This is a genomic window from Sandarakinorhabdus sp. AAP62 (assembly GCF_000331225.1).
Lineage (GTDB): Bacteria > Pseudomonadota > Alphaproteobacteria > Sphingomonadales > Sphingomonadaceae > Sandarakinorhabdus.
Window position 1 is genome coordinate 57,672 of sequence record NZ_ANFY01000007.1, and the last position, 112,124, is coordinate 169,795.

The following is a 112,124-nucleotide window of genomic DNA, read 5'->3' on the forward strand; positions in this document are numbered from 1 at the left end:
TTGGGCCTGATCCCGCAGGGCGTGCCGATGGCCGCCTTGCCGCCGGGCCACCGCCGTTGGGACAGTCTCTCGCCCGCGGATCGGGCGCTTTATGCGGCGCGCATGGAAGTGAATGCGGCGATGCTGGAAGCGATGGATTTTCACATCGGACGGCTGATCCAGCACCTCAAGGCAAGCGGCGCCTATGACAATACGATCTTCGTCGTCTCCTCCGACAATGGCCCTGAACCCTCGCGCGGGGACGATAACGCCAGCCTCACTGCCTATCATTGGCTGACCGGTTACGACATCGGCGCCGGAACCATGGGCGGCCCCGGCCATTGGGGGTTCATTGGCCCGGAATGGGCGGCTGCCGCCGCCACGCCGGGCGCCTGGTACAAATTCTATGCCACCGAAGGCGGGATCCGCGTGCCGCTGATCATGGCTGGCCCAGGCATCGCCCCGCAGCGCATCGCCAGCCCGGCGATGATCACCGATATTGCCCCGACACTTCTGGCCTGGCTCGGGATCGACCCACAGACGAGCGCAGGCAAGCCGATGACGGGGCGCAGCCTCACCCCGGTGCTGAGCGGCGAGGCGACCAGCGTCTATGGCCCGGACGAGGCCCGCGCCGTCGAGGTTTCAGGCAACAGCGCGCTCTATCTGGGCGACTACAAGATCACCCGCAGCGTGCCCCCGGTCGGCGATGGCCAGTGGCGGCTCTACAATCTGGCACGCGATCCGGGCGAGACGACCGACCTCAGTGCCAGCGCGCCGGCGATCAAGGCGCGGCTGCTGGCGGAATATGATGCCTATGCCAGGCGGATGGGCGTGCTCGAGATGCCGGAGGGCTATGATTCCACCGCCCAAATCGTCCGGAACAGCACCGTGCGGCTGCTCGGTAATTACCCCTGGCTCTACCTGGTGCTGGCGGGCACGCTGCTGGCGGTCGTTGCCGGTCTCTGGCTGGCGCTGCGCCTGATGCGGTCGCTGGTCCGCCAGCGCCGGACGGTGCGCTAGTCCGGCGCTCCGCTTCAGTTGGGCCAGAGGATATATTCATCGCCCTTCGCGACGGCCTGGTTGATCGTCTTGTCGAGCAGGACCGGGCTGATCAGGCTGTGCGGCCACAGCGACGGCACCGCATTGGCGTGATGCGCCGCCAGCAGCGCCTTCAGCTGCGCGACCTTCTGCGGCTGGCTTGTCGCAAGGTTGGCCTTCTCGCCCGGATCGGATGCGAGGTTGAACAGCCAGAGCTTGTTCTGATTGCCGTCCACCTGCAGTTTCCAGTCGCCGGCGCGCACCACCCGATAGGCGCCTGATTGCCAGAAGATCGCATCATCCTTGCGCTTCACCGGGGCGTTACCGAAGGCGGCGGGCATGATGTTGACTCCGTCGATCACGCGGTCGGCGGGCAAGGCCGCGCCAGCGGCCGAGGCCAGGCTGGGAAACAGATCGATATGCGCGACCGGCGTCTTGACGACCGTGCCCGGCGCGATCCGGCCCGGCCACCGGACGAACATCGGCACCCGGATGCCGCCTTCGAACAGGGTAATCTTCCAGCCCCTGAACGGCGCATTGACCTGGGGCAGCCCGACATAGCCGGCGCCGCCATTGTCGCTGCTGAGCACGACGATCGTGTTGTCGGCCAGCCCCTCGGCCTCGAGCTTGTCGAGCACCCGCCCGACGCTGCGATCGAGCGCGCGGATCATCGCGGCATAGACACGCTCGCGGTGCGGCGTGATATCGCCGACCGCCTCAAAATCGGCCCGCGTCGCCTGCAGCGGCGTGTGCGGTGCCCAGTGCGCGAGATAAAGGAAGAAGGGACGGTTCTTGTTCGCCTCGATCACCCGCATCGTTTCGTCGGTCCACCAGTCGGTCAGATAGCCCGCCGGCTTGAACGGTTTGCCGCCATTGAAGGAGGCGGCATAGCTGAGCGCGGCCCACAGGAACTTGTCGATCGGATCGAAATCCAGCCGCGCGTTGACCGCTTGCGGATCGTCCTCGGGCAGATACAGGCCGCTGTGCATCAACAGGCTTTCATCAAAGCCCTGCGCGTTGGGCAGGAACTCCCGGCGGTTGCCCAGATGCCATTTGCCGATGTGCACCGTGTGATAGCCACGCTGCTTGAGCAGTTCGGCGATGGTGATTTCCGATCCCGGCAGCCCCTTGTCGGCAAAGGGCACGCGATCATCATCGATCGCGGGATTGACCTGCAGGCCGGGCAGGTGGCTTTGCGGGCGCCCTGATGCAAACGCGGCCAGCGCGCTGGTCATGCCGTTGGGCGTGGGCGTGAATTCAAAGCCGGTGCGGGTGGGATAACGGCCGGTCATCAGCATGGCGCGCGACGGCGCGCAGGTGCCGGTGCCGGAATAGGCCTGGCTGAAGATGGCGCCTTGCGCGGCCAGCCGGTCGATGTTGGGGGTAGGAACCCGGCCCCCGGCAATGCCGCCGCCAAAGGTGGTGATGTCGTTGTAGCCCAGGTCATCGAGCAGGATGAAGACGATGTTGGGCGGCCGCTCGGCCTGCGGCGCGGCGGTTTCGGCAGGGCCCTGGTTCCAAGGGACGGTCTGCGTCGGTCCGGCGTCGATACGGTTCTTTGCTGCCTGGTTGAGCGCGATATATTGGACGATGGCCGCGCGATTGAACCAGCCGACGCCGGCGAGCAGCAGCACGGCGACCAGCCCGACGATCCCGATCCGCTTGAACATTCCGGATGCCCCTCTTGCGCGCCGCACTGGTGCCCGCAATCCGGAGTGCAATCCCGGGCCTGCGGCCTTGCTGGCTCATTCGGGGCGCAGATTAATATAATCAATTAGTCGACGCAAGGTGCAGCAAGCGGGACAGGCGCCGCGTCCGCCGTCGGGCGTCCTCGACACGTCTGCGCTTGCCGACGGGAAAATAATGTATAGCATTAGGTCATCCGTCGGCGTGCGCGGACAGAGGCACCTGGACGCTGTCCGGGCAAATCGGCCTGTCACGCATCCTTCTGGCGAACACAGGAGTCAGCACAATGGCCAGCATTCTGAAGCGACTCGTGCGACTGCCGCCCTTGCTGCTGGCGCTGATCTTTGGTGCCCAAGGGATAATGTGGCTGGTCGATCCCGTGCGTGCAGCCCGATTCTGGGGCTTTGCGGTTCCCGAAAACGGTATGGGATTGAGCTCGATGATCGGGGCCATGGCGGGTTGGGGCCTGACTATTGCCATCTGCCTGGCGCTCGCGCTGATCCGCAGGGAGCGGTTCTGGTATTATCCGCCGATGATGATCTTCGCCTGTCTGGCGCTCGGCCGGTTGGTTGCCGGTGCCGCGCACGGGGCACCGCCGTTGCCGGAGCGCATCGTGCCCGAACTGGCATTTGCCGGGCTGCTGTTTCTTGCTGCTCGGTTCGCTGGCACAGTGCGTGAACCTTGATCCGTACGCGGCGTTGTGCCAAGCCCACGCCTAATGTATCGCATTATCATATGTTGGTCGGTGAGCCGCTGACGGCCATAGGAGCGCTGAACATGTTGACGAAGTTGCTGATCGGGCTTGCTCTGCTGCTGGTGTCTGCACTGGTCGCCATGTTCTGGATGACCAGGGACGGATCGGTTGTCACGCCGCAGGGGTCGGGAACCGTCGCCACTGCGTCTGGCCAATTCGAGGCCTTCCCGCTCCCCGACTATGCGGACAAGGCCCTGCCCGGGGGCTACAAAAGCTATCTGGTCGAAGTCGAACCGGGCATAAAGATCCATGTGCTGGAAGCCGGGTCAGGCATTCCGATCTATCTTCAGCACGGCAACCCGACCAATGGCCTCTTGTATCGCAAGGTCTGGCAGGCGCTCCCGACCGACCGGATGCGGCTGATCATGCCGACGATGGTTGGTCTCGGCTTTTCCAGCAAGATCCCGGCGAGCCAGCACACACTGGAGAACCACATACGCTGGATGAACACGGCGCTGCGCCAGTTGAAGCTGGGCGGGGTGGTCTATGTTGGCCAGGATTGGGGCGGTGCCGTGGGGCTTGGCGCGTTGATGCGCTCGCCCGAACTGCTCAGGGGGATGGTCGTTCTCAACACCGGATGGACTGCGCCAAAGGAAAAATTCGAACTGTCGCGCCCTCATGCCATTGCCGCCACGCCGATCGTTGGCGAAATCCTGCTGGAGAATGTCGTCTCGCTGTTCGACCGACTGCACGAGACACAGGGCGATCCGGCATCGATCCCGCCTGACGTTGCTGCGCTTTACGGGCGGCCGGTAATTGAGAGCGGCAACCGGAAAGGCCCGCTGGCGCTGATGCGGATGGTCCCCACCGGCCCCGATCACCCCACGTCCAAACCGATGGCGGCGATCGAACATTATGCCGGCACATTGAACATCCCGACAGAGATAGTCTGGGGCATGCGTGACCCGATCCTGGCCCGCGCGCTGCCGACGATGAAGGCCATGTACCCCACGGCGCACGTCACCGAAACCCAGGCCGGCCATTTCCTGCAGGAAGAGGTGCCGGTTGAAATTGCCGATGCGATCACGCGTGTGGTCGCGGCCGTGCAGGCGGAACAACCAGCGTTGCGCGCAGCCGCCAAACCGGAATGAGATCAGGCGCCCCCTGTTCGCTGCCCCCTGTTCGCTGCCACGGGTTCGCTGCTACGGGGCGAATGGCCAGCGGCATCGTTTCCCCGCGCGTCACCGGACACCGACCTCGACTTGCTATCTTTCTGCGGGAGGATGATAGGTTTCATGATGCCAATGCCTGGCATGACGAGCGGAACCATGGACGTTTCACACCGAACTGACACCAAGGCCGAACTGCTGCGCTCGGCCGAGCGGCTGATTGCCGAGAAGGGCCTTGGTTCGGTATCGGTGAAGATGATCACCACCGATGCCGGCGCGCGCAATCCCAGCGCGGTGCATTACCACTTCGGCAGCATCGAGAGCCTGATCGAGGAAGTTTTTGCCAAGCGCTTTCGCGAGATCGAGGCCGAGCGGGCGGTGCGGCTGGAACGGGTCACTCAAAGCGATCCCCAGGCACGGTTGGTGGCGCTGGTCGAAGCGGCGATCGGTCCCTTCATCGAAGCCTGCCTTGAAGACAATGGGCGCGTCTACGCCCGGTTCTGCCTTCAGTTCGTGTCGGATCCGCGGTTCGACTATGCCAAGCTGATTATCAACGCCGGGGCGCAGAGCTTTGTGCGACTGAGCGAGGAGATCATCGCCTGCCTGCCGCACATTCCGCTTGAAACGCTGGAGGCCCGGATGCGGCAGAGCTTCGTGATCGCGTTGGTGCAGGCCGTGAGCTTTGCCCGCGCGGTCGAAGCGGGGACGGCGCCGCCTGTGGACGCCGCGGTCAGGGAGGCGGCCACCTGCCTCGCGGCTTATCTGAGCGCGCCTGCCTGACCAACAATGGTCAGCCTGCCAACTTGACAGAATAATGTAATGCATTAAATTCCTCGCATTGCAGCGCACCAGCCGCGTGAGGGGATTGCATGATGACGACAGTGCTCGACAGGGCTGACATCAAGGCAAAATACGCCGCCGAGCGCGCCAAGCGGCTGCGCCCCGAAGGGAATGATCAATATCAGCGGCTTTCGGGCAAGTTCGCCGCCCTCGCCGCCGATCCTTATACCCCGTTCATCGAACGCGCGCCGGTTGCCGACCATGTCACCTTTGCCTTCGTCGGGGCCGGCATGTCCGGGCTGGTGGTCGGCGCGCGGCTCAAGGAAGCGGGGATCGACAGCTTTCGCCTGATCGACAAGGCCGGCGGCGTCGGCGGCACCTGGTACTGGAACCGCTATCCCGGTGCGCGCTGCGACACGGCGGCGATGATCTATCTGCCGCTGCTGGAAGAGACCGGCTATATCCCAAGCGAGAAATATGTCCGTGGCCCCGAAATCCTCGCCCATTGCGAGCGGATCGCCGCGCACTATGGCCTGTACGACAAGGCCCTGTTTCACACCGAGGTATCGAGCATCGAATGGCAGGAGGCCACGCGGGTCTGGCGGATCACCACCAACCGCGGCGACGATTTCACCGCCAAATATGTCGCGATCGGTACCGGGCCGCTGCACGTCGCCAAGCTGCCAGGGATAGCGGGGATCGAGACTTTCAAGGGCAAGTCGTTCCACACCAGCCGCTGGGACTATGATTATACCGGCGGCGATGCGAACGGCGCGCCGATGGACAGGCTTGCCGACAAGCGGGTCGCGGTGATCGGTACCGGAGCAACCGGCGTGCAGTGCATCCCGCAACTGGCCAGGACGGCCAAGCAGCTTTTCGTCTTCCAGCGCACGCCGTCGTCCGTTGATGTGCGAGGCAACCACCCGATCGATCCGCAATGGTTCGACAGCATTGCAAGACCGGGCTGGCAGAAACGCTGGATGGACAATTTCGTCGAGAACATGGGAGGCGGCATCCCGTCCGAAGATCTGATCAACGACGGCTGGACTGAAATCTCGCGCCGTATTCGGGAAAAGGCCCTGGGCAGCACGCCGGCCTGGCTGGCAAAGGCCGGGATGCGCGCACGCGAGGCTTTCAATCGTCCGCCAATTCAAATGGGAACGGACCGGGTGCGGGCGGCGTTCGAGGAGGCGGATATCGAGAAGATGGAGGAAATCCGCGCCCGGATTGCAACCGTGGTCCAGGATCCGCACACCGCAGAGCAGCTCAAGCCCTGGTATTCGCAGCTCTGCAAGCGGCCGTGCTTCAGCGATGAGTATCTTCCCGCCTATAACGCGCCCAACACCATTCTGGTCGATACCGACGGCAAGGGGGTCGAGCAGATCACCGAAACCGGCCTTGTCGTGGGCGGCAAGCTCTATGAGGTCGATTGCATCATCTACGCCTCGGGCTTCGAATATGGCGCCAATTTCCAGCTGAAGACGGGCTTCGACCTCAAGGGCCGTGGCGGCCAGATGCTCTCCGAATATTGGGCGGATGGCCTGCAGACCCTGCACGGGCTGCACATGCACGGTTTCCCCAACGCCTTTGCCGTGCAGATGAACCAGGGCGCCAACATGGTCTCGAACATTCCGCACAACATCGTCGATCATGCCGCCACCATCGCCCAGGTGGTCGCCCATGCCGAGCGCGGGGGGTTCGCCGAAATCGAGCCCACCCAGGCGGCGGTATCGGACTGGGTGCAACTGATCCTGACGGCACCGCCGTCCATGATCACCTCATCAGACTGCACCCCCGGCTTCTGGAATAATGAAGGCCAGGGCTGGAACGAGAAGTTCCGCCGTTCGCAAGGCCACCCGGGCGGCGCCGGGGGCTTTTTCCGGCATATCGAGGCGTGGCGCGAGTCGGGGCGCAGGTCTGGGGACTTTGCCGGGCTGGTTTTCAGCAAGTGACAGATACGGCGGGGAAGGCGCCTTCCGGCCCCGCGCGTGAGATCAGGTCGGGATTGCGAGAGGGAAAAAGGCCGTGACCGAAATCGTTGATGTGTACTGGTCGTTCCGCAGCCCCTACTCGCGGCTGGTGACGGCTGACCTGCTGCAACTGCGGGACGAATTCGATGTCGATGTGCAACTGCGGGTCGTACTGCCGCTGGCGGTCCGCAACCCGAAGGCGCTGTTTGATCCGAGCAACCGCAAGCCCCCCCGCTATATCATGATGGACAGCATCCGCCGCGGCGAGATGCTTGGTCGCCCGATTGTCCTGCCGGCCGATCCGGACCCGATCGTGCAGGATTTCCAGACAATGACCATCTCCAGCGAGCAGCCCCATATCTACCGCCTGTCCAAGCTCGGCGTGGAGGCCAACCGCCATGGCCGCGGCGTGGAACTGGCCGACCAGGTGGCCGCCCTGATCTTTGGCGGTACCAGGGGGTGGGACAAGGGCGATCTGCTCGGGCAAGCCGTGGCCCGGGCCGGGCTGGACCTGGCACTGCTCGACGCTGCCATCGCAAGCGGCGATCACATGGAAGAGATCGAACGCAATCAGCAGGCGCTCGACGCTGCCGGCCACTGGGGTGTGCCGACCATGGTGTTTCGCGGTGAGCCCTTCTTCGGCCAGGACCGGATCGAGACGCTGCGCTGGCGTCTCACCCGCGCCGGGCTTCCCAGGAGCAAATCATGACGCCGCGGACACAGCCGCTGGCCGGCCGTACGGCTGAGGTTAATGTAGTGCATTATATCAGGAAGGGGCGCTGCTGATCGGGCTTTGGAGAGATGTGATCCCGCAGCTGCGCCGACGTTTGTTCCCTCAACCCTGTGGAGATTACGCGATGAAGACGATTGCCAGGATGGCGGTATTTGCCGCAGCCGCGATGTTGTTCGTTCCGCCCGCTTCTGCCGACGCCTATCAGGATCGTCTGAGCGAACTGCGGACCCGGTTCAAGGCATCTGATCGAAACAAGGACGGCAAGTTGACGCGGCAGGAAGCCAGGGATGGCGGCATGGTCCGCATCGCCGACAATTTCAGCGTCATCGATGCCGACAAGGATGGCGTCGTCACCTTGGCGCAGATCGAGGCCCAGATGGCCGCGCGGTTCAGATAAGCCCATTGTCGCGGAGCGTGCCGCCCTGACGGATCAGCGCGCTCCGCACCATGGCGTGGTGATTGCCGGGCAAGCACGCGCCCGCAGTTCCGGGGAGTCTCAGCCTGGCCTCGCTCCGGCGGTTCCGGATTAGCGTGCTGTCGGAAGCTCCGACCGCGCGACCATGCCATCGTCATTCCTGTCGAGCATGCCAAACACATCGGGATCGGTCTTGTTCCATTCATCCAGGGTAACACGCCCGTCATCGTTGCGATCAAAGATCGACGTGACCCGCTCGAAGGCCGGATCAAACTTGCGTCGCGCGATCGGTATGCGCGGCCTGTCGCCCTCGCTGATGACACCGTCCGAATTGCGATCAAGCCGTGCGAACATCTGTGCCCGATGCTGGTTGAACTCGGCTCGAGACGTCTTGCCGTCACCGTTCAGATCGGCTTCGGTCATCATCTCGGCAATTCTCCCTAGCGTCTTCGGGCTTGGCTGCGCTAGAACGGTGGCTGTGCCCATGGCAGACAGGATGAGCCCAAGCACACTCAAGACGGCAAATCGCCTTTTCATTTCAGACCTCTCAATCTTCGTCGCCAGTAGGCACGCTGCAACAGGAGTGGGGCGCGCGCATGTGTAATGCGTTACATTAGATTGCGGTGCGATGCAAGAAAGAGAATAGTGTGCGGTCTCAATCTTCTCCCGGCATGCGGGACCGACGCGGCTTGAACAGCCGGGCGACCCGCCGAGTGACCCCTTGCCGGAAAACCCACCGGGATTGGGTGATTGCTCTGCAGCCTTGCAACCCGCTCCTTGTTCTTCGGCCTCCCTACTATGCGCCATCCTGTTCCTGATGGGAGACATCGAAATCGCGTTGATGCGCCGGCAGATCTGGCCCGATGGGCCGCCAATCACAGTGATGATGCACGAAGAAAATTCCATTATTCGGCATATGCTGGCCGCCAGATGGCTCTCCATCGCCCGCGAAAGCTCCAATAGCAGGGACAGAGCAAAGACCTTCGGACTGCGTTGCGCACCATGCAGTTTCGCAGGCGACCGTAGAACGGCACACCAGCCGTGCGCGTTCCAAAATCCACCCATTCTCCGTGGGTTTGCGGGTTCACGTCGAACGAGCTGCGAGACCGAGCAAGCGCTCCTGCTCTTCCCATGTGAGCGCGATCCCTGCCGCTGACAGCGCCTTGCGGGTGACTGCGTCAGGCCGCGCGCCAGCTACGCCCTCTCGACGGTTCGAGGACTCAGCAAATAGATGCACGGAAGGCTTGGCAGTGCCAAATAAACGGCCCGGTGCCGCTTTTCGGCGGCGCTCATTGGCGTCACAGCCAGAATCGCACACCCGTTCGCACCGACCAGCCGCCGGGATTTTCGCCGGCAGCGCGCGCCAGCCGGCTGGATTCGCCGAGGCGCCGTTCGAACATCACCGCCACATAGGGCGCGACACGGCGGGTGACCTCGTAACGGGTCAGCACGCCAGCCTCGATGATCGCCGGGCCGGGCGCAATCAGCCGTTCCGGCACGCGGGTCGCATAGATGTCGGTTTCGAACAGCGGCTGCACCACCAGCCGGTTGGTCATGCGCAAATCGAACGACTGGCGCAGGCGGAACAGCACGTCACCCTTGAAGCCGAAAAAGGCGTGCGCCTCGGTTTCGAAGAACAGGGGCGCCAGGCCTTGCACGCCGACGACGGCATAGGTGCGGGCATCAGGCTGGTTGTCATGGCGCAGGCCAACCTGGGCATCGAAGAACATGGCGATGTTGCGGCTGTAGAGCGCCTGGAACTCGCTCTGCTCCAGCCGTGGCCCCTTGGTCTCGCCCTCGGTGCGCCACCAGAACTTGTTCATGTCGCTGCCGATCCAGCCCTGCACCTCCCAGTTGGCGACGAGCTTGCCGTCAAAGCGGGTGATGTCGGCCTCTTCGACGAGCGTGTAGTTGTTGATGCCGCCATCGTGGCCATGGGCAGGATCGGGGGCCTTCTGGGCCGCAGCGGGCGCGGCCAGCAGCGCCGCCGTGATGAGAAGCGCGCGCATCAGTGGTGATGCACGGCTGCAGGCGTGCCATCCGGCGACGCCACATTGGCGACCACCAGCTTCTGCATCATGCCGCTGTTCATGTGATAGAGCAGGTGGCAGTGCAGCGGCCATTCGCCGGCTTCGTTGGCGGTGAGGATGATCGACTGGGTACGGCCCGGCGCCACCACGATCACGTTCTTTTCCGGCATCAGGCCGGCCGCCTGGCCGTTCTCCACCTCGAAGAACATGCCGTGCAGGTGCATCGGGTGGGCCATCATCGTTTCATTGACGAAGGTGACGCGCACGCGCTCGCCAAATTTCACGTCGATGGGCGGGCCTTCGCCGAACTTCTTGCCATTCAGCGTCCAGATGTAACGCTCCATATTGCCCTGCAGCCGCACGACGATCTCGCGCGTGGGGGCGGCGGCGTCGGCCTTCGGTTCCAGCGCCACCAGGTCGCGCATGGACAGTACACGGCTGCCGTAAGGCGCACCGGTGGCCCAGCCGAAGACGCGGCCGCTACCATCGGTGTCGCCTTCCTTGCCCAGCACCGGCATGTGCATCATGCCCTGCATCTTGCTGTGATCCATGCCCGCCATCGGGTCCTTGCCATAGCCATAGTCCACCACCGGGAAGGGCGTGCCGCCGGCCGGCTTCTCGGCCAGCGCCACTGCGCTGCCGGCACGCGGGCCGGCAGCCTTGGGTGTGCAGTGGCCCATCGCGGCGTGCTCGGGAGGGCAATCCGGATCAGCGGCCGCTGCAACGGCCGGCGCCTTGGGTGTGCAATGGCCCATCGCGGCATGTTCGGGCGGGCAATCCGGGTCAGCCGGCGCAGCAGCCGGCGCTTTGGGCGTGCAATGGCCCATGGCGGCATGTTCGGGCGGGCAATCGGGGTCGCCCGCCACTGCGGCAACCGAGGTCGCGCCGGCCGGCGTGCAATGGCCCATGGCGGCATGTTCGGGCGCGCAGGGCTCGCCAGCCGCTGGCATCGAATGACCCATTTCGGCCAGCAGCAGCACCTGCTTCGGGCGCGGCGCCGGCGCGGCCACGGTCAGCGCCGGGTCGCTGGTCAGCCGGCCGAGCACGCTGGCACGGCGATCAAGCGATTCCACCCACAATGCGTGGGCACCGGCCGGCGGCTCCACGATCACGTCATAGGTTTCGGCGACGCCCATGCGGAATTCATCCACCGTCACCGGCTGCACCGGGCGGCCATCGGCGGCAACGATGGTCATCGGCACGCCGGGTATGCGGATGTCCATGAAGCTCATGGCGCTGCCGTTGATGAAGCGCAGCCGGACGCGCTGGCCCGGCTGGAAGGCCAGGGTCGGCCCCGCGGCCGTCGGCTTGCCGTGCATCAAGAGCGCATAGCCGGTCACATCGGCGATGTCGGTCGCGTCCATGCGCATATCGCCCCAGGCCGCGCGTTCAGCCATCGTCGCCTTCATCCCGAACTTCTTCGCGTCGCGCACCAGTTCCGGCAGCGTGCGCTTGTTCCAGTTGTAATAGCCGCTGTCGCTCTTCAGATTCCTGAGGATGCGGCCCGGATCCTCGCGCGTGTGGTCAGAGAGCAGGATGACATGCTCGGCATCCGCCTTGATCGGATCCTCGCCCTTCGGCGCGATGATCAGCGCGCCATATTGGCCGGCCTGTTCATGGCCCTCGCTGTGGGCGTGATACCAATAGGTGCCGCTCTGCCGGATGCGGATGCGATAGGTGTAGGTGGTACCTGGCGCGATGCCATTGAAGCCATTGAAGCCCGGCGCGCCATCATAGGCGCCATCGACCAGCAGGCCGTGCCAATGGATGGAGGTGCTGGCGCCCAGCTTGTTGGTGACTCGCACCACCGCCTCTTCGCCTTCCGTGAAGCGCAGGGTGGGGCCGGGCACGCTGCCATTGATGGCAATCACACTGTCGCTGCGGCCGGGCACGACCTGTTTCTGCTGGCGTTCCACCACCAGATCATAGGTGGCGGCCTGCGCCAGGGACGGCAGCAGCAGGCCGAGGATCAGGAAGAACAAGCGCATCATCATCAGGCTCCATGCATCGCCAGCATCCAGAACGCCATGGCGATCATCGTCACATTCTCCAGCAGCGACACAAAGCCCAGCGGCACATTGCTGCCGCCGCCAACACAGGCGCAGGTGAGCTCGCGCTTTTCGATATAGACCGCCTTGAACACCGATACGGCGCCAACCGTGCCGATGAACAGCGCGATGGCCGACGACAACCAGACCAGCTGGCCCGACAGCATCAGCACACCGGCCGCAGCTTCGGCCCAGGCATAGACATAGGCATAGGGCAGCCAGGCCCGCGCCAGCAGATCATAGCCGATGAAGCCGGTGACAAATCCTTCGATATCCTTCAGCTTCAGATAGGCCAGCAGGCACATTGCCATCCCGACAAACCATTCGGCGGCGTGCAGCGTGAACGGCGTGCTCATCGTGGCCATGCTCAGGCCCAGCGCCATCGCAGCGGCCATGCCGAACAGCGCAATCACCGGGCGATAGCTGATCGCTTTCGGATCGTGCAGCTTCAGCCCCAGCCATTGGCGCAGATCATCATGGCCACCGATGCGCTGGCCGGCGATCCACACTTGCGGGGTGGTCGTCACGCCATTGGCGGCCTTGAACGCCTCCACCTCCTCACGGCTGGTCAAAAGCCGCTCCTCGAATTCATAGCCGTGGCTGCGCAGCAAGTGGCGGGCCCGCAGGCCCCACGGGCAGACATGATCGGGCAGAGCCATGCGCACCAGTCGGGCCGTGCGGGGAAGCTGTGCGTCCATCGGAATCATCCTTTGCGAATCAGTGATGGAAGCGTCATAACCTCCGTACTGTGATACGGAGTCAAGCGATGCCATTCCTCACCATTGCTCGTCTCGCCGCCAGTGCCGGCGTCGGCGTTGAAACCGTGCGCTTCTACCAGCGCAAGGGCCTGTTGCCGGTGCCGGCCAGCAGCGGTGCTGTCCGCCATTATGATGAAGCCGACGTGCAGCGCCTGCGCTTCATTCGCGCCGCCCAGCGTGCCGGTTTCAGCCTGAAGGAAATTTCCGAACTGCTGGCGCTCGATGCCAGCGACGATCGCGCCCGCGTGCAGGCCCTCACCCGCACGCGGCTGGCCGCGCTGGATGCCGAAATGGCCGAACTCGCCGCCGCCCGCGCCATGCTGTCCGGCCTGCTTGATGAGTGCACCAGCGGCAAGGCCGGCCCCTGCCCCATCATCGCCACCTTCACGGACAACGCCTGTCATTGACTAGTCAGCCGCCCGCCGGATCAAGCTGCCCGGCCACCGCGACCGCCGCGAAGATACCGAGCAGCAGCACCATTTCCAGCGCCAGGCTAGTACGCAGGCGGGCGGCAGCGCCAGGCTTCCCATCGGCATAAGCAGGCACCAACCGCGTGCGGTGACGCCACGCCAGCGCCAGCGTGCCGGCAAACAGCAGCAGCTTGGCAGCGATCAGCCAGGCCCATGGCGCGCCAACAAGCTGTGGCCACCCCGCCTCGCCGGCCAAGCCAATGATGGCCAAGCCGCCGGTTGCGACCAGCAAGGCGACGATCAGCGCACCGGGCCGGGCAAAGGCGGCGGCGCGGGCGGCGGTGTCGGCCTCGCCACGCCTGACACCCAGCCACAGCGAAGCCACCGCTCCGATCCAGGCGCCGGCGGCGAGCAGATGCGCGATGCCAGCCCCAAGGCGTGGCAACGGGGCCGCGCCGGCATGGCCGGTCCACGCCAGGCTGGCGAGCGCCGCGGCGGCAAGGATGCGCGACGGCCAGCGCCAGCGCGAGGCGACGACGAGCACCAGCAACAGCAGTGCCCGCGCCGCAAAGGCCGGGCCAATCGCCGGCATCGACAGGGCCGTCACCAGCGCGTCCAGCGACAGTTCTGCCAGCGGCACTTCAAACATCTGGGCGGTAAGGACGGCAAACCAGCCGAGATTGGCCGTGAAACCGGCCGCAGCCAGCGCCGCCAGCAAGCGGCGATGATGCGCGCCGAACAGGCCGATGCCGAACGCCAGCCCGACAGCCGCAAACAGCGCCAATCGGGCGACGCCCAGTGCGATCATGTCAGCGGATGGAGAACTGATACTTGCCCGACACCTTGTGCGTGTCGGCACCGACCGATTTCCATTCAACGCTATAAATGCCGGCCGGCAGCGGGCGCGCCAGCACAAGCGCCAGGCTACGGTTGTCGGGCGCGAAACGCAGCGTGCCGGCGATCGGGTGCGCCGTCTTGCCCATCATGTGCGCCACTGTCACGCTGGTCATCGCAGGCACCATCGCTTCGCTGAAGCTGAGGTCGAGCTTGGCGGTCGGGCTGGCCGTGGCGTCGGCGGCCGGGGTGGCGCTGACCAGCTTGGGATGCGCCAGCGCCGGCCGGGCAGGCAGCAGCGCCAGCGCCAGCCCGGCGGTGACGGCGTGGCGGCGGAACAGGGAGGCGGTCATTGGCATCATTCCTCTCGCGGTCGAATCGCCGCTGCACATGGCATAGCCTCTGTATCATAGTACGGAGTCAAGCCGGACATCCGCACCTTGCCTCCCTGCGCATTGCCCCTTGCCCGGCGCGCCCGGCTGACGGATGAAGCCGCATGACCCCAACGCCATCCTCCGCCAAACTGCCCGTCCCGCTCTCCCGCATCGGCCTTGCCGTTGCACTTGCGACGCTGGCCCTGCCGCTGCTGGCCATGCTGCAGCTGCGCGGCGTTGCGGCGCCGGCGCCGTTGGCGCTGTTGGGCGGGCCGCTGCTGGCGGTAGGCCTGATGGGCATGGGCATGATCGTCGCCGCCGCAGCCGGGCGGCTGTGGATCGGGCTGGCGCTGGCACTGCTCACCGGGCTCGGCCTGATCCAGCTGGCGCGCACTCTGGGCATGCCGGCCCTGCCGCACCCGTTTTCAACCGGGCTGGCGGTGATCATTGCCAGCGTCAGTTTCGCCGCGCGGGGGCAGCTGTTTGCCCGGGCGCTGGCCGCGCGCGGCTGGCTGATGGCGCTGTTCGTGGTCAGCGGCGAGGCCGCCATACTGATCACGTCCCTCACCCTGCCCACGCTGCTTCCGGCCTGGCTGCTCACCCTGCTGCCAGCACAATGGGCCAGCACGGCCATCCAGACGGCGCTCACCGGCACCGGCACACGTGCCGCCAGTTCCGCCCTGATCGCACTGGTCGGTACCGCCGCCACCACGCTGCTGGTTGCCCGCCTGCTGCCGCGCCGCTGGCCCTATCTCATCATGTTCTCAGCCTGGCTGGGCCTCTCGGCCCTTGTCTGGTACCAGCCCGGCCCGCCGCCCCCGCGCGCCGATCTGGCCATCGCCGCGGCCCCTGCCGGCCCGATTGCGCCGATGGCAACAACGCCGCCTGATGCCGCCACCGCCAGCGCGCTGGACCGGGTGAAGCGCCAAATCGCCAAATGGCCCGCCGCCGCCGAGGCAGACCCGATGCAGCGCGCCCGCAACCTGCTGCTCATCGCCGCCGTGCCGGACCTGTACGACACGGAGCCGCTGCAATCCCACCTGCCAGCGCTGGTCGCCGCCGAACTCAAGGCCCGCCTGCCCGCCAACCAGCGCCAGGCCATCCTCGTCGCCATCGCCGCCCATCCCGAAGCCGGCACCGTGGCAGCGCGCGAAACCCTGCCTGTGCTGGGCCTGCCCGCCAATTTGGGCGACGAGGCGCCGGTGCGCAGCCGCATGGCAGTTTATGCAGCCCGGTTGGCCCAGCAGCCCTGATCCGCCAGGCTGCGATGATGGGCCTGCGCAGAGCGCGCAATACCAGTTTTTGGCACAGTGGTGGTTTTGCCCGGCGCGCCCATTCGGAAATTCTGTAATCTCACTTCTTGTCGGGATTGGGCCTGGGGAGTGACACCATGGATTGGCGGACTATCATTGCAGGCATGATGCTGGCGGCCGCCGCTGCGGCAGCCCCGGCCAACGCCGCCGGCGACAACCCGCCCAAGGCCGCGCAACCGGCGCCGTGGCTGCCCGCCAGCTTCACGCCGCCCGTGCTGGCCAAGGCAACCGGATTCAAGCTGGTTCCGCTTGGCCCGGCCTTGGTGAAGATCGACTACGATGCCTACATGGCCTCCATCGAACATCTGCAGAAGAGCTTCACCCGCAGCACGGATTGGCCCCACAAGAACCTCACCGCCGCCGACGCCATGGCCGACATGGAGAACGAAGCGGCCCGTTTCCGGAAACGTGAATCCTTCGCCTATGGCGTGCTCACCCCGGATGGTCGCCGTGAACGCGGCAGCGTCTATGTCTCGCCCAGCACTGTCGCCGGCTATGATGCCGTGGTGCGGCTGTGGGTGACCAAGGCCGAGTTTGACGCCGGCTTTGACGCTGAACTTTATGCCTGGGTGCAGAACTGGGTGCGCACCAAATGGCCCTTCGCCAGAGTCGCCTACCCAGGCCGTGCCATCGATTGGACGACATGGGATGCACTGGTGGCGGCTTCGAAGAAGAACGGCAAGGCGTAACAGGCCTCCGGCGGGCAGGGCCTCAGGCCCTGCCCGCCGGAGGCCCCTACGTCTTCAACGCGAAACGCGCAGCAACACCATCAACCCCGGCGGCAACGGATCGGGGACTGCTTCCAACCGCACCGCATCGCGGCGGGCGCGGTCGATGACGGCAGGAGCCACGGGGCCTTCCACCAGCAGTGCGTCGCAGCGAGCCAGCGCATTCAGCTGGTTGAGGGTAAGGTCGCCGGGGTCGAAGCTGGCGACGTCAATTACCAGCAACTGGCGCGAGGCGCCGGAGGCGCCTTCGACCACCTGTGACACGGCGGCTTCCGGTTCAGACTGCGCCGCAAAGGGATCAAGCGGGCCGCCTTGCGCCAGCGCGCGTTCCCACAGGCGGCGGCGATCATTCGGTGTTGGGTGTTTGGCACTCACTGCGTCGCGGGCGGCGAGGATGGCGCGGGCCAGTGGGCCGAGGCTGGCCGGCAGCAGCGCTTCCAGCCGCGTGCGCAAGGCGCGGGCGAGGCTGGCAGAGGCGCCGGCGGTGGAAATGGCGACGACGACGGGGGAGCGATCGATGATGGCGCCCATCAGGAAATCCGACATGGCGGGCTTGTCCACCACATTCACCAGCAGGCCCCGCGCGCGCAGGCGGGTAGCGGCGGCGTGGGCCTGTGCATCGTCTTCGAGGGCGACGAAAGCCAGCACGGCATTGGCCGCATCTTCACCCGCCAGTTCACCGCCGGCGGCGCGGACGAGGCGGGCCTTGGCTTCCGCAGGTTCACCGTCGCCAACGAGGATGACCTGGCGGCCGACAAGGTTCACGAAGATCGGCAGTTGTTGCATGGCGCGCCTGTGCCCTTCGCTTCAGGCAGGCGCAAGCCTGGACTCTGGGGCGTGCGGATCGGCGACGCGGGTGAGGCGCGCCAACAGCGCAAGGCCGCCGGGGATGGCAGAGAGCCCGGCGATGGCCGCCAGGCGCCCCAGCGGGTGGCGGGCAACAGACAGCGCAACCATGGCGAGGCGGACAGGCCGGCGGGTGCGGCCGAGCAGTTCCTGGCTGTAGGCAGCAGCGGTCGCACCTTGCGCCAGCATCGCTGCCGCCAGCCGGCCGGATTCGAGCGCGATGGCCATGCCGTCGCCGCAGAAACTGGGGATGACGGCAGCCTGATCGCCCAGCCGCCACAGGCCGTCTGTCGGGGTCCCCACCAGATGGCCATAGGGCACGCGGCTGATGGCGAGCGGGCGCGGCAGCAGCGGCTCGGCATCGGCCAGTGCGGCCAGGGCTGGTTCGGTGACCAGTCGCGCCAGCAAGGCGGGCCAGCTGCCGAGTTGGCGATAATGTGCGCCATCGACCAGAAGGCACAGGTTCAGCCGCCCGCCCTCCACCGGCTGCAGGCCGGCATAGCCGCCATCGAAGAAGGTGACGGCAACGGTGCCGGCCAGCCGCCGGGACAGGGCCGCATCACGAAAATACATCTTGAAGCCAATCTCGTCCGGCCCGTCCGGGCGCGGCAGGCCCCGCACATCATGTTTGCCGCTGGCGAGCAGCAGGGCCGAAGCGCTGATATCCCCTGCCGTGGTCTGCGCCATGCCGTCCATCAGGCCGCGCACGCTCACGCCGCGCTGCACTTCGGTGCCCACGGCGGCGGCATGTTGCAGCAGGGCTTCATCCAGCACCCGGCGCGACAGGCTGAGCGCCGGGAACGGCAGTGCAGCCGACGCCTCGCGATGGCCGGCGTGAATCTCGACGCGCGTGATCGGTTCGGCACCCAGGGCCCGCGCATCGACGCCCAGGCCGGCCAGCGCCGCCACGGCTTCCCCGCTGAGAAACTCGCCGCAAATCTTGTCGTGGGCGTGGGCCTCGCGCTCCAGCAGCAGCGAGGGCAGGCCAGCGTGTGCGAGATCGATCGCCGCGGCAGCGCCCGCCAGGCCGCCGCCAACAATCAGCGGCGGCGTCACTTGGGGCATGATTCGACCGTCCAGCGGAACGGAAAGTGCGGGCGCAATGCGGCCTCGACGCCGGCCTGCGCCAGGATGCGTTGCCAGTCTTCGCGGGTGAAGGCGCGGCGCACCGAAAGCGCGCCATCATGGGCCACGACCGGGTGAAAGCGGAACAGCAGCGCAAGGCTGCGAAAGCCGGCCCAGGCCAGCCAGTGCCGGTGCAGATCGTTGATCAGCCAGCCAACGCGGGCCGTGCGCTCCATCCACTGGATGAAGGCCACCAGTTCGTCATCGCGCATGTGATGGGCGACCAGCGAGGAAATGATGAAATCGGGCTGCACGTCCAGCGCTTCGGCGCGGCCGGTGCGAAAGCTGATGCCCGGATCACGCGTATTGGCGGCAGCAACCGGGGCGGAGCGCGGGTTGAGATCAACACCGATCAGTTCGGCGCGCAGGCCGGCACCGCGCGCCCAGCGGGCAATGGCGCGCAGCATGTCGCCATGGCCGAACCCGACATCAAGCAGGGTAAAACCGACCCGGCTGGGCGCCTGCCGCCGGAGCCAGGCCAGCGTGGGCCAGCGCGCCAGCGTGAGCGTGTTGACGCGGGCAAGATCGGCAACCACGGCAGCATAAGTAGCCGCGTCGAGCCGCTCGTCATCCATGATTTCCGGCAGATCCGCCCGCGCGCTGAAATCCAGCGGCGCACGCGGCCAGTTCCTGAGCCAATCGGCAGGGACTGTGCTCATCCACCCACCGTCTGAAAGCGGAAGCTCTCGGCAGCCAGCCCCGGCCCGAAGGCCACGCCAAAGCCCGGCACCCCCTTGGGCACGCTGGTGCCGATCCCGGCCATGATCCGCTGCAGCACGAACATGATGGTGGCGCTGCTCATGTTGCCGCAATCACGCAGCACGTCGCGCGACCAGTTGAGCGCCCCCTGCCCGATACCGAGGCCGGTCTCGACCGCATCCAATATGGCGCGACCGCCGCCATGCACGGCCCACACGCCATACTCATCGGCGCTGCGGCCGTGCAGCAGATCGGCGCCGGCCGGGCCCGACAGCGCCTGTTGCAGGATGGCGGGCACCCGGCCCGATAGCACCATGTCAAAGCCCTGATCGCCCACGCCCCAGGTGATGGCATCGGCGGAATCGGCGATGGTGGCCGCCCGGAAATCGGTGAGCGCGATGCCGGTGGGATCAGCCGTCACCAATGCCGCCGCACAGCCGTCGCCGAACAACAGCATGGCGAGGAGGGATTCCAGCGCGCCGGTTTCCTGGAAATGCAGGCTGCACAGTTCCAGATTGACCACCAGCACCCGCGCCGATGGATCGGAACGCACGAAATGATGGGCGAGCCTGAGCGAATTGACCGCCGCATAGCAGCCCATGAAGCCGACATGCGTACGCTCCACGCCGGGGTTCAGCCCCAGCCGCTGCACGATGATCTGATCGATCCCGGGCGCGGTCATGCCGGTGCAGCTGGCGACGACCAGATGGGTGATGCCCTGAAGATCGGTTGCAGACAGGCCGAGGCCAGCAATGGCCTGTTCGGCAAGGCCCGGCGCGGTGGCGGCAAAACGCGCCATGCGCTTGGCGGTGGAGGGGAAGGCGCCGGGGCGGTAGAAGCCCTCGGCGTCTGCCGTGAAGCCGTCCGGGTCCTTCACCGGCGTGAAGAAGCTCCAACGGTGATCGATGGCGCTGCGGCCAACCAGGCGCTTGAAGATCAACTGGTCGCGGCGATCCTTGATGAGGGCACCGACGAAATCGACGAAGGCTTCGTGCACATCATTGGGCGGCAGCGCGGTGCCGATGCGGTTGATGTGCGCGACAGCGGGGGCGGGCATCGCGAAATTCCTTTTGTGGTACAACGCGACAGTGCGCCGGATGCGGGGGGCTTGCAACAGCATGCGCTGCGGCCGATGGATGCGCCATGAACTCTCGTGGCATCAGTGCGGTTCCCGGCCTCAGCGTTGGCCATGCCCATTGCGAGACGGCGCGCACCGGCGTCACGCTGATCATCCCGCACGAACCTGCCGTGATGGCGGTGGAGGTGCGTGGCGGCGGGCCGGGCACCCGCGAGACCGATGCGCTCAATCCGATCAATCTGGTCGACCGCGCGCATGGCCTGGCGCTTGCCGGCGGATCGGTGTTCGGCTTGGCGGCGGGCGATGAACTGGTGCTGCTGCTGTCGGCCATGGGCCGCGGTCTGGCGATGGGCGACGGCCTGCCGCCGGTGCCTGTGGTGCCGGCGGCCATATTGTTCGATATCACAAACGGCGGCGACAAGGGGTGGGGCATGGACCCGCCCTATCGCCGGCTGACGCGGGAAGCCTTTGCCGCGGCCGGGCAGAATGATGGCCATGGCGCGATCGGGGCAGGGTTTGGCGCCCGTGCCGGCAGCCGGGCGGGCGGTATCGGCAGCGTTTCGCGGGTGCTGGACGACGGCCATATCGTCGGCGCCCTGATGGCGGCCAACAGTTTCGGCGAAATCTATGGCGACGCGCCGCCCGGCGACGGCGAGGTGGAGATGCCAAAGCTCGCCGGCCATCGCCGTTTCGGGCGGGAAAACACCATCATCGGCGCAGTTGCCACCAACGCGCCGCTCACCCGCGCCCAGGCCTTGCGCGTGGCGATGATGGCGCAGGGCGGGTTGACCCGCGCGGTGCGACCGATCCACACGCCGTTCGATGGCGATTGCATCTTCGCCATTTCGACCGCGGCCGAGGGCCTGACGCCGGTGGACAATGTGCAACTGATCACGATCGGGACGGTTGCCGCCGATCTGGTGGCAGCCGCCGTGCGCCAGGCAGTCGGGCTTTATTGAGCCTGCAACGCCGCGATGCGGCTGGCGAGGGCGTCGAGGCGCGACGCCAGCGCCTTCGCCTCGGCCGGCGCATCGCGCAGCGCTTCGGCAAGCGCCGCCCGGCGATAATCGGCACCGGCCAGAGGCGCCAACGTTGCACCCAGGCCGGATTCGGCTGCTTCCAGTTGCAGGGCCGCGGCCGAATCGGCGGCAGAACCGGCGGCAGCGGCGCGTGCTGCATCGCGGGCGGCACGGGCCGGGGCAGCGGCGGCTTCCACCTGCGCCACCACGGCCTCCAGCGCGGCAAGCTCCGCCTCGGCAGCGGCCGGCGTTGGCGGTGGGGTGGGTGCCGGCATATCGGGCGCGGCCGGGGCCGCGGCTTCGGCGGGCGGCGCGCAGTCCGCATCTCCGCGCAGGCAGCGGCCCGCACCCGGCACATTGCGCGGCACCATCGGCGAGATTTCCCCTGGCCGCGGGTTCAGGCTGGGCCAATCATTGGCTCGGCCGGCGCAACCGGCCAGCATAAGGGCGAGAACAAGAGGCAGGGCCAGACGGTGCATCAATAATTGCCTAAAGCGGCAAGGAAGAGGTTGCAATGCCTGGGCAGCGCCGCTATCAGGCCGGCCTTCAAGGTGCGCGCCCGTAGCTCAGCTGGATAGAGCATCAGACTACGAATCTGAGGGTCGGACGTTCGAATCGTTCCGGGCGCGCCAATTTCCCCCATCGGGGCACGAATGACCGGGTATTTCAGCCCGGTTTTTTGTGCCTGGCTTGCGCTGCGGCCGGCGGGCACACGCAATCGGCCAGCGCGGCATAACCGGCTGGGAATATTCGATTATCGGGAAAATGGTGGACGCGGCAGGGATTGAACCTGCGACCCCTGCGATGTCAACACAGTGCTCTACCACTGAGCTACGCGTCCACGGGAAGGCGCCTGTTAGTGGCATCGGCCCCAGTTGGCAAGTGCTGCCGACGCGCAGCCACGACTTTGGCGCGTCATTTGTCGCCTTGGCAGCCTTGCCCGCACGTGCTTGTGCTGGCGACATGCGATTTTCCGCTTCTGCAGCCGGGCAACCGGTCTGGACCCTAACCGGCGATGCCGATGGCCGCTGGCCGCTGCTGCTCACTTCGCCGCACAGTGGCCGACACTATCCGCCGGCCCTGCTGGCCGCGTCGCGCCTGCCGCTGGCACAGTTGCGCCGGGCCGAAGATGCGTTTGTCGATGCCCTGCTGGATGGCATCGCCGGCGTGCCCGTGCTGGCTGCCACCCATGCCCGCAGCTGGCTTGATCTCAATCGCCGGGCCGATGAACTGGATCCAGCGATGTTTGATGCGCCGCTCGCCGTTCCGGTGGTCACCACGGAGCGCGTGGCAGCCGGGCTGGGCGTCATCCCGCGATTGGCGGGCCATGGCCTTGATATCTATGCCCGGGCGTTACCCGCGGCCGAGGCAGCGGCGCGGCTGACCCGGCTGCATGCGCCCTGGCATGCCGAAGTGAACCGCATCCTGGCCGCTGCCGGCGCGAGCCACGGTGCGGCGCTGCTGATCGATTGCCATTCGATGCCATCCCCCAGTGGACCGCGGCCACCGCAGATCGTGCTGGGCGATTGCCACGGCACCAGCGCCCACCCCGCCATCGTGCAGGCGATCGAGGATCATTTCGGCCGGGCAGGCTGGCGCGTGGCGCGCAACGCTCCCTATGCCGGCGGCTACACCACCCGCCATCACGGCCAGCCCGGCGCCGGCATCCACGCCGTGCAGATCGAAATTGATCGCGCCCTGTATCTTGATGGCCATCGCCTCGCCCTGCATGCCGGCGCCAGCAAGGTGCGCGCCGCAATGACCGGACTGGTGCAGCAACTGGTTGCCGACTGGCCGCGCCTGATCGGCCAGCCGCATTCAGGCCAGCCCTGGGCCGAAGCGGCCGAATAAAAAGAACGAATGACGAAAAGGCCGCGCTGGGGGGGCAACCAGCGCGGCCTGATCGGAACCTGTCGTGCGTTCACGAGGGGGGTCCACGAAGGTGGCAGGCCCAAAGAGGCCGAGGCCACTGGCGACCGCCGCGAGAGGGGGGGTGCGGTGCCGCCGTACCCATGATCTGGGGTGCGGCCGGCGGCTTTCAAGAGCCGCCAGCCACATTTTTGCACGTCAGAACGCGACGCGCAGCGACACCCTTATGTCGCGGCCAAACAGCGGCGCCACGTCTTTCAGGAAGCTGCTATGGCGGCGGGCTTCGACATCGAAGATGTTGTTGGCCTGCACCATCAGCGTGGTCGGCGCATCGACGCCGAAAGGCTTCCACGACAGGCTGGCATTGACCAGGCTGAAGGCAGCGGTGCGGGTTTCAAAGCCGGCGATGCGATCCTGCGCGGTGACATGTTCGATTTCCACGCGGCCGCCAACCACGCCGCCGCTGGCTTCAATCCCGCCGATCATGCGCAGCGGCGGAATACGCGGCACGGCGCCGCCTCCGGCCAGGATGGTGGCACGGGTGTAATCGAGCAGGCCGGTGACATCGATGCGCGTGGCACCCAGTTGCGCCACCTTCACACCGGCTTCCACTTCCACGCCCCAGAAACTGGCATCGGCCTGATTATACTGGAACACCGGCAGTTCATCTTCTTCGACGCCGGTGGGATCGAGGAAGATATAATTGTCGAAGCGGTTGACGAAGGCCGACAGTTCCAGCCGCCAGCCGGCACCGCGGCCGCGCAGCACGGCTTCAGCGCCAAGCTGGCGTTCGGTGCGGAAATTGGGGTTGCCGATTTCAAAGGCGCGCGTGGCGGCGTGGGCGCCGTTGGCGAACAATTCCTCGGCCGATGGCGCGCGTTCGGTGCGGGCACCGCTCAGCGCCAGGCGGAATCCGCTGCCCAGATCGACCGAGCCGCCCACCGAGAAGGAGAGCGAATTGAACGTGCGCTCGCGGCCGACCTGCGCTGATTTCACATTGGCATGTTCATAGCGGCCGCCACCTTCCAGCCGCACCGCGCCCAGATCGAATTCCTGCAGGGTGAAGATGCCGAACTGACGGGTTTCGTTGGCCGGGATATAGGCTTCCTCGCCCACGGCGCGGAAGTTGCGGCTGAAATATTGCACGCCCGTCGCGCCCTGCCAGCCATCCTTCTCGGCCTGCACCAACTCCAGGCGGGCTTCCCAGCTCTTGTTGAAGAAGCTGGTGCCGATCTCGCCATTATCCTCGATTTCATCGTGACGATAATCGGCCCAGCCGGCGCGCACGCGCACTTCCTTGAAGGCGCCGGCCAGCGGCACGGCCCCGCGCACATCAACGCGGGTCTGGCGCATGTCGAGCGTGATGTCCTCGTGGGCGTGCTCCTCGCCCTCGTGCTCCTCGCCCTCATGCTCGCCTTCGTGCTCTTTCCCTTCATGTTCGTCGTGGCCAAGTTCGAGCCCGTTGGGGATCCCATAGCGATTTTGCAGATGGCTCACCGCCACGCCGAAATTGGCGCCATTCTCGCCGATCCAGGCGATGCTGCCGGCCACATCCCATGTGCGCGCGGCCGTATTCTCCAGCCGGCCGCGCTTTTGCGCCTCTTCGGCCACTTCGCCGGCTTCCTCGGCGGCTTCTTCACGCAGAGCTTCGGCGAAAACAAAGCCACCGGTACGGTAATTGTCCGATTCAAAGAAGCTGCCATCCACATGCGCGACGAAGCCACCGCCCAACGGCATGTTGAGCGCAGCGGCGATGTTGCGCTCGCGCGCGGCGGTGCCGATCCCGGCATTGGCATCGACATGCGGGCCGTCGGGCACTTCGCGCGGGATGCGCAGATCGCGCATGTTCACCACGCCGCCGATGGCGCCCGAACCGAACAGCAGCGCCGCCGGGCCGCGCAGGATCTCGATGCGGTCAGCCAACAGCGGATTGGCAGCCACGGCATGATCCACCGAGGTGTTGGACACGTCGAAGCTGCCGATGCCATCGGTGAGCACGCGCACGCGTTCGGCATCGAGGCCGCGCAGGATCGGGCGCGAGGCGTTGGGACCGAAGAAGGTGGACGACACGCCGGGCTGGCGCGCGAGGGTTTCACCGATGGTGGAGCGCAACTGGCGTTGCAGATCATCGCCCTGCAACACCGAAACGGCCGTCGCCACCAGCTTGCGATCGCGGGCATAAGGGGCAGACACGATGATTTCAGGATCGATCGAGCCATGCTGGTCATCATTGGGGGCCGCATCTTCGGCCAGCACGGGAGCGGCAGACAACAGCAGCAGGGCTGCAAGCGACAGACGCTTCGACATCGGTTCACCTATGACAGATTGGAGACAGGCCGCTCCGATATGATGATACGATGTAACACGTCAAGGCCCGTTTGACCGACATGAAAAAAGGGGCGGTGGCCAGGCCACCGCCCCTTCAATCGGCATTCAACCAGAATCAGGCTGCCTTGGCAGACGTCGCGGCGAACTGACGTTCGAACAGCGGGCTGATCAGCGACAGGCTGAACAGATGGGCATAGATCAGGCCCATCAGGCCGGATTGCACCATCTTGCGGGCTTGATCGCCGCGCAGATTCTGCAGCTTCTGTTCGTCGACCATGCGGAAACCGCGATACACGGCCGGCTGGCTGAGGCCTTCGCGCTGGATGGTGACTTCGCCGTCCATCAGCAGATCGAGCTTGCCCAGTTCTTCCATGAAGCCACGGGTGCGCATCACGGCCTGTTCGAACTGTTCGCAGAACTGCAGGATGGCCTTGGTGGTGTCGGTCGGATCGGTGCCGGCGAACAGCTTTTCACCTTCATTGTCGACCACGATGCCGGCGGTATCGTCAAAGCACAGCGACAGTTCCTGCGCTTCCGGGGTCAGCCGGGCCAGCATGAACGGATAGCGGCGCACGAAGGCGGGCACATAGGCATTGGCTTCCCACTGGTCATCGGCGCCCAGATAAAGATTCTCGCCTTCCTGCAGGCCAACCAGCGCCAGCGGCGCAGGATTGTCGCCCACGCCGAACACGATCGGATAGTTGCGCTGCACCAGCGGGAATTCGTCCACGGTCACCGGAATAGCGTGGGTGCCACGGGTGAAGCCCAGATCGCCGCGCGGCTTCAGGCCATGGTTGGGGTGCAGCTGCGACGACAGCGGCGCCAGGCCGTTGTAGAACAGGGGAAGCTGGTTGGCAGGAGGCTGGCTGGCCATGGGATTTCGCGTGCTTTCGTGACTGGAGTGAAGAATTGCTGCGCTTTCCTAAAGCGGAGATGACGCTTTCGCAAGGCTGCGCTGCGACACCATGTCCGGCCGTCTCAATAGAGCTTGCCCGGGTTCATGATGCCGCCAGGATCAAGGGCCTGCTTCACCGCCCGCATTGCCGCCAGTCGCGCCGGATCGCCCAGCCGGGCGAGATCTTCGCGCTTCATCACCCCGATGCCATGTTCGGCCGAGATGGAGCCGCCCGCCGCGACCACCATCTCGTGAACACGGGCGGTAATCGAACCGCGATGCTCTGCAATCCACGCAGCAGCAGCATCGCCTGCTGGCGCACGCACATTGAAGTGCAGATTACCGTCGCCCAGATGTCCGAAGGCAAGGAGCCGGGCACCGGGAAACTCCCGTTCAATCGCTGCCGCCGCCGCTTCGGCGAAATCCGCCATCGCTGAAACGGGCACGGCGATATCATGATGCACGGCCGGGCCATCGCGGCGTTCGGCCAGCGGCAGTTCCTCGCGCCGGCGCCACAGGGCTGCGGCCTGCGCGTCGGATTGGGCAATCACGGCATCATCGGCGTCTGCCAGACCCTCTGCCAGCACCTCGTCGAGCGGCAGCGGCCCGGCCAGTTCGACAAGGCACTGCCAGGCGTGGCGGCTCGCCAGCGGCGGCGCCAGGCCAAGATGGGTGGTAACCAGATCAACACCATCGGCGGGGATCAGCTCGAAGCTTTCGACCTGCCCGCCGCTCAACTGGCGCAGACGAGCCAGCAGAGCCAGCGCGCGTTGCGGCCGGTCCACCCCGGCCCAGGCGACAGCCCGCCAGGCCGGCACCGGCACCAGTTTCAGCGCGACGGCGGTGATGAAGCCCAATGTGCCTTCAGCGCCAATCAGCAGCTGCTTGATATCAAGGCCCGTATTGTCCTTGGCCAGGCCCTGCAGCTGGTGCAGCACGCTGCCATCCGGCAACACCGCCTCCAGCCCCGCCACCAGCGCCCGCATCGTGCCATGGCGCAGCACCTGCACACCCCCGGCATTGGTTGCCGCCAGCCCACCCACCGTTGCCGAACCCTTGGCCCCCAGTGACAGCGGGAAGGCCAGGCCTTGTTCCGCAGCGGAGGCGTGGACATCGGCCAGGATGACGCCGGCTTCAGCCACCAGCAATTGCCCGGGAACATCAACCTGCCGGATGCGATTCATGCGCGCACAACTGACCAGCACCGCAGAGCCATCAGCCGGCGGGATACCGCCGCCCACCAGCCCGGTGTTGCCACCCTGCGGCACCAGCCCAATCCGATGCAGCGCCGCCGCCTTCACGATGGCCTGCAAGGTTGGCACGTCGCGCGGCAGCAGCAGCAAGGGGGTCGCGCCCTGGTAACGCCCGCGCCAATCCACCAGCTTCGGGCCAATCAGATCGACATCCGTGCTCCAGTCGCTGCCTGCCGCCGCCTTCAGGGCGGCCAGGCCTGCCGCGCTGGGCGGCGGTGGAAGGGCAAGATTGGTCATCGTCCTTCCCTACCGGTTTTTCGGCCATAGCTGAACCCGCAGCTTGCAGCCGATATTCAGCCATGGTTCAAGCGGCGCTGGGCAGTTCGATTGCGATTGAAGGGGCTGCGGGGGCGGCCATCCGATCGCGCGGCAAGCCGCACCCGCCGCAGCGGCGCCAAGAGGGGAACAGGCAGGATTGTCGGCATTTCGGTCTGGCGTGATGGCAGTGGCGGCAATGCTGGTGCTGACGGCCGCCCCGGCGCTGGCACAGGCGCCGGCACCGGCCCGCCGCGCCCAGCCGCCGGAACCCCAAAGCTTTGATGGCCAATCATGGCGGCGTGTGCCGGTGCGGCCGGGCGGTGGCCAGACCTTGCTGCGGCCCACTCCGCCCAAGGCCGGCCGCAACCGCTGCATCGCCATCAATGCCATTGCCGGCGCCCAGCTTTATGGTGACCGCACCATCGAACTGACCATGCGCGGCGGTCGGCGCTGGCAATTGCACCTGGCCCAGGAATGCCCGGGGCTCAGCTTCTATCAGGGCTTTTATTATCAGCAGAAACAGGCTGGCCAGTTGTGCGCCGGCCGCGATGCCATTGGCGCGCGCTCCGGCGGCGAGTGTGCCATTGCCTCGATCGTGCCGGTCGTCCCGCCGGCCCGCAAGGCGCGCCGCCGACGCTGATTCCCGCACCTGCGGCGTCCAAACTGTTGCATGACAGACACAGACAAGCCGCCGCACGCCAGCCGTACAGGCCAAACCCCGTGCCACACTGGACAAAATCCCTGTGGCCTGTCCAAACTGATGATTGCGGCATGGCATCCACACGGGCGTCATGCAGGGGCACAGGATCCGGCCAACAGAGCCAAGAACAAGATCCGGCTGTTTTGGGTTTTTGGGGAGGACGTCATATGAAGATCACGCTTGGAATCCGTGCCGGCCTGGTGGCCAGCGCTTCGCTCATCGGGTTGGCTGCCTTGCCGGCATTCGCGCAGACCGCGCAGGCCGATGAAGACACCGGCATCGCCGAAATCGTGGTGACCGCGCAGCGCACGGCGCAGAGCCTGCAGGACGTGCCGATCGCGGTGACCGCCTTTGACGCCGGCGCCCTGCAGCGCCAGCAGATCAACAACCCGCTCGATATCCAGCTGACCCTGCCCAACATCACCTTCACCAAGGGCAATTTCACCGGTTCCAGCTTCACCATCCGCGGCATCGGCGATCTGTGCGTGGGCGTGACCTGCGATTCAGCCACCGCCATCCACTCTGAAGGCATGCCGCTGTTCGCCACCCGCCTGTTCGAAGCCGAATTCTTCGATCTGGAGCGCGTTGAAGTGCTGCGCGGCCCGCAGGGCACGCTGTTCGGCCGCAATGCCACCGGCGGCGTGGTCAACTTCGTCAACGCCAAGCCGCGGATGGACGCCATCCATGCCGCCGGCGAAATCGAATATGGCAATTTCGATTCGCTGCGCCTGAAGGGCATGTTCAACCTGCCCATCACCGACAATCTGGCGATCCGCGTGGCCGGCACCTATCTGCGCCGCGACGGTTTCAGCACCAACGTGTTCAACAACACCCGCATCGATGGCCGCGACCTTTATGCCATCCGCGGCAGCATCCGCTGGGAACCGACGGAAAACACCACCATCGATGCGATGGCCTATTATTTCCGCGAAAAGGATGATCGCAACCGCAACCAGAAGCAGCTGTGCCAGACCGATCCGACGGGCGTTCTGGGTTGCCTGCCCGGCCGCCGCGATCCCGGCTTCATCAACGCCAATTCCACCTTCGTCGGCACGCTGGCCAGCCGTGAATTCCTGACCACCCAGGGCGGCGCCGCCTTTGGTGCGCTAGGCCTCGGCAGCCTGTATGATCGCGATCCCTACAATTATGCCGGCCACACCAACCCGACCGATGTGCGCCAGATTCGTACCGACTACACGCCGAAGTATTTCGCTGAAGAAGAGCAGTACATGCTGCGCATCCAGCATGACTTCGGCAGCATCAAGGCGCAGGTGACGGGCATGTACCAGCGCAATGCGGTGGACAGCTCGGTCGATTATAACCAGAGCGTGTTCAATCCAGCGGTGGCCTCGGCTGCCCTGGCCACGGCCCGCGCTTTCTCGGCTGCCATCCCGGGCCTGACCAACGTCGTCAATGCGGTCAGCAATGGCTCCCAGTTCTGCACCTCGCAACCGGTGGAAAACGGTCTGGGGGCTTATGGCGGGTTCCGCGATTGCTTCTCCACTCCGCAGGATTTCGACCGGTCCAATCAGATCGTGCGCGGCAAGACGCTGGAAGCCATTGTCAGCTCGCAGTTTGATGGCAAGTTCAACTTCCTGGTCGGCGGCATCTATGTGAACACCGTGCTGCCGGAGAACAGCTACTATGTGAACAGCTGGGGCATCGACTACCTGGTCGGCGTGCTTGGCGCGGCCAACGGCGGCTATCTGGGCACGCCATTCTTCCGCAACAACACGGCCCGTTTCACGCTGGAAAGCTATGGCGTGTTCGGGGAAGCCTATTACAACATCTCCGACAGCCTGAAGCTCACCGCTGGTCTGCGCTACAACCACGATGACAAATATGTCCGCGCCCGTTCCACGCTGGCCAGCTTCTTCGTGCCATTCGGCCAGACCGGCAACGCCTTCAACGCGCCAGCGTCCCGCGGGTTTGACGGCGATCCCAACCGTGCCGGTGTCCAGCCCTTCTCGGTGCGTGAAGTCAGCTTCAACGAAATGACCGGCCGTGTCGTGCTCGACTGGAAGATCACCGAAGACAATCTACTCTATGCTTCGTACTCGCGCGGCTACAAGTCGGGCGGCATCAACCCGCCGCTGCAGCCGATCTTCGCCGTGCCGGATACGTTCACGCCGGAATTCGTGGATGCGTTTGAAATCGGTTCCAAGAACAGCTTCCTCGATGGCAAGCTGCGCGCCAACATCACGGCCTTCTATTACAAGTACAAGGCCCTGCAGCTGTCGCGCATCACCGCACGCACCTCGGTGAACGACAACGTTGACGCCAATGTCTACGGTATCGAAGGCGAATTCATCCTGTCTCCGACCCGCAACCTGCTGATCAACCTGAATGCGTCGTACCTGAAGACCAAGGTTTCGAGCGACAAGTTCCTGGCCAACCCGCGTGATCCGTCGGGCGGCCGCAGCGATGCGGTGATCATCAAGGACATCACCAACGGCTCCAACTGCGCTGTCGTCAACAACGGCGCTGGCGGCCAAGCTGCCACGTCGGCGTTCGTCACCAACGTCAACAACGCCATCAACGCCGGAGCCATCCCCGGTCTGCAGGCTGGCGCTGGTCTGCGTGGTCCGACCGCCTTCCCGACCGACAGCGGCCTGAACGGTGCCACCGGGGCCTTCGGTATCTGCGCCGTGGCGCAGGCATTGAGCGCCGGAACCCAGTTCCAGATGCTGCCGGAAGGCGTGCTGTCCAACCTGCGGGGCAACGAACTGCCGCAGGCGCCGCAGTACAAATTCTCGGCGGGCGTCCAGTACACGTTTGAACTTGGCGACATGACCTTCGTGCCGCGTGTCGATCTTGCCCATACCGGCGAAAGCTTCGGCAATATCTTCAATGGCGCGATCAACCGCGTCCCGTCGTTCACCGTGATCAACGCCCAGGCGACGTTCAACGGCCCGGATGACAAATGGTATGTCCGCGCCTTCGTCCAGAACCTGACCAACAACAACGCGGTCACAGGCCTGTATGTAACCGACCAGTCGTCAGGCCTGTTCACCAACGTCTTCACGCTGGAACCCCGGCGTTATGGCGTGGCCGCAGGCTTCCGCTTCTGATCTGAAGCGTCTGCATCAAGCCTCGGGCGGGGCGGCTGGCAACAGCCGCCCCGCTTTGCATTCCGGGCCAGCACACCGGGACCCACCATTGACTTTTGCGGCCCTACCCCGCATGGGCGCAGCCAAGGGCAATACCGGGCTGATCGCGGCCCCCATTCACAGGATCACGATGAGCTTTTCCGACCTGGGCCTTTCCGATGCCCTGCTGCGCGCCGTTGCAGACAGCGGCTATGACACGCCCACGCCGATCCAGCGCCAGGCCATCCCTTCGGTGCTGATGGGCAAGGATATCATCGCCATCGCCCAGACCGGCACCGGCAAGACCGCCAGCTTCGTGCTGCCAATGATCGACATCCTCGCCGAAGGCCGCAGCCGCGCCCTGATGCCCCGCAGCCTGATCCTGGAGCCGACCCGCGAACTGGCGCAGCAGGTCGCCGAAAATTTCGACAAATATGGCAAGAACCACAAGCTTTCGATGGCGCTGCTGATCGGCGGCGTTTCGATGGGCGATCAGCTAGCCGCGCTGGAAAAGGGCGTCGATGTGCTGATCGCCACGCCGGGCCGGCTGATGGATCTGTTCGCCCGCGGCAAGATATTGCTGTCTGGCTGCGCCATGCTGGTGATCGACGAAGCCGATCGCATGCTCGACATGGGTTTCATCCCCGATATCGAAACCATCTGTTCCAAGCTGCCCAAATCGCGGCAGACGCTGCTGTTTTCCGCCACCATGCCGCCGCCGATCAAGAAGCTGGCCGACCAGTTCATGGATGCGCCGAAGAGCATCGAGGTGGCGCGCGCGGCCAGCACCAACACCAATATCACCCAGTGGATCGTCGAGACCAGCAATCGCGACAAGAAGGATCTGGTGCGTTCGATCCTGGCCCAGGACGAGGTGAAGACCGCCATCATCTTCTGCAACAAGAAGACGATGGTGCGCGATCTGGCCGACGTGCTGAAGCGCGCCCGCTTGGCCGTGGGCCAGATCCATGGCGACATGGAGCAGAGCGACCGCATCCGCGAGCTCGATCGCTTCAAACAGGGCGACATCACCATCCTCGTCGCCTCTGACGTGGCCGCCCGCGGGCTGGATGTGCCAGGCGTTTCCCACGTGATCAATTTCGACATGCCGTGGCACCCGGATGATTATGTGCATCGCATCGGCCGCACGGGCCGTGCCGGCCGCAGCGGCACGGCGATCAGCTTTGCCACGCCAGAAGATGCCGAAAATCTTTCCAACATCGAGAAGCTGACCCGGCAGAAGATTCCGCGCTGGACGGACGGCACCGCAACCCCGGTGCAGGCCGCAGCGCCAATCGCAGCCGAAACAGACGAAGCGCGCAGCGGCGACGGCACGGGCGACCGGCGCCGAGCCCGCAAGCCGCGACGGGAAAAGGCGCCGGCCGAAACCGCGGTTGTCGCCGCCGCCATTGATGAGCCCGTGGCAGCGCCTGAGGCCGAACCAGGACCGCGATCGGATCGCCGCCGCCGCGACGAGCGCGCCCCGCGTGAAGCAAGGCCGCCGCGCGACGCCCGGCCAGCCGCCGAGGCGCCGGCACCCCGCGAAGCCCGTCCGCCGCGCCCCGAACGTGCGCCCCGTGCGGAGCGTGCCCCGCGCGGTGACAAGCCTCGCGCCGTTCGTCAGGCCGCCGCGGGTGATCCGCTCGCCAGCTATCGTGCCATTGCCCTTGCGCCACCGCCGCGCCGGGGCAACGACGATGACGGTGAGCGCTTCACCGGCTTTGGCCCGGAAGGTGTCCCCGGATTCCTGTCGCGGCCGATCCGCAGCGAGAACTGATCGGCCACACGGCTTGCCTTTGCCCGGCCCGCTGATAGGTTGCCGGCAGGATATCAGAGGGCGTTATCGTGTCGGGTGAATGGTTTGCGCGCTATGTGAAGGCCCCGCGCCATCCGGGCAAAGGTCGCGTGATCCGCACGCTGCTGCGCTTGGCTGATGGCCGCCGCCTGCCTTCCGTCTATGGTCCGCTGATGACGGTGCGCAGCCACGATGCCACCAACCGCTTTGCCCTGCTCGGCACGCTGGCCGAAGATTATCGCGACGTCCACGCCCAGATCATGGCGATGCAGCCGGGCGAATGCTTCATCGATATCGGCGCAAATCTTGGCCTGTTCACCATGGTTGCCAGCCGTCACCTCGGGCCCGAAGGCCGCGTGGTCGCCTTTGAACCCAACCAGAAGACCTTTGCCGATCTCGCCGGCAACCTCGCCGCCAACAATTGCACCAATGTTGTTACCGTGTGCGCCGGCGTGTCCAACACCACGGCGCGCGTTGCCTTCGATCCCGGGCCGGCCGGCCATAGCGGCGTTGCGCACATCAGTGAAAGCGGCAGCAGCGCCATCATGGTACTGGGCAGCCAACAGGTTGCCGATCTGATCCTGAATGTCGCCGCCGGCCGCCGCATCACCATCAAGATCGATGTGGAAGGCCACGAGAACCAGGTCATCGAAGCGTTGATGCCGCTGCTTGGCTCGCCACAAGTGGTCAAGATGGTCGTCGAAGTCGATCCCGACAATCTTGCCCAACACGGCACCACCCGCGAGACACTATTTGCTCGGCTGGCCGAAAAGGGGTTGAGCCCCAGCGTGAACGAGGCCACGCGCAAGCATTACAACGAAGTGTTCGTGCGGGGCTGACGCGGAAAATCAAGCCTCCGGCGGGCAGGGGCCGAGCCCCGGCTCACGTCACGCGGGACTTGATCGGCAGCGGAGGCCTTCTTCCATACCTCAGAACGCTCCGCCGGCTTCCTTCCACTGCTCCACTTCCCACGCCAACCGCGCCGGTGGCCCTAGCACGGCGCTGACCGGGCGGCGCAGCGCGGCGCCGGCGGGGGTATCGGCCACGCCCAGGCGGAAGGCAAAGCTCGGCCGCCAGGCGGGATCGCCGAGCAGGGCGTCGGCGGCGCGGGCGAAGCGAGGGGCGCTCCGCAACTGCGCTTCGCGGTCGATCATTTCGGGCAATTGGTTGAGCGGCTGTGCCACCAGGCCCGCGGCCGTGGCATTGAGATGGATGCGCTGCCAGGCGCTGCCGACCAGCAGGGCAGAGCGGCGGTCGTGCGGCTGCGGGGTGAGGATCAGGCCGAACACGGACGCCGTGGGCAGATGCGTGTCGCGGGTGGATGCCAGCCAATATTTGCCTTCGTCGGCAGCCGATTGCGGCGGCAGCATCGCGCCGGCCACAGCCAGCCAGGGCGAAACGCCGGAGGTGGCGAGGGTGAGGCCATCCATCAGTCGTTTGGCGTCGCTGTGGCTGTGGCGGAACCAGCGGTGACTGTCAGCCATCATGACGGCATCGCCGGTTATGGCGACAGTGGCATCATCGGTGAGCGCGGCAAAGCGCTGACCCATGGGCGTGCCTGCGCCGAACAGCACCAGCTTGACGCCCGGGAAGGCGGGGAAGGCCTGCACGGCGGCGAGTTTCGCGTCGGCCACCGGCCCGCCGCGCCAGGCGCCGCGGTGCGTGTGGCGGCGGGCGATGAACGGCAGCAGCGGATGCGGCGGCGGGCCGCTGTTGTCGGGGCCAAGGATGAGGCGGGCGACATGGGCCGGATTCTGCGGATCGGGCAGCAGCCGCACGCGGGCGGCACGGCCCAGGGCGGTCGTCGCCAGCGCCATGTTGTGGATGGCGCCGCCAAGGCCAGCGAGGCGCTCGCGCCCGAACGGATCCATGGTGCCCAGGTTGCGGCCCGGCACTTCGAAGATATCGACCCCGAAGCGGCCAATGGCAAAGGCCCAGGGCTGGGTATTGTGCGGGCTGGAGGCGAGCACGGCGGCACCGACCAGCTTCAGCGGGCCGCGCTGACGCTGGCTGGCCCATTCGTCCCACGCATGCAGCGCCGGGCTGTCGCCGCCCAGCAGGCCCTGTTGCCAGGCCCGCGCGCCCAGCCCGGCCACAACCAACCCGCCGGTGCCCATCAACAGCTGGCGGCGGCCAATCATTCGGCGGGAACGGCCGTGGCCGGCGGCGAAAGCTGCGCACTGGCCTGCGCCTGCCAGTGCGCGCGCAGGGCATCGGCCGTTTCGCCCGAAAGCGCGCCGGGCGGCCCGAAGGTCGCCGCCCAGGCCGCTTTCAGGCTGCGGGCACGGGCCAGATCGCGCGCGATGCCAACCCATTCGTGCACCGCCACCCACAGCGGGTTGAATGTTCCCAGGTTGCGGATGATGCCATAGCGCGGCGGCTCATCGGCGCGCTCGGCTTCGAACGTGCCGAACATCTTGTCCCATACGATGAACACGCCGGCATAATTCCGATCCAGATAGCGCGGGTTGGTGCCGTGGTGGACCCGGTGGTGCGACGGCGTATTCATCACCGCTTCGAACCAGCGCGGCATCTTCCCGATCACTTCGGTGTGGATCCAGAATTGATAGACAAGGTTGAGGCCGCCGCAGAAGGCCACCAGCTCCAGCGGGAAACCGACGAAAAACAGCGGCAGCTTGATCAGGAAGGTGAGGCCGAACAGCCCGGTCCACGTCTGCCGCAGCGCCGTCGAGAGATTATAATGCTGCGAGCTATGGTGGATGACATGCGCCGCCCAGGCCCAACGGATGCGGTGGCCGGCACGATGGATCCAGTAATAGGCCAGATCATCGACAATGAAGCACAGGGCAAAGCTCCACCAGGTGACCGGAATATCCAGCAGGCGGTGCTGCCACAGCCACAGCGCAATGCCCGTCACGCTGCCGGCGAGCAGTGCGCCACTGATGGTGTTCCCCAGGCCCATGGCCAGGCTGGTGCCGGTGTCGCGCCAGTCGTAATCGCCACGCCAGCCCATGCGCACCGCCACCAGCTCGACGAAGATGGCGATGACGAACATCGGGATGGCGACGGCGACCGGATCGACCGCCATGACATCCTGCATCGTCACAGCCGGCTGGCCCAGTGCAATGCCGCGGCCTCACCCAGATCGAGCGCGGTTTCCGGGAACATGGCCTCATCAGGCCGTACGCGCAGCAGGCCGCCGGCACGGGCGACGATTGGCGCCTTCAGCGGCCGCACCACGAATTTGTCGCCAAAGGGCCGCACCAGCGCGACACGACCATCCTGCCCGGCCACCAGCGCACCGCTGCCATCACGGCTGAGCGCGGTTTCGATCGCCCGAAAGCCCGGCAAGGCCTCAGCGACCAGGCGTGCCGCCAGCGCGGCATCGGCCAGCACTGGCCGGCGCGCGAACCCCATGATCCAGGTGAGCAACACCAGCACGGCGACGCCGATGCCGGAAAACAGCAACAGGCCCATGCGGTCCATCAGCGGGCAGCCAGCTGTTTCAGCAACGGCAGCAGCCCGGCGACATTATAGCCGCCCTGGCTGGCCGCCGCGATGATCGCCTGGGGATCACTGCCGTGTTTGGCGGCCGCCAACGCCCACAGATTGCAGCTGCGCGTGCCCGACCGGCAAAAGGCCAAAAGCGGGCCCTTTGCGAAGGCCGCCGTCATCGCTTCGACCTGATCGAGGTTGAAGCCGGTGTGATCGATGGGAATGGCGACATAATCCAGCCCCGCCGCCTGCGCCGCCGCCGCGATCTCGGCGCCGGGCGGCTGATCAAAACTCTCGCCATCGGGCCGGTTGTTGACAATGCAACGAAAACCCTGCGCGGCGGCCAGCGCCACATCTTCGGGGGCGATCTGCGGCGCCACGGAGACGCCTTCGGTGATGCGAATGAACATGACCGCAAGACTAGGCCGTGCGGCGGTGGGGCTCAATAGGGGATGAACGCGGGGTCTCCGGGCACCATGGCAAAGCGGCCCTCGCGCCAATCCTGCACGGCTTGCGCAATGCGGGCGGGATCATGCGAAACGAAATTCCATTCAAGCTGGCGCGGTTCGGGATAAGGCGCACCGCCCAACAGCATCAGCAGGCTGTCGGCCGTGGCCCGCAACTCGCCGTCACCATCGTCCAGCACCGCCAGCGTGCCGCGCGCGACGGACTGGCCATCTACCTGCACGGCGCCATCAACGAGATAGACCCCGCGCTCGCCCCACTGCGCCGGCAGCGCCAGCCGCGTGCCGGCTTCGATCCGCACTTCGGCATAGATGATCGGGTGCGGGAACGGCGTTGGCGCGGTGAGGCCCCACATCGTGCCGGCAATCACCACGGCCTGCACACCCTCCGCCTCATGCCAGGGCATGGCATCAGCCGGATAATGATCGAAGGCCGGATCACATTCCTCATGGCTCACCGGCAGCGCCACCCAGGCCTGGATGCCGTGCATGTGGTGGCCGGAGGCCCGCTGGGCCGGCGGCGTGCGTTCGGAATGCACGATGCCGCGCCCAGCGGTCATCCAGTTCACCGCACCGGGGTGGATGTCGATCAGCGTGCCGAGGCTATCCGCATGGCCCAGAGCGCCGGCAAACAGCCAGGTGATGGTGGCCAGGCCAATGTGCGGATGCGGGCGCACATCGATGCCCTCACCGGGCGCGAAATCCGCCGGGCCCATTTCATCGAGGAACACGAATGGCCCCAGGCTGCGCCGCCCCGGATACGGCAGCACCCGCGCCACCGAAAAGCCGCCGAGATCGCGCATGCGGCCGGGGATGGTTTCGGCGATCGGCATGATAGTCCTCCGGTGAGGCTACGCCCCTGCTTGTGACAGTTGGCGCGCAGTGCCTCTGGCCTATTCTGACTGCCAGCAAGGAGCAAGCAACATGCAGAATTTGGCGGGCAAGGTGGCCTTTGTCACGGGCGCGGCATCGGGCATCGGGCTCGGCATTGCCGAAGCGTTGGCGCAGGCTGGCGTGAAGGTGATGATGGCCGATATCGAGCAGGACGCGCTTGACGCGCAAGTGGCGCGGCTGGCGGCGACCAATGCCGATGTGGCGGGCGTTCGCGCCGATGTGTCGTTGAAGGAAGAACTGCAAAAGGCCGCCGATGCCACCATCGAACGCTTCGGCAAGGTGCATATCCTCGTCAACAATGCCGGCGTGGGCGGCGGCGGCACCTATGGCGAATGGAGCGATGCCAGCTGGGAATGGGTGATCGGCGTCAACCTGATGAGCGTGGTGTGGGGCATCGAGATTTTCGGGCCCTTGATGGAATCGCATGGCGAAGGTGGCCAGATCGTCTCCACCGCGTCGATGGCCGGGCTCGTGGCGGCGGTGGCGCCAGGTTACAATGTCACCAAATATGGCGTGGTGGCGCTTTCGGAAGGGCTGCGGCCAACGCTGGCCACGAAGGGTATTGGCGTGTCGGTGCTCTGCCCGGGCTTCATTCGCACCCGCATCATGGAATCGGCCCGCGCCATCCCCGAGCGCCTTGTGGGCCAGATCGCCCTGCCCGATCCCTCCGCGCTGCCGAACGAATTTGCCGTGATGGCCACCCAAGCCATCCAGAACGGCATCGATCCGCTCTATGTTGGCGAGCTGGTGGTGGAAGGCATCGAGGGCGATTGGCCCTACATCTTCACCGACACCCAGTTCGAAGGCGGCGTCGATCTGCGCTTTGCCGCGATCAAGGCCGGTTTCGACAAGATCAGGGGGCGCACACCGCGCCATTGATAGGCATCATGCCGCTGCGATCGTCGTGCGGTGCAGCAGCCTCGCGTGGCCCTGGTAACCACCGGTGGCCGCGTGCAGCACCGATCGATTGTCCCACATCACCAGCATGTTCGGCTGCCAGCGGTGGCGATACTGGAATTGGTCCTGCCCCTGCCAGTGATAGAGTTCCACCAGCAGTGGCAGCGCCTCTTCCTCGCTCATGCCTTCAAAGCCGATGATATAGCCCAGGCAGCCGAAGAGGCCTTCGCGGCCAGTTTCGGGATGGCGGCGGATGAAGGGATGCGTTTGCGTGGCGCGGGCGGTTTCCGAAGGGCGGATATCCATGCTGCGGCCCCCAGGTCCTTTGGGGTCGCCGTCACCATAGAAGCCTTCGGGGGCATAGGCTTTCTGCGCCGAATGAATGGCAGTCAGCCCTTCGATCCGCGCGCGCAACTCGGCCGACATCGCGTCCAGCGCCAGATGCTGATTGGCAAACAGCGTGTCGCCGCCCATCGGCGGGATAGTGATGCCATAAAGGCAGGTGCCGGCCGGCGGGCGGGCCTGAAAGCTCCAATCCGTGTGCCAGGTTTCGGCAAAGATCGGCGCGGTTTCATCTGCGGCCCGCGCCACGGCGATGATGTGCTGGCGGCCAGCGATGGGCGCGATGAACGGATCGTCGCCAAAGCCGCCCATGGCCAGCGTGAACCGTTCCAGATCGTCGTCGCTCAGCCGCTGATCGGGGAAGGCCAGCACGTGATGCTGCAACCAGGCCGCGCGGATGGCCGCAACGTCGTCGGGCGCCAACGCGCCGGCCAGATCAACCCCCGTCACCACCGCACCACAGGCTTGTCCCGTTGGCTCGATCCGCATCATCCCCTCCCCGCTTTTCCTTCATGCTGGCAGGGCCAAGGTGTGAAGGTCAATGCCCGCCGCCAATTGCGCCGGTGATCTTCACCTTGGGGATCAGCCACACCAGCGCGGCGGCAAGGAAGAACAGCAGGGCCGTGCTGGCATAGATATGCAGATTGGCCAGCGTCGCCGCCTGCACCTCCAGCAGCCGATCGATGCTGGCGCGCGCCTGTTCCATGGAAAGTCCCGCGCCCTGCAGTTTGGCCATGGCGGCATCAACGCCGTTCATGCCGTCGGCCATGGCGGCACGCACCTGGCGCGAATCGGTGTCCCACTGGCTGGTGGCGATGGCGGTGCCGATCGCCCCGCACAGCACGCGACAGAAATTCTGGATGCCGGCGGCCGACACGCTTTCTTCCGGCTTCACGCTGGCCATCGCCAGGCTGGTGAGGCCGATGAAGAAGAACGGCATGCCCAGACCTGTCAGCAGGTGCGGCAACACCAGATCGAAATAGCTGCTGTCAGTCGACCAATTGGTGCGCCACGCCGCCATCAGGCCCAGCCAGACCACCCCGCAGGTAACCGTGAAGCGCGGATCAACGCGGGTGAGCAGCAGGCCGGCAATGGGGGCCACCAGCACCGAAAACACCCCGATCCACGCTACCGTGTAACCGGCCTGCGTCGCCGAATAGCCAAACACCGATTGCAGCCACAGCGGCGTAAGCACCACCACGGCAAAGAAGCTGCCAAAACCGATGCTGATCACCGAGGTCGCGGCCGCAAAGCCGCGGTGGCGGAAGATCTTCAGATCCACGATCGGATGATCATCGGTGAGTTCCCACACCACGAACACCGCCAGGGCAATCGCCGCGACGATGGCGAGCCCGATGATCTCGCGCGAGGCGAACCAATCCTGTTCCCGGCCGGTGTCGAGCATGATCTGGAAGGCGCCAACGCCGATCACCAGCAGCACGAAGCCGATGATGTCGATCGGCTGGCGCTGCAACGGCGTTTCAAAAACGCGCAGGCGCTGGAACACCACGAACAGGCAGATCGCCACCACCGGCAGGTTGATGAAGAAGATCCAGTGCCAGCTGACATTGTCCGAAATCAGCCCGCCCAGGATCGGCCCCAATATGGGCGCGGCCATGGTGGTCGCCGCCCACAGGCCGATGGCGGCGCCCTGCTTTTCCTTGGGAAAGATCTGCTGCAGGATCGCCTGGCTCAACGGCATGATCGGTCCGCCGGCAAAGCCCTGCGCGATGCGGAACAGCACCAGCGCTTCCAGGCTTTGCGACAGGCCGCAGAGCAGGGAAAACAGGCCAAATCCGAACAGCGAGATGCTGAACCAGCGCACCACGCCAAAGCGCAGCGCCAGCCAGCCGGCCAGCGGCACCGAAATGGCTTCGGCCACCGAGTAGCTGGTGACCACCCAGGTCCCCTGCGACGGCGCCACCGCCAGGCTGCCGGCGATGGAGGGGATGGAGACATTGGCGATGGTGATATCCAGCACCACCACGAAATTGGCCAGCGCCAGCGCCAGCGCCGTCAGCCACAGGCGCGCGCCGGTCAGCGGCTCCGGAGCGGCGGCGACTGTCATTGGCGCGTGTCGATCACCGCGGTCATTGAAAGGCCCACCCGCAGGGGATGCGCCTTCACCTGTGCCTCATCCAGCGCAATGCGCACCGGCAGGCGCTGCACCACCTTCACCCAGTTGCCGGTGGCATTTTGCGCCGGAATCAGCGCGAACGCCGCGCCGGTGCCGCCGGCCAGGCCAACCACGGTGCCGCTGTAGGTGACGTTGCCGCCATAAAGATCGGATTTCAGCTCGACCTTCTGGCCCACCTTGATGCGTTCCAGCTGGCTTTCCTTGAAATTGGCATCAACGAACAAGCCGGTGGTGGGCACCAGGGTCATCAGCGGCGCGCCGCCAGCGACGCGTTGGCCCACCTGCACGTTGCGGTTGGTGACAATGCCGGCGACCGGCGCCTTGATCACGGTGCGATCCAGATCGAGCTTCGCCTTGGCCAGCGCCGCTTCGGCCGCGCGGATATCGGGCGCGGTGGCAAGCGTCGTGCCGCGCACCATCGCGGCAGCGGCAGCAGCATCGCCGGCAGCCGATCGCGCCGTGTCCTGCGCGGCCGCCACCGCCGTGCGGGCTGCATCGCGCGTGGCCATCGCGGCGGCCAAGGCCGCGCGGGCAGCACCAATTTCCTCGTTCGATACTGCGCCACTGCCAGCCAACGTCTGGCGGCGATCAAATTCGCCCTTCACGCGCGCCAGCAGGGCTTCGGCTTCAGCCAAGCGGCTGCGTGCCGAGGCAATCTCGGCCGTGCGGCCAGCCGCCCGTGCCGCAGCCGCATCGGCCATGGCGCCGGCCTGGCCATAGCGCTGCCGCGCCTGCGCCAGCGCCGCTTCGGCCTGCGCCACGGCAATGCGCGCATCGGCATCATCCAGCACCACCAGCACGTCGCCAGCCTGCACTTGCTGGGTGCCGCCCACCTTGACCGCCGTCACCGTGCCGGCCAGTTGCGGCGTCACCAGCGCGGTGTCGCCGCCCACATAGGCGTTGTCGGTTTCGACCCGGCCGCGGGAGAAGATCACCCAGTACAGCCCGGCAAGCAGTGCGGCGATCACCACCACCCCGCCCAGCACCCGCAAGGCCCGCGCACGTTTCGGGTTGCCCGTATCGGCCGCAAATTCAGTGGTTGCCATGTCAGCCATCACTGGCCCTCCTGTTCCCGAAAGCCACCGCCCAGCGCGCGCACCAGCGCGACATCGGCGGCAAGGCGAAAGGCATCCACATCGGCCAGCGTGCGCCGGGCAGTGACCACGGCATCATCGGCGGTGAGCACCAGCAACTGGTTCGACAGCCCGGCATCATAGCGCAGCGCCGCCACGTTCCGCGCCCGCGTCGCTTCGGCCAGCCCTTGCGTGAGCGCCTCGCGCTGCAGGCCAAGCACTGTCACCGCGCCAGCGGCATCGGCCACTTCATTCAGAGCCCGCAGCAAGGCCGCATCATGCGCCGCCACCGCCGCCACCCGCGCCGCGCGGGCGCTGCGGGCTTCGGCGGCGCGGCGGCCACCATCCAGGATCGGCAGGCTCAGTGCCGGGCCGAACTGGGCATAAAGGCTGTTGCCTTCCAACAGCTTGCCAAAGCCCAGGCTCTGCTGGCCGATGGTGGCGTTCAGAGTCAGATTGGGCAGGAAGGCGCGGCCGGCCGCCATTTCACGCGCTCCGGCAGCTTCGGCGCGCAGGCGCGCGGCAACGATATCGGGCCGGCGCGCCACCAGATTGATGGAAACCGCTTCGGGCAGGCCGGGCGGCAGCGGCTTGATCTTGGGCGGGGTGATGCTGAACCCGCGATCCGGCCCCGCGCCCACCAGCAGCGCGAGCCGTCGCCGCGCCGCCGTGACCTGGCTGGCGGCGGCTGCCAGATCGCTTTGCGCCAGCGCCAGCCGGGTCGCGGCCTGGGCGCGGGCGCCGTCATTGTCCAGCCCGGCGGTCACACGATTGGCGGTCAGGTCCAGCGTCTGCTGGCGAATGGCCAGCGCCTCGCGGGTCACGGCCAGCCGATCCAGCGCGGCGCCGAAATCGGCATAGGCCGCCGCCACGCTGGCAGCCAGGAAAAGCCTTGCCTGCGTGCGTTCCACCGCCACCGCTTCGGCCTCGCGCCGGGCGGCGCGCAACTGGGCCCGGCCCTGCCCCCACAGATCGAGATTCCAGCCCGCCTGCAGATTGATCAGGCCCGATTCAAGCACGCCCGGCGGCACGAACTGTGGCGGAATGCCGAGATTGCGGGAAAGTTGCTGGCCACCCAGGCTGGCATTGCCAGTGAGCGACGGCAACAGTGTCGCCCGGCTCTGGCGCGCGGCGGCATCAGCGGCGACCACACGGGCTTCGGCAGCGGCCATGTCGGGATTGCCAGCCAGCGCCTCGGCCACCAACGCGTTCAGCTGCGGGTCACCCCAGGCCTGCCACCAATCCGTCGCCGGCCAATCGACTGCGCCCTTCGCGGCCAGGGTGACCGTGCTGGCCGCCGTTGCCGGCGCGCGCACCATCGGTGCCGCACCCAGCTTGGGCGGCACAGCACAGGCGCACAACGCCAGAATGGGCGCCAGAGCGGGGATCAACAGGAATGTCTTGCGATGCACGGGCGACTCAAGCGATACTGGTCAGTACAAGGAGGGTTTGAGCCGTGCTCAGCGCTGCGTCAAGTGAATTGATACCGGATGGTACAGAACAGGATGCCGCACCGGCAGACAGTCGTCGCCAAGCCTATATCGCCGCGGCCCAGCGCCTGTTCTTTGCCCATGGCTATGGCGCCACCTCGATGAATGCCATCGCCGCTGCCGTAGGCGGCAGCAAGACGACCCTGTGGACCTTGTTCCCATCAAAACTGGCGTTGTTCGAAGCGGTGGTAGAAGGCATCGTGCGCGATTATGGCGCTGCGCTCACCGTTGATCTCGATGGTGCCCCCGATGTCGAAACCGGGCTGGTGCGCATGGGCGATTCGATCATGGAAACCATCCTGTCGGAACAGGTGACCGGCATTCATCGGCTGGTAATGGGCGAAGCCGGCCGCGTGCCGGAACTGGGCCGGGCGATGTTCGAACGCGGCCCCGGCCCCGGCATGGCGCGCTTTGCCGCCTGGCTGGCAGGGCAGATGCTGGCCGGCACCTTGAAGCCCGGTGATCCGGCTGTGGCTGCCCAGCAATTTGCCGGCATGTGCCGTGCCGGCGTGGTGGACAGGCACCTGATGGGCATGGTCAGCCCCGACGACGTGGCGCAGGGTCGGCGCGAAGTGCGGGCGGCGGCGGCCACCTTCATGGCCGCATGGGGCGCAGCGCCGACCGGCTGATCAATCGGCCAGCGGCGCCGCCGTGGTGAATTTCAGCGCCTTCTTCACAAACGCGGTTTCATAGCGCCGCACGACCGGATTGCCGGCGAGATGACCATCGGCAAATTCATTGAAGGCCGGCATATCGGCCACACTGACCAGCAGCACCAGATCACTGGGGCCGGAGATTTCGAGGCAGAGCTGCACCTGGGGCAGCCCCGCCAGCCCTGCCCGAAGCGCCGCCAGCCCGGCTGCAGGCGCATGATCGTGCAGTTGCACGGTCACCAGCGCGCGCAGCCGGCGGCCAAGATGCTGTTCCGACAGCACGGCGCGGGTGGCAGCGACCGTGCCATCGCTGCGCAGACGGCGCACACGGCGGGCAATGGCCGATGGCGACAGCGGCACCACTTCGGCCAGTGTATCGGCGGTGGCCAGGCCGTCCTGCTGGAGACATTCGAGGAGCGCGCGATCAAACTGGTCCATGCGATGCCTTTACCGCACAATGGCTTCGTGCATGCCAGAATTTGGCAAGCATAGTCGAAACTTTGCCAGCACAAGGCGGCAGGCCCAGCATACAACCCCGGCTATCCCCCTGCCAAGCCAAAGGATCGCCCCCGATGCCGCCGATTCCCACCCGTGCCAGAAAATCGCAAGCGTTTGCCATGGCCAGCCTGATCGGGTTGCTGTTGGCCTGTATCGCCGGCCTGGCCAGTACCAGCGCGACCGCCGAAACCGCAGCGGCCACGCCACGCGACACTGCCGCCCTGACCGACACGCTGGCGCGGGAGTTGACCGACTATTTCGTCTTCCCCGATGTCGCCCAGCGCTATGCCGCCGCCATTCGCGCCCGGCAGGCCGCCGGAGCCTATGCCGCCATCAGCGATCCGGCAGCACTGGCAGCCGCACTGACCGCCGATCTGCAGGCGGTGGCAAAGGATGGCCATTTGCGCGTGTTCCCGCCTCAGCCAGCAGCGGCGGCTGCCGGGCCGGCGCCGGGCGGCCGCCCGGTCGTGGTGACGGGGCCGGCAACGGCCGGCAGCAGCGGCGGGCCGCCGCCCGGTGCCATGATGCTCAGGCTGCCACCGGCGATTCCGGCCAGCGGCTGGCTGGCCGACGGCGTCGCCTATATCCGTTTCGATGGTTTCCCGGGCGATCCCGAGACGCTGGCCAGGCTGAACCAGTTCATCACCACCCATGCCGGCGCGCGGGCATTGATCATCGATGCCCGCGCCCATCGCGGTGGCGGCCTCGAAGAGATGGACGTACTTTATCCCCATCTGTTCACGCAGCCCGCCCGGCTGGCGATGATGGACACCCGCGCCGCCGTGGAAGCTGCGGGCGCCGCGCCCGTGAAGGATGGGCCGTACCTGCTGCGCCAGCCCTCTGAAGCCGGCATCGTGCGCCGCCTGCATGTCGCCAAGCCGGCCGACAAGCCGCTGCTGGGCGATGCCAAGGTCTATCTGCTCACCTCCCGCCGCACCGGATCGGCCGGCGAGCATCTGGCCATGACCCTGAAACGCACCCACCGCGCCACGCTGATTGGCGAGGCCACCTATGGTGCCGCGCATTATGGCGGCCAGATCGATCTGCCTGGCGGCTTCTGGGCCTTTGTGCCGGGCGGCCGCAGCTATGATCCCGATACGGGCAAGAGCTGGGAAGGCACTGGTGTCGCCCCCGATGTGCCGGTGCCGGCCGCCGACGCGCTGAACAAGGCGCTGGAACTGGCCGGCGTCGACCCGGCCCAGCGCCGCCCGCTGGCTGGCGTCAGCTGATCAGAGGAAGGCCCGCAGTTCGGCGATGAAGCGATCGAACTGATCATGGTGCAGCCAGTGGCCCGCGTTGGCAAAATTGATGACGCGGGCGCTCTGGAAATGGGCGATGCGGCCATCGTCGACCGGGTTCGATGCCCAGCTTTTCTCACCATACATCAGCAGCGTCGGGCAGGTGATGCGGCGCCACAGCTGGGCAACCAATTCCGGATTGGTGTCGTGCGCCCACGGCAGGTGCAAATAATTGTCGAACTTCCAGCTGTAGCTGCCATCCTCGTTGCGGTGGGTGCCGTGGATGGTGAGGTGGCGAGCCTGTTCTTCGGACAGGAAGCTGTTTTCCGAAATCATGCGCGCGAACGCCTCTTCCAGCGTCGCATAGCGCTTGGGCTGACGGGCAGCGGCGGCGCGCTTGGCTTCGATCCATTCGCGCTCGCGGGTGGCAAAATCGCTCTTCTGGCGTTCGGCCAGCATCTTGGGTGATGGGCCCAGGCCTTCGATGGCCACCAACTTCTTCACCAGCTCGGGATAAAGGCCGGCATAGCGCAGCGCGATATTGCCGCCCATCGAATGGGCCACGATGGTGACCGGCGCCAGTTTGAGCTGATGCACTAGCTGCGCCAGATCATAGACATGGGCATGGGTGTTGTAATCGCCATCGCCCGACCAGGCCGAATCGCCGTGGCCGCGCCAATCGGGCGCGATGATGTGCCAATCGCGCTGCAGTTCGCGCGCCGTCCAGTCCCAGCTGCGGGCATGGTCGCGGCCACCGTGCAGCAACAGCAGCGGCGGCGCGTCTGGATTGCCCCAGTCGCAATAATGCAGCCGCATGCGCTGCGAAATGAAGCTGTGCGAGGTGGGGCCGAGATCGATCATTTCCGCCCTTTGCCATGATGGCAGGGAACAGACCAGTGTTTGGGGCGTTAGAACCAATTCCAGAAATCAGCGTGGTGACCGGCGGCCATCCAGAGGCAATTCATCATGGGTTGGATCGAGGCATTGATCGTGGGCGGCCTTGCGGGATGGCTGGCCAGCATGGTGATGAACCGCGACAACAGCATGGGGCTGTTCCTCAATATCGTCGTCGGTTGCGTTGGTTCCGGATTGGGCAATCTGCTGCTCAACCCGTTCGGCATTGCCGGGCCCGTGCAGAATTTCTCCCTGACCGGTCTGCTGGTGGCGGTTGTCGGCGACGTCGTGCTGCTCGCCATCGTGAATCTGGTGCGGCGCAGCAGCGTTCGCTGGCTCTGGCGCTGAATCAGACGGGCTGGCAGGCACCCGCGGCGTGGCTCTGGTCACCGCGGGTGAACACCATATCTTCGGGCAGGATCGCGGCGATGGGGATGTCCTCAGCGCCGGCCAACCGCTGATAGAGCGGGCCGAAATCCGTCTCTAGCGTCACCCGCAGCAGCTGGTCGAAACTGTCGATGACGAAGTAATTCTGCTGGAAATCGTCGATCCGGTACGGCGTCTTCAGCACCCGCTCCAGCGTCCAGCCGAGGCGGTTGGGGCTGGCGCTGTCCAACGCGAACAATGTTTCGCCATGGCTGGAAACAATGCCGGCGCCATAGATGGCGAGGCCCTCATCTGAGCGGATCAGGCCGAATTCCACCGTGTACCAATAGAGCCGCGAGAGCCGGTTGATGGCATCAAACTCCAGCGCCCGAAGACCGCCGCGGCCATAGGCCTGCATGTAATCCGCGAACGCCGGATGGGCGAGCAGCGGCACATGGCCGAACACGTCGTGGAACACGTCCGGTTCCTGCAGATAATCCAGTTGGTCGGGCCGGCGGATGAAATTGCCAGCCGGAAAGCGCCGATTGGCGAGATGTTCGAAGAACACCGCATCCGGCACCAGGCCGGGCACCGCCACCACCTGCCAGCCGGTCAGCACCATCAGCTGATCGTTCAGCCGGGCAAAATCCGGCACGCCGGGCCGGGTCAGGTCGAGGCGCTTCAATCCATCGAGAAACTCTGGCGCCACCCTGCCAGGCAACAGCCTTGTCTGGCGGTCGAACAGATGGTCCCAAACGCGGTGATCAGTGGAGGTGAAATGGCTCCAGTCCTGGGGGATGGTCCAGTCGGGTGAAGGGGCAAGCGTGCTCACCCCGCGATTGTAGCAGGGGTGCGGCAGCCCCGCGAGTGCTTCCCGACAGCAGCGCCAGCCTGTATCACCATGCAGCAATTTGCGGGGAACCATCATGTCGCTGCCAGCCGAACGCACGCCGGTCATCATCGGGGTCGGCGAAATTCTCGATCGGCCTGCCGATCCGGCCCTGGCGCTGGAGCCACTGGCGCTGATGGAAGCGGCGGTGCGTGCCGCCGATGCCGATGCCGGCGGCGGGTTTCTGGACCGCATCGACAGCCTCGACGTGATCAACCTGGTTTCGTGGCGCTACGACCGTGTCGCCGCGCGGCTGGCGGAGCGGCTGGGCATCGTGCCGCCGCGCGCCGTCTATGCCGTGGTCGGCGGCGAAACGCCGACAACCAAGATCCACGAAGCCGCGCTGCGCATCATGAACGGCAACAGCGTGGTCGCGGTGATTACCGGCGGCGAAGCGCAGAATGCCGTGGCCAAGGCCAAGGCCGCCGGCATCGAATTGCCGTGGACAACGCCTTCCAAGACGCCGGAAAATCCGATCATCCCGTCCGAACACGTCACCCCGCTGGGCATGCAGCATGGCATTTTCCAGCCAATCCATATCTACCCGCTCTATGAAAATGCCACGGTCGCTGCCTGGGGCCTGACCCCGCGCGAAGCCCTTGCCGAAAGCGGCGCCGCCTATGAGCGGATCAGCGCCGTTGCAGCTGCAAACCCGTTTGCCTGGGCCCGCAAGGCCTTCAGCGCCGATGAGATCACGCAAGTTTCCGACGACAACCGCATGATCTGCTGGCCCTATACCAAGCGCATGGTGGCCAACAACAATGTCAACGCCGCCGCCGCGGTGCTGATGACGACGCTGGCCGCCGCCCGCGCTGCCGGCATCCCGGAAGACCGTATCATCCACGTCCACGGCGGCGCGGCCGCCGGTGAGCCCATGGATTACCTCAAGCGCGATCAATATGTGCACAGCTGCGCCCAGGATGCCGTGCTGGGCCAGGCGATGCGGATTGCCCCGAACGGCTTTGACCGGGTGGAGCTCTATTCCTGCTTCCCCACCGTGCCGAAAATGGCGCGGCGCACACTGGGACTGGGCGCGGATGCCCCGCTGTCGGTGATGGGCGGGCTCAGCTTCGCCGGTGCCGGCCTCAATTGCTACATGCTGCACTCCACCTGCGCGATGGTGCGGTCATTGCGCGACCGGCCCGCCGATCAGGCGCTGCTCTATGGCCAGGGCGGCTATGTCACCAAGCATCACGCCCTGGTGATCGGCAACCGCCCCGCCGAAGCCGCCTGGCTGATGCTGAACAAGGACGTGCAGGACGTCGCCGAAGACGCGCGGGCCGACGTGCCGCCCTATGATGGCAGCTATGCCGGCCCGACCAGCCTTGAAACCTACAGCATCGTCTTTGGCCGCGAAGGCCAGCCCAGCCATGGCAGCGTCGTCGGCCGCACGCCCGATGGCGCGCGCGTGTTCGGCAAGATCGATGTTGCCGACACGCAAGCCGTCGCGACCTTGCTCAGCCTCGATGCCCACCCCATCGGCCTGCCAGGCCAGGTGCGCGTGGGCGAGGACGGCTTGCAGCGCTGGGCCTTTGACTGAGGCTCAGGCCTGCAGCCGATCGAGTGCGTGGTAGAGCAACACGCCAGCGCACACCGCCACGTTCAAGCTGTCGGCGCTGCCGTGCATCGGCAGCTTCACCACGGCATCGCACTGCGCGGTGTAATCGGTGGGAAGGCCGGCCTGTTCATTGCCCATCATCAGGAAACAGGGCGCCAGATAAACCGCCGCGCGATAATCGACTGCCTGATCAGTGAGGGCCGCGCCCACGAGCTGGCCCGATGTTTCCCTTGGCCCCTGCCGCAGCCACTGGAAGAATTCCGGGCCTGAGGCGCGCGCCACCTGGCGGCTGAACAGCGCCCCCATGCTGGCGCGTACCGCCTCCACGCTGAACGGATCGCAGGACTGGTCGAGCAGGATGACGCCGCCCGCCCCCGTGGCATCGCAGGTGCGCAGCATCGTGCCGAAATTGCCGGGGTCCTTGAGGTTCTCGGCGACCAGCCACAGCTTCGCGGTGCTGCGGTCGATGCGGTCCAGTGAAACGTCGGGGATGGGATAGGCGGCAGCCACGGCTTGGGCATTGTCCTTGCCGGTCAGCCGCTGCATCAGATCGGGAGTGGTGCGCAGGATGGTGCCGCGCAGATCCCACGTCGCGTGGATCAACGCCTGGGTCAGCGGATGACGTTCGGCTTCAGGCGTGAACAGCAACGTTTCGGGCACAATGCCCGCCTCGAGCGCTTCGGTACACACACGCAAGCCTTCGGCCAGGAACTGTCCCGCCTCGCGCCGTCCGCGCTTGTCGGACAAGGCCTTGAGGGCCTTGAGCACCGGGTTGGACGGCGAGGAAATGTCGGTGATGCGCGGTTGCATCAGCTGCCCATATCAGAGCGCGACAATATTGTAATTGTGCCAGAGCAGGATGGACAGCGCACCGCGATGCGGGCGCATCGGTTCGGCCAAAGCCCGTGCGCGCTTCTCGGTCGGCCGGGCTTCCTCACCCAACATGCGGCCCAACTGGATCTGCAAGGCCAGATCACCCGCCGGGAACACATCGGGCCGGCCTTCGGCGAACAGCAGGTAGATCTCCGCCGACCAGCGGCCGATGCCCTTGATCGACGACAGCAACGCAATCGCGGCCTCATCCTCATCCGGCAGCGCGCCGAAATCGATCTGGCCGCTCGCCACGGCCTCGGCCAGCGCGTGGACATAGCTGGCCTTCTGCCCGGACAGCCCGGCGCCACGCAGCACCTCGAACGGTGTCGCCGCAACGCGCGCCAGATCATCCATGTCGCCGCCGCAGGCCGCTTCCAGCTTGTTCCAGATGCTGGCCGCCGCCTTGGTGCTCACCTGTTGGGCCACGATCGCCCGCATCATCGTACCGGCGCCGCGTGGCCGCAAACGAGGCTCGGGCAGGCCATGGCTGGCCAGCGCTGCGGCCACCGGCGGATGATCGGCGGCCAGCGCGTGCAGACAGCTGTGCAATTGTTCGACGGAAAGTCCCATGTGTGCCAGCCTAGCCGGCGCGTGGCTGGCTGACCAGCCGGGCCAATGGTGACGTCCGGAAACCGCCAATTTGGCCTTTTGGTCCCATGCCGCTATGGTGCCCGCATGGTTGATCCACCCATCCGCCAGGGCTTTTTCCGCGACAAGAACCGCGCCTTCTGGATGTTGCAGGGCGGCGGCTGGTTCGCCTATCTGATGTTGCGCGCCCTGTCGGGGCTGGCCAATTCCATGGGCCTCAACTTCGTGGTGCCGGCCATCATCGTCACCGCCACCGGCTTTTCGATCACCCTGCTGCTGTCCGCCGCCTATCGCCGGCTGATCGCCATGAAGCCGCTGTGGACCTGGACGCTCACCGCCCTGCTGCTGATCGGCGCTTCGGGCCTGTTCTCGGTGCTGGAAGTGTGGGCGCACGCCACCTTCTATCAGCCGGGGTGGCAGCCCAAGGGGGTGCAGTTCCTCGGCGCCATCCTGCTCGATTTCGCCGTGCTCGGCGCGTGGACGGCGCTTTATTTCGGCATCAACTATTATCTGCTGCTGGCCGAACAATCGGAACGCATGGTCAACATGGCGGCGCAGGCCAACAGCGCCCAGCTGGAAATGCTGCGTTACCAGTTGAACCCGCATTTCCTGTTCAACACGCTCAACAGCATATCGACCCTGGTGCTGCTGAAACAGACCGACCGCGCCAACGCCATGCTGTCCCGCCTCGCCAGCTTCCTGCGCTACAGCCTGGTGGGCGAACGCGAGGGCCTGGCGACGGTGGCGCAGGAGGCCGAGGCGCTGAAGCTGTATCTGGATATCGAACGCACCCGCTTCGAAGCCCGGCTGCGCACCCGATTTGACATCGCGCCCGACGTGATGGAGGCGCGGTTGCCGTCGCTGCTGCTGCAACCGATCATCGAGAATGCCATCAAATATGCTGTCACACCTTCTGAAGATGGAGCAGACATCCTGGTGGATGCGCGCCGCATGAGCGACCGGCTGGTGATCACCATCGCCGATACCGGGCCGGGCCTGGGCGCCGTGCCGGCCGAAGCGGGCGGCACCAACGTTGGCCTGGCCAATATCCGCGAGCGGCTGGCGCAAAGCTATGGCCCCGATCATCGCTTCGAGCTGGCCGATAATGAACCCAGCGGCCTGATCGTGCTGATCGACATTCCGTTCCAGACCGACAATCCGGCACAGCCTGTCGCGCCGCCGGTTGCAACCCCCGCCCTTGCCCCCCAGATGTAGCCCCATGACCATTCGCACCATACTCGTCGACGACGAGCCGCTGGCGATCCAGGGGCTGGAGCTGCGGCTGCAGCCATTCGAGGATGTCGAGATCATCGAACGCTGCGCCAACGGACGTGAGGCGATCCGTGCCATCCGCACGCTGAAGCCCGATCTGGTGTTCCTGGATATCCAGATGCCGGGGTTCGATGGTTTTTCCGTGGTTTCCGGCCTTGCCGATATCGATCCGCCGCTGTTCGTGTTCGTCACGGCCTTCACCCAGCATGCGCTGAAGGCCTTTGAAGCGCAGGCGGTGGATTATCTGCTGAAGCCGGTGGAGGAAGACCGGCTGGCCGCCACCATCGAACGCGTGCGCCAGCGCCTGGCCGAAAAGCAGGGCGCGCAGGGCGCCGAGCGGTTGAAGGAAATCCTTTCCGAAGTCGCCCCCGAAGCCTTGCCCGACGATCTTTCCGATGCACCGCAGGCCGGCCGGTTCGAAAAGGTGATCAACATCAAGGATCGCGGCCAGATCTTCCGGGTGGAAGTGAAGGATATCGAGCGTATCGACGCCGCCGGCGATTATATGTGCATCTACACCGCCGATCAGACCCTGGTGCTGCGCGAAACGATGAAGGATCTGGAAAAGCGGCTTGATCCCAAGACCTTCCAGCGCATCCACCGTTCCACCATCGTCAACCTCGACAATATCAAGAGCGTGAAACCGCACACCAACGGCGAATGTTTCCTGGTGCTGGGCAGCGGCACGCAAGTGAAGGTCTCGCGCTCCTATCGCGACGTGGTGGCGCGCTTCCTTTAAAGCGCCCGCCCCAACCAATCCGTCACGATGCCGGCAGCCTGTTTCAGATGCTCCGGCTGGAACGCATAATAATGGGTCGCGCCCTTCACTTCGTGCAGCTCGCGCGACGTGGCGTTTTCCACGCAGTCGTACAATCGCTGCGTATGGCTGGGCGTGCAGGCATCGTCTGCCGTGTTGCCCACCACCAGCACCGGCAGCCGGATGCGGTGGCCGACTTTCAGGGAGCAGGCGTTGGATTTGAGGCTCCACTGCGACAGCCAGGAGCGCAGCGTGGTGAAGCGGCCAAGCCCGCCAGGTGAATCGTTGATCAGGCGCGGATCGCCCAGATAACAGCGGCCGGGCGTGCGGTCGTTCGCGTCGACCGCGGGATCGAGCCAGCAGGGTGCGGCCATGGTGCCATGCACGATGAAGGCGCGTTCGGCGTGCGGGCCTTCGCGGGACTTGAGGTTCGCCAGTGTCGCTTCCGCCCACGCCGTGATGCGGTTCGACCGCGCCACCTGCCGCGCCGCATATTCGGCGAGGAAGTCCGCGCTGTAGGGCGGCTGCGGACAGGCCGGATCGTAGAGATTCCATTTCTGATCGCGCACCGGGCCGCTTTCGTCGATCACCGATGCATCCATCCACTCGGTCAGCGTCTGGCTGCGCGACACGTGCGCGGCCAGCAGCATGATGCCATCGACCGGCGGCAGCTTGGCCTCCGCCATCGGGAAGGGATCGCCCGCCGGGGTGTGCGTCACCTGCGGGTCAGACGCCTCGGCCTGATAGAATAGCGCCAGGCTGCCGCCGCCCGACCAGCCGGCCAGCACGACCTTCGAATAGCCGAGAACATCCCGGCAATGCGCCACCCAGCGGCCGAGATCGACCGCCACTTTCTCCATGATCAACGCATTGTCGTTGTTGGGATAACGCGACACTGCGGTGAGCACGTGCACCCCGGCATCGGCCAGCGCCGGCGGCAGCGGCAGATAATGCATGATGCCCATCGGATGCATGAAGATCACGATCGTATCGGATGGCGTCTCGGGCTTCAGGTGGTGCGCCTGCAATGCCACCACGCCATCGATGCCGCCATAGGTGTCACGCAGGCCTACCGCCTCGCGAAAGGCAATCAGCAGCGGCAGGCGCTGGTAGCTCATGCGGCTTTTCCTTCGGCCGCCTTGCGCGCGCTCCACGCCTTGATGATGGCATGGGCGGTCTTGGCATCTTCGGCCAGGATCGCATCGTGTGTGGGCACCCGCGCGGTGATTTCCAAAGGCAAGCCGTTCGGATCGGAAAAATACACCGATTTCACAAAGCCATGATCAATCGGCCCGAAGCAGGGCACGCCCGCCGCATTCAGCTTGTCGCGCCAGTCCAGCAGCTTCACCTCGTCGTCGGCCTCGAAGGCCACATGCCGGTCAAAGCCATGCACCAGATTGAAATCGCCCTCCTTCACGGTGCCCGGCGCATCGAAAAAGGCGATGAAATTGCCATCGGGCATGCGGAAGAACAGATGCACGAACGGATTGGGCCGGCCCGAACCCGGCTCCTTTTCTTCCTGCACCACCGCTTCCAGCGGCAGGCCCAGCACATCTTCATAAAAAGCCCGCGTTTCCTCGGCGTCGCGGCAGCGATAGGCGCTGTGGTGAATGCCCTTCAGTGGCGTCGTCATGGCGAACTCCTCCCTTGCTTTTGAGCCTGACACAGGCACGCTCTGTCGCCAAGCCTGCCGCAAATGGGCGGGGCAGGGTTGCAGAGGCTGTCGCCGCGCCAGTAATTCTGATCAGGCGACGCACGGGGGATGGCGGAATGATCGACAGACGAACAGCCTTGCAAACAACGGGTTGGGGCCTGCTTGGCCTGGCCAGCGCACCCGCACTGGCCCAGACCGCCTTTGCCCCGCGCACCCCCATCGTGCCGATCAATGCGCAGGCAGATCGGCTGATGCGCATCACCGTGTGCCTGCGCCCGTTCCGCGCTGCGGGCCCGCGCATCGAGGTGGAGCGCATCGCCGGCCGCCAAGTGATCCACCATTATGGCCATGGCGGCAGCGGCTGGTCGCTGAGCTGGGGTTCCGCCATGCAGGCCGTGCCGCTGGCGCTGCAGGCTGGTGCACGCGAGGTGGCGGTGGTTGGCGCCGGTGCCATCGGGCTGACCACGGCGCTGACAGCGCAGCGCATGGGCCTGAAAGTGGTGATCTATGCCGCCGAACGCTTCCCCGATGTGCGCTCCAACCGCGCCACCGGCACCTGGTCACCGTTCAGCCGCGTCGCCATGGAAAAGGCCGTGGACCCCGGCTTTGCCGCGCGCTGGGAGGTGATGGCGCGGCGCAGCTGGGCAATGCACCAGCATTATCTGGGCCGCGCCGGCACGCCGGTGGAATTTCTGGAACGCTTCGTGCTGTTCGATGCGCCGCCTGGCGGCGTTGACCACGCGATCAGCCTGCCGGGCGGCGGCACCGACATGTTCGTCAATTACGAGGAGCGCCTGGCCGATATCACCCCGCGCAACGAACCGCTCGGCCGCGATCAGCACCCCTTCCCGGTGCCGATCGCCCGCCGCAACGTCGCGATGAATTTCAACGTTTCAGCCCTGTCCAGCACGCTGGAGCAGGAATTCATGGCTGCAGGCGGCCGCTTCGAGCCGATGACCCTGGCCAGCCCCCGCGATTTTGCGCGCATCAAGGAGCGGGTGATCTTCAACTGCACCGGCTATGGCGCTCGTGCGTTGATGGGCGACACCAGCATCATCCCGGTGCGCGGCCAGATTGCCTGGCTGCCGCCGCAGCCGGAGGTGCGCTATGGCGTCTATTACCGCAACATCGGAGTCACGCCGCGCGCCGATGGCATCGTGGTCCAGAATGTTGGCGCCACAGAAGCGTTCGGCTTCAACGATGCCAATGAAACGCCCGATCCTGACGCTGCGCGGGCGTCGGTGGAGGTGATCGCCAGCCTGTTCCGGGCGGTTTAGGCCTTGGTGGCAGCGAGGAAATAATTCACCGACACGTCGCTACCGATGTGGAAACCCTTGCCCGGCCGCCACGACAGGCCGGCGGGTTCGGCGGGCGTCAAGCCGGCGTGGCTGAGCGCTTCGGCCAGTTCGGCGGGCGTGAAGAAACGGTTCCAGTCGTGGGCACCCTTGGGGATGGTGCGGGTGATATGCTCCGCCCCGGCAATGACCACGGCCCAGCTTGCCGGCGTGCGGTTCGGCGTGGAAAACACGGCAAGGCCACCGGGCTTGAGCAGGCTGGCCAGCGCGGCGAAGAAAGCATCGCGCCCCGCCACATGCTCGACGACTTCGAGGCAGGTGATGAAATCAACCTGCGCGCCCGTCGCAGCCAGATCCTCCACGGCGATGCACTGATAATCGATGCGCAACCCGCCGGCTTCGGCATGCGCCTTGGCGGCTTCGATATTCTCCGGCGCGGCATCAATCGCGCTGGTGGCAGCGCCCATGCGGGCCAGCGGCTCTGCCATCAGGCCGGCACCGCAGCCAACATCCAGCGCGGTGAGGCCCGCCAGTGGCCGGCGGCTCTTCGCATCCAGCCCGAAATGCGCCAGCGCCAGGCCACGGATATGGGCGACGCGCACCGGCGTGATGCGGTGGAGCATGGCGGACGTGCCCTTGGGATTCCACCATTCGGCCGCCAGCTTGCCGAAGAAGGCGGCTTCGTCAGGATTGATGCTGGCAGCTGCTGACATTTTCTTTCCTGAGCCTCGCCTAGGGGTTTCTTGCCATTGCCCGCCCACATTCCTATCAGGCAAGGGCAATAGTGAAGCACCCTCATAAAGGAAGTTGCCGGCAATGGCCCGGATCGTGATGAAATTCGGTGGCACCTCGATGGCGGGGACGGAGCGGATTCGCAACGTCGCCGCCCGGGTGAAACGTGAAGTGGATGCCGGCAACGAAGTGGCCGTGGTGGTTTCCGCCATGTCGGGCGAGACGGACCGGCTGGTCGGTTATTGCCGCGAAGCCTCGCCGCTGGCCGATCCGGCCGAATATGACGTGGTGGTGGCCGCTGGTGAGCAGATCACCTCCGGGCTGCTGGCCATCACCCTGCAATCGCTGGGCGTGAAGGCGCGCAGCTGGCTGGGCTGGCAATTGCCGATCAAGACCAGCAATGCCCACAGCGTGGCCCGCATCGAGGATATCGAGACGGCCGCCATCCTGGCCAGCATGGCGGCGGGCGAAGTGGCGGTGGTGCCGGGTTTCCAGGGGCTGACGGCGGATGATCGGGTGACGACTCTGGGCCGCGGTGGTTCCGACACGTCGGCGGTAGCACTGGCCGCCGCGCTGAAGGCCGATCGCTGCGACATCTATACCGATGTGGACGGCGTTTACACGACCGATCCGCGCATCGTGCCGCGCGCCCGCAAACTGCACCGCATCACCTATGAAGAAATGCTGGAACTGGCCAGCGTGGGCGCCAAGGTGTTGCAGACGCGGTCGGTCGAACTGGCCATGAAGGAAAAGGTTGTGGTGCAGGTGCTGTCGAGCTTCTCCGACGCGCCCGGCACGCTGGTGGTGGATGAGGATGACGAGATGGAACAGGAACTGATCGCCGGCATCGTGGCCGATCGCAACGAAGCGAAAGTCACCGTGGTGGGCGTGCCCGACAAGCCGGGCGTGGTGGCCGGCATCTTCGGCCCGCTGGCCGATGCCAACATCAATGTGGACATGATCGTGCAGAACATCGCCAAGGATGAAGGCACCACCGACGTGACCTTCACCGTGCCGCGCGCGCAGTTACCGGCATCGATGGACGTGCTGGAAAAGGCCAAGGGCACCATCGGCTTCACCAGCCTGATCGCCGATGATGATGTGGCCAAGATCAGCGTGGTCGGCGTTGGCATGAAGAGCCACGCCGGGGTTGCCGCCACCATGTTCCGCGCGCTGGCCAGCCGCGGCATCAACATCCAGGCCATCACCACCTCGGAAATCAAGGTGAGCGTGCTCATCCCGCAGGATTATGTCGAACTTGCCGTGCGCGTGCTGCATACGGCTTATGGGCTGGATGGCCCGGTGGCTGGAGACGTTGAAGCGTGAGCAATACCCCGCATCTCGACGCCGCTTCCGCCAAGGGCCGCGCATTCCTTGGCACAAGTCACGCCATCATGGCCGGCGCGATGACCTGGGTTTCGGAACGCCATCTGGTGTCCGCCATTTCCAACGCCGGCGGATTCGGCGTGCTGGCCTGCGGGGCGATGCCGCCGGCCATTCTTGAGGCGGAGATCATCGCGACACGGGCGCTGACCGACAAGCCGTTCGGGGTGAATTTGATCACCTTGCACCCGCAGCTGGATGAACTCATCGATATCTGCGGGCGCCAGAATGTTTCGCATGTCGTGCTGGCGGGCGGGCTGCCGTCGGGCGCGGCGATTGCCAAGATCAAGGGTTATGGTGCCAAGCTGATGTGCTTTGCACCGACGGCGGCGCTGGCGAAGAAGCTGGTGCGGTCGGGCGTGGATGCCATCATCATCGAAGGTTCGGAAGCGGGTGGGCATATTGGCCCGGTCAGCCTCACCGTGTTGGCGCAGGAAATCCTACCCGTGATCACCGATGTGCCGGTGTTCGTCGCCGGCGGCATCGGGCGCGGCAATGCGATTGCGGCCTATCTGGAAATGGGCGCTTCGGGCGTGCAGCTGGGCACCCGCTTTGCCGCGGCCGCCGAAAGCGTTGCGCACGAGAAGTTCAAGGCCGCCTTCGTGCGCGCCTCGGCGCGCGATGCGCTTTCCAGCGTGCAGATCGATCCGCGCCTGCCGGTGATCCCGGTGCGCGCCCTGAAGAATGCCGGCAGCGAAGCCTTCAACGAGCGCCAGCGCGAAGTTGCCGCCGCCGTTGATCGCGGCGAGATGGACCTGGCCGCCGGGCAATTGGCCATCGAACATTATTGGGCCGGCGCCCTGCGCCGTGCGGTGGTGGAAGGCGATGTGGAGGGCGGCAGCCTGATGGCCGGGCAATCGGTGGGCATGGTGACCAAGGTGCAGCCGGTGGCCGAGATCATCGACGAACTCACCCAAGAGGCCGAAGCCGCGCTCAGTCGGGCCAGACAGGCCGCCTGATGGCCCAGGTCAACGCCGCCCGCGAAATCCTGCGCCGCCTGCACGATGTGATGGCCGGCAAGGCGGCGGCGCAGGTGAAGCTGAACCAGGTGGTGAAGCTGGTGGCTGCCGAACTGGGCAGCGAGGTCGCTTCCATCTACCTGCTGCGCGATGGCGTGCTGGAACTGTTTGCGACGCAAGGCCTGGCGCAATCGGCCGTGCATGTGACACGGCTTTCCATGGGCCAGGGCCTGGTCGGCAATATTGCCGCCCGCCGCGAACCGCTGGCGCTGGCCGAGGCCAAGGCCCATCCCGATTTCGCCTATCGCCCGGAAACCGGCGAGGATGATTTCCACAGTTTCTGCGGCGTGCCGATCCTGCGCCGCGAAGCCGCCATCGGCGTGCTGGCCGTGCAGCACCGCGAACCGCGTAACTATGCCGAGGTGGAAATCGAAGCGCTGCAGACGGTGGGCATGGTGCTTTCGGAACTGATCCACGGCGCCGGGCTGGTGGATGATGCCCAGGCCGCCCGCATGCGCGCGGCAAACTCGGGGCCAACGCGGTTGAACGGCCTGAAGCTGGTTGATGGCCTCGCCCGCGGCGTGGCGGTGTTTCACCAGCCGCGCGTGGTGGTGGAACACACGGTGGCCGATGATGTGGACGCCGAACGCGTGCGGCTGGTCGATGCCTTTGCCCGCATGCGCACCCAGATCGACGACATGATGGGCCGATCCGAATTCGTGGCCGGCACCGATCACCACGAGATCCTCGAGACCTACAAGATGTTTGCCTATGATGAAGGCTGGGCGCGGCGCATCAACGAGGCGATCGAAACTGGCCTCACCGCCGAAGCCGCCGTGGAGCGCGTGCAGTCGCGCAACCGGCTGCGCATGCGCTCCATCGACGATCCCTATCTGAAGGAACGGCTCACCGATCTTGACGATCTCGCCAACCGGCTGCTGCGCATATTGTCGGGCCAGTTGGGCACGGCGGCGCAGATGGGCATCACCGGCGATGCCATATTGATCGCCCGCAATCTGGGCCCCGCCGAACTGCTGGAGTACGACAAGCGCCACCTGAAGGGCGTGGTGCTGGAAGAAGGCAGCCTTACCGCGCACGTCATAATCGTGGCCCGCGCCATGGGCGTGCCCGTCCTTGGCCGCGTCGATCAGCTTTTTGCCAACGTGAATGACGGCGATGAACTGATTGTCGATGCCGGGAACAATGCGTTGCTGATCCGGCCGACGGCGGCCACGATCAAATCCTATCAGGCGATGCGGGCGCTGAAGGCACGCCAGGCCGAACAATGGGCCAAGGTGCGCGACCTGCCCGCCATTTCGAAGGACGGCCGCCAGATCACCCTCTACATGAATGCCGGCCTGCTCGATGATGCCGTCGCCATCCCGCTGGCCGGCGCCGATGGCATCGGCCTGTTCCGCACCGAATTCCAGTTCCTGGTTTCGGCCACCCTGCCCCGCCGCGAGCGCCAGCAGAGCCTGTATCGCGGCGTGCTCGAAGCCGCTGGCGACAAGCCGGTGGTGTTCCGCACCGTCGATATCGGCGGGGACAAGGCGGTGCCCTATATCGACGGCGACGAGGAAGACGAGAATCCGGCGATGGGCTGGCGGGCGCTGCGCCTCGCACTCGGCCGCTCCGGCCTGATGAAGGTGCAGGCCCGCGCCTTGCTGGAAGCCGCCGCGGGGCGCGCATTAAATGTGATGTTCCCGATGGTTTCCGAACCCTGGGAATTTGCCGAAGCCCGCGCGCTGATGGAACAGCAGCGCGAACGACTGGCCAGGAGCGGCCGCCCGGTGCCATCCGAGATCCATTATGGCGCCATGATCGAAGTGCCGGCCCTGATCGAGCAGCTCGACGTGCTGCTGCCGATGACCGATTTCGTTTCCATCGGCACCAACGACCTCACGCAGTTCCTGTTCGCGGCCGATCGCGCCAACCCGCGCCTTGCCGATCGCTATGACTGGCTGTCCCCCGCCATCCTGCGCGTCATCCGCCGCGTGGTGTGCGCCGCGGCCCTGCATGATGTGCCGGTTACCGTGTGCGGGGAAATGGGCGGCCGTCCGCTGGAGGCGCTGGCATTGATTGCGCTGGGTGTCGAGCGCCTGTCCATCACGCCGGCCGGCATTGGGCCGATCAAGGCGATGATCCGCTCGGCAACGCTGGAGCCGCTGTCGGATTCGATGCAGGACTGGCTGGCGCAGCCGGGGGTGAACATCCGCGCCGAACTGTCGACCGCGGCGAAGCGGCAGGGGCTGAGCTTCTAGGGCACGGCCGGCAGCAGAGCTGGCCAGCCTACGGCAGTACTTTATGCCAGTTCGTCACCGACCGGCTCTCGAACAGCCCAGCCAGGTGATAGGGATCGGCATTGGCATAGGCGATGGCCGCATCGCGATCTTCGAATTCCATGATCAGCAAAGATCCCATCGCGCGGCCATCCGGACGCAGCAGCGGCCCGGCGACAAGCACCTGATCCTTGAATTCATTGATATGGGCCAGGTGGGCGGGCCGCGTCTCGGCGCGCAGATCGGCCGAATCCGGCTTGTCGATGCAATGTATGGCAAACCAGGGCATGTATCGAACCTGCCGGTGGCGCTGATTCGTCACCGTTACTTGTGGTCTAGCCCGGCAAAAGCGGGGAGAAAAGGGCCATCTGCCCAATCCCGGGTAGCTTGTAGCGGGCAGCGATTCGCGGCGACCCGGCCCGGCCTGCCCAGCACACGCCCGGCCAAGGCGCTGAAATGGCCGGGCTGCCGAGGGCAAGAGCCGCGCAGCAGTTGACGGCGCAGCGCCCCTCCGCTATGCGCGCCGGTCTGTTGCTGGTCCCAAGCGGGCTGGCATTTGCGAAATTCTTGATGACAGGATTGAGACGATGTCGCGCGTTTGCGAATTGACCGCCAAGGGCCGCCAGGTTGGCCACAACGTGTCCCACGCCAACAACAAGACCAAGCGCACCTTTCTGCCCAACCTGCAGAACGTGACGCTGATCTCTGATGCGCTGGGCAAGGGCGTGCGTCTGCGCGTGTCGATGAACGGCCTGCGTTCGGTCGAACATGTCGGCGGCCTCGACAACTGGCTGCTGAAGACCAACGACGCGCTGCTCTCGGATCGTTGCGTCAAGCTGAAGAAGGAAATCGGCAAGAAGCTCGCCGCCGCCTGAGGCAGCTCTGCTCTTGTGATTCGCCAAGGCGGCCGGGCATCAAGCCCGGCCGCTTTTGTTTGGGCCGGCATCTCTTATGCTGTCGGCCATGCGCCCTACCGCCGCGATTCGCCCCGCCACCCTGGCCGACCGGCCGGCCATCATCGCCGTGCTGGCCGCCGCCTTCATCGATGATCCGGCGCTGGCATGGATCTTTCCCGATGCCGCCCGCCGGCCGGCGCAGCTGACGCGATTCTTTGGACTGATCACCCGGGCCGATGCCCGGTTGCCCTTGGCGCAGGTGGCGCTGGCCGGCGATGGCCGCATCGTCGGGGCCGCGCTGTGGCGACCGCCGGGGGCCTGGGCGCTGCCCACCACCAGCCTGATCGCCAACCTGCCGCGCCTTGCCCTCACCTTCGGTACCGCGCTGCCACGCACGCTGGGGCTGATGGGGGCGATGGATCACCAGCATGATCGCCGTCTGCATTGGTATCTGCAGTTCATCGGCGTCCCGCCTGCCGGGCAAGGCCAGGGCATCGGCGGTGCCCTCCTGCGTGCCGGGCTGGCGCAGGCCGCGGGCCAGCCCTGCTATCTGGAAACCGCCACGCCATCGAACGTCGGCCTCTACCAGGCCAATGGCTTTGCCGTGCGCAATGAATGGCAGCACGGCAGTGCTCCGAATTTCTGGTCAATGTGGCATGAAGGAGAACGCCCGTGAAGAAATTGACCCTGCTGGCCCTGCTCACCGCCGCCCCGGCCGCCGCCCTGCCGGCCGGATCGGTGCTGATGTCGGAAAACCCCTCCGAGCGCGCGTTTCAGGAAAAATATGGTTATGCCGATGCGGTGATCGCCGGCGACACGGTCTATCTGTCGGGCGTGGTGGCCGGCGTTGCGGCGGGGGAGGCCAGCATGGTGCCGGCCTATGAGCGGGCGTTCGCGCGGCTGGAGAAGATCCTGGTCCGCGCTGGCGTGACCTGGGCCGACGTGGTGGAGATCACCAGCTTTCACACCGATGTGAAGACCCAGCTTGATGCGATGGCGACGGTGAAGAACCGCCACATCAAGGCGCCATTCCCGGCGTGGACGGCGATCGGCGTGTCGCGGTTGCTGCCCGATACCGGCATTACCGAGATCAAGCTCATTGCCCGGAAGCCACCAGCGGCGAAATAATCTCCAGCCGCAGCAGGATCGTCGCCTGCGCCGCTGAGAAATTATCGTCTGACACCAGATAGAGCAGCGGCGGCTGGCCGGCCCGGCGGGCAAGCGCGATGCCTTCCATATTGTCGATCGGCCATTTTTCACCCCTGCCCCAGCGCGCCAGCAACCGTGCCGGCGCTGCGCTGCCACCGGCCAGCACCGGGGCGAGATCGACAATGCTGATGGCAGCGGCGGTTTCCGCCCCGGTATAGCGGCGGTGCAGCAGCAGCAGGTGATTGTCATCCCACAGCACCGCATCGGTGGGCCGGAACCCATCGACCGCATCGATCAACAGGCGGCGGGTATGCCCATCAGGCGCCACCAGCAGCGCCGTCAGCGCGCCATCGGCGGTGGGCGCATCTTCAGCGATCCAGATCAGGCTGCCATCGCCCAGCACCGCCAGCGATTCGCCGCCGCCGTTGGGCGGCCAGGCCATTGTATCGGTGCGATATAGTGGATCGCCGGCCGGCGTGAGCGGCGGGCCGTGGCCGGCAAAGCGCAGGACGCGATGCTGTTGTTCAAGGCTCACCAACGTGTGGCCATCAGGGGTGAAGGCAATGGCTTCGGCATCGCGATCAGCTTTTTCGCTGCCCGGCATGACGATGCTGCCCATCTCGCCGGTCTGGCCATCGGCATGCAGCAGCAGCCAGTCGCCGGCATCAGTGACCGCCAGCAGCTGGCCATCAGGCAGCGCAGCAAGGCCCGAAAGGCCGCCAAATGCCTTGTCCGGGCTGCTCAGGGCCACCGCGCTGGTCAATCGGAACGGGCCGATGGTCTGGCCGGTGCCCGGCAGTGCCGTGCGGGTGATGGCGACGCTGTGCCGAGACTGGTTGGCGGCGATGGCGGGCGGGCGCAGTTCCGTCCACAGGATCCAGATCGCTGACAGCACCAGGGCAGCAACGCCAGCATATTGGCTGCACTGGAAAATCCGGGCCCGCGTCATTGTTGTACCATGGCGAAAAACCATAGCAGGCTGTTTGCTGCTTCGCTATCCACGGCGCCATGAACCCCCACGAAATCCTGACCCACGTCTTCGGCCACGCCGATTTTCGCGGGCCGCAGGAACAGATCATCAGCGACGTGATCGCCGGCCGGGATGTGCTGGCGATCATGCCGACCGGGGCCGGCAAATCACTGTGCTATCAGGTGCCGGCATTGGTGCGGCCGGGCACGGCGCTGGTGATCTCGCCGCTGATCGCGCTGATGGAAGACCAGGTGCAGGCGCTGCGCACCCAGGGCGTGCGCGCGGCCACGCTGAACAGCCAATCGGCCGACGGTGGACAGGTGTGGCGCGACTTTGTCGATGGCCAGCTTGATCTCCTCTATGTGTCGCCCGAACGCGCGCTGTCCGACGGCTTTGGCCAGATGGTGCAACGCACCGAAATCGCCCTGATCGCCATCGACGAAGCGCACTGCGTCAGCCAGTGGGGCCATGATTTCCGCCCCGAATATCGCCAGCTCAAACCCTTTTGCGATGCCCTGCCTGGCGTGCCGCGCATCGGCCTGACCGCAACGGCCGACCGCGAAACCCGCGCCGATATCGCCCGCCAGTTGGGTATCGGTGATGACCGCATCACCCTTTCGGGCTTTGACCGGCCCAATATACGGTATGAAGCGGTGGGCCGCGATGATCTGCGCCGGCAGTTGCTGGCCTTTCTGGCCGGGCAGGCCGGCCGCGCCGGCATCATCTATGCCCCCACCCGCGCCGCGACCGAGAAGATCTGCGGCTGGCTGGTGGAGGCTGGCATCCCCGCCCGGCCCTATCATGCCGGCCTCGAAGCCCCCATCCGCAGCCGGCATCAGGCGGATTTCGTGGCTTCGGAAGACATGGTGATGGTCGCCACCATCGCCTTTGGCATGGGCATCAACAAGCCAGATGTGCGTTTCGTGTGCCATGCCGGTCTGCCGAAATCGATCGAATCCTATTACCAGGAAACCGGCCGCGCCGGCCGCGACGGTGATCCGGCGGTGGCGCATCTGATCTGGGGCGGCGAGGATGTCGCCCGGCTGCGCGGTTTCATCGCCGCCGGCGACGGCAGCGAGGCGCACAAGGCCAACGAAACCCGCCGCATGAACGCACTGATCTCGTTCCTCGAAACCCCCGATTGCCGGCGGCAGCTGCTGCTGCGCTATTTCGGCGAGGTCGCCCCCGATCCGTGCGGAAATTGCGACAATTGCCTCAATCCGCCCACGCTGCTGGATGCGACCGAAGCGGCACGCAAGCTGCTTTCGGCCGTCTATCGCACCGGGCAGCGCTTTGGCGCCGGACATCTGATCGAAGTGCTCAGCGGCAGATCATCGGAAAAGGTGCAGAAATTCGGCCACGACCGATCGAGCGTGTTCGGGATCGGCAAGGATTGGCCGGCTGACCAATGGAAGAGCCTGGCCCGTCAGCTGGAAGCCGCCGACGCGCTGGAACGCGATCCGCAGCATGGCGGCCTGGTGCTGGGCCCTGCCGCGCGGCCGATCCTGAAAGGCGAAGTGCCGGTGCGCCTGAAACAGGTGATCCCGCGCAAACCGGCAAAAGCCAGCGCCAGCGCGGCCGCCCAGGAAGTGGCACCGCAGGATCGCGGCCTGTTCGAGGAATTGCGCGCCCTGCGCCGGCAACTGGCCGCCGATGCCGGGGTGCCGCCCTACATCGTGTTTGCCGATGCCACGCTGCGCGCGATGGCGGCCAGCCGCCCGCAATCCATGGCCGACATGGCCCGCATCCCCGGTGTGGGCGCGGTGAAGCTGGAAAGCTGGGGCCCGGCCTTTCTGGCCGCCATCACCGGATCAGCAGCGGCCTGAGCGTTCGATGGCGCTGCCTGCCAGCGCGCCGACAAGGCCGCCGACAATCACGCCGGTCGATCGATCCCAGGGGCGCGACAGGCCATAGCCGATGCTGGCCCCTGCGACCGAGCCAACCAGGGCACCGGCGCCGCTGGACCGGCAGCGCCGGCCGTAATGGCCGCGGTTGAAACCGCCGCCCCAGCCGCCGCCGATCACCACGGCGGGACCCCAGCCGCCATTCCAGCCGCCGCCCCAGCCACCACTGCGCCACCCCCTGTTCCAGCCGCGGTTCCAGCCACGGTTCCAGCCGCCGCCCCAGCCGATCGGAACGGCATAGGCCGGGCCGCCCCAGCCGCCATAAGCAACCGGCACCGGAACCGGCACCATATGGTTCACCTGCACCACCTGCACCGGTGCCGGGCCAGCCTGCGGCCAGCCATTTTGCTGCCCGCCATTCTGCTGCCCACCATTCTGCTGCCACGCCAAGGGCTGGGCGTTGCCCTGCTGCCAGCCGCTCTGCCGTTGCTGCCAGGCCAGCACAGCGGGCGTGGCGGCCGCTGGCGGCGGCGCTTCGCTCCAGCCGGCGGGCAGGCCGGCACCGCGCGCATCGTCAGCCGTCGGGGCCAGGCGCGGGTCCGGCTGGACAGGCGGCAGTGCCGCCGCGGCCACGGCATCGGCCATTTCGGGCACGACGTCGGCCGGTTGCAGGGGCTGGGCGGCGACCGGCGTGATGGCCAGAAGCGCGGCGGGGAGGAAAAAATGCTTCATCATGAATTCACCTTTGCCCTGCCAGCTTGAACATCGGCTGAACTTCAACGCCCGCTTGTCTATGGTGGCAAGCGCGCACATGCTGGGCCATCAGCATGACGCGACGGCCGTCAGCCGGCAAGAGGAGAGACAGACATGCGCACCCCCCTGATCATCGCGGTTTCATTGGGGCTGATGGCGCCGGTGGCCACGCCGGCCTTTGCCCAGCAGGGCCAGCCGACGCTCTATGAGTATGAAGGCAAGCAATACAACAGCCTGGCCCAGTGCCAGCGCGCCAAGAAGCGGGCCAAGGCGCGCGGTGCCGTGGCCGGCGCAGTGATCGCCGGTGCCGGCGCGGCGCTGCTGGGCGGCAATGTCGGCGAGACGGCGCTTGTTGCCGGTGCCGGTGCCCTGGCCGGACGCGAGATCGGCCGCCGCACTGTCAAGCAGTGCTGAGGGCTTACCAGCGGATCAGGCGGGGCACGATCAGGCGCCCCGCCACGGTGGCACCACCCACGGCGACACCATACCACAGCCCGGTATAGACCATCGAGTTGAACGGGCAGTGGAGATTATAGGCCAGCGCGCCCAGGCTGCCCGTGGCCAAACCGACAAGCAGGCCTGCCCGTTCCGGTGCCACGGGTGCGCCCCGGCGCAGATGCCACACCAGCGGCATCGCACACAGGCTGGCGGTGAGCAGGCTCATCCGCAGACATTCCCAGCCGCTGGCAGCGCTGGCCATGGCCATCGCATGATCCGGCTGATCAAATGCCATCACCGCGCCCGACAACGGGAACAGCAGCGCCATGGCCGCCGCCGCTTTCCAGCCCTGACCCCAGCTTTGCCGGTTGCGGCCGACGCCGGGGTGCGCCTGCGACAGCACGGCGGCGGCACTGATGATGCCCAGCAAGGTCAGCGTGCCGCTGCGCAGCAGGAACATCGGGTGCGGCTGCCCGGCCATCAGATCGGCGCGCAGCCCCAGCCACGCCATCATCAGCGTGGCAATCACCAGCAGCACCGTCGCCAGTACCAGCATCGTCGGCCGGTCATCCAGCGGCTGCACCGGCCGCACATTGACCGCAAGCCGGTCCATCAGCGCCTCCAGCTGCGGATTGGGGGTAAATTCCGTCATCACACGTCCTCGTCCACCAGCGCGGCCAGGCGTTTCAGGCCGCGATGCACATTCACTTTCACCATGGATTCCGATTGCCGCAGCTGCCCGGCGGCTTCGATCACGCTCAACCCTTCGATCTTCACCGCGCGAATGGCCGCGGCCTGTGCCGGCGGCAGCAGCGCCAGCAGGCGATCGCAGCCCAGCCGGCCGATCAGCGCAGCCTCTCCCGATTCAACGGCGATATCATCGAACAAGGCATCATGATTGCGCACACTGGCGCGGCGCAAGCGATCGACCCAGCGATAGCGCGCAATCGCCGCCAGCCACGGCAGGAACGGCCGCGACGGATCCCAGCTGGCGCGGCGCTGGTGCACGGCCAGCAGTGTATCCTGCACAAGATCATCCAGATCGGCCGGCGCCACCTTGCGCCGGAACCAGCGCATCAACAGCGGCGCCGCCAGCCCGAGCAGCTGGCGATAGGCCACGGCATCCCCCGCCTGGCTGCTGCGCATCAGCCGAGCCAGCGTGGCCTCATCACTGGTCATGGCGGGGTTCCGGCATGGTCATGCAGGGAATTTCGCAGCGCGGCGGCAAAAGGTTGCAGGGGGTGTTCAGAGCCCTAGCGACTGTCGCGAGAGATGCGGCCCAGCGGGTGCCGGCCCAGCGGGTTGATCTGGAAACCGGCAACATCGCCTGCCACCAGCGCCCAACGCACCGGCCGCAGCAGCGGGATGAAGGCCGGATCGGCCATCAGCGCGGCTTCGGCCGCCGCAGCTGCCGCCTGACGGGCGGTGAGATCATTGCCCGCCGCCGCTGCTTCATCCAGCAGGCGATCGGCCGCCGCAGAGCAGGGGCGGACACGGGCGCAGCGCCATTGGCCCAGATGCGCCACCACATCGGCCACCCGCGCCGTCTGTTCGACCAGCACAAGATCAGTCGCGCCATTGCGGCGTGCTACGGCAAAGCCCCCCGGGCGCGCGCGTTGCACGGCCAGGCTGATGCCCAGCGGCTGCAGATTGGCCGCCAGCGTTTCGGCCAGCGCCCGAAATTCCGGTCCGGCCGGCACCAGCAGCGACAGGCGCAGGGGTTGTTCCGGCCCCACGCCAACCTCGCGCAGCAGCACGGCGGCGCGCGCGCGGCGGTCTTCGATCGAGAGCGCCCGATCATCGGTGGGCGGCGGCAGGCCATCCCACAGCCGGTTCTGCGGCACCAGCAGGGCCAGCGCCAGCCGATTGGCCAGCGGCGCGCCATCGGACGCCAGCAGCAGCGCACGGCGCAGCCGCACATCGGTGAGCAGGCCGCTCCTGGCATTGATGGCAAGGCCGGTCACGCCCGGCACCGTTTCCAACCGCAGCGCCCGGCCCTGCCCGGCTGCCCGCGCGGCGCCCAGGCCGCCGAGGCCTTCCCCCAACACCAGCTGCACCTCACCTTTGGCAAAGGCAGACAGGGCGGCGGCGGATTCGGCCGGCGTGATACGGATGCTGGCGGCACGGGCATCAGGCAGTGGGCGTTCGCTGCGGCGCTGAAGGCGCAGGGTTGTTTTGTCCTTCTCGCCCGGCTTTTCAAGGGTATAGGGGCCGGGAAACAGCCGTCCGCGCCGATCGCGCACGGCCAGCGCCGGTTCGGCCAGCCAGTCGAGCAGCAACGGCGTGGCCGGCCGTGGCGCCAGTTCCACGACCCGGGCAATGGGCGCCCGGGCGGTGCCGCGCCGTGCCAGGCCGGCGGCCGCCAGAGCGGCGCGGCCTTCATCGCCGCTGCGGCGCAGGCCCAGGGCGACGTCCAGCGCCACCAGTTCCCGCCCCGGCCTGTCACCCGCGCCCGGCCAGCGCAGCGGCGCCAGTCGCAGGATCAGATCATCGCCATCATCCAGAAACCGCCAGCTGGTTGCCACGCCGGCCACCACTTCGCCGGCGCTGCCGCGCCGGATCAGCGTGGCGCGGCTGGCTTCCTGCGCCAGTTCTTCGGCCAGCGCGCCTTCGCCGACCACCGCCACATCCAGATCACCACCGGGCCGGCCGCCGGAACAGGCGGCCAACAGCAGGGCAATGGCAGGCACGAGCCGAGCAGGCAGGATCCGGGAGCGCATCTTGGAACTACTCTAGCCGGGCTTTGCCATGGCACAACAGAGCTTCCTTGCGGGGTTGGCCGGCAAGGGCGTAAAAGCGCGCCATGCATATCGCTCCCGACATCATCAGCCTGATCGGCAACACGCCGCTGCTCACCCTGAAAGGCCCTAGCCAGGACACCGGCTGCACCATATTGGGCAAGGCGGAATTCCTCAATCCGGGCGGCAGCGTGAAGGACCGTGCGGCCCTGGGCATCATCGAGGATGCCGAAAAGGCCGGCCTGCTGAAACCGGGCGGCATCATCGTAGAAGGCACGGCGGGCAATACCGGCATCGGCCTTGCCGTGGTGGGCGCCGCGCGCGGCTACAAGACGATCATCGTCATGCCCGAAACCCAGAGCCGCGAGAAGCAGGACACGCTGCGCGCGCTGGGCGCCGAGCTGGTACTGGTGCCGGCTGCGCCCTATGCCAATCCCGGCCACTATGTGCACACCAGCCGCCGCATCGCGGAGGAGACGCCGGGCGCGATCTGGGCCAACCAGTTCGACAATGTTGCCAACCGGCACGCCCATATCCGCACCACGGCACCGGAAATCTGGCAGCAGACGCAAGGCCGCATCGATGGCTTCACCTGCGCGGTGGGCACCGGCGGCACGCTGGCCGGCGTGGCGCTGGGCCTGCGCGCCGAAAAGCCGGATGTCACCATCGCGCTCACCGATCCGGAAGGCGCCGCGCTCTACAACTGGTTTGCCCATGGCGAACTGAAGGCGGAAGGGTCGAGCGTGTCGGAAGGCATTGGCCAGTCGCGCATCACCGGCAATCTGGATGGGCTGCACGTCGATGCCCAGTTCCGTGTGCCCGACAGCGAGGGGCTGCACTGGGTGCGCCGTCTGAACGCTGAAGAAGGCCTGTGCCTGGGCCTGTCCTCCGGCATCAACGTGGCCGGGGCGGTGCGGCTGGCCCACCTCATGGGGCCGGGGCACATCATCGTCACCATCCTGTGCGATAGCGGACTGCGCTATCTCTCGACGATCTACAATCCGGACTGGCTGGCGGCGAAGGGGCTTGCGGTCGCCTGACTCCGGGGGGTAGAATCACCGCTTGATGAACGCGCCCCCCACCTCGCCCGCCAGCGGCCAACGCCCGCGCGCCACAGCCTTTCGCGGTGAGCGGCTGCGCTGGGGCCTGACCGGGCTGGCAGCCGTCTTCCTGATCGTGCTGGCGGCTGCCGCCGGACTGCGACCCGCCGGCCGGGATCACAAGCCCGGCACCGGCGAGCCCTTGGCCGTGCTTGGCGTCGCGCCCGGCCCGGCCACCCGCCCGGCCGAACGCCAGTGAACCGCCTGCAGCCGCCAGGCTGCAGCCCATGCCCGCCCATCGGCGGCGGCGAATCGGTAGGCCTGGTGGGCGAAAATCCCATGCGAATCCCAGCCGCACCGCCCCACAGACTTATCCACAGGCCCGAAATGGCCCCTCACCACCCTGGAACAGGTCAAGAACATCGCCCGTTTCGGGCAAGATTACCCAAGGATATCCCCATTTAAGCGGGCTTCTGCCCATCAGATTCCATTGGCTCCCATCAAATCCCATGATACACCCGTTTTCCACAGCGGGTGTGTCCGCCGTGCCGCCATGCATCGACCCAGCAATCCCCGGGCGAGACTGGCCGCAACGGCGCCCCGCGGCAGGGGTTTGGGGTGTCGGCAGCTTTTTATCTTGGCTATGGGCTGAACGCGGTTGACGCGAAGAACCGGCTGTCTGTGCCGGCGAGCTTCCGCGACGTGCTCACCACCCGTGCGCCCGACCGGCAGGTGATGGTGGCACCGGGCCACGTCGGCCGCCGCTGCCTGATGGCGTTCGACACCCATTATGCCGCCGAGATGCACCGTCGCCATACGGAACGGCACAGCGATACCGGTGTGGCCGCGGCCTATGACGAGCGCGCCTATCTGTTCGGCAGCGCCCAGCCGCACAGCATTGATGATGCCGGCCGCATCGTGCTGTCGCCGGTGCTGCGCCGGGTGAGCGGCATCACCAGCCATGTCTGGTTTGCCGCCGGCTATGACTATTTCGAACTGTGGGATCCCTGGGCATTCAAGGCCCAACCCGGCCTGCCCGAACTGCAGCGCCTGCAGATCGAGATGGAGCTGGAAGCCCGAGGCCTGCCCATCGACAGGCCGGCGGCATGACGGCAGCGCCCCATGTCCCCGTGCTGCTCGATGAAGTGCTGGCCGCGCTCGCGCTGAAGCCGGGCGATCTCTATGTCGATGCGACGCTGGGTGCCGGCGGCTATCTGCGGGTGGCGCGCCAGCAGGGCGTGGCCCATGCCTATGGCTTTGATCGCGACCCTGAGGCCCACGACCTGAATGCCGATATCGCCCGCGCCGATGATGTCACCCTGATCCGCCGGCCGTTTTCGGAAATGGTCGAAGGCCTGGCCGATCATGGCGTCAGCGCCGTTGATGCCATCGCCTTCGATATCGGCGTTTCCTCGATGCAGATCGACACGGCGGAACGCGGCTTCTCCTTCCAGGCCGATGGCCCGCTCGACATGCGGATGAGCCAGGAAGGCATGAGCGCCGCCGATTTCGTCAACACGGCCAGCGAGGAAGAGATTGCCGACGTGCTGTTCCACCTGGGCGACGAGCGCGCCTCGCGCCGGATCGCGCGCGCCATCGTGGCCAATCGGCCCTTTGCCCGCACCGGCGAACTGGCCGGGCTGATCCGCCGCGTGCTCGGCCGGGGTGAACCGGGGAAGGATCCCGCCACCCGCAGTTTCCAGGCGCTGCGCATCCATGTGAACGACGAACTGGGCCAGCTTGATGCCGGCCTGGTCGCCGCCGAACGCCTGCTCCGGCCCGGCGGCCGGCTCGCCGTGGTCTCCTTCCACTCCGCCGAAGACCGGCGGGTGAAGAATTTCCTGCGCGACCGTTCGGGCAGTGCCCCTGCCGCCTCCCGCCACGCGCCGCTGGCCGCCCCCACCCGCGCCGCCAGCTTTGAAAAGCCGGCCAAGGCGGTGCGCCCGTCAGCCGCCGAAATCGCCCGTAACCCGCGTGCCCGCAGCGCCACCTTGCGCAGCGCCGTGCGCACTGCCGCCCCCGCCTGGGGTGCTGCCGCTCAGGGAGATCGCACATGAGGCAATATCTGTCCGCGCTGTTGTGGATTACTGGCACCACCATCGTCGTCGCCGGCGCCCAGGTGATCACCACTCGCGCCGCTGCCGAACGCCGGGCCGTGACCAAGCTGAACATCGAACTCGTTGAAAACACGGTGCGTGTGCGCGAACTGGAAGCCGAGCTGCGCACCCGCGCCGGCCTGCCGGAACTGCAGCGCTGGAACGATGCAGTGTTCCAGCTGGCCGCGCCGCAGGGCGGGCAGATCCTGCGCTCCCCGGTGCAACTGGCCAGCTTTGCCGCGCAGCCCGATGCCGAGCCGAAGGTGCAGTTTGCCGTGGCCGGCGATGTGCCGTCTGCTGGCAATCCGTTGCCGGCCGGGGACAGCCCGGCGCCGGCGGCTGCCGGCACGGCGCGTTTGCTGCGCACCAGCTTTGGTGAAGCGGCGACACCGGCGGCAACCGCTCCGCAGGGCCTGCCCGATGATCTGCTGGCCGATCTGCCGGCCGATCCGGCCGAGCCGCAGGACGGGGAGGCCTGATGGCCAGTATCCCCGGCAATGATCCGCTGATCGGCGCCGCTCCGGCCCCGAATCCGACGCTGGCCGGCGAACGGGTGACGGCCCGCGCCCAGGCCCGGCAGCGGCTGGCCTTCCTGATCATGCTGTTCCCGGTGCTGGCGCTGATCATCCTGGTGCGGCTGGTCGATCTTTCCGTGATCCAGGGCACCCCCGAAAGCGAAACCAAGCTGATCAGCGCCGCCCCGCCGCGCGGTGACATCGTGGATCGCAACGGCGTCGAGCTGGCTCGCACCTTTGAAGCCTATGCCATCACCGTGATCCCGCGCCGGCTCACCTCTGATCCCGACGTGCTGGCCACCAAGCTGGCCGAAATCCTGCCCGAAAGGAGCCGCGAGGATATCCTGGCCGATCTCACCTCGTCCAAGGGCCTGCGTTATCTGGCGCGCCGGGTGCTGCCCGGCCAGGCCCGCCGCATCAACGATCTGGGCGAGCCGGCCATCGAACTGACCCGCGAGGCCGAGCGGCTTTACCCCAATATCAACCTCGCCGCGCAGGCGCTGGGCTATACCGACGACGACGGCCACGGCCTGATCGGTGTCGAGAAGGCCTTTGACCAGCGCCTTGCCGATCCGGTGCAGCGCGCAGCCCCTCTGGCGCTCTCCATCGACGTGCGCGTGCAGCAGGCGATGCAATATGAACTGGCGGCGCTGGTGGCCGATCAGAACGCCAAGGGCGCCGCTGGCGTGGTGATGGATGTGAACACCGGCGAAGTGCTGGCCATGGTGTCGCTGCCGGATTTCAACCCCAATGTGCCCGGCCAGCGCGCCGATGGCACCAAATACACCACGGAAAATGACGACGGCAGCCGCTTCAACCGGGTGACGCTGGGCGGCTATGAGTTGGGCTCCACCTTCAAGGCCTTCACCATCGCCACCGCGCTCGAAACCGGCACGCTCACCAACCTGCAGAAATTATATGACGCGACTGCACCGCTATATGTTGCCGGCTTCCGCATCCGCGACGATCACGCCAAGAACCGCTGGCTCACCGTTCCGGAAATCTTCATCTATTCCAGCAACATCGGTACCGCTCGCATGGCCGTGGAGCTGGGCCGCGAGCGCCAGCGCGAATATCTCGACAAGCTGGGCTTCCTGAAGCCGGTTGAAGTGGAACTGAAGGAAAAGGCCCGCCCGCAATATCCGCCGCTGTCCAACTGGGGCCAGAGCGCCACCATGACGATCAGCTATGGCCACGGCCTCACCGTCTCGCCACTGCACCTGGCCAATGGCTATGCCACGCTGGTCAACGGCGGCATCTACCGCGCCCCCACCCTGCTGAAGCGCGATGCAGCCGCGGTGCCGCCCGGCCGCCGGGTGTTTTCGGAGCGCACCAGCATGGAATTGCGCCGCCTGCTTCGCCTGGTCGTCACCAAGGGCACTGGCCGCAAGGCCGACGTGCCTGGCTACCGCGTCGGCGGCAAGACCGGGACGGCGGAAAAGATCGAGAATGGCCGTTATGTGCGCGGCCAGAATGTGGTGAACTTTGCCGCCGTCTTCCCGGTCGATGCGCCGCGCTATGTCGTGGTCGCCATGATCGACGATCCGCGCGGCAGCAAGGCTACCTATGGCTTCCGCACCGCTGGCATGGTGGTGGCGCCGGCCATCAACAACATCATCCGCCGTATCGCACCGCCGCTGGGCGTGGTGCCCGAACCCAATCGAGATCTTGATCTGACCGGCCTGCTGCCTGCCGCCGTCGAGGCCAAGGAATAGCGATGCGGCTCGGCGCGCTCCTCTCCAACGCAGGCAAGGCCGGTGATGAAATCGTCACCGGCTTTGCGCTTGATCACCGCAAGGTCGCGCCCGGCACCATCTTTGGCGCGTTCCAGGGCGCGCGGGTGAACGGCGAGGATTATATCGAGGCCGCCATTGCCGCCGGCGCCATCGCCATCGTCGCCCGCCCCGAAGCCCGGGTGGACGGTGCGGTGCATGTTGCCGACGCCAATCCGCGCCGGGCCTTTGCCGCGCTGGCTGCCCGTTATTTCGCGCCCTTCCCGGCCACCACCGTCGCCATCACCGGCACCAATGGCAAGACCAGCACCGCCGAACTGACCCGGCAACTGTGGCAGGCCGCCGGGCACCGCTCTGCCAGCATCGGCACGCTGGGCGTGACGACCGGATATGACCGCGTTTCCCCGCGCGATGGCACCGGCGGGCTGACGACGCCGGATGTGGTGACTTTCCTTGCCACCATGGCCGGCCTCGCGCGCGAAGGCATCAGCCACGCCGCGTTCGAAGCCTCCAGCCACGGGCTCGACCAGTATCGCACCGAGGGCCTGCCGGTCACGGCCGCCGCCTTCACCAACCTGAGCCGCGACCATCTTGATTATCACGGCAGCATGGACGCCTATTTCGCCGCCAAGACGCGCCTGCTGTCGGAAGTGGTCGACGCTGGCGGCCATGCGGTGATCTGGGCCGACGATGGTGAATGGTCGGCCCGCATGATCGACGTGGCGCGCCAGCGCGGCCTGACGCTGCACACCGTGGGCGAAGCCGGCGAGGCGCTGAAACTGGTCAAGCGCACGCCCACGGCGCTGGGCCAGGATCTGGTGGTCGAAGCCGGCGGCCAGACCCACCGGATCGCGCTGCCGCTGATCGGCGCCTATCAGGCCGCCAATGCGCTGGTTTCGGCTGGGCTGGTGATCGCCACTGGCGGCGACGTGAAACAGACGCTTGCCAATCTCGCCCGGGTGTCGGGCGTGCGCGGCCGGCTGGAGCGCGCGGTGATCACCCGCACCGGCGCTGCCGTTTATGTGGATTATGCCCACACGCCCGATGCCATCATCGCGGCCTGTGCAGCCTTGCGCCCGCATGTGACGGGCCGGCTGATCATCGTCTTTGGGGCCGGCGGCGACCGTGACGCCGGCAAGCGTCCCCTGATGGGGGAGGCTGCGGCCGCCCATGCCGATGTCGTCGTAGTAACCGACGACAATCCCCGTAGTGAAACCCCGGCGGCCATCCGCGCCTCCATCCTCTCTGCCACGCCCGGCGGACAGGAAATTGCGGATCGCCGCCGGGCCATCGCTGCGGCCATTACCATGGCCCTTGCCGGCGACATCGTGCTGATCGCCGGCAAGGGCCATGAGCAAGGCCAGATTGTCGGGGATCGGGTGTTGCCGTTCGACGATGTGACCGTGGCGCGGGAGTGCGCGGCATGAGCCTGTGGTCCAGCGCCGCCATTGCCGCTGCGTGCGGCGGCACCGCCCATGGCGATTTCGTGGCCGATGGCGTCACCTTCGACAGCCGCGAAGTGGCGGCCGGCGATCTGTTCATCGCGCTGAAGGGCGAAGCCACGGACGGACACCGCTTCGTCGGCAAGGCCGTGGAGCGCGGCGCGGCCGGCCTGCTGGTGAGCGAGGCCGCCCAGGCACCGCATGTGCGCGTGGCCGACACGACGGCCGCGCTGAACGCGCTGGGCGCGGCAGCGCGGGACCGCAGCAGCGCCACCCGCATCGGCGTCACCGGCAGTGTGGGCAAGACCGGCGTGAAGGAAGCGCTGAAAGCCGCGCTCACCCGTTTCGCGCCCGATGCCGTGCATGCCAGCGTGAAGAGCTACAACAACCACACCGGCGTACCGCTGTCACTGGCGCGCATGCCGGCAGCGTCACGCTTCGGCGTGTTCGAAATGGGCATGAACCACAGCGGCGAACTGGCCGCGCTGACGCAGCTGGTGCGCCCGCACATCGCCATCGTCACCTGGGTGGCGTCGGCCCACCGCGCATTCTTCGCCACCGAAACCGATATCGCCCTGGCCAAGGCCGAGATTTTCGGCGGGCTTCCAGCGGGCGGCACGGCCATCATTCCGCACGACAATCCGCACGCCGAGCTGCTCGCCCGCGCCGCCGCCGATGCCGGCGCCAGGGTGGTGCGCTTCGGCATTGGCGAGGGCGCCGATGTGCGCGCCGAAAAAATGGTGCTGCACCCTGATTGCAGCTGCGTCACCGCCCGCGTCGGCAAGGAAACGCTCACGTTCAAGATCGGCATGGCCGGGCAGCATTGGGTCAACAATGCGCTGGCCGTGTTGGCCGGTGTGCAGGCCGCTGGCGGTGATCTGGCGCTGGCCGGGCTGGCGCTGGCCGAACTCAATGATCTGCCTGGCAGAGGCCGCCGCCTGCGGGTGGCCGCCGGCGCTGGCCAGGCGATCGTCATCGACGAAGCCTATAATGCCAATCCGGCCAGCATGGCCGCCAGCCTGACCGTGCTGAAGGCGGTAGCGCCCGCGCGCCACGGCCGTCGCCTCGCCCTGCTGGGCAGCATGAAGGAACTGGGCGCGCTGTCGGATGAATTCCATGCCGGGCTGGCGCCGCACATCCGCGATGCCGGTGTGGCCGCCGCGGTACTGGTGGGTGCTGAAATGAAGCCGCTGGCCGCCGCGCTGGGCCGCAGCATCGATGTGCGCCATGTCGCCGATGCCGATGCTGCACGCGCCGAGATTTCCCGTCTGATCGCCGCCGATGATGTGCTGCTGGTCAAGGGATCCAATTCGATCGGGCTGGCCCGCGTCATCGAGGCGCTCGCCAGCGGAGACATGGTGCCATGATCAAGTTGCTTGCCGATCTTGCCGGCTATGAAGGCCTGTTCAACATCTTCCGCTACATCACCTTCCGGGCGATTGCAGCGCTGATGACCAGCCTGGCCATCGCGCTGGTGCTGGGCCCGCGCTTCATCGACATGCTGCGCGCCAAGCAGGGCAAGGGCCAGCCGATCCGCGAGGATGGCCCGGAATGGCATCTGCTCACCAAGCGCGGCACGCCGACCATGGGCGGCCTGCTCATTCTTATCGGCATGGCGATTTCCACCCTGATGTGGATGGATTTCGGCAATGGCTTCGTCTGGTCGGCGCTGCTGGTGACGCTGGGTTTCGGCGCCATCGGCTTCATGGACGATTATGACAAGGTGACGAAGCAGAGCCACAAGGGCGTGTCAGGCAAGGTGCGCCTCGGCATGGAGTTCCTGATTGCTGGTCTTGCCTGTTCGTGGATCGCCAGCCGCACCGGTTTCACCCTCTACCTGCCGTTCCTGAAGGATGCCGGCCTCTATCTCGGCCTGTTCTACATCGTCTTTGCCGCCTTCATCGTGACCGGCTTTGGCAATGCCGTGAACCTCACCGACGGGCTTGATGGCCTCGCCACCATGCCGGTGATCATCGCGGCGGCGGCCTTTGCGGTGATCGCCTATCTGGTCGGCAATATCCGTTTTTCCGATTATCTCGGCATTCATCACGTGCCGGGATCGGGCGAGCTGGCGGTGTTCTGTGCGGCGTTGATCGGGGCGTGTCTGGGCTTCCTGTGGTTCAACGCGCCGCCGGCGATGGTGTTCATGGGCGACACCGGCAGCCTGGCGCTGGGCGGCGCGCTCGGCACCATCGCGGTGATCACCAATCACGAACTGGTGCTGCTGGTGATTGGCGGGCTGTTCGTGCTCGAGACGCTTTCAGTGATCATTCAGGTCGTCAGCTTCAAGACGACCGGCAAGCGCGTGTTCCGCATGGCGCCACTGCACCATCATTACGAAAAGAAAGGCTGGAAAGAATCGACCGTGGTGATCCGCTTCTGGATCATCGCCATCCTGCTCGCCTTGGCGGGCCTGGCGACACTGAAACTTCGGTGATGGCCATGTCCGTCAGCAGCGTCCTCCTCCTTGAACCTGCATACCCCGCACTGCGTGTGCTGCTGCGTAACCGTGGCGCACGGGGGGGGAGGACGCTGCACCCGTGATCACGTCGCCCGCCTTTGCGCAGCAATGCTGGGGCGTGCTGGGCCTTGCCCGCACCGGACGTGCGGTTGCAGCTGCGCTGGCCGCATCCGGCGGCGAGGTGTGGGCGTGGGATGATGGCGAGGCGGCGCGCGCAGCGTTTGACGGCACGCTGGTCGATCTGAACACGGCGGACCTGACCGGGTTGGCCGGCATCGTGGTCTCGCCCGGTGTGCCGCATTCGGCGCCGATCTTTGCGGCCGCCGCGCGTTACGGCGTGCCGGTGATTGGCGATACCGAACTGTTTGCGCTCAGCCGGCCAGCCGCGCGCATCGTTGGCATCACCGGCACCAACGGCAAGTCCACCACCACCGCGCTGCTGCATCATCTGTGCGTGACGGCAGGCATCCCGTCGGCGATGGGCGGCAACATCGGCCTGCCGATCATGGCCCAGGATGCTCTGCCCGCGGGCGGCGTGTGGGTGCTGGAACTGTCGAGCTATCAGCTGGAAATCACCCACAGCCTCGCCTGCGATGTCGCCATCCTGACCAACATCACGCCCGACCATCTGGAACGCCACGGCAGCATGGCTGGTTATGCCGGAGCCAAGGCGCGGCTGTTTGCCATGCAGAAGCCCGGCAGCACCGCCATTGTGGGCCGCGCCGCCCAGGCCGCGTGGGCGCTGGCTTCAGGCCCGGTGCAGTTCATCGAGGATGTGGCGCTGCCGTCGCCGCAAAGCGACTGGCCGGCGCTGAAGGGCCCGCACAATCTGGAAAATGCCCGCGCCGCCATTGCCGCGGCCCGCGCACTGGGCATCGCCGACGATATGATCGCGCGCGGCCTCGCCACCTATCAGGCGCTCGCCCACCGCATGGAGCCGGTGGGCGAAAAGCGCAGCCTGCTATGGGTGAACGACAGCAAGGCCACCAACGCCGACAGCACCGCCCCGGCGCTGACCGCCTATCCGCGCATCCACTGGATTGCCGGTGGCCGGCCCAAGCTGGATAGCGCCGGCAAGGCCGATCTTTCGGCGATCCTGCCGCATCTGGGCCAGGTTGCCGGCGCCTATCTGATCGGCGAAGCCGCGCCGATGTTTGCCGAGCAGTTGCAGGGCCATGTGCCGGTCACCCAGTCGGGCACGCTGGCGCAGGCCATCGCCGATGTGCTGGCGGCAGCGAAACCGGGCGAGGTCGTGCTGTTCAGCCCGGCCGCCGCCAGTTTCGATCAATATCGCGATTTCGAGGATCGCGGCGCTGCCTTCCGGGCAGCGGTCGCGGCACTTTGAGGGGGAAACACGTGGCCAGCCGCAGCACCAACCGCACCCTCGCCGCCGCGCTCACCCGCGGCGACCGTTCCACCATCGGCCGCTGGTTCTGGACGATCGACAAGACGCTGCTGATCATCATCTTCGCGCTGGTCGCCGCCGGCATCGTCGCCGTGGCCGCCGCTTCGCCCGCCGCCGCGCGCCGCCTGTCGGGCACCAATCTGCGGCTGGATGATCTCTATTTCCTCTATCGCCAATTGGGCTGGGTGGCGCTGGGCCTGCCGCTGATGCTGGCGACCTCGATGCTCGACATGCGGATGCTGAAGCGGCTGGCCGTGCTCGGCACGCTGGGCTGCCTGGTCGCCCTGCTGCTGGTGCCGTTCATCGGCGGCGGCGCCAACGGCGCGGCGCGCTGGATTCAGCTGCCGGGCTTCCAGTTCCAGCCGTCGGAATTCTTCAAACCCTGCTTCATCGTCACCACCGCCTGGCTCTTGAGCCTGAAGGTGGAAGACCGCAGCCTGCCAACCATGCAGATCAGCCTCGGCATCCTCGGCATGGCGGTCATCTGCCTGATCGCCCAGCCAGACGTTGGCCAATCGGCGCTGATTTCGGCGGTATGGTTGACGCAAGCGATGCTGGCCGGCCTGTCGCTCACCATCGTGGCCGCGCTGGCCGGCGTGGGCCTGGTCGGGCTGGTCGCGGCCTATTTCACCCTCGATCACTTCGCCGCCCGCATCGACAAGTGGATATTGGGCACCGGCGACACCTTCCAGATCGACAAGGCGCTGGATTGTTTCCGCGCCGGCGGCTGGCTCGGCACCGGGCCGGGCGAAGGCCGCATGAAGTTCCGCCTGCCCGAAGCCCAGACCGACTATATCTTCTCCGTCATCGGCGAGGAATTCGGCCTGATCGCCTGCTTCATGCTGGCCGGCCTGTTCATGGGACTCGTCGTGCGCGCGCTGCTGGTGGCGATGGACGAGGAAGACCCGTTCGTGTTCCTCGCCACGGCGGGCCTTGCCGCCCAGTTCGGATTCCAGGCGGCGATCAACATGATGGTCAATCTGGCGCTGCTGCCATCCAAGGGCATGACCCTGCCCTTCATCAGCCACGGCGGCTCCTCCTATCTCGCCATCTGCGTTGGTGCCGGGCTGCTGCTCGCGCTCACCCGCTGCAATCCCTTCCTGAAGGGCCAGCCCTGGGCGCGGCCGCCCGGCAGCCTGCGCCCGGCATGACGGACAATCCCCGCCCCACCACACCAGGCCCCGGCGGCACCTATGTGCTGTGCGCCGGTGGCACCGGCGGCCACATGGTGCCGGCGCATTGCCTGGCGCTGGAATTGATGGCGCGCGGCCACAAGGTGCACCTGGTGACGGACGAGCGCGGCCTGCGTTTCCCCGGCCTGTTCCCCGGCGTGCCCGTGACGAAAGTGGAGGCGGCCTCCACCGGCCGCAGCGGCTGGCGGTCGCTGCCGCAAGTGGCGCTCAGCATCTGGAAGGGCCGCAGCGCCGCGCGGCAGCTGTTCAAGGACATGCGCCCGCGCGCCGTCATCGGCTTTGGCGGCTATCCCGCCCTGCCGGGCCTGCTGGCCGGCCTGTCGCTCTATCTGCCCTGCCTGATCCACGAACAGAACGCCGTATTGGGGCGCACCAACCGCTATCTGGCCCCGCGCGTGCGCGCCATTGCCACCAGCTTCCCCCGCGTCCGCCGCATGGAGGGCAGCTGGCAGCGCCGCGCGCATTTCGTTGGCAACCCGGTGCGGCCCGAAGTGCTGGCCGCGCGCGACGTGAAGTTCGACGAATACGCCGCCCGCCTGAAGTTGCTGGTCACCGGCGGCAGCCAGGGCGCTGCCATCCTCAACAAGGTGGTGCCCGCCGCCATCGCGCTGCTGCCCGCCCATGTGCGCGCTATTCTGGATGTCACCCACCAGGGCCGCGACGAGGACCGCGAAGCGATGCTCACCGCCTATCGCGCCGCCGGCATTGAACCGACGATCGCCGCCTATTTCCCCGATCTCCCCGCCGAAATGGCCTCCAGCCATATCGTCATCGCCCGGTCGGGCGCGTCGACGGTGGCGGAGCTGGCGGTGATGGGCCGGCCGTCCATATTGGTGCCGCTGCCGATCGCGACGGATGATCATCAGGCCGACAATGCTGCCGCCCTGGTGGCCGCCGGCGGCGCGCAGATGATCCGTCAACAGGATTTTACGCCGGAGCGGCTGGCCGAGGCCTTGACGCAATGGTTAACAGACCGGCAGGGGTTGGCCGAGGCCGCCGCAGCGGCGCGCGCCGCCGGTCATCCGGAGGCGGCGACACGCTTGGCCAATCTTGTCATTGCCACTGGATTGATCGCATGAACTCCGCTCCCGCAACCATTCGTCTTCGCCCCGGTTTCCGCACCGATATCGGCGTCATCCATTTCGTCGGCATCGGCGGCATCGGCATGTCCGGCATTGCCGAGGTGATGGCCAATCTGGGCTTTGACGTGCAGGGCAGCGATTCTGCCGAAGGTTATGTGGTCGAAGGCCTGCGCAAGAAGGGCATCAAGGTCTTCATCGGCCAGAAGGCGGACAATGTCGCCAATGCCGCCGTTCTGGTCACCTCCACCGCCATCAAGGCCGACAATCCCGAAGTCGTCGCCGCCCGCGCCAAGCGCATCCCGGTGGTGCGCCGCGCCGAGATGCTGGCCGAACTGATGCGGCTGAAAAGCTGCGTGGCGGTGGCCGGCACCCACGGCAAGACCACCACCACCTCGATGGTCGCCACGCTGCTCGATGCCGGCGGGCTTGATCCCACGGTGATCAACGGCGGCATCATCAATTCGATCGGCTCCAACGCCCGGCTTGGCGCGTCGGACTGGATGGTGGTGGAAGCCGATGAAAGCGACGGCAGCTTCCTGCGGCTGACCGGCACCTTCGGCATCGTCACCAACATCGATCCCGAACATCTCGATCACTGGGGCGATTTCGAAAAGGTGCGCGAAGGCTTCCGCAGCTTTGTCCATGCCGTGCCCTTCTATGGCGCCGCGATCCTGTGCATCGATCACCCGGAAGTGCAGGCGCTGATCCCGCGCGTGTCCGATCGGCGCATCATCACCTATGGCTTTGCCGCCACCGCCGATGTGCGCGGCGCCGACGTGACGCCGGTGCCGGGCGGCAACCGCTTCTCCGTGCTCGTCCGCACCCGTGATGGCCAGCGCCGCATCGATGATCTGGTGCTGCCGATGCCCGGCCGCCACAATGTGCAGAATTCCCTCGCCGCCATTGCCGTCGCGCTGGAACTGGGCGTGGATGATGATGGCCTGCGCGCCGGCCTGGCCCGCTTTGGCGGGGTCAAGCGCCGCTTCACCAAGGTGGGCGAAGTGGCCGGCACCACCATCATCGATGATTATGGCCACCACCCGGTGGAAATCCGCGCCGTGCTCGCCGCCGCCCGCGAAGGCGCGTCGAATGTAGAGGGGGGCGGCCGCGTGATCGCCGTGGTGCAACCCCACCGCTACACCCGCCTGCGCGACCTGATGGCGGACTTCTGCGCGGCGTTCAACGATGCCGACATGGTCTATGTCGCCCCGGTCTATGCCGCCGGCGAAGCGCCGATTGCCGGCGTCGATGCAGCAGCGCTCGCCGCCGGGCTGGTTGCGGCCGGGCACCCGAGCGCCGACACGGTGACGGGTGCGGACAATCTGGCGGTGAAACTGGCTGGCGTCGTGCAGCCGGGTGACCAGGTGATCTGCCTGGGCGCGGGCGACATCACCAAGTGGGCCGCGGGCCTGGCTGATGCGATTGCGCGGGTGAAGGCGGGGTGATGGGCTTGCCGCCCCTCTCCCGCCGCGCTGCGCGCGATTCGACCTCTCCCCGGCGGGGAGAGGTGAAGAATGGGCCTCACCTCTTCCCGCCGGGGAGAGGTCGAGAGACGCGCGCAGCGCGGCCCGGGAGAGGGGCAGGCCCATGCTGACCCCACCAAATCCACTGCGCGGCAAGCTGACGGCATCCGCCCCCCTCGCCCCGCTGGTCTGGTTCAAGGCCGGCGGCGTGGCGGACTGGTTGTTCGAGCCGGCCGATATCGATGATCTGCGCGATTTCCTGAAAGGTCTGCCCTCCGACATGCCGGTGATGGCGCTGGGTCTGGGCAGCAACCTGATCGTGCGGGACGGTGGGGTTTCGGGCGTGGTGGTGCGGCTGGGCAAGGCGTTCGGCAAGGTCAGCGCTGATGGTGACACGCTCACCTGCGGTGGCGGTGCGTCGGGCATTGCCGTGAGCAGCGCCGCGCGCGATGCCGGCGTGGCGGGTCTGGAATTCCTGCGCGGCATTCCCGGCACGGTGGGCGGCTTCGTGCGGATGAACGGCGGCGCCTATGGCCGCGAAGTCGCCGATGTACTGGTCGACGTGACCATCGTCACCCGCGACGGCGGCATCGAAACACGTGCACTTGCCGCTCTGGATTACAGCTATCGCCACAGCAACCTGCGCGACGGCGAGATCGTGGTGACCGCCCGCCTGAAGGGCCAGCCCGGCGACAAGATCGCCATCCAGACCGAGATGGACCGCATCGCTGCCGCCCGCGAAGCCAGCCAGCCGCTGCGCACTCGCACCGGTGGTTCCACCTTCAAGAACCCGGCACCGCACAAGGCCTGGGAACTGGTGCACAATGCCGGCTGCCGCGGGCTCAGGGTTGGCGGTGCCGAGGTGAGCGAGAAACATTCCAACTTCCTGATCAACAGCCACCGCGCCACCGCTGCCGATATCGAGGCGCTGGGCGAACTGGTGCGCGCCCATGTGCTGCGCGTGGCTGGCGTGAACCTGGAGTGGGAAATCCAGCGCGTGGGGCGGGTGCAATGAGGGTGGCGGTGCTCATGGGCGGCTGGTCGGCAGAGCGCGAGGTGTCTCTCACCTCCGGCCGCGGCATCGCGCAGGCCTGCCGCACGCTGGGCCATGCGGTCACAGAGATCGACATGGGCCGCGACGTTGCCCAGCGCCTGATCGAAGCCGCGCCCGATGTGGTGTTCAATGCGCTGCACGGCACGCCGGGCGAAGATGGCACGGTGCAGGGCCTGATGGACCTGCTCGGCCTGTGCTACACGCACAGCGGCCTCACCACCTCGGCCATCGCCATCGACAAGGAACTCACCAAGAAGGTGCTGGTGCCGGCCGGCGTACCGATGCCGCAGGGCAAGGTGGTCACCAGCGAAAGCCTGTTCGCCGGCGATCCGCTGCCCCGCCCCTATGTGCTGAAGCCGGTCAACGAAGGCTCGTCCGTTGGTGTCGCCATCGTCACCGACGCCAGCAATTACGGCAATCCGATCCGCCGCGACGTGCCAGGGCCTTGGGCTGCATTTGAAACACTGCTGGCCGAGCCTTTTGTGGCCGGGAAGGAATTGACCGTGGCAGTGATCGGCGACGAGGCGCTCGCCGTGACCGAATTGCAGACCTCCAGCGGCTTTTATGATTATGAGGCCAAATATACCGATGGCCTGACGCTGCACATCTGCCCCGCCGAATTGCCGGCCGAAATCGAAGCGGCCTGCCTCAAGCATGCCCTGACCGCCCACCGCGCGCTGGGCTGCCGTGGCACCAGCCGGTCCGATTTCCGCTGGGATCCGGCGCAGGGGCTGGCTGGCCTCTATCTGCTGGAAACCAACACCCAGCCCGGCATGACGCCCTTGAGCCTGGTGCCGGAACAGGCAAAGTATCGCGGCATCAGTTACGAACAGCTGGTGCAACGCCTGATCGATATGGCGCTGCACGACCATCGGAAGGGGGCACAGCCATGACCGCCGCCGTTCTGAAACGCGGCGCCAAGCCGCCAAAGGCCGCGCAGAAGCGGCCCGTCCGCGTCGCGACCGGCCCGAAGATCACCCGCCAGCAGCTGGGCATCGGTGCCGGCGTGACGCTGGCCATTGCCCTGGTGGTGATGATCGCCATTGGCGTGCCGCAGCGCATCTGGAACGGCTTTGTGGAATGGACCGCCGCGCAGGGCTGGGAAGTGCGCCATGTCGAACTGACCGGCGCGCGCGAACAGGAACGGCTGGCGATTTATGCTGCCGTGCTCAATGGCCCGAGCAACGCCATGCTCGCCACCGATCTGGATGATGTGCGCGACCGGTTGCGCGCGCTGCCGTGGCTGGCCGATGCCAGCGTGCAGCGCCGCCTGCCCGATACGCTGGTGATCGAGGTGAAGGAGCGCAAGCCCGTCGCGCTGTGGCAATATCGCCAGCGCCTCGCCGCCATCGACATCAGCGGCAAGGTGCTGACCCGCGATCGGCTGGAGCGCTGGAACGATCTGCCCATTCTTGTTGGCGCCGGCGCCAACACCCGCGTGCGCGACGCGCTGGAACTGATCGCCGCCACGCCGCTGGGCCGCGATGTGAATGCCGCCGTATTCGTGGGCGGCCGCCGCTGGGACTTGCGCTTCAAGAGCGGCGAGACGCTGGCGCTGCCCGATCAGCCCGGCCAGGCCCGCGCGGCGCTGGCCACCTTTGCCAAGCTGGATGGGCAGGGCCCGGAACGCCTGCTGGGCGGGCGCTTCACTCGCTTTGATCTGCGTCTGCCCGGCCGCATGATCGTGGCCGGGCCGGCCGTGGCTGAAACCCTGGCTGAAGCGGAAAAGGCGCGTCGCGCCGCCGCCCAGGCCCAGAAGATCTGAGGAACAAGATGGCCCCGCGTATTCCCCTTCCTCCTCTCGGCCGCGGCCAACCGGAACGTCCGGTGGCGGTGCTGGATGTGGGCACATCGAAAGTCTCGGCGTTGATCGCGCTGATCGGCGGCGACGGAACACCACGCATCATCGGCAGCGGGCAAAAGCCCTGCATGGGCCTGAAGCGCGGCACGGTAACGGATTTCGACAAGGCCGAAATGGCCATTCGCGGCGCCATGGACCAGGCCGAACGCGCCGCCGGCATGCAGATGGACAGCGTGATCGCCAGCTTTGCCGCCGGCAACATGGGCAGTTCGATGGCCAGCGCCGAAATCGATATCGCAGGAGCCAGCATCACCCCCACCGACATGGTGACCCTGCGCCAGGCGGGACGCGCCGCCATCGATCCGCGCAATCGCAGCGTGGTGCATGCCCTGCCGGCGCTCTATACGCTCGATGGCCTGCCCGGTGTCGAAAGCCCCTTGGGCCTGCATGCCGACCGGCTGGGCATGGATATTCATGTCGTGACGGCTGACACGCCGGCGATCATGAACTTCACGCGCGCCGTGGCACAATCGCACCTGGGCATTTCCACGCTGGTCGCCAGCCCTCTGGCCGCCAGCCTGGCCGTGCTGGACGATGAAGAACGCGATATCGGCGTGGCGCTGATCGACATCGGCGCGGGCATGACCAGCATTGCCGTGCACAAGTTCGGCATTGCCGTGGGCGTCGCCACCGTGCCGATGGGCAGCGCCGACATCACCGATGATATTGCGGCGGCCTTTGACACCAAACGCAGCAACGCCGAGCGGCTGAAGACCTTCGACGGTGCCGCCGTGGCCACCATCCGCGATCAGACCGATCCGGTGATCATCCCGCCCAATATCGAGGATGGCAGCGTCGAAGCGCGCAAGGTGCCGCGCGCGCAGCTGGTGGGCGTCATCCGCACCCGGCTCGAACTGCTGTTCGGCGAAATCAGCAAGGCATTGTCGGGCCTGGGTTTTGTCGGCCCGCAGGCGCGACGCATCGTGCTGACTGGTGGCGGTTCCGATCTGCGGTCCATCGCGGATTTTGCCGGTTCCTATCTGGGCTGCAATGTCCGTATCGGACGGCCACGGGGGTTGAATGGCCTGCCCGTGGCGCAGGAAGGCCCGGCCTTTGCGACACTGGCCGGGCTCGTGCTGTTTGCGCAAGGCGATCCAGGCGATGTGTGGCACACGCAGGTGACCAGCGAAGCCCCCTCGCTTCGACGCGGATTCGGGGGCGTCATCGAAAAACTGTGGGGAAGTCTGTGAAGTCACTTCCCACCGATTCGCTCATCATCTAGTATGATTCTGATCTCGGGAGACACGACATGCTGGAATTCGCCAAGCCGGAATTGACGGAACTGAAGCCGCGTATCGCCGTTGTTGGTGTTGGCGGTGCGGGCTGCAATGCGGTGGCCAACATGATCGCCGCCGATCTGATGGGCGTTGAGTTTGTTGTGGCCAATACCGATGCCCAGCAGCTGGCCATGAGCCCGGCCGGCACCCGCATCCAGCTGGGCATGAAGATCACGCAGGGCCTGGGCGCCGGCGCCCGCCCGGAGATCGGTCGCGCCGCCGCTGAAGAGACGCTGGATCAGCTCGAAACCGCGCTGGATGGCGCGCACATGTGCTTCATCGCCGCCGGCATGGGCGGCGGCACCGGCACCGGCGCCGCGCCGGTCGTCGCCCGCGCCGCGCGCGAGAAGGGCATCCTCACCGTCGGTGTCGTCACCAAGCCGTTCAGCTTTGAAGGCGCCAAGCGCATGCGCGCCGCCGAGGAAGGCATTGCCGAGCTGCAGAAGCATGTCGACACGCTGATCATCATCCCGAACCAGAATCTGTTCCTGATCGCCAATGCCAACACCACCTTCAAGGACGCCTTTGCCATGGCGGACCAGGTGCTGCACCAGGGCGTGCGCGGCATCACCGATCTGATGATCATGCCCGGCCTGATCAACCTCGATTTCGCCGATATCCGCACCGTGATGAGCGAGATGGGCAAGGCGATGATGGGGACGGGTGAGGCTTCTGGCGAAGGCCGCGCCATCGAAGCCGCGCAGAAGGCCATCGCCAACCCGCTGCTCGATGAAGTCTCCATGCGCGGTGCCAAGGGTGTGATCATCAACATCACCGGTGGCGACGATCTGAAGCTGATGGAAGTGGACGAAGCCGCCTCCTACATCCGCGACATGGTCGATACCGAAGCCAACATCATCGTGGGCAGCGCCTTCAACAAGGATCTGGACGGCCTGATGCGGGTGAGCGTGGTGGCGACCGGCATCGATGCCGCCAGCCGTCCGATGCCGATCCCGGCCCCGCAGAAGAAGACTGCCGCGCCGGCCTTCCTGGCCCAGCCCAGCATCTTCACCATGCCGCCGCCAATCAGCCAGCCCGCGCCGGAACCGGAACCCGAGCCGGTTGCCGAAGTGCAGCCCGAGCCGGCACCGATGAACGACGCACCGCTGGCCCCGACGCTGGATCTGCCGGTGGGCGAGGAAGCCGTGGCGCGCGTGCTGGATGCCATCGAGATCAAGGAAGCCGAGCTCGCCGAGCCGGTGGAAGACGATGCCATGGATCTGGCCGAAATGGGCGAGCGGGTGGAAACCACCTTCACCTTCACGCCGGCTGCGCCTGTTGCTGGCCCGGCGGTGACGCCGCCCCCGGCGCCGGAGCCAGTGGCCGAAGATCGCCCGCTCACCCTGTTTGAACGCATGATGGGCATGAGCCGCAAGCCGCGCGCCCCGGAAGCGCCGCCAGCCACACTGGCCCCGCAACCGGAACCACCGCAGGCCAGCGATGACGATGTGCCGGGCTTCATGAAGCGGCAGGTCAACCGCTGAGAACCCAGGCCAATGGGCTTGGGCTGCAACGGGTGGACGCGCCCCGCAACCCGTTGCAGACCCTCCACACCACAGGATGACAAGGGCCCGGCTGACTGTAGCCGGGCCTTTTTCGTGCGAGGGAAAGCCCGGGCTGGCGCGTTGAGGATGGCATGAGCCCAAGCACGAGCCTTGCTGCCATCGCCCTCAATCGCTTTGGCCTTGGCGCCCGCCCCGGCGATGCTGCGCCTGCCGATCCGCGCGGCTGGCTGCTGGGCCAGATTGGCCGGTTTGATCCACGCCCGGCGGTGATCGCCGGCCTGCCGGACGCCGCGGCGATGACCTTGCAATATCGGCAGAATCTGGCGCAGCTGCGCCGGCAGGGTCTGATCGGGGGGGGCTTGATCGGAGCCCGCCGACCTGGCGAACCGGAGCCGCGCAAGGGCCCGGAGGCAGAGTCCATGTCCAACCAGGCCCAGCGCGAGCGCCGCCAGGCCTTTGCCCAGGCCTATGGCGGGCAGGTCGGTGCGCGCTTGGCCGTGTCGCTGGCCAGCACCACGCCCTTTGCCGAACGGCTGGTGCATTTCTGGGCCAATCATTTCGCCATTTCGACCGACAAGCTGGCGACGGCCACAATGGGCGGCCCGCTGGAATTCGAGGCCATCCGTCCGCACATCGGCGGCCGTTTCATCGACATGCTGCTGGCCGTCACCCGCCATCCGGGGATGCAATTCTATCTCGATCAGGCGCAGTCGATCGGGCCGAACAGCCTGTTGGGCCAGGCGGCACGCCGCCGCAATGCACCCCGGCAGCCCGGCCTCAATGAAAATCTCGCGCGCGAGATCCTCGAACTGCACACGCTGGGTGCCGGCAATTACACGCAGGCCGATGTCGCCGGCCTCGCCCGCGCGCTCACCGGCTGGAGCATCGGCGGTTTCGTGCGGCGGCCGCTGGGCGAAGCGGCGCCCGATGGCCAATTCGTGTTCCAGCCAAACTGGCACGAACCCGGCAGCGTGATCGTGGCGGGGCGCCCCTATCGCCAGAACGGCGAAGCGCAGGCACTGGCCATCCTGAATGATCTGGCGCTCAATCCCCTCACTGCGCGCCGCCTGGCCGAAAAACTTGCCCGCCACTTCGTCGCCGATGCACCGCCGCCGGCGCTGGTGGCGCGCATGGCTGCTGCCTATCTGGCCAGCGGCGGGCAATTGCCGGCGCTTTACAAGGCGTTGATCGATGCACCGGAAGCGTGGGCCGCGCCCTTGGCCAAGTTCAAGACGCCGTGGGACTGGCTCGTCTCGTCCTTGCGCGCGCTGGGCCGGGAAAATGTGCCGCCGCTGCAGGCCATCGGGGCGCTGCGCGAACTGGGCCAGCCCACCTGGCGCCCCGGTTCGCCCGCCGGCTGGGAGGATGATGCCGCGCGCTGGGCGGCGCCTGATGCGCTGCTGCGCCGGGTCGAAGTTGCCAGCCGCATCGCCGCGCCGCTGGCGGCCACGATCGACGCGCGCAGCCTTGCCCCGCGCATCCTGCCCGGCACGCTGTCCCCCGCCACCGCCGCCGCCATCGCCCGCGCCGAAAGCCCGGTCGAAGGCCTGGCGCTGCTGCTCGTCGCTCCGGAGTTTCTGCGCCGATGATCAATCGCCGTTCTCTTCTCGTCGGTCTGGCCGGCGGTTTTGCCCTGAGCCCGCAGTTGGCTCTGGCGGCCGCCGGCACCGATCAGCGGCTGGTGTTCATCATCCTGCGCGGCGCCATGGACGGGCTGGCCGCCATCCCGCCCATCGGCGATTCTCGCCTGAACCAGTTGCGCGGCGCGCTGGCGCAGCCGCCGGAACAATTTGGCCCGCCGTTGCAACTGACCAGCAATTTCGCCGCCCACCCGGCGCTGAAAGGCTTTGCCGGCCTGTTCGCCGCTGGTGAAGCCGGCGTTGTTCACGCTATCGCCAGCCCCTATCGCGAGCGCAGCCACTTCGACGCGCAGAACATCCTCGAAACCGGTGGCAGCGCGGCCTATGCGCTGAAGGATGGCTGGCTCAACCGGCTGTTGCCATTGCTGCCGGCGGCACCGCCGCCCGTTGCAATTGCCGCCACCCTGCCAGCCCTGTTGCGCGGAGCCGCGCCCACCACCAGTTTCGCCCCCAGCCGCCTGCCCGACGCCAGCGCCAGCCTGAAGGCCCGTGTCGCTTCCCTGTACGAAAATGACGCGCTGCTCCACCGGCTGTGGAGTGAGGCGATGGCGACCGAGATGATGGCCGGCGCCAGCGACGGCGGTGCCGCCAACCCGCAAGGCCTTGCCGCCAGTGCCGCCCGCCTGCTCGCCGATCCGGCGGGCCCGCGCATCGCGGTGCTGGAAATGGGCGGCTGGGATACGCATGCCGGCCAGGCGCAGCGGCTGGGGAACCAGCTGCGCCAGCTGGACAACGTGTTTGCCACGCTGAAACAGGGCCTGGGCCCGGCCTGGGCCAATACGCTGGTGATCGCCGCCACCGAATTCGGCCGCACGGTTGCGGCCAATGGCACCGGCGGCACCGATCACGGCACTGCCAGCGCGGCGCTGCTCGCCGGTGGCCGGTTGAAGGGCGGGCCCGCTGCCGGCCGCGTGCTCGGTGACTGGCCGGGGCTGGGCAATCTGTATGAAGGCCGCGATCTGTTGCCCACCACCAGCCTCAACGGCCTGTTTGCCGGCGCTGCCGCCGGGCTGTTCGGGCTTGATCCGGCCCTGGTGACGCGCCGGGTGTTTGCAGCCGCGCCCGCGCCGGCGCTGGCCATCGTCAGGGTGTAAGCACGCGCAGCAAGAAATTGCTGCTGTCAATCAGCGCCGTGGCCTTGCCGCGAAACGGCTTTGAAAGTGCCATCAGGATGCCGATGTGGCCGACGCCGGGATAAAGCCGCACTTCGGCCCGGCCGCCCAGATCATTGACCGCATTGGCCAGCCGCAGGCTGTTGCGCGGCAGCACCGTCGTATCGGCATCGCCGTGCAGCAGCAGCAAGGCCGGCGCATCCAGCCTTGCAAAATGGATCGGCTGCGTCTGCACCAGTTCGCCCGCATTGCCCATGGCCGCATCCGCCGCGCCGCCGGCCACGAAGGGCAGGAAATCCGCCGGCCCGGCCAGGCTGACGGCGGCCTTGATGCCATCCGCCACGCCCCAGCGCCGATCGAGCGCCAGCAGCAGCGCGATATGCGCTCCAGCCGAATGGCCCATCACCGCCACCCGTTCCGGATCGCCGCCATGCCTGGCGATATTGGCCGCCACCCATTTCAGCGCCGCCGCGCCATCTTCCACGAACGCCGGCCAGCGCACCTGCGGCACCAGCCGATAATCGGGCAGCACCACCACGAAACCCCTTGCGGCCAACGCCCGCGCCGCAAAGCCATAGCCATCGCGACCGCCGCTGTTCCAGCTGCCACCATAGAAGAACACGACCACCGGCAGTTTGCCGGTCGCACCCTTGGGCGCCCAGATTTCGAGCGTCTGCCGCGGATCGGTCCCGAAGGCGACGCCATCCACCAGCTGCTTCACCCCGCCATCACCGGGGGTGAGATTGTTGATCCCGTTCAGGGCCCCCAGCCGCGAACAGGCGGCGACGAGCGGGGACAGAGCAGCGACAGTGAGGAGAGAGCGGCGGGACATCATGGCTTGGGGATAGGGAGTTGGCAGCAATTGGGCAATCGGCGCGGATTGCCGCTGCCCGCGTGCCCGGTTATGCTGTTTCCCGCACGCAGGGGAGACAAGCGCGATGAAGCTCAACATCAATGGCAAACCCGTCGAGGTAACCGCCGATCCTGACATGCCCTTGCTGTGGGCGCTGCGCGATGTGCTGGGGCTGACCGGCACCAAGTTCGGCTGCGGCGCCGGTTTCTGCGGGGCGTGCACGGTGCAGCTGGATGGCGAGCCGGTGCGCGGTTGCCAGACGCCGGTTTCGGCGGTGGGCACGGCCAAGATCACCACCATCGAAGGGCTTTCCGCCAGCGCCTGGGGCCGCAAGTTGCAGGATGCCTGGGTGGCGCTGGATGTGCCGCAGTGCGGTTATTGCCAGGCCGGGCAGTTGCTGGCCGCCGAAGCGCTGCTGCGTACCACGCCCAAGCCGACCGATGCCGATATCGATGCGGCGATGAGCGGCAATATCTGCCGCTGCGCCACCTACACCCGCATCCGGGCGGCCATCAAGCAGGCGGCCGCAGCATGAAGGCCTCTCGCCGCGATGTGCTGAAGGCCGGGGTGCTGGCCGGCGGCGGCCTGTCGTTGGGCCTGCAAATCAGCGGCGGTGCCAAGGCCGCCATGCCGGGGCAATTGTCAGCGTTCGTGCGCATTGGCACGGATGGCAGCATCACCATCACTGCCCACCAGCCGGAAATCGGCCAGGGTGTGCGCACCAGTTTCCCGATGATGATCGCCGAGGAACTGGACGTGGATTGGGCGCAGGTGACGGTGCAGCCGGCCTTGGGCGACCGTTCCACCTATGGCGTGCAGCTGGCCGGCGGTTCGTCGGCGACGCCGACCCAGTTCGAACGCATGCGCCGGCTGGGTGCGGGCGCGCGGGCCATGCTGGTACAGGCGGCCGCCAACGCCTGGGGCGTGCCGGCGGCGGAGATCACCACCGGCAGCGCCATGCTGCACCACAAGGCCAGCGGCCGCAGCGCGCGCTATGCCGACATGGCCGAAGCGGCCGCCGCAATTCCCGCGCCTGATCCCAAGACGCTGCCGCTGAAAGACTGGTCGCAGTTCAAAATTCTGGGCAAACGCGTGCCGGGCGTGGACAATCGCGCCATCGTGACCGGCAAGCCCCTGTTCGGCATCGATACCCGCCTGCCCGGCATGGTCTATGCCGCCTTCGCCAAATCCCCGGTGTTCGGCGGCAAGCTGAAGAGCGCCAACCGCGCCGCCGCGCTGGCCGTGCCGGGCGTGAAGGGCCTGATCAACGTGGCCGAGCGCCGCGACCTGAAGACCGAGATCGACATCGCCCTGCCCGGCATCGAGGTGCTGCCGGAAGGCATCGCCGTGCTGGCAACGTCCACCTGGGCGGCGCTGCGCGGCCGCGATGCGCTGGCGTGCGTGTGGGAAGGCGGCGATGCGGCCTTTCAGTCCACGGCCGCCTGGGAAGCCGCTGCCGCCAAGGCATTCAAGGACGGCCCGCAGAAGCCCGGTTACATGAACCATGGCAATGCGCCGGCAAAGATGGCCACTGCCGCGAAGAAGGTGAGCGCCGAATACAGCTACCCCTTCCTTGCCCACAGCGCGCTGGAACCGATCAACGCCACGGCCCATGTGCAGGGCGACAAGTGCGAGCTGTGGCTTTCCACCCAGACGCCGGAAGACGCGCGCCGCATGGTGGCGCTGGCGCTGGGGCTGAAGGTGGCCGATGTCACCATCCACATGATGCGATCGGGCGGTGGATTTGGCCGGCGCCTGATGAACGATTTCGCCGTTGAAGCCGCGGTGATCGCCAAGGCCGCCGGCGTGCCGGTGAAGCTGACCTGGGACCGAGCCCAGGATTTCGCTCACGACTGGCTGCGCCCCGGGGGCTGGCACAAATTGGAAGCCGGGCTGGACGAGAAGGGCGACATCATCGCCTGGCACGATCACTTCGTCAGCTTCGGCGCTGATGGCAAGCTCAACCCCACCGCCGTGATTGATGGCTCGCTGTTCCCATCGGGCGTGATCAAGGATTTCCGCGCCGATGTGACGGTGCTGCCGATTGCCTCCACGCTGGGCTGGCTGCGCGCGCCGATCAACAACGCCTTTGCCTTCGTCACCCAGGGTTTCATCGACGATTGCGCGCAGGCCGCCGGGCGCGACCCGCTGGAATATCGCCGCGCCGTGCTGGGGGCGCCGCGCGCCATTCCAATCGCCGAGGAATTCAGCGGCGAGACCGGCGAGGACATGAAGGGCACGCCCTACAACACCGGCCGCATGCGCGGCGTGCTCGACAAGGCCGCCGAAATGGCCGGCTGGGGCCGCAAGCTGACGCCCAAGGCTGGCGAACGCCGCGGGCTCGGCATTGCCTTCCACTTCAGCCACCTCGGTTATTTCGCCAATGTGGTGGAAGCCAGCGTGGCCAATGACGGCAGCGTGAAGGTGCATCATGTGTGGGTGGCAGCCGATATCGGCAAGCAGATCGTCAACCTGTCGGGCGCCGAAAACCAGGTGCAGGGCAGCGTGATCGACGCGCTGGGTGCGGCGCTGGGTCAGAAGATCACCTTTGCCGATGGCGCGGTGGAGCAGAAGAATTACGGCGATTTCCACTTGGCCCGCATGGACATGGCGCCAGCGGTGGATGTCGCCTTCCTGTCCACAGAATACATGACCACCGGTCTGGGCGAGCCGGCCTATCCCAGCCTTGCCCCGGCGTTGGCCGGTGCCATCCATGCCGCGACTGGCAAGCGCCTGCGCACATTGCCGCTCGACACCAGCCAATTGACCGCGTGAGGCCATTATGAACATCCAGCTCAGCCGCCGCAATTTCCTCTTTGCCAGCGCGGCGCTGGGCGGGGGGCTTTATCTGGGCTTGTCGCCGGAGCGGGCGGACGCGGCAGAACCGGGCCAGCTGAACGCCTGGGTGGTGATCCCCGCCACGGGCCGCATCCGGATCATGGCCAGCAACCCGGAAGTGGGCCAGGGCATCCGCACCAGCCTGCCGATGGTGATTGCCGAGGAACTGGACGCCGATTGGGCCGCCGTGGAGATCGTGCCGACGCTGGCCGATGCCAGGATCTATGGCCGGCAGGTGGCGGGTGGCAGCCAGGCCATGCCGACGCAATATGAACCGATGCGCCGCGTGGGCGCAGCGGCCCGCGGGATGATTTTGCAGGCCGCCGCCAGCGCCTGGAACGTGCCGGTGGCGGAACTCAATACGGACAAGGGCCATGTCGTTCATGGCACCAAGCGCGCGCCCTATGGCCAGTTTGCCGCTGCGGCCGCCGCCCTGCCGGCACCCGACATGGCCGGCGTTGCCGTGAAGGACCCCAAGAGTTTCCGCCTGATCGGCAGTTTCCAGCCCGGCGTGAACAACCGCGCCATCGTGGCCGGCAAACAGGATTACGGCATCGATGCGGTGGTGCCGGGCATGATCCACGCCGCCTTCCACAAATCCGGCGTGCAGGGTGCCAAGGTGAAATCGGCCAATGTGGCGGCCATCAAGGCGATGGGCGGCGTGAAGGATGCCTTCATCGTCGCCGGTACCGATGAATATGAAGGCCTGGCCAGCGGCGTTGCCATTTTGGCGGACACGACCTGGCACGCGGAACGCGCCCGCGCGGCACTGAAAGTGGAATGGAGCGACAGCCCGGCCGCCTTCCAGTCCACCGCCGCCTGGGCGAAAATGGCCGCCGATGCCAAGGGCAAGCCGCCCGCCATGCCCATCCATGCCAGTGGCGATGTGAGCGCAGCCATGGCCAGGGCCACGAAGCGGGTGGCCGCCGATTACGCCTATCCCTTCATTCCGCACGTGCCGATGGAGCCGATCAACTGCACGGCGCGGGTGGATGGCGACAAGGTCGAGATCTGGGCGCCGACGCAGAATCCGGAGCCGGGCCGTGCTGCGGTGGCAAAGCTGCTGGGCGTGCCACCGGAGAATGTCACCATCCACATGATGCGCGTGGGCGGCGGCTTCGGTCGGCGCTTGCAGAATGATTACATGGTCGAGGCCGTCGCCATTGCGAAACAGGCCGGCCGGCCGGTGAAGCTGACCTGGACGCGCGAGGATGACATCACCCAGGATTATCTGCGCCCCGGCGGCTGGCATTATCTCGAAGCCGGGCTGGACGCGCAGGGTCGCTGCATCGCGTGGGACAATCATTTCATCAGCTTTGGCCAGGGCGGCAAATTTGCGCGTGCCGCCGGCATCGGCCCCACCGATTTCCCCGCCGGCATCGTCGAGGATTTCCGGCTGGGCGCCACCGTATTGCCGCTGATCCACACCACGGGGTTCCTGCGCGCGCCGGCCAACAATGCCTTCGGCTTTGTCACCCAAGGCTTCATCGACGAACTGGCGCACGCTGCCGGCGCTGATCCGGTGCAGTTTCGCCGCGATTTCCTGGGCGCCCCGCGCATCATCGGCGATCCCAAGTCGCGCGGGCCCTATAATACGGGGCGCATGCGCGCCGTGCTCGACAAGGCCGCCGCCATGGCCGGCTGGGGCCGCAAGCTGCCCAGGCGCACCGGGCTGGGGGTGGCCTTCCACTTCAGCCACCTCGGTTACTTCGCCAATGTGATCGAAGCCAGCGTGGCGACGGACGGCACGGTGAAGGTGCACAAGGTGTGGGTCGCCGGCGACATCGGCCGCCAGATCGTCAACCCGGCAGGCGCCATGAACCAGGTGCAGGGCAGCATTCTCGATGCGCTGGGCGCGTGCATGGGCCATGAAATCACGTTCGCCGATGGCGCCATCGAACAGCGCAATTTCGGTGACGTGCCGATGCTGCGCAACGAACAGATCCCGCCGATCGAGGTCGCCTTCCTCACGCCGGATTATCCGGTGACCGGCCTGGGTGAGCCGGCATATCCGGCGGTCGCGCCGGCGCTGGCCAACGCGATCTTTGCTGCAACGGGCGTGCGCCTGCGCAAATTGCCGCTGGATCTGGCGCAACTGAAAGCCTGAACTGTCGCACGTTTGACATAATTTGCAGGCAGTGCAGCGCCATGCGTTACATTTCTGTAATCTCTATGCTGCTCGCCTCGCCTGCCGCCGCCCAGGATGTGCAAAGCTGGAACACGTTGCTGGTGCAAGGCCCGGTGGACGGCAAGCTGCTGCTGTGGGCTGAGGTGCAACCGCGCTTCACCAATGACGCGGATCGGCTGGGCCAGTTCATCGCGCGCGGCGCACTGGGCGTGCGGCTGAAGAACGACATCGATCTGCACGCCGGCTATCATTTTCAGCATAATAATCCGGCGCCGGGCATCACCAGCGACGAACATCGCTTCTGGCAGCAGGTGATGGCCCCGGTGCTGCGGCAGGAAAATGGCTTTGCGCTGATCACCCGCTGGCGGCTGGAACAGCGCACGTTCGAAGGCGCCGATGATCTGGGCTGGCGACTGCGCATGCAGTGGCGGGTGCAGCAGCCACTGCATGGCAAGGGCAGCGCCGGGCCGCTGGCGTGGAGCGAGACCTTCTTTGCGCTGAACAGCACCGATTGGGGGGCGCGCGGCGGCTTTGATCAGCAGCGCAGTTTCATCGGCTGGCTGCAACCGCTGGGCAAACGGCTGAACCTGGAAGCCGGCTACATGCATCAGCATATCAACCGGCCCGGCCGCAATCCTGGCAACCACGTGATCAACCTCACGCTCAACCGCCGGCTCGGCTGAGCTGGCGGCTGGCGCGCGGCTTTAGTTCAGCGTCTTGAGATAGGCGATCACGTCCTTGCGCTTCTTGGCATCGGCGATGCCGGCAAAGGCCATCTTGGTGCCCGGCACATAGGCCGCGGGCTTGGTCAGATAGGTGTCGAGATTGGCATCGGTCCAGTTGACAGCCTTGGCCTTCATCGCCGCCGAATAGCTGAAGCCGGCGACGCTCGCCGATTTGCGGCCCGCCACCCCGGCCATCGATGGCCCGATGCGGTTCTGCCCGGCCACCACGCTGTGGCAGGCCTTGCACTGCACAAAGGCCTTTTCACCGGCAGCTGCATCCTGGGCCGCCACCGGGGCCGCCAGGGCCATGGCGGCCAGGGCGGTGGTGATGTGAATCATCTTCATGATGTCGTCTCCTTGCTTGATCAATGATGGCCATGCTGCGCGCTGGCCGCTGTCTCGGCCTTGAACGCCACGTCCAGCGGCCCGGCCTTTTCAAACAGCAACCGCGCCTTGATCATCTGGCCCGGCTGCACGGGCGTCTTCAGCCCGATGAACATCACGTGCAGGCCGCCCGGCGCAAAGCGCACCTTGCCGCCCGCTGGAATCGGCACGCCGCCTGACTGGGCGCGCATCTGCATGACGCCGCCCCGATTGAACGTGCCATGCAGATCAGACCGGTTGGATGCCGTGGTGGTGACCGACAGCAAGCGGTCGGCCGACTTGCCCGTGTTGGTGATGATCAGGAAACCGGCGCCGGTTTTGGAAACCGGGCTGGCGACCCGCAGCACGGGTTGATCAACCAGCAGCGAACCGATCTTGTACTCGTGCGCCGCTGTCGGCCCGGCGAGAGCGACAGCAAGAGCGCAGACAATCGACAAGCGCATGGCAAGCTCCTGATCGCAACCAGCGGCCGTTCGTCGGAGCGACCGCATTTGACGGCCCGAACTGCCATCGCGGCCCTTGGCCTGCAACCCCGCAATCACCCCTATCAGTTGCCAACCAGCCCCAGCGCCTTCACGTCGGCCGTGGCCGCCGCCAGATCAGCCTGGGCCACGATCTGGCGGAAGGCGGCGTCAAGCCGGCGCACCTGCGCGTCTGCTGCGGCTTCCTCGCGCAGATTGACCAGGAAGAAATCGGAGGCGCCTTCCTGGAAGCGGCGGCGCTCGGCGCTGGCCATGGTCAGGGCGCGGTCCTGCTCGTCGATGGCGATGCCCAGCAGCCGGCGGGCCTGCCGCGACGCCACTGAAAGGCCGCCGATCTCTGCCCTGATCTGATCCTCGATGAAACGGCGGCGCTGCTGAAAGGCTTCGATCTCCGCCTGGGTCTGGCTCAATCGGCCGCGCGCCGTGCGCTGCTGGATCGGCACGGTGAGGGTCACGCCCAGCTTGGCCTGATTGCCGACATAGTCGCGCCCGCCCAGCCCGACGTCGCCAACGAACTGGTTCACTTCGGCGGCCAGATCGAGGCGGGGGAGGAAATTGTTGCGGTCCAGCGCCAGTCGGGTGCGGGCCTGGGCAATGCGCACATCCACCACCCGCAGATCGGGGCGATTTTCCAGCGCCGTCAGCATGTCGTCAGACGCGGGCAGCGGCGCCGGCAGCGTGCGCGGCAAACGATCGGCGCCGGGCACGATCGGGTTGCCATCGGCATCGCGCCAGAACAGCGACAGCGTGATCGCCGCCTGTTCCAGCGCCTGTTCGGCCTGCACCACCAAGGTCTGCCGGCGCAGGATATTCTGCTCATTCTCGGTCAGCAGGATCGCGGGCCGCAAGCCTTCGGCCACCTGGCGCTTGAACCCGGCCTGCCGGTCGAGCGCCAGTTGCAGCAGATCCTTGAACACGGCCACGCGCTGCCCGGCGATCACCCAGCTGTTCCACGCCGCGATGGTGCGGGCCTGCACGCCGATGGCCACCAGCAGGCGATCATTGTCGGCCAGCACGACATCGGCGCTGGCGATGGCGCGATTGAAGCGGCGCTCGTCGATGTCGCGGTCGCGCAGCAGCGAAAACAGCGTGCCCACGGTGAAGCGGCCCAGCCGCGCGGTGTTGTTGCCGGCCTGCGACGAGCTGAACCGGCCGCGCGACACGTCATAGCCGGCATAGACATTGCCGCCATTGCTGGCGAGCGGCTGGTACAGGCGCACCCCGGCTTCCGAACCATCAACGGTGCCGATCGGCCGCGCTTCGAGATTGGCGCTGAACAATGTGTCGAACGCGCCTTCGGTGGTAAGCAGGCGGCCTTCGGCACCGCGCACCCGGGCCAGCGCTTCCAGCACCTGCGGCGCGTGATAGCGGCTGGCAGCAAGCACTTCTTCCAGCGACAGCGGCGACGTTGCTGCCGGCAACGGCTGGGCTGCGGCACGGGCATCGGCTTCCAGGGCACGCCGGCTGCTGGCCGGCTGCTGCGCCGCTGCCAGCGACGGCAGCAGCAGCAGGAGCGCCAGCAGCGCCTTACTTGCCCGTGGCACCGGCTTCACTGCCCTTGGCGGCCTTCACTTCGCCGTTCATCGCCGGTTCGGCGCCTGGCCGCGTGAACTGCAACGGGAAATCGTTGAGCAGCCGCCACAGTTCGAACCAGATCGGCACAGTATTCATCTGCACCCAGCCGCGCACCTTGGCACCCAGCCGCACGGCGCGTTCATCCGGCCACGGATCACGATCGCCGCTTTCAACCACGAGGATACGGAACAGGCCATTGGGCGAGGCATTCAGATCCACCGCCGCCACCTGGCCATCGAAATAGCCCTTGGCAATGGACGGCCAGCCGGAAAACTGGATGGCCGGCCAGCCTTCGAATTCCAGCCGCACGCGGCGGCCGACATGGATCAGCGGGATATCGCGGCCATCCATGTACATTTCCACCACGCGGCGCGACTGTTCGGGCACGAAGGTGGCGAGCACATCGCCCTGCTTGACGATGGTGGCGCTATCGATGCTGGTCACCCGCATGATGCGGCCGTTGCGCGGCGCCCGGATCAGCTGTTCCGACTGGCGGCGCAGGTTGACATCGATCTTGTTGATCTCGGCCCGCGATGACGCGATCTTGGCGCGGAATTCCGCCACCTTGATCTGCGCCAGTTCCATGTCGCGGCGGGAGGCCAGGCCTTCGCCATAAAGCGTGGTCATGCGCGTCACATCGCGCTGCGCCGTGGCGGCGGCGGCGGCGGTGGCCTCGATCTCGGCGACCTTCTGGGCCCGCTCTGCCTGCAGGCGGCTGAGATAATCCGGATCGATGTCGACCACCCGGGCGATGGGATCGCCGGCCTTCACGCTGGCGCCATCGGTGACAAACCAGCGATCGAGCCGGCCCGGCACCAGCGCGGTGATGTTCTGCTGCCGGTCACGCGGATCATAAGCGATCACGCTGCCGGTGCCCTGCGCCGTCTGCACCCATGGCACCAGCGTGATGAACGCGAGGAAGACGGTGATGCCGGTCACCACCATGACGGCAAAGATGCGCATCACCGGCGGCGGATTGATGCTGCGCAGCGTGGCGAAATGGCCTTCCGGCAGCGGGGAACGATCAGTCGCCATCAACCGTCTCCCGCCCGGCCGCCGCGCGCAGCGTATCGAACGTGGCGCGATCGCGGCTGATCAACTGGCGATCAAGGCCCAGCCACAGATAACCATCCAGCACGAGATCTTCGGGCCGGTTGCTGAAATAGAGGATGGTGGTGTTGGTGCCCCGGAAATGATCGAACACCGCCTTCAGCCGCGCCCGCGCCACCGTGTCGAACAGCGGCGACAGCACCATGATGCGCGGCGCCGCCAGGATGGCCGCGGCCAGTTTCAGCTGCATCATCTTGGCCACGGTGAACGGCGCGCCAGTGGACGAAAGCCGCGTGTGGATGCCATCAGGCAGCAGCGCCAGCCGGTCTTCGAGGCCGACAAGCTTGAGCGCAGCCATCTGATCGGCCGCATTGCGATCCGGATTGGCGAGGCGCAGATAATCGGCGATTGTTGACTCCACGATGGCAGCGCGATCCAGCACGGTGATATCCGATCGCAGCGCCAGCGGATCCATCAGCGCGATATCCACCCCGCCCAGCGTGATCAGGCCCGATTGCGGCTTTTCCAGCCGTTTCAGCAGATCGGCAAATTCCCGCTCCATCCCCGGCACACCCTGGCAGACCAGGCGGCTGCCCTCGGCAATCTGCAGGTTCACATTGGCCACGCCCGCCGGCAGGGTGAAGCGCACCTGGCGCATTTCCAGCGCGCCGCCGCTGGGCGGGGCCAGGCCGGCCGTGGGCTTGGCTTCCTGCTTCAGGCCATAGAGCAGCGACAATTCCTCGATCGAGGCCACCAGATCATACCAGTCATCAAGATAGGAATAGAGGCTGTTCATGCCGGCAAACACGCCGGACAGGATCAGCTCGGCCGCCACCAGTTGCCCGATCGACAATTGTTCCTGGATGACCAGCCAGCCGCCCAGTGCCAGCAGGCCGGCCGACGCTGCGGCATAGAGGAAATAGAAGGCGATGGTCTGCGGGAACTGGTAGCCGAAATGATCGCTGTGGGCCTTCACATAATTGGCGGTGACCCGCTCTGCGCCGGCCAGCGCATATTCGATATGGCGGGCCGATTTGTAGAAGCCGTTGGACGCACCCACCGTCTCCAGGAAATGCGCGGCATTATATTTCTCGTGGGAAAGGATGATCGAGGTCTTCATCGCGCCCTTCGACCAGATCGCCCACACCGCCCACAACAGCGCAATCAGCACCAGGTTGAAGGCCAGGAAAAACGGGTGGTAAAAACTGGTGACGATGAAACCGACGATCATGCCCAGGATGATGGTGAAGCCGCCGATCAGCAGCGACGGCACCGCCTTCTGCATGTTCACCATTTCAAAATAGCGGTTGAACAGATCGAAGCGGCGATCATCCTGGAAGAAGGGATCGGCCGCATTGATCACGCGCATGGTGAGATCCGCCACCAGCCGCGCCATGAAGCGGCGGCGATAAAGCTCCATCAGATGGATGCGCAGCACCGACAACAGGCCGGAGATGATCAGCAGGCCGAACAACATGGCCGCCAGCGTGAACAGCGGCACGGGCAGCGCGGTATTGGCGATGCTGTTGATCAGCAACTGCACCGAAATCGGCGTGGCCAGACCCAACAGGGCAATGCCGATGCCATAGATGATCGCCAGCCAGAAATAGTTCTTTTCCGGCCACAATATGTCCTTCAGCCAGCTGTAAACCAGCTGGTTGAGGTCCATCTTCACGAGATCCTTGGCGGCCATGTGTCTCCTGTCACCAGCGGCGGGCAACGCGAGCCCATGTAGGGACACAGCGCCGCTCTGCCAAGGCGGGCAGGCAGAAAAAATTACATGGGCGTAATGATTCTGCCGCCACGTCTGCTCGGAATTACCATGGAACGGCGCTCAGCCGGCATCGGCCAACTGCCGCAGCCCGGTGCCCAGCCGGTCCACCAGTTCGTCAATCTGTGCCTTGCTGATGATCAGCGGCGGCGACAGGGCAATGATGTCGCCGGTGACCCGGATCAGCAGGCCCGAATCGAACATGGCGCGGAAAATCTCCTGGCCGCGTGACCCGGGCTGGCCGGGGCGGGGAGCCAGCTCGATGGCGCCAACCAGGCCGAAATTGCGGATGTCGATCACGTTGGGCAGGCCAGCCAGGCTGTGCAGCGCGGCCTCCCAATGATCTTCCAGCGCGCGGGCATGGGCAAAAAGGCCCTCGCTGGCATAGACATCCAGCGTGGCGATGCCGGCGGCGCAGGCCAGTGCATGGCTGGAATAGGTATAGCCGTGAAACAGCTCGATCCCCGGCACGTCGCCCGGCGCATCGACAATGGCATCATAAACGTGGCGCGCGGCCGCCACGGCGCCCATCGGCACGGCGGCGTTGGTGAGGCCCTTGGCCAGGCAGATCAGATCGGGCGTGACGCCAAAGCGTTCGGCCGCCGTGGCGGCACCGATGCGGCCAAAGCCGGTGATGACTTCATCGAAGATCAGCAGGATGCCATGCTGCGCCGTGATCGCCCGCAGCCGTTCCAGATAGCCCTTGGGCGGCACCAGCACACCGGTGGAGCCGGCCAGCGGTTCGACGATGACCGCCGCGATGGTATCGCCATGCAGCGCCACCAGCGCTTCGAGCCGGTCGGCGAAATCGGCGCCATGTTCGGGCTGGCCCTTCGAAAAGGCATTGCGCGCCGGATCATGGGTATGCGGCAGGTGATCAGTGCCGGGCAGGCCGGTGCCATAGACGCGGCGATTGGTGACGATGCCGCCCACCGAAATGCCGCCAAAGCCGGTGCCGTGATAGCCGCGCTCGCGCCCGATCAGGCGAATGCGCTGGCCCTGGCCCTTGGCCCGCCAATAGGCCAGCGCGATCTTCAGCGCGGTATCGACACTTTCGGAGCCCGAGTTGGTGAAGAAGATTCGGTCAAGCCCTTCCGGCATGATGCCGGCCACGCGCGATGCCAGCTGGAAGGCCAGCGGGTGGCCAAGCTGGAAGGTGGGGGCAAAATCCAGCACCGCAGCCTGGCGCTGGATCGCTTCCACGATGGGTTCCCGGCCATGGCCAGCGTTCACACACCACAGGCCGGCGGTGCCATCCAGGATACGGCGGCCATCGGCGCTGGTGTAGTGCATGTCCTTTGCCGCCACCATCAGGCGCGGATTGGCCTTGAAATAGCGATTGTCGGTGAACGGCATCCACAGAGACGAAAGATCGTTGGGAAGACTTGGGGGTGCGACGCTGGCCATGAGCAAGGCCCTCCTCTCGTGGCTGGTGGTTCAGGCTTTCGCGAGCAATTTCTCGATCTGGCTGCCCAGGGCTTCGGGCTTGGTGGCCGGGGCAAAACGTTCCTGCACCTGGCCATGCTTGTCGACCAGGAATTTGGTGAAATTCCACTTGATGGCTTCGCTGCCGAGCAGTCCGGGCGCCTGTTTCTTCAACATCTGAAACAGCGGGTGGGCGGCATCGCCATTCACGTCCACCTTGGCAAACAGCGGGAAATCCACGTCGTAGGTGAGCTTGCAGAAATTGGCGATTTCGCTGGCATCGCCGGGCTCCTGCGCGCCGAACTGGTTGCAGGGGAAGCCGAGCACGGCAAAGCCCCTGGGGCCATATTTCCTGTGCAGCGCTTCCAGCCCTTCATATTGCGGCGTGAACCCGCACTTCGAAGCGGTGTTGACGATCAGCAGCACCTTGCCGTCGAAATCCTGCATGGAAATCTCGCGGCCATCGATGGTCCTGGCGCTGAAATCGTAAACGGTCGTCATTTCGCCTCCCCTTCAGGGCTGATGCTGGCCCGCCAAGGCTGCCGCGAAATGGCGGCGACACAAGGCGACATAGCGATCATTGCCACCAATTTCGGTCTGCTGGCCAGAGGCAACCGGACGCCCCTCGCCGTCAATACGCAAGTTCATCGTCGCCTTGCGCCCACAAGCACATACGGCTTTCAGTTCGGTGAGCGTATCGGCGATCGCCAGCAACCACTGGCTACCGGGAAACAGATTGCCGAGGAAATCGGTGCGCAGGCCATAGCAGAGCACGGGGATGCCCAGATCATCGGCGACACGGGCCAGCTGCCAGACCTGATCCTTGGTCAGGAACTGGGCTTCATCGACCAGCACGCAATTGAGCGTGCCCACCGCATGGGTGCTGGCAACGGCGGCAAACAGATCGGTGTCGGCCGCAAACACCTCGGCCGGCGCTGATAATCCGATGCGCGAGGCAATCACCCCATGCCCCGCCCGATCATCCAGGGCGGCGGTAAACAGCATCGTGTGCATGCCGCGTTCGCGATAGTTGAAGCTGGCCTGCAGCAACACCGTCGATTTGCCGGCGTTCATGGAGGCATAGTAGAAATAGAGCTTGGCCACGCGCCTTCCTTGCGCGCGGCCGAGCCCCTTGGTCAACAACTGGCTTGGCGCCAGAAACTCACCGGTTCCCGCCGATGATGTCGCCCAGTTCGCCAAGCAGGCTGCCTTCGCCGCGATTCTGGCCGCGGCCCATGGCGGCCTGCATCATGCGGCCGGCCAGGCGACTGAACGGCAGCGACTGGATCCACACCTTGCCCGGCCCGGTGAGGCGGGCGAAGAACACGCCTTCACCGCCGAACAGCATGGATTTGACGCCGCCCACCGTTTCCAGATCGAAGTTCACCGATGGCGTGAAGGCCGCCACGCAGCCGGTATCGACATGCAGCACCTCGCCCGGCGCCAGCGTGCGCTCGATCACGGTGCCGCCCATCTGCACGAACACCCAGCCATCGCCGTCCAGCTTCTGCATGATGAAGCCTTCGCCGCCAAACAGACCGGTCATCACCTTGCGCTGGAAGGCGACACCGATCGAAACACCCTTGGCCGCCGCCAGGAACGCGTCCTTCTGGCAGATGAGCGTGCCGCCAACGCTGTCCAGCTTGATCGGCAGGATATGGCCCGGCGTCGGCGCGCCGAAGGCTACACGCGCCTTGCCGCCGCCATTGTGGGTGTAGACGGTGGTGAACAGGCTTTCGCCGGTGAGCAGTCGCTTGCCGGCGCCCATCAGCGCGCCCATGAAGCCGCCCTGCTGGCCACCGCCATCACCAAACACGGTGGTCATGCCGATGCTGGCATCCTTCCACACCATGGCGCCGGCTTCGGCCACGGCGCTTTCACCGGGATCCAGCTCGATCTCGACGAATTGCAGTTCGTGGCCCTTGATCTCGAAATCGATATCATCGGCGATGCCGGTGGCGCGGCTGTGTTGCCAGGGATTGGGCATGGAAGGACTCCTGTTGTGCTGAAGCCAATGTAGGGATGGTGTGTTGCGCCGCCAAGACGCCGGCGCGACAAAACTTGCACCGCCCGGCGTGTTGCGCGACACACGCCGCCATGAAGCATCTGTCCCTCTTCGCCGCCCTGCTGATCAGCACGGCCCCCGCGTTTGCCGCTGAAGCCGAGGGCGCGCTGATCACCGTCACCGGCAAGGGTCTGAAGGATCTGCCCGGCGATGCCGCGCTGTCGCTGGTGGTGATCGAGCGGGACCGCATCCTCAATAGCGGATCGAACCGGTTGGAATCGGTGCTGGCCGATATCGCCGGCCAGCAGCAATTTCGCCGGTCCGACAGTCGTTCCGCCAATGCCACCTCGCAGGGCATCACCCTGCGCGGGCTGGGCGGCAATGCCTCGTCCCGCGCGCTGCTGGTGCTGGATGGCGTGCCGCAGGCCGATCCGTTTGGCGGCTGGGTGGCGTTTCCGGCCTATGCCACCGGCCGGCTGGATCGCATCCGGGTGACGCGCGGCGGCGGCTCCGGCTATTGGGGCCCCGGCGCGCTGGCCGGCACCATCGAGCTGGAATCCGTGGGCGGCGCCGCTATCAACCCGTTCACCGGCAGCATCGCCTTTGGCAGCCGCGAAAGTGTTGATGCGCAAGGCTCGCTGGGCCTGAAGCGCAGCGGCGGTTTCGCCACGCTGTCGGCCGCCTATGGCCGGGGCGATGGTTTCATCCCCATTGTCGAACGCAGCCGCGGCACGGCAGACCGGCCGGCGCCCTATGAACAGGCCAGCGTCAACCTGCGCGCTGTCGTGGAAATCGCGCCCGACACCGAAGCACAGGTGACCGCCACCGGCTTCACCGACAGCCGCGAGCGCGGCACCGATTTTTCGCGCAACACGTCCGAAGGCGTTGATGGCGCCATCCGCCTGGTCGGCCGTGGGCGTTGGGGCTGGCAGGCGCTGGCCTATGTGCAGACGCGCAATTTCACCTCGGATTTCGCCGCCGTGAACGCAGCGCGCACCACCGCCACGCAGACGCTGGCCCAGTTCGACACGCCGGCAACCGGCTGGGGCGGCCGGCTGGAAATCGCGCCGCCGGTGGGCGCAGGCGTCTCGCTGCGGCTGGGCGCCGATACAAGGCATTTGACCGGCGAGACCAACGAGCTGTTCACCTATGTCAATGCCGCCCCCACCCGCCAGCGCGAGGCCGGCGGCCGCACGGGCACCACCGGGCTGTTCGTGGATGGCAGCATCGAACGCGGTATCATCACCGCCACCGCATCGGCCCGCATCGATTGGTGGACGATCGAAGATGGCCGCCTGCTGGAAACCACCATCGCCACCGGCGCACCGTTCACCACGCTGATTTTCGCGGATCGGTCTGGACAGGAATTCACCGGCCGGGCTGGCATTGCCATCAAGGCAGCCGACTGGATCGCGCTGCGCGGTGCGGCCTATCGCGGCTGGCGGCTGCCCACGCTGAATGAACTCTATCGCCCGTTTCGCGTGGGCCCCGATGCCACCGCCGCCAATGCGCTGCTCAAGCCCGAACGGGTGACGGGCGTGGACGCCGGCTTCACGCTGAAGCCGGCGGACGGCGTGGAGATCGGCGTCACCGGCTTCTGGAACCGCATGGACGACACCATCGCCAACGTCACCCAGGGCAGCGGGCCGGGTGTGTTTCCCGGCGTCGGCTTTGTGGCGGCGGGGGGCTTCTATCGCCAGCGCCAGAATCTCGACGCGCTGGAAGTGTGGGGCTGGGAAGTCGATGCCCGCCTGCGTCGCGGCCCGTTCGGCCTGACCGCCAGCTGGAGCCATGTCGATCCCGGCATTTCCGCAAGCGGGGCCGCCGCGCCGCTGGATGAGCTGCGCCCGGCACAAACCCCGCGCGACCAGTTTTCCGGCACCATCGATTACAGCGACAAATTGTTCACCGCCTCGGCCACGCTGCGCCACATCGCCAGCCAGTTCGAGGATGATCAGAACAGTCGCAGCCTGAACAGCGCCACCATGGTCGATGCGCTGCTGCTGGTGCCATTGATCAAGGGCCTGGCCATCGAAGGCCGGGTCGAAAATCTGTTCGATGCCGAAGTGCAGGCAGCGCTATCCGGCACCGGCGTTGTGGAGCGCGCCCTGCCCCGCACCTTCTGGGTGGGCGCCCGCGTCTCCTTCTGAGCCGGGGGAACACCGTATCGACGGGCGTATAAGCCGGGCCTAACCAGCCGCCATGGAGACCCGCCATATGACCCGTTACAGCACGGTTGCCATTACGCTGCACTGGCTGATGGCCCTGATGATCATCGGCAATCTGGCCGGCGGCTTCCTGCATGATTTCGTGCCGCGCGAAGGCGGCCAGCGCGCGCTGGTGATGGATTTTCACAAGAGCTTCGGCCTGACCATCATCGCCCTCACCCTGTTCCGGCTGGGCTGGCGGCTCAACCACGCCGTCCCGGCCCTGCCCAACTATTTCACCGCGGGCGAGCGCCTGCTGGCAAAGGCTGCGCATTGGGGTTTCTATGCGATGATGCTGGCGCTGCCGCTTTCGGGCTGGGTGGCAGCGGATCGCAATGATCGCCCGCTGGCCTGGTTCGGGCTGCCGGTTTCCAAATTCGGCGTCGGCAAGGCCACCGGCAGCGCTGCCAACGAACTGCATGAGATATTGGGCTGGGCCATGCTGGCGCTGCTGGCGCTG

General features: G+C 66.4%; 106 protein-coding genes and 2 tRNA genes (2 of these 108 cut by a window edge). 59 read left to right on the plus strand and 49 right to left on the minus strand.

Annotated elements, in window-relative coordinates:
* Nucleotides 1–999, plus strand: the 3' portion of a protein-coding gene (locus D619_RS0106755; protein ID WP_243442615.1) for an arylsulfatase. The gene continues 855 nt to the left of window position 1, outside the view; only the last 999 of its 1,854 coding nucleotides appear in the window; its start codon lies off the left edge, out of view; it ends in the stop codon at nt 997–999.
* 14 nt (nt 1,000–1,013) lie between these two features.
* Here D619_RS0106755 and D619_RS0106760 read toward each other — a convergent pair whose 3' ends face one another.
* Nucleotides 1,014–2,687 carry a sulfatase-like hydrolase/transferase gene (locus D619_RS0106760; protein WP_017667816.1) on the minus strand — a complete coding sequence of 558 codons (1,674 nt, stop codon included), beginning with the start codon at nt 2,685–2,687 and terminating at the stop codon, nt 1,014–1,016.
* A 302-nt stretch (nt 2,688–2,989) separates the two neighbouring features.
* On the opposite strand from D619_RS0106760, the gene D619_RS0106765 reads away from it, so the two are divergent.
* The 6 genes from D619_RS0106765 to D619_RS0106790 all read left to right on the plus strand — a co-directional run bounded on the left by D619_RS0106765 (nt 2,990) and on the right by D619_RS0106790 (nt 8,446).
* Nucleotides 2,990–3,388: a hypothetical protein gene (locus tag D619_RS0106765; protein ID WP_017667817.1), complete on the plus strand. Its 399-nt coding sequence runs from the start codon at nt 2,990–2,992 to the stop codon at nt 3,386–3,388.
* 92 nt (nt 3,389–3,480) lie between these two features.
* On the plus strand, nt 3,481–4,548 hold the full coding sequence (locus tag D619_RS15910; protein WP_193743266.1) for an alpha/beta fold hydrolase: 1,068 nt from the start codon (nt 3,481–3,483) through the stop codon (nt 4,546–4,548).
* Between the two features lie 132 nt (nt 4,549–4,680).
* Nucleotides 4,681–5,346, plus strand: coding sequence for a TetR/AcrR family transcriptional regulator (locus D619_RS0106775; protein WP_081587078.1), 666 nt, complete (start codon nt 4,681–4,683; stop codon nt 5,344–5,346).
* A gap of 89 nt (nt 5,347–5,435) precedes the next feature.
* Nucleotides 5,436–7,298, plus strand: coding sequence for an NAD(P)/FAD-dependent oxidoreductase (locus tag D619_RS0106780; RefSeq protein ID WP_017667820.1), 1,863 nt, complete (start codon nt 5,436–5,438; stop codon nt 7,296–7,298).
* A 73-nt stretch (nt 7,299–7,371) separates the two neighbouring features.
* Nucleotides 7,372–8,025 carry a DsbA family protein gene (locus D619_RS0106785; RefSeq protein WP_017667821.1) on the plus strand — a complete coding sequence of 218 codons (654 nt, stop codon included), beginning with the start codon at nt 7,372–7,374 and terminating at the stop codon, nt 8,023–8,025.
* 94 nt (nt 8,026–8,119) lie between these two features.
* The gene (locus D619_RS0106790; RefSeq protein WP_152417351.1) at nt 8,120–8,446 is read left to right on the plus strand and encodes an EF-hand domain-containing protein; all 327 of its coding nucleotides are present in this window, start codon (nt 8,120–8,122) and stop codon (nt 8,444–8,446) included.
* Nucleotides 8,447–8,575: 129 nt separating this feature from the next.
* Here D619_RS0106790 and D619_RS18050 read toward each other — a convergent pair whose 3' ends face one another.
* From D619_RS18050 to D619_RS0106815, 4 genes are all read right to left on the minus strand, one after another.
* The gene (locus tag D619_RS18050) at nt 8,576–8,890 is read right to left on the minus strand and encodes a hypothetical protein (protein ID WP_017667823.1); all 315 of its coding nucleotides are present in this window, start codon (nt 8,888–8,890) and stop codon (nt 8,576–8,578) included.
* An 872-nt stretch (nt 8,891–9,762) separates the two neighbouring features.
* Entirely contained in the window at nt 9,763–10,473 is a 711-nt protein-coding gene (locus D619_RS15920; protein WP_017667825.1) for a copper resistance protein B, read from the minus strand.
* The gene (locus D619_RS18205) at nt 10,473–12,485 is read right to left on the minus strand and encodes a multicopper oxidase domain-containing protein (protein WP_206536345.1); all 2,013 of its coding nucleotides are present in this window, start codon (nt 12,483–12,485) and stop codon (nt 10,473–10,475) included. Before D619_RS18205 ends, D619_RS15920 begins: the two co-directional genes overlap by 1 nt.
* A gap of 2 nt (nt 12,486–12,487) precedes the next feature.
* Nucleotides 12,488–13,240: a MauE/DoxX family redox-associated membrane protein gene (locus tag D619_RS0106815; RefSeq protein ID WP_020480414.1), complete on the minus strand. Its 753-nt coding sequence runs from the start codon at nt 13,238–13,240 to the stop codon at nt 12,488–12,490.
* 68 nt (nt 13,241–13,308) lie between these two features.
* On the opposite strand from D619_RS0106815, the gene D619_RS0106820 reads away from it, so the two are divergent.
* Nucleotides 13,309–13,707 carry a MerR family transcriptional regulator gene (locus tag D619_RS0106820; RefSeq protein ID WP_017667828.1) on the plus strand — a complete coding sequence of 133 codons (399 nt, stop codon included), beginning with the start codon at nt 13,309–13,311 and terminating at the stop codon, nt 13,705–13,707.
* Between the two features lie 4 nt (nt 13,708–13,711).
* Here the strand turns inward: D619_RS0106820 and D619_RS15930 are convergent, their stop codons facing one another.
* Together D619_RS15930 and D619_RS0106830 are read right to left on the minus strand one after the other, a co-directional pair.
* Nucleotides 13,712–14,518 (minus strand): CopD family protein, encoded by an 807-nt coding sequence (locus D619_RS15930; RefSeq protein WP_017667829.1) that lies wholly within the window; start codon nt 14,516–14,518, stop codon nt 13,712–13,714.
* A 1-nt stretch (nt 14,519) separates the two neighbouring features.
* The gene (locus tag D619_RS0106830) at nt 14,520–14,897 is read right to left on the minus strand and encodes a copper resistance protein CopC (RefSeq protein ID WP_017667830.1); all 378 of its coding nucleotides are present in this window, start codon (nt 14,895–14,897) and stop codon (nt 14,520–14,522) included.
* Between the two features lie 143 nt (nt 14,898–15,040).
* Here D619_RS0106830 and D619_RS0106835 point away from each other — a divergent pair, with 143 nt between their 5' ends.
* Together D619_RS0106835 and D619_RS0106840 are read left to right on the plus strand one after the other, a co-directional pair.
* Nucleotides 15,041–16,171: a hypothetical protein gene (locus D619_RS0106835; RefSeq protein ID WP_017667831.1), complete on the plus strand. Its 1,131-nt coding sequence runs from the start codon at nt 15,041–15,043 to the stop codon at nt 16,169–16,171.
* A gap of 137 nt (nt 16,172–16,308) precedes the next feature.
* Entirely contained in the window at nt 16,309–16,920 is a 612-nt protein-coding gene (locus D619_RS0106840; RefSeq protein ID WP_152417353.1) for a twin-arginine translocation pathway signal protein, read from the plus strand.
* Between the two features lie 54 nt (nt 16,921–16,974).
* On the opposite strand, the gene D619_RS0106845 is transcribed toward D619_RS0106840, so the two are convergent.
* The 4 genes from D619_RS0106845 to D619_RS0106860 are packed head-to-tail and all read right to left on the minus strand — an operon-like array spanning nt 16,975 to nt 20,686.
* Nucleotides 16,975–17,745: a bifunctional precorrin-2 dehydrogenase/sirohydrochlorin ferrochelatase gene (locus D619_RS0106845; RefSeq protein WP_017667833.1), complete on the minus strand. Its 771-nt coding sequence runs from the start codon at nt 17,743–17,745 to the stop codon at nt 16,975–16,977.
* A 21-nt stretch (nt 17,746–17,766) separates the two neighbouring features.
* Nucleotides 17,767–18,870, minus strand: coding sequence for an FAD-dependent monooxygenase (locus D619_RS0106850; protein ID WP_017667834.1), 1,104 nt, complete (start codon nt 18,868–18,870; stop codon nt 17,767–17,769).
* Nucleotides 18,858–19,589, minus strand: a complete 732-nt coding sequence (locus D619_RS0106855; RefSeq protein ID WP_017667835.1) for a methyltransferase domain-containing protein — start codon at nt 19,587–19,589, stop codon at nt 18,858–18,860. The genes D619_RS0106850 and D619_RS0106855 overlap by 13 nt, the downstream gene beginning before the upstream one ends.
* Nucleotides 19,586–20,686: a type III polyketide synthase gene (locus tag D619_RS0106860; protein WP_017667836.1), complete on the minus strand. Its 1,101-nt coding sequence runs from the start codon at nt 20,684–20,686 to the stop codon at nt 19,586–19,588. The genes D619_RS0106855 and D619_RS0106860 overlap by 4 nt, the downstream gene beginning before the upstream one ends.
* Before the next feature lie 86 nt (nt 20,687–20,772).
* Here D619_RS0106860 and D619_RS0106865 point away from each other — a divergent pair, with 86 nt between their 5' ends.
* Nucleotides 20,773–21,666 (plus strand): P1 family peptidase, encoded by an 894-nt coding sequence (locus D619_RS0106865; protein ID WP_017667837.1) that lies wholly within the window; start codon nt 20,773–20,775, stop codon nt 21,664–21,666.
* Here D619_RS0106865 and D619_RS17205 read toward each other — a convergent pair.
* On the minus strand, nt 21,660–22,205 hold the full coding sequence (locus D619_RS17205; protein ID WP_152417354.1) for a hypothetical protein: 546 nt from the start codon (nt 22,203–22,205) through the stop codon (nt 21,660–21,662). The two genes, D619_RS0106865 and D619_RS17205, sit on opposite strands and share 7 nt — an antisense overlap.
* Nucleotides 22,206–22,281: 76 nt before the next feature.
* Here D619_RS17205 and D619_RS0106875 point away from each other — a divergent pair.
* Nucleotides 22,282–22,358: transfer RNA gene (locus D619_RS0106875), tRNA-Arg, on the plus strand.
* 134 nt (nt 22,359–22,492) lie between these two features.
* On the opposite strand, the gene D619_RS0106880 is transcribed toward D619_RS0106875, so the two are convergent.
* Nucleotides 22,493–22,567, minus strand: a tRNA-Val gene (locus D619_RS0106880).
* Between the two features lie 122 nt (nt 22,568–22,689).
* Here D619_RS0106880 and D619_RS15940 point away from each other — a divergent pair.
* Nucleotides 22,690–23,577, plus strand: a complete 888-nt coding sequence (locus D619_RS15940; protein ID WP_017667839.1) for an N-formylglutamate amidohydrolase — start codon at nt 22,690–22,692, stop codon at nt 23,575–23,577.
* A 216-nt stretch (nt 23,578–23,793) separates the two neighbouring features.
* Here the strand turns inward: D619_RS15940 and D619_RS0106890 are convergent, their stop codons facing one another.
* The 3 genes from D619_RS0106890 to D619_RS0106900 form a co-directional block, all read right to left on the minus strand.
* Nucleotides 23,794–25,902, minus strand: coding sequence for a TonB-dependent receptor (locus tag D619_RS0106890; protein ID WP_017667840.1), 2,109 nt, complete (start codon nt 25,900–25,902; stop codon nt 23,794–23,796).
* 136 nt (nt 25,903–26,038) lie between these two features.
* Nucleotides 26,039–26,797 (minus strand): SapC family protein, encoded by a 759-nt coding sequence (locus D619_RS0106895; protein ID WP_017667841.1) that lies wholly within the window; start codon nt 26,795–26,797, stop codon nt 26,039–26,041.
* 104 nt (nt 26,798–26,901) lie between these two features.
* Nucleotides 26,902–28,308: an FAD-binding oxidoreductase gene (locus tag D619_RS0106900; protein ID WP_017667842.1), complete on the minus strand. Its 1,407-nt coding sequence runs from the start codon at nt 28,306–28,308 to the stop codon at nt 26,902–26,904.
* Nucleotides 28,309–28,510: 202 nt separating this feature from the next.
* Between D619_RS0106900 and D619_RS17210 the strand changes: the two genes are divergently transcribed.
* The 4 genes from D619_RS17210 to D619_RS0106920 all read left to right on the plus strand — a co-directional run bounded on the left by D619_RS17210 (nt 28,511) and on the right by D619_RS0106920 (nt 34,752).
* Nucleotides 28,511–28,969 carry a DUF6491 family protein gene (locus D619_RS17210; protein WP_017667843.1) on the plus strand — a complete coding sequence of 153 codons (459 nt, stop codon included), beginning with the start codon at nt 28,511–28,513 and terminating at the stop codon, nt 28,967–28,969.
* Nucleotides 28,970–29,196: 227 nt separating this feature from the next.
* A complete protein-coding gene (locus tag D619_RS0106910) occupies nt 29,197–32,100 on the plus strand; it encodes a TonB-dependent receptor (protein ID WP_017667844.1) in 2,904 nt (967 codons plus the stop codon).
* A gap of 169 nt (nt 32,101–32,269) precedes the next feature.
* Nucleotides 32,270–33,895 carry a DEAD/DEAH box helicase gene (locus D619_RS0106915; protein ID WP_081587107.1) on the plus strand — a complete coding sequence of 542 codons (1,626 nt, stop codon included), beginning with the start codon at nt 32,270–32,272 and terminating at the stop codon, nt 33,893–33,895.
* Nucleotides 33,896–33,963: 68 nt separating this feature from the next.
* Nucleotides 33,964–34,752, plus strand: coding sequence for an FkbM family methyltransferase (locus D619_RS0106920; RefSeq protein ID WP_017667846.1), 789 nt, complete (start codon nt 33,964–33,966; stop codon nt 34,750–34,752).
* Nucleotides 34,753–34,842: 90 nt separating this feature from the next.
* Here the strand turns inward: D619_RS0106920 and D619_RS15950 are convergent, their stop codons facing one another.
* The 5 genes from D619_RS15950 to D619_RS0106945 are packed head-to-tail and all read right to left on the minus strand — an operon-like array spanning nt 34,843 to nt 38,666.
* Complete coding sequence (locus tag D619_RS15950; protein ID WP_017667847.1) at nt 34,843–36,054, minus strand: hypothetical protein; 1,212 nt, start codon at nt 36,052–36,054, stop codon at nt 34,843–34,845.
* Nucleotides 36,051–36,974, minus strand: a complete 924-nt coding sequence (locus tag D619_RS0106930; RefSeq protein ID WP_020480417.1) for a sterol desaturase family protein — start codon at nt 36,972–36,974, stop codon at nt 36,051–36,053. The genes D619_RS15950 and D619_RS0106930 overlap by 4 nt, the downstream gene beginning before the upstream one ends.
* Before the next feature lie 2 nt (nt 36,975–36,976).
* Nucleotides 36,977–37,351, minus strand: coding sequence for a hypothetical protein (locus tag D619_RS0106935; RefSeq protein ID WP_152417356.1), 375 nt, complete (start codon nt 37,349–37,351; stop codon nt 36,977–36,979).
* 8 nt (nt 37,352–37,359) lie between these two features.
* On the minus strand, nt 37,360–37,779 hold the full coding sequence (locus tag D619_RS0106940) for a TIGR01244 family sulfur transferase (RefSeq protein ID WP_017667850.1): 420 nt from the start codon (nt 37,777–37,779) through the stop codon (nt 37,360–37,362).
* Between the two features lie 32 nt (nt 37,780–37,811).
* On the minus strand, nt 37,812–38,666 hold the full coding sequence (locus D619_RS0106945; protein ID WP_017667851.1) for a pirin family protein: 855 nt from the start codon (nt 38,664–38,666) through the stop codon (nt 37,812–37,814).
* Between the two features lie 91 nt (nt 38,667–38,757).
* On the opposite strand from D619_RS0106945, the gene D619_RS0106950 reads away from it, so the two are divergent.
* Nucleotides 38,758–39,606, plus strand: coding sequence for an SDR family NAD(P)-dependent oxidoreductase (locus D619_RS0106950; RefSeq protein WP_017667852.1), 849 nt, complete (start codon nt 38,758–38,760; stop codon nt 39,604–39,606).
* Between the two features lie 6 nt (nt 39,607–39,612).
* Here D619_RS0106950 and D619_RS0106955 read toward each other — a convergent pair whose 3' ends face one another.
* From D619_RS0106955 to D619_RS0106970, 4 genes are read right to left on the minus strand one after another with little or no spacing between them, the layout of a single operon-like run.
* On the minus strand, nt 39,613–40,458 hold the full coding sequence (locus D619_RS0106955; RefSeq protein ID WP_017667853.1) for a TauD/TfdA family dioxygenase: 846 nt from the start codon (nt 40,456–40,458) through the stop codon (nt 39,613–39,615).
* Between the two features lie 46 nt (nt 40,459–40,504).
* Nucleotides 40,505–42,034, minus strand: a complete 1,530-nt coding sequence (locus D619_RS0106960) for a DHA2 family efflux MFS transporter permease subunit (RefSeq protein WP_017667854.1) — start codon at nt 42,032–42,034, stop codon at nt 40,505–40,507.
* The gene (locus D619_RS0106965) at nt 42,031–43,158 is read right to left on the minus strand and encodes an HlyD family secretion protein (RefSeq protein WP_017667855.1); all 1,128 of its coding nucleotides are present in this window, start codon (nt 43,156–43,158) and stop codon (nt 42,031–42,033) included. The genes D619_RS0106960 and D619_RS0106965 overlap by 4 nt, the downstream gene beginning before the upstream one ends.
* A complete protein-coding gene (locus D619_RS0106970) occupies nt 43,158–44,588 on the minus strand; it encodes an efflux transporter outer membrane subunit (RefSeq protein ID WP_017667856.1) in 1,431 nt (476 codons plus the stop codon). Before D619_RS0106970 ends, D619_RS0106965 begins: the two co-directional genes overlap by 1 nt.
* A gap of 68 nt (nt 44,589–44,656) precedes the next feature.
* On the opposite strand from D619_RS0106970, the gene D619_RS0106975 reads away from it, so the two are divergent.
* Entirely contained in the window at nt 44,657–45,295 is a 639-nt protein-coding gene (locus D619_RS0106975; protein WP_017667857.1) for a TetR/AcrR family transcriptional regulator, read from the plus strand.
* Here D619_RS0106975 and D619_RS0106980 read toward each other — a convergent pair whose 3' ends face one another.
* The gene (locus tag D619_RS0106980; RefSeq protein ID WP_017667858.1) at nt 45,296–45,757 is read right to left on the minus strand and encodes an Lrp/AsnC family transcriptional regulator; all 462 of its coding nucleotides are present in this window, start codon (nt 45,755–45,757) and stop codon (nt 45,296–45,298) included.
* Between the two features lie 179 nt (nt 45,758–45,936).
* Here D619_RS0106980 and D619_RS0106985 point away from each other — a divergent pair, with 179 nt between their 5' ends.
* A complete protein-coding gene (locus tag D619_RS0106985) occupies nt 45,937–47,046 on the plus strand; it encodes a S41 family peptidase (protein WP_017667859.1) in 1,110 nt (369 codons plus the stop codon).
* Here the strand turns inward: D619_RS0106985 and D619_RS0106990 are convergent, their stop codons facing one another.
* The gene (locus D619_RS0106990) at nt 47,047–47,916 is read right to left on the minus strand and encodes an alpha/beta hydrolase (protein ID WP_017667860.1); all 870 of its coding nucleotides are present in this window, start codon (nt 47,914–47,916) and stop codon (nt 47,047–47,049) included.
* 105 nt (nt 47,917–48,021) lie between these two features.
* Between D619_RS0106990 and D619_RS0106995 the strand changes: the two genes are divergently transcribed.
* Nucleotides 48,022–48,297 carry a GlsB/YeaQ/YmgE family stress response membrane protein gene (locus tag D619_RS0106995; protein WP_017667861.1) on the plus strand — a complete coding sequence of 92 codons (276 nt, stop codon included), beginning with the start codon at nt 48,022–48,024 and terminating at the stop codon, nt 48,295–48,297.
* Between the two features lies 1 nt (nt 48,298).
* Here D619_RS0106995 and phhA read toward each other — a convergent pair whose 3' ends face one another.
* Nucleotides 48,299–49,147: a phenylalanine 4-monooxygenase gene (gene phhA, locus D619_RS0107000; RefSeq protein WP_026090803.1), complete on the minus strand. Its 849-nt coding sequence runs from the start codon at nt 49,145–49,147 to the stop codon at nt 48,299–48,301.
* Nucleotides 49,148–49,241: 94 nt separating this feature from the next.
* Here phhA and D619_RS0107005 point away from each other — a divergent pair, with 94 nt between their 5' ends.
* Nucleotides 49,242–50,744 carry a hypothetical protein gene (locus tag D619_RS0107005; RefSeq protein WP_017667863.1) on the plus strand — a complete coding sequence of 501 codons (1,503 nt, stop codon included), beginning with the start codon at nt 49,242–49,244 and terminating at the stop codon, nt 50,742–50,744.
* A gap of 3 nt (nt 50,745–50,747) precedes the next feature.
* On the opposite strand, the gene D619_RS0107010 is transcribed toward D619_RS0107005, so the two are convergent.
* Nucleotides 50,748–51,572 carry an RNA methyltransferase gene (locus D619_RS0107010; protein WP_017667864.1) on the minus strand — a complete coding sequence of 275 codons (825 nt, stop codon included), beginning with the start codon at nt 51,570–51,572 and terminating at the stop codon, nt 50,748–50,750.
* Between the two features lie 12 nt (nt 51,573–51,584).
* Entirely contained in the window at nt 51,585–52,205 is a 621-nt protein-coding gene (locus tag D619_RS0107015) for a DNA-3-methyladenine glycosylase (RefSeq protein ID WP_017667865.1), read from the minus strand.
* Between the two features lie 105 nt (nt 52,206–52,310).
* Here D619_RS0107015 and D619_RS0107020 point away from each other — a divergent pair, with 105 nt between their 5' ends.
* Both D619_RS0107020 and D619_RS0107025 read left to right on the plus strand, forming a co-directional pair.
* A complete protein-coding gene (locus tag D619_RS0107020; protein WP_017667866.1) occupies nt 52,311–53,438 on the plus strand; it encodes a histidine kinase in 1,128 nt (375 codons plus the stop codon).
* 4 nt (nt 53,439–53,442) lie between these two features.
* Nucleotides 53,443–54,234 (plus strand): LytTR family DNA-binding domain-containing protein, encoded by a 792-nt coding sequence (locus D619_RS0107025; protein ID WP_017667867.1) that lies wholly within the window; start codon nt 53,443–53,445, stop codon nt 54,232–54,234.
* Here the strand turns inward: D619_RS0107025 and D619_RS0107030 are convergent.
* Together D619_RS0107030 and D619_RS0107035 are read right to left on the minus strand one after the other, a co-directional pair.
* The gene (locus D619_RS0107030) at nt 54,231–55,370 is read right to left on the minus strand and encodes an alpha/beta hydrolase (RefSeq protein WP_017667868.1); all 1,140 of its coding nucleotides are present in this window, start codon (nt 55,368–55,370) and stop codon (nt 54,231–54,233) included. The two genes, D619_RS0107025 and D619_RS0107030, sit on opposite strands and share 4 nt — an antisense overlap.
* On the minus strand, nt 55,367–55,885 hold the full coding sequence (locus tag D619_RS0107035) for a VOC family protein (protein WP_017667869.1): 519 nt from the start codon (nt 55,883–55,885) through the stop codon (nt 55,367–55,369). The genes D619_RS0107030 and D619_RS0107035 overlap by 4 nt, the downstream gene beginning before the upstream one ends.
* A 137-nt stretch (nt 55,886–56,022) precedes the next feature.
* On the opposite strand from D619_RS0107035, the gene D619_RS0107040 reads away from it, so the two are divergent.
* The gene (locus tag D619_RS0107040) at nt 56,023–57,183 is read left to right on the plus strand and encodes an FAD-dependent oxidoreductase (RefSeq protein ID WP_026090804.1); all 1,161 of its coding nucleotides are present in this window, start codon (nt 56,023–56,025) and stop codon (nt 57,181–57,183) included.
* Here D619_RS0107040 and ubiG read toward each other — a convergent pair.
* Nucleotides 57,180–57,914, minus strand: a complete 735-nt coding sequence (ubiG, locus tag D619_RS0107045) for a bifunctional 2-polyprenyl-6-hydroxyphenol methylase/3-demethylubiquinol 3-O-methyltransferase UbiG (protein ID WP_017667871.1) — start codon at nt 57,912–57,914, stop codon at nt 57,180–57,182. The two genes, D619_RS0107040 and ubiG, sit on opposite strands and share 4 nt — an antisense overlap.
* Before the next feature lie 103 nt (nt 57,915–58,017).
* Here ubiG and D619_RS0107050 point away from each other — a divergent pair, with 103 nt between their 5' ends.
* The 3 genes from D619_RS0107050 to ptsP are packed head-to-tail and all read left to right on the plus strand — an operon-like array spanning nt 58,018 to nt 62,536.
* Nucleotides 58,018–59,259, plus strand: coding sequence for an aspartate kinase (locus tag D619_RS0107050; protein ID WP_017667872.1), 1,242 nt, complete (start codon nt 58,018–58,020; stop codon nt 59,257–59,259).
* The gene (locus tag D619_RS0107055; RefSeq protein ID WP_017667873.1) at nt 59,256–60,275 is read left to right on the plus strand and encodes a nitronate monooxygenase; all 1,020 of its coding nucleotides are present in this window, start codon (nt 59,256–59,258) and stop codon (nt 60,273–60,275) included. The genes D619_RS0107050 and D619_RS0107055 overlap by 4 nt, the downstream gene beginning before the upstream one ends.
* Entirely contained in the window at nt 60,275–62,536 is a 2,262-nt protein-coding gene (gene ptsP, locus D619_RS0107060) for a phosphoenolpyruvate--protein phosphotransferase (protein WP_017667874.1), read from the plus strand. The genes D619_RS0107055 and ptsP overlap by 1 nt, the downstream gene beginning before the upstream one ends.
* A 28-nt stretch (nt 62,537–62,564) precedes the next feature.
* Here the strand turns inward: ptsP and D619_RS0107065 are convergent, their stop codons facing one another.
* Nucleotides 62,565–62,843, minus strand: a complete 279-nt coding sequence (locus D619_RS0107065) for a YciI family protein (protein WP_017667875.1) — start codon at nt 62,841–62,843, stop codon at nt 62,565–62,567.
* 298 nt (nt 62,844–63,141) lie between these two features.
* On the opposite strand from D619_RS0107065, the gene rpmB reads away from it, so the two are divergent.
* From rpmB to D619_RS0107080, 3 genes are all read left to right on the plus strand, one after another.
* Nucleotides 63,142–63,429, plus strand: a complete 288-nt coding sequence (rpmB, locus tag D619_RS0107070; protein ID WP_017667876.1) for a 50S ribosomal protein L28 — start codon at nt 63,142–63,144, stop codon at nt 63,427–63,429.
* Between the two features lie 88 nt (nt 63,430–63,517).
* A complete protein-coding gene (locus D619_RS15955; RefSeq protein ID WP_193743267.1) occupies nt 63,518–64,126 on the plus strand; it encodes a GNAT family N-acetyltransferase in 609 nt (202 codons plus the stop codon).
* Nucleotides 64,123–64,578, plus strand: coding sequence for a Rid family hydrolase (locus D619_RS0107080; RefSeq protein ID WP_017667878.1), 456 nt, complete (start codon nt 64,123–64,125; stop codon nt 64,576–64,578). Before D619_RS15955 ends, D619_RS0107080 begins: the two co-directional genes overlap by 4 nt.
* On the opposite strand, the gene D619_RS0107085 is transcribed toward D619_RS0107080, so the two are convergent.
* On the minus strand, nt 64,547–65,548 hold the full coding sequence (locus D619_RS0107085; RefSeq protein WP_017667879.1) for an esterase-like activity of phytase family protein: 1,002 nt from the start codon (nt 65,546–65,548) through the stop codon (nt 64,547–64,549). The genes D619_RS0107080 and D619_RS0107085 overlap by 32 nt on opposite strands.
* A gap of 59 nt (nt 65,549–65,607) precedes the next feature.
* Between D619_RS0107085 and recQ the strand changes: the two genes are divergently transcribed.
* Nucleotides 65,608–67,395 carry a DNA helicase RecQ gene (gene recQ / locus D619_RS0107090; protein ID WP_017667880.1) on the plus strand — a complete coding sequence of 596 codons (1,788 nt, stop codon included), beginning with the start codon at nt 65,608–65,610 and terminating at the stop codon, nt 67,393–67,395.
* On the opposite strand, the gene D619_RS17215 is transcribed toward recQ, so the two are convergent.
* Nucleotides 67,381–68,148, minus strand: coding sequence for a YMGG-like glycine zipper-containing protein (locus tag D619_RS17215; protein ID WP_152417357.1), 768 nt, complete (start codon nt 68,146–68,148; stop codon nt 67,381–67,383). The two genes, recQ and D619_RS17215, sit on opposite strands and share 15 nt — an antisense overlap.
* 132 nt (nt 68,149–68,280) lie before the next feature.
* On the opposite strand from D619_RS17215, the gene D619_RS15965 reads away from it, so the two are divergent.
* Nucleotides 68,281–68,580, plus strand: a complete 300-nt coding sequence (locus D619_RS15965; protein ID WP_017667882.1) for a hypothetical protein — start codon at nt 68,281–68,283, stop codon at nt 68,578–68,580.
* Between the two features lie 4 nt (nt 68,581–68,584).
* Here the strand turns inward: D619_RS15965 and D619_RS0107105 are convergent, their stop codons facing one another.
* From D619_RS0107105 to D619_RS0107115, 3 genes are all read right to left on the minus strand, one after another.
* The gene (locus D619_RS0107105) at nt 68,585–69,256 is read right to left on the minus strand and encodes a DUF1109 domain-containing protein (protein WP_017667883.1); all 672 of its coding nucleotides are present in this window, start codon (nt 69,254–69,256) and stop codon (nt 68,585–68,587) included.
* Nucleotides 69,256–69,783, minus strand: coding sequence for a sigma-70 family RNA polymerase sigma factor (locus tag D619_RS0107110; RefSeq protein WP_017667884.1), 528 nt, complete (start codon nt 69,781–69,783; stop codon nt 69,256–69,258). The genes D619_RS0107105 and D619_RS0107110 overlap by 1 nt, the downstream gene beginning before the upstream one ends.
* A 74-nt stretch (nt 69,784–69,857) precedes the next feature.
* Complete coding sequence (locus D619_RS0107115; protein ID WP_017667885.1) at nt 69,858–71,324, minus strand: ABC transporter substrate-binding protein; 1,467 nt, start codon at nt 71,322–71,324, stop codon at nt 69,858–69,860.
* 83 nt (nt 71,325–71,407) lie between these two features.
* Here D619_RS0107115 and D619_RS0107120 point away from each other — a divergent pair, with 83 nt between their 5' ends.
* The 20 genes from D619_RS0107120 (at nt 71,408) to D619_RS0107215 (ending at nt 94,203) form a co-directional block, all read left to right on the plus strand.
* Nucleotides 71,408–72,382 carry a cysteine synthase A gene (locus D619_RS0107120; protein WP_017667886.1) on the plus strand — a complete coding sequence of 325 codons (975 nt, stop codon included), beginning with the start codon at nt 71,408–71,410 and terminating at the stop codon, nt 72,380–72,382.
* A 22-nt stretch (nt 72,383–72,404) separates the two neighbouring features.
* On the plus strand, nt 72,405–72,641 hold the full coding sequence (locus D619_RS17220; RefSeq protein WP_152417358.1) for a hypothetical protein: 237 nt from the start codon (nt 72,405–72,407) through the stop codon (nt 72,639–72,641).
* A 359-nt stretch (nt 72,642–73,000) separates the two neighbouring features.
* Complete coding sequence (locus D619_RS0107130) at nt 73,001–73,492, plus strand: division/cell wall cluster transcriptional repressor MraZ (protein WP_017667888.1); 492 nt, start codon at nt 73,001–73,003, stop codon at nt 73,490–73,492.
* Entirely contained in the window at nt 73,489–74,439 is a 951-nt protein-coding gene (gene rsmH, locus D619_RS0107135) for a 16S rRNA (cytosine(1402)-N(4))-methyltransferase RsmH (protein ID WP_017667889.1), read from the plus strand. Before D619_RS0107130 ends, rsmH begins: the two co-directional genes overlap by 4 nt.
* Nucleotides 74,436–74,957, plus strand: coding sequence for a hypothetical protein (locus D619_RS0107140; protein WP_017667890.1), 522 nt, complete (start codon nt 74,436–74,438; stop codon nt 74,955–74,957). Before rsmH ends, D619_RS0107140 begins: the two co-directional genes overlap by 4 nt.
* Nucleotides 74,957–76,708: a penicillin-binding protein 2 gene (locus D619_RS0107145; RefSeq protein WP_017667891.1), complete on the plus strand. Its 1,752-nt coding sequence runs from the start codon at nt 74,957–74,959 to the stop codon at nt 76,706–76,708. Before D619_RS0107140 ends, D619_RS0107145 begins: the two co-directional genes overlap by 1 nt.
* Nucleotides 76,709–76,710: 2 nt before the next feature.
* Nucleotides 76,711–78,153, plus strand: a complete 1,443-nt coding sequence (locus tag D619_RS0107150) for a UDP-N-acetylmuramoyl-L-alanyl-D-glutamate--2,6-diaminopimelate ligase (protein WP_017667892.1) — start codon at nt 76,711–76,713, stop codon at nt 78,151–78,153.
* Nucleotides 78,150–79,535 (plus strand): UDP-N-acetylmuramoyl-tripeptide--D-alanyl-D-alanine ligase, encoded by a 1,386-nt coding sequence (gene murF / locus D619_RS0107155; RefSeq protein ID WP_033373193.1) that lies wholly within the window; start codon nt 78,150–78,152, stop codon nt 79,533–79,535. Before D619_RS0107150 ends, murF begins: the two co-directional genes overlap by 4 nt.
* Nucleotides 79,532–80,605 (plus strand): phospho-N-acetylmuramoyl-pentapeptide-transferase, encoded by a 1,074-nt coding sequence (mraY, locus tag D619_RS0107160; protein ID WP_017667894.1) that lies wholly within the window; start codon nt 79,532–79,534, stop codon nt 80,603–80,605. The genes murF and mraY overlap by 4 nt, the downstream gene beginning before the upstream one ends.
* Before the next feature lie 103 nt (nt 80,606–80,708).
* Entirely contained in the window at nt 80,709–81,974 is a 1,266-nt protein-coding gene (murD, locus tag D619_RS0107165; RefSeq protein WP_017667895.1) for a UDP-N-acetylmuramoyl-L-alanine--D-glutamate ligase, read from the plus strand.
* An 11-nt stretch (nt 81,975–81,985) separates the two neighbouring features.
* Nucleotides 81,986–83,185: a putative peptidoglycan glycosyltransferase FtsW gene (locus D619_RS0107170; RefSeq protein WP_017667896.1), complete on the plus strand. Its 1,200-nt coding sequence runs from the start codon at nt 81,986–81,988 to the stop codon at nt 83,183–83,185.
* Entirely contained in the window at nt 83,182–84,306 is a 1,125-nt protein-coding gene (gene murG, locus D619_RS15975; RefSeq protein WP_017667897.1) for an undecaprenyldiphospho-muramoylpentapeptide beta-N-acetylglucosaminyltransferase, read from the plus strand. The genes D619_RS0107170 and murG overlap by 4 nt, the downstream gene beginning before the upstream one ends.
* Nucleotides 84,303–85,754: a UDP-N-acetylmuramate--L-alanine ligase gene (murC, locus tag D619_RS0107180; RefSeq protein ID WP_017667898.1), complete on the plus strand. Its 1,452-nt coding sequence runs from the start codon at nt 84,303–84,305 to the stop codon at nt 85,752–85,754. The genes murG and murC overlap by 4 nt, the downstream gene beginning before the upstream one ends.
* Before the next feature lie 142 nt (nt 85,755–85,896).
* Nucleotides 85,897–86,787 carry a UDP-N-acetylmuramate dehydrogenase gene (murB, locus tag D619_RS0107185; RefSeq protein WP_017667899.1) on the plus strand — a complete coding sequence of 297 codons (891 nt, stop codon included), beginning with the start codon at nt 85,897–85,899 and terminating at the stop codon, nt 86,785–86,787.
* The gene (locus D619_RS0107190; protein WP_017667900.1) at nt 86,784–87,719 is read left to right on the plus strand and encodes a D-alanine--D-alanine ligase; all 936 of its coding nucleotides are present in this window, start codon (nt 86,784–86,786) and stop codon (nt 87,717–87,719) included. Before murB ends, D619_RS0107190 begins: the two co-directional genes overlap by 4 nt.
* A complete protein-coding gene (locus D619_RS15980; protein WP_017667901.1) occupies nt 87,716–88,591 on the plus strand; it encodes an FtsQ-type POTRA domain-containing protein in 876 nt (291 codons plus the stop codon). The genes D619_RS0107190 and D619_RS15980 overlap by 4 nt, the downstream gene beginning before the upstream one ends.
* Nucleotides 88,592–88,599: 8 nt before the next feature.
* Nucleotides 88,600–89,877, plus strand: coding sequence for a cell division protein FtsA (gene ftsA / locus D619_RS15985; RefSeq protein ID WP_152417359.1), 1,278 nt, complete (start codon nt 88,600–88,602; stop codon nt 89,875–89,877).
* Nucleotides 89,878–89,936: 59 nt separating this feature from the next.
* Nucleotides 89,937–91,448 (plus strand): cell division protein FtsZ, encoded by a 1,512-nt coding sequence (gene ftsZ / locus D619_RS15990; RefSeq protein ID WP_017667903.1) that lies wholly within the window; start codon nt 89,937–89,939, stop codon nt 91,446–91,448.
* 152 nt (nt 91,449–91,600) lie between these two features.
* Complete coding sequence (locus D619_RS0107210) at nt 91,601–93,058, plus strand: DUF1800 domain-containing protein (protein ID WP_017667904.1); 1,458 nt, start codon at nt 91,601–91,603, stop codon at nt 93,056–93,058.
* The gene (locus D619_RS0107215) at nt 93,055–94,203 is read left to right on the plus strand and encodes a DUF1501 domain-containing protein (protein WP_017667905.1); all 1,149 of its coding nucleotides are present in this window, start codon (nt 93,055–93,057) and stop codon (nt 94,201–94,203) included. The genes D619_RS0107210 and D619_RS0107215 overlap by 4 nt, the downstream gene beginning before the upstream one ends.
* Here the strand turns inward: D619_RS0107215 and D619_RS0107220 are convergent.
* Entirely contained in the window at nt 94,193–95,056 is an 864-nt protein-coding gene (locus D619_RS0107220; protein ID WP_017667906.1) for an alpha/beta hydrolase, read from the minus strand. The two genes, D619_RS0107215 and D619_RS0107220, sit on opposite strands and share 11 nt — an antisense overlap.
* Before the next feature lie 103 nt (nt 95,057–95,159).
* On the opposite strand from D619_RS0107220, the gene D619_RS0107225 reads away from it, so the two are divergent.
* Genes D619_RS0107225 through D619_RS0107240 form a run of 4 tightly spaced genes read left to right on the plus strand, consistent with a single transcriptional unit; the run spans nt 95,160 to nt 100,723 of the window.
* A complete protein-coding gene (locus D619_RS0107225; protein ID WP_017667907.1) occupies nt 95,160–95,609 on the plus strand; it encodes a (2Fe-2S)-binding protein in 450 nt (149 codons plus the stop codon).
* On the plus strand, nt 95,606–97,849 hold the full coding sequence (locus D619_RS0107230) for a molybdopterin cofactor-binding domain-containing protein (RefSeq protein WP_017667908.1): 2,244 nt from the start codon (nt 95,606–95,608) through the stop codon (nt 97,847–97,849). The genes D619_RS0107225 and D619_RS0107230 overlap by 4 nt, the downstream gene beginning before the upstream one ends.
* A 7-nt stretch (nt 97,850–97,856) precedes the next feature.
* Nucleotides 97,857–100,019, plus strand: coding sequence for a molybdopterin cofactor-binding domain-containing protein (locus D619_RS0107235; protein ID WP_017667909.1), 2,163 nt, complete (start codon nt 97,857–97,859; stop codon nt 100,017–100,019).
* A gap of 41 nt (nt 100,020–100,060) precedes the next feature.
* Nucleotides 100,061–100,723: a DUF2490 domain-containing protein gene (locus D619_RS0107240; RefSeq protein ID WP_026090809.1), complete on the plus strand. Its 663-nt coding sequence runs from the start codon at nt 100,061–100,063 to the stop codon at nt 100,721–100,723.
* Between the two features lie 21 nt (nt 100,724–100,744).
* On the opposite strand, the gene D619_RS0107245 is transcribed toward D619_RS0107240, so the two are convergent.
* From D619_RS0107245 to D619_RS0107285, 9 genes are all read right to left on the minus strand, one after another.
* Nucleotides 100,745–101,110, minus strand: coding sequence for a c-type cytochrome (locus D619_RS0107245; RefSeq protein ID WP_017667911.1), 366 nt, complete (start codon nt 101,108–101,110; stop codon nt 100,745–100,747).
* A gap of 20 nt (nt 101,111–101,130) precedes the next feature.
* Entirely contained in the window at nt 101,131–101,592 is a 462-nt protein-coding gene (locus tag D619_RS0107250; RefSeq protein ID WP_017667912.1) for a copper chaperone PCu(A)C, read from the minus strand.
* Between the two features lie 104 nt (nt 101,593–101,696).
* Nucleotides 101,697–103,175, minus strand: a complete 1,479-nt coding sequence (locus tag D619_RS0107255; protein ID WP_193743268.1) for a TolC family protein — start codon at nt 103,173–103,175, stop codon at nt 101,697–101,699.
* A complete protein-coding gene (locus tag D619_RS0107260; protein WP_017667914.1) occupies nt 103,159–104,241 on the minus strand; it encodes an HlyD family efflux transporter periplasmic adaptor subunit in 1,083 nt (360 codons plus the stop codon). The genes D619_RS0107255 and D619_RS0107260 overlap by 17 nt, the downstream gene beginning before the upstream one ends.
* Entirely contained in the window at nt 104,231–105,949 is a 1,719-nt protein-coding gene (locus tag D619_RS0107265; RefSeq protein WP_017667915.1) for an ABC transporter ATP-binding protein, read from the minus strand. The genes D619_RS0107260 and D619_RS0107265 overlap by 11 nt, the downstream gene beginning before the upstream one ends.
* 141 nt (nt 105,950–106,090) lie before the next feature.
* Nucleotides 106,091–107,434 carry an aspartate aminotransferase family protein gene (locus D619_RS0107270; protein ID WP_026090812.1) on the minus strand — a complete coding sequence of 448 codons (1,344 nt, stop codon included), beginning with the start codon at nt 107,432–107,434 and terminating at the stop codon, nt 106,091–106,093.
* Nucleotides 107,435–107,464: 30 nt separating this feature from the next.
* Entirely contained in the window at nt 107,465–107,953 is a 489-nt protein-coding gene (locus D619_RS0107275; RefSeq protein ID WP_017667917.1) for a glutathione peroxidase, read from the minus strand.
* 12 nt (nt 107,954–107,965) lie between these two features.
* Nucleotides 107,966–108,556: a thymidine kinase gene (locus D619_RS0107280; RefSeq protein WP_017667918.1), complete on the minus strand. Its 591-nt coding sequence runs from the start codon at nt 108,554–108,556 to the stop codon at nt 107,966–107,968.
* A gap of 58 nt (nt 108,557–108,614) precedes the next feature.
* Nucleotides 108,615–109,439, minus strand: coding sequence for a TIGR00266 family protein (locus D619_RS0107285; protein ID WP_017667919.1), 825 nt, complete (start codon nt 109,437–109,439; stop codon nt 108,615–108,617).
* A gap of 110 nt (nt 109,440–109,549) precedes the next feature.
* Between D619_RS0107285 and D619_RS0107290 the strand changes: the two genes are divergently transcribed.
* Nucleotides 109,550–111,607 (plus strand): TonB-dependent receptor, encoded by a 2,058-nt coding sequence (locus D619_RS0107290; protein ID WP_017667920.1) that lies wholly within the window; start codon nt 109,550–109,552, stop codon nt 111,605–111,607.
* A 67-nt stretch (nt 111,608–111,674) separates the two neighbouring features.
* On the plus strand, nt 111,675–112,124 hold the 5' portion of the coding sequence (locus D619_RS0107295) for a cytochrome b (RefSeq protein WP_017667921.1). The gene runs 84 nt beyond the window's last position; the window shows 450 of its 534 coding nt (coding positions 1–450); it begins with the start codon at nt 111,675–111,677; its stop codon lies off the right edge, out of view.

Excerpts from the sequence above, each read along its gene's own strand:
- D619_RS0106760 (WP_017667816.1), bottom strand. The coding sequence starts at position 2,687 with ATGTTCAAGCGGATCGGGATCGTCGGGCTGGTCGCCGTGCTGCTGCTC.
- D619_RS0106765 (WP_017667817.1), top strand. The coding sequence starts at position 2,990 with ATGGCCAGCATTCTGAAGCGACTCGTGCGACTGCCGCCCTTGCTGCTG.
- D619_RS15910 (WP_193743266.1), top strand. The coding sequence starts at position 3,481 with ATGTTGACGAAGTTGCTGATCGGGCTTGCTCTGCTGCTGGTGTCTGCA.
- D619_RS0106775 (WP_081587078.1), top strand. The coding sequence starts at position 4,681 with ATGATAGGTTTCATGATGCCAATGCCTGGCATGACGAGCGGAACCATG.
- D619_RS0106780 (WP_017667820.1), top strand. The coding sequence starts at position 5,436 with ATGATGACGACAGTGCTCGACAGGGCTGACATCAAGGCAAAATACGCC.
- D619_RS18050 (WP_017667823.1), bottom strand. The coding sequence starts at position 8,890 with ATGATGACCGAAGCCGATCTGAACGGTGACGGCAAGACGTCTCGAGCC.
- D619_RS15920 (WP_017667825.1), bottom strand. The coding sequence starts at position 10,473 with ATGCGCGCGCTTCTCATCACGGCGGCGCTGCTGGCCGCGCCCGCTGCG.
- D619_RS18205 (WP_206536345.1), bottom strand. The coding sequence starts at position 12,485 with ATGATGCGCTTGTTCTTCCTGATCCTCGGCCTGCTGCTGCCGTCCCTG.
- D619_RS0106815 (WP_020480414.1), bottom strand. The coding sequence starts at position 13,240 with ATGGACGCACAGCTTCCCCGCACGGCCCGACTGGTGCGCATGGCTCTG.
- D619_RS0106820 (WP_017667828.1), top strand. The coding sequence starts at position 13,309 with ATGCCATTCCTCACCATTGCTCGTCTCGCCGCCAGTGCCGGCGTCGGC.
- D619_RS15930 (WP_017667829.1), bottom strand. The coding sequence starts at position 14,518 with ATGATCGCACTGGGCGTCGCCCGATTGGCGCTGTTTGCGGCTGTCGGG.
- D619_RS0106830 (WP_017667830.1), bottom strand. The coding sequence starts at position 14,897 with ATGACCGCCTCCCTGTTCCGCCGCCACGCCGTCACCGCCGGGCTGGCG.
- D619_RS0106835 (WP_017667831.1), top strand. The coding sequence starts at position 15,041 with ATGACCCCAACGCCATCCTCCGCCAAACTGCCCGTCCCGCTCTCCCGC.
- D619_RS0106840 (WP_152417353.1), top strand. The coding sequence starts at position 16,309 with ATGGATTGGCGGACTATCATTGCAGGCATGATGCTGGCGGCCGCCGCT.
- D619_RS0106845 (WP_017667833.1), bottom strand. The coding sequence starts at position 17,745 with ATGCAACAACTGCCGATCTTCGTGAACCTTGTCGGCCGCCAGGTCATC.
- D619_RS0106850 (WP_017667834.1), bottom strand. The coding sequence starts at position 18,870 with ATGCCCCAAGTGACGCCGCCGCTGATTGTTGGCGGCGGCCTGGCGGGC.
- D619_RS0106855 (WP_017667835.1), bottom strand. The coding sequence starts at position 19,589 with ATGAGCACAGTCCCTGCCGATTGGCTCAGGAACTGGCCGCGTGCGCCG.
- D619_RS0106860 (WP_017667836.1), bottom strand. The coding sequence starts at position 20,686 with ATGCCCGCCCCCGCTGTCGCGCACATCAACCGCATCGGCACCGCGCTG.
- D619_RS0106865 (WP_017667837.1), top strand. The coding sequence starts at position 20,773 with ATGAACTCTCGTGGCATCAGTGCGGTTCCCGGCCTCAGCGTTGGCCAT.
- D619_RS17205 (WP_152417354.1), bottom strand. The coding sequence starts at position 22,205 with ATGCACCGTCTGGCCCTGCCTCTTGTTCTCGCCCTTATGCTGGCCGGT.
- D619_RS15940 (WP_017667839.1), top strand. The coding sequence starts at position 22,690 with ATGCGATTTTCCGCTTCTGCAGCCGGGCAACCGGTCTGGACCCTAACC.
- D619_RS0106890 (WP_017667840.1), bottom strand. The coding sequence starts at position 25,902 with ATGTCGAAGCGTCTGTCGCTTGCAGCCCTGCTGCTGTTGTCTGCCGCT.
- D619_RS0106895 (WP_017667841.1), bottom strand. The coding sequence starts at position 26,797 with ATGGCCAGCCAGCCTCCTGCCAACCAGCTTCCCCTGTTCTACAACGGC.
- D619_RS0106900 (WP_017667842.1), bottom strand. The coding sequence starts at position 28,308 with ATGACCAATCTTGCCCTTCCACCGCCGCCCAGCGCGGCAGGCCTGGCC.
- D619_RS17210 (WP_017667843.1), top strand. The coding sequence starts at position 28,511 with ATGGCAGTGGCGGCAATGCTGGTGCTGACGGCCGCCCCGGCGCTGGCA.
- D619_RS0106910 (WP_017667844.1), top strand. The coding sequence starts at position 29,197 with ATGAAGATCACGCTTGGAATCCGTGCCGGCCTGGTGGCCAGCGCTTCG.
- D619_RS0106915 (WP_081587107.1), top strand. The coding sequence starts at position 32,270 with ATGAGCTTTTCCGACCTGGGCCTTTCCGATGCCCTGCTGCGCGCCGTT.
- D619_RS15950 (WP_017667847.1), bottom strand. The coding sequence starts at position 36,054 with ATGATTGGCCGCCGCCAGCTGTTGATGGGCACCGGCGGGTTGGTTGTG.
- D619_RS0106930 (WP_020480417.1), bottom strand. The coding sequence starts at position 36,974 with ATGCAGGATGTCATGGCGGTCGATCCGGTCGCCGTCGCCATCCCGATG.
- D619_RS0106935 (WP_152417356.1), bottom strand. The coding sequence starts at position 37,351 with ATGGGCCTGTTGCTGTTTTCCGGCATCGGCGTCGCCGTGCTGGTGTTG.
- D619_RS0106940 (WP_017667850.1), bottom strand. The coding sequence starts at position 37,779 with ATGTTCATTCGCATCACCGAAGGCGTCTCCGTGGCGCCGCAGATCGCC.
- D619_RS0106945 (WP_017667851.1), bottom strand. The coding sequence starts at position 38,666 with ATGCCGATCGCCGAAACCATCCCCGGCCGCATGCGCGATCTCGGCGGC.
- D619_RS0106950 (WP_017667852.1), top strand. The coding sequence starts at position 38,758 with ATGCAGAATTTGGCGGGCAAGGTGGCCTTTGTCACGGGCGCGGCATCG.
- D619_RS0106955 (WP_017667853.1), bottom strand. The coding sequence starts at position 40,458 with ATGATGCGGATCGAGCCAACGGGACAAGCCTGTGGTGCGGTGGTGACG.
- D619_RS0106960 (WP_017667854.1), bottom strand. The coding sequence starts at position 42,034 with ATGACAGTCGCCGCCGCTCCGGAGCCGCTGACCGGCGCGCGCCTGTGG.
- D619_RS0106965 (WP_017667855.1), bottom strand. The coding sequence starts at position 43,158 with ATGGCTGACATGGCAACCACTGAATTTGCGGCCGATACGGGCAACCCG.
- D619_RS0106980 (WP_017667858.1), bottom strand. The coding sequence starts at position 45,757 with ATGGACCAGTTTGATCGCGCGCTCCTCGAATGTCTCCAGCAGGACGGC.
- D619_RS0106985 (WP_017667859.1), top strand. The coding sequence starts at position 45,937 with ATGGCCAGCCTGATCGGGTTGCTGTTGGCCTGTATCGCCGGCCTGGCC.
- D619_RS0106990 (WP_017667860.1), bottom strand. The coding sequence starts at position 47,916 with ATGATCGATCTCGGCCCCACCTCGCACAGCTTCATTTCGCAGCGCATG.
- D619_RS0106995 (WP_017667861.1), top strand. The coding sequence starts at position 48,022 with ATGGGTTGGATCGAGGCATTGATCGTGGGCGGCCTTGCGGGATGGCTG.
- D619_RS0107005 (WP_017667863.1), top strand. The coding sequence starts at position 49,242 with ATGTCGCTGCCAGCCGAACGCACGCCGGTCATCATCGGGGTCGGCGAA.
- D619_RS0107010 (WP_017667864.1), bottom strand. The coding sequence starts at position 51,572 with ATGCAACCGCGCATCACCGACATTTCCTCGCCGTCCAACCCGGTGCTC.
- D619_RS0107015 (WP_017667865.1), bottom strand. The coding sequence starts at position 52,205 with ATGGGACTTTCCGTCGAACAATTGCACAGCTGTCTGCACGCGCTGGCC.
- D619_RS0107020 (WP_017667866.1), top strand. The coding sequence starts at position 52,311 with ATGGTTGATCCACCCATCCGCCAGGGCTTTTTCCGCGACAAGAACCGC.
- D619_RS0107025 (WP_017667867.1), top strand. The coding sequence starts at position 53,443 with ATGACCATTCGCACCATACTCGTCGACGACGAGCCGCTGGCGATCCAG.
- D619_RS0107030 (WP_017667868.1), bottom strand. The coding sequence starts at position 55,370 with ATGAGCTACCAGCGCCTGCCGCTGCTGATTGCCTTTCGCGAGGCGGTA.
- D619_RS0107035 (WP_017667869.1), bottom strand. The coding sequence starts at position 55,885 with ATGACGACGCCACTGAAGGGCATTCACCACAGCGCCTATCGCTGCCGC.
- D619_RS0107040 (WP_026090804.1), top strand. The coding sequence starts at position 56,023 with ATGATCGACAGACGAACAGCCTTGCAAACAACGGGTTGGGGCCTGCTT.
- ubiG (WP_017667871.1), bottom strand. The coding sequence starts at position 57,914 with ATGTCAGCAGCTGCCAGCATCAATCCTGACGAAGCCGCCTTCTTCGGC.
- D619_RS0107050 (WP_017667872.1), top strand. The coding sequence starts at position 58,018 with ATGGCCCGGATCGTGATGAAATTCGGTGGCACCTCGATGGCGGGGACG.
- ptsP (WP_017667874.1), top strand. The coding sequence starts at position 60,275 with ATGGCCCAGGTCAACGCCGCCCGCGAAATCCTGCGCCGCCTGCACGAT.
- D619_RS0107065 (WP_017667875.1), bottom strand. The coding sequence starts at position 62,843 with ATGCCCTGGTTTGCCATACATTGCATCGACAAGCCGGATTCGGCCGAT.
- rpmB (WP_017667876.1), top strand. The coding sequence starts at position 63,142 with ATGTCGCGCGTTTGCGAATTGACCGCCAAGGGCCGCCAGGTTGGCCAC.
- D619_RS15955 (WP_193743267.1), top strand. The coding sequence starts at position 63,518 with ATGCGCCCTACCGCCGCGATTCGCCCCGCCACCCTGGCCGACCGGCCG.
- D619_RS0107085 (WP_017667879.1), bottom strand. The coding sequence starts at position 65,548 with ATGACGCGGGCCCGGATTTTCCAGTGCAGCCAATATGCTGGCGTTGCT.
- recQ (WP_017667880.1), top strand. The coding sequence starts at position 65,608 with ATGAACCCCCACGAAATCCTGACCCACGTCTTCGGCCACGCCGATTTT.
- D619_RS17215 (WP_152417357.1), bottom strand. The coding sequence starts at position 68,148 with ATGATGAAGCATTTTTTCCTCCCCGCCGCGCTTCTGGCCATCACGCCG.
- D619_RS15965 (WP_017667882.1), top strand. The coding sequence starts at position 68,281 with ATGCGCACCCCCCTGATCATCGCGGTTTCATTGGGGCTGATGGCGCCG.
- D619_RS0107105 (WP_017667883.1), bottom strand. The coding sequence starts at position 69,256 with ATGACGGAATTTACCCCCAATCCGCAGCTGGAGGCGCTGATGGACCGG.
- D619_RS0107110 (WP_017667884.1), bottom strand. The coding sequence starts at position 69,783 with ATGACCAGTGATGAGGCCACGCTGGCTCGGCTGATGCGCAGCAGCCAG.
- D619_RS0107115 (WP_017667885.1), bottom strand. The coding sequence starts at position 71,324 with ATGCGCTCCCGGATCCTGCCTGCTCGGCTCGTGCCTGCCATTGCCCTG.
- D619_RS0107120 (WP_017667886.1), top strand. The coding sequence starts at position 71,408 with ATGCATATCGCTCCCGACATCATCAGCCTGATCGGCAACACGCCGCTG.
- rsmH (WP_017667889.1), top strand. The coding sequence starts at position 73,489 with ATGACGGCAGCGCCCCATGTCCCCGTGCTGCTCGATGAAGTGCTGGCC.
- D619_RS0107140 (WP_017667890.1), top strand. The coding sequence starts at position 74,436 with ATGAGGCAATATCTGTCCGCGCTGTTGTGGATTACTGGCACCACCATC.
- D619_RS0107145 (WP_017667891.1), top strand. The coding sequence starts at position 74,957 with ATGGCCAGTATCCCCGGCAATGATCCGCTGATCGGCGCCGCTCCGGCC.
- D619_RS0107150 (WP_017667892.1), top strand. The coding sequence starts at position 76,711 with ATGCGGCTCGGCGCGCTCCTCTCCAACGCAGGCAAGGCCGGTGATGAA.
- murF (WP_033373193.1), top strand. The coding sequence starts at position 78,150 with ATGAGCCTGTGGTCCAGCGCCGCCATTGCCGCTGCGTGCGGCGGCACC.
- mraY (WP_017667894.1), top strand. The coding sequence starts at position 79,532 with ATGATCAAGTTGCTTGCCGATCTTGCCGGCTATGAAGGCCTGTTCAAC.
- murG (WP_017667897.1), top strand. The coding sequence starts at position 83,182 with ATGACGGACAATCCCCGCCCCACCACACCAGGCCCCGGCGGCACCTAT.
- murC (WP_017667898.1), top strand. The coding sequence starts at position 84,303 with ATGAACTCCGCTCCCGCAACCATTCGTCTTCGCCCCGGTTTCCGCACC.
- murB (WP_017667899.1), top strand. The coding sequence starts at position 85,897 with ATGCTGACCCCACCAAATCCACTGCGCGGCAAGCTGACGGCATCCGCC.
- D619_RS0107190 (WP_017667900.1), top strand. The coding sequence starts at position 86,784 with ATGAGGGTGGCGGTGCTCATGGGCGGCTGGTCGGCAGAGCGCGAGGTG.
- D619_RS15980 (WP_017667901.1), top strand. The coding sequence starts at position 87,716 with ATGACCGCCGCCGTTCTGAAACGCGGCGCCAAGCCGCCAAAGGCCGCG.
- ftsA (WP_152417359.1), top strand. The coding sequence starts at position 88,600 with ATGGCCCCGCGTATTCCCCTTCCTCCTCTCGGCCGCGGCCAACCGGAA.
- ftsZ (WP_017667903.1), top strand. The coding sequence starts at position 89,937 with ATGCTGGAATTCGCCAAGCCGGAATTGACGGAACTGAAGCCGCGTATC.
- D619_RS0107210 (WP_017667904.1), top strand. The coding sequence starts at position 91,601 with ATGAGCCCAAGCACGAGCCTTGCTGCCATCGCCCTCAATCGCTTTGGC.
- D619_RS0107215 (WP_017667905.1), top strand. The coding sequence starts at position 93,055 with ATGATCAATCGCCGTTCTCTTCTCGTCGGTCTGGCCGGCGGTTTTGCC.
- D619_RS0107220 (WP_017667906.1), bottom strand. The coding sequence starts at position 95,056 with ATGATGTCCCGCCGCTCTCTCCTCACTGTCGCTGCTCTGTCCCCGCTC.
- D619_RS0107225 (WP_017667907.1), top strand. The coding sequence starts at position 95,160 with ATGAAGCTCAACATCAATGGCAAACCCGTCGAGGTAACCGCCGATCCT.
- D619_RS0107230 (WP_017667908.1), top strand. The coding sequence starts at position 95,606 with ATGAAGGCCTCTCGCCGCGATGTGCTGAAGGCCGGGGTGCTGGCCGGC.
- D619_RS0107235 (WP_017667909.1), top strand. The coding sequence starts at position 97,857 with ATGAACATCCAGCTCAGCCGCCGCAATTTCCTCTTTGCCAGCGCGGCG.
- D619_RS0107240 (WP_026090809.1), top strand. The coding sequence starts at position 100,061 with ATGCGTTACATTTCTGTAATCTCTATGCTGCTCGCCTCGCCTGCCGCC.
- D619_RS0107245 (WP_017667911.1), bottom strand. The coding sequence starts at position 101,110 with ATGAAGATGATTCACATCACCACCGCCCTGGCCGCCATGGCCCTGGCG.
- D619_RS0107250 (WP_017667912.1), bottom strand. The coding sequence starts at position 101,592 with ATGCGCTTGTCGATTGTCTGCGCTCTTGCTGTCGCTCTCGCCGGGCCG.
- D619_RS0107260 (WP_017667914.1), bottom strand. The coding sequence starts at position 104,241 with ATGGCGACTGATCGTTCCCCGCTGCCGGAAGGCCATTTCGCCACGCTG.
- D619_RS0107265 (WP_017667915.1), bottom strand. The coding sequence starts at position 105,949 with ATGGCCGCCAAGGATCTCGTGAAGATGGACCTCAACCAGCTGGTTTAC.
- D619_RS0107270 (WP_026090812.1), bottom strand. The coding sequence starts at position 107,434 with ATGGCCAGCGTCGCACCCCCAAGTCTTCCCAACGATCTTTCGTCTCTG.
- D619_RS0107275 (WP_017667917.1), bottom strand. The coding sequence starts at position 107,953 with ATGACGACCGTTTACGATTTCAGCGCCAGGACCATCGATGGCCGCGAG.
- D619_RS0107285 (WP_017667919.1), bottom strand. The coding sequence starts at position 109,439 with ATGCCCAATCCCTGGCAACACAGCCGCGCCACCGGCATCGCCGATGAT.
- D619_RS0107290 (WP_017667920.1), top strand. The coding sequence starts at position 109,550 with ATGAAGCATCTGTCCCTCTTCGCCGCCCTGCTGATCAGCACGGCCCCC.